The organism is Shimazuella kribbensis DSM 45090, from assembly GCF_000428065.1.
In the GTDB taxonomy this organism is placed as follows: domain Bacteria; phylum Bacillota; class Bacilli; order Thermoactinomycetales; family Thermoactinomycetaceae; genus Shimazuella; species Shimazuella kribbensis.
This window is the reverse complement of record NZ_ATZF01000015.1, coordinates 1-115343: the sequence shown is the minus strand read 5'-3', so window position 1 is coordinate 115343 and position 115343 is coordinate 1. Positions and strand designations below refer to the sequence as shown.

Annotated in this window: 110 protein-coding genes, 1 pseudogene, 1 riboswitch and 1 other annotated feature (1 of these 113 running past the window's edge); of the genes and pseudogenes, 65 read left to right on the top strand and 46 right to left on the bottom strand. The window is 39.4% G+C overall.

Features of this window, described 5'->3' with window-relative positions:
• From A3GQ_RS0118235 to guaB, 6 genes are all read right to left on the bottom strand, one after another.
• Positions 1 to 143, bottom strand: partial view of a hypothetical protein gene (locus A3GQ_RS0118235; RefSeq protein WP_245596811.1) — the 5' portion only. It extends 217 nt beyond the left edge of the window; 143 of the gene's 360 nt are visible here — the first part of the coding sequence; its start codon is at positions 141 to 143; the stop codon falls past the left edge of the window.
• A 216-nt stretch (positions 144 to 359) separates the two neighbouring features.
• Positions 360 to 1634: a serine--tRNA ligase gene (serS, locus tag A3GQ_RS0118230; protein WP_028778288.1), complete on the bottom strand. Its 1275-nt coding sequence runs from the start codon at positions 1632 to 1634 to the stop codon at positions 360 to 362.
• A gap of 36 nt (positions 1635 to 1670) precedes the next feature.
• Positions 1671 to 1870 (bottom strand) — a binding site (T-box leader).
• Positions 1871 to 1900: 30 nt separating this feature from the next.
• A complete protein-coding gene (pdxT, locus tag A3GQ_RS0118225) occupies positions 1901 to 2497 on the bottom strand; it encodes a pyridoxal 5'-phosphate synthase glutaminase subunit PdxT (RefSeq protein ID WP_281170844.1) in 597 nt (198 codons plus the stop codon).
• Positions 2487 to 3371 (bottom strand): pyridoxal 5'-phosphate synthase lyase subunit PdxS, encoded by an 885-nt coding sequence (gene pdxS, locus A3GQ_RS0118220; protein ID WP_028778286.1) that lies wholly within the window; start codon positions 3369 to 3371, stop codon positions 2487 to 2489. The genes pdxT and pdxS overlap by 11 nt, the downstream gene beginning before the upstream one ends.
• Before the next feature lie 477 nt (positions 3372 to 3848).
• Positions 3849 to 5072, bottom strand: coding sequence for a D-alanyl-D-alanine carboxypeptidase family protein (locus tag A3GQ_RS0118215; RefSeq protein WP_028778285.1), 1224 nt, complete (start codon positions 5070 to 5072; stop codon positions 3849 to 3851).
• Positions 5073 to 5340: 268 nt separating this feature from the next.
• Positions 5341 to 6804 carry an IMP dehydrogenase gene (guaB, locus tag A3GQ_RS0118210; RefSeq protein WP_028778284.1) on the bottom strand — a complete coding sequence of 488 codons (1464 nt, stop codon included), beginning with the start codon at positions 6802 to 6804 and terminating at the stop codon, positions 5341 to 5343.
• A 187-nt stretch (positions 6805 to 6991) separates the two neighbouring features.
• Here guaB and A3GQ_RS0118205 point away from each other — a divergent pair, with 187 nt between their 5' ends.
• A complete protein-coding gene (locus A3GQ_RS0118205; protein WP_028778283.1) occupies positions 6992 to 7915 on the top strand; it encodes a YaaC family protein in 924 nt (307 codons plus the stop codon).
• Between the two features lie 451 nt (positions 7916 to 8366).
• Here the strand turns inward: A3GQ_RS0118205 and A3GQ_RS0118200 are convergent, their stop codons facing one another.
• The 8 genes from A3GQ_RS0118200 to dnaA form a co-directional block, all read right to left on the bottom strand.
• Entirely contained in the window at positions 8367 to 8690 is a 324-nt protein-coding gene (locus tag A3GQ_RS0118200) for a hypothetical protein (protein WP_028778282.1), read from the bottom strand.
• 111 nt (positions 8691 to 8801) lie between these two features.
• Positions 8802 to 11234 (bottom strand): DNA gyrase subunit A, encoded by a 2433-nt coding sequence (gyrA, locus tag A3GQ_RS0118195; protein ID WP_028778281.1) that lies wholly within the window; start codon positions 11232 to 11234, stop codon positions 8802 to 8804.
• Between the two features lie 49 nt (positions 11235 to 11283).
• Entirely contained in the window at positions 11284 to 13188 is a 1905-nt protein-coding gene (gene gyrB / locus A3GQ_RS0118190) for a DNA topoisomerase (ATP-hydrolyzing) subunit B (RefSeq protein WP_028778280.1), read from the bottom strand.
• Positions 13185 to 13412 carry an extracellular matrix regulator RemB gene (remB, locus tag A3GQ_RS0118185; protein ID WP_028778279.1) on the bottom strand — a complete coding sequence of 76 codons (228 nt, stop codon included), beginning with the start codon at positions 13410 to 13412 and terminating at the stop codon, positions 13185 to 13187. The genes gyrB and remB overlap by 4 nt, the downstream gene beginning before the upstream one ends.
• Before the next feature lie 15 nt (positions 13413 to 13427).
• Entirely contained in the window at positions 13428 to 14543 is a 1116-nt protein-coding gene (gene recF / locus A3GQ_RS0118180) for a DNA replication/repair protein RecF (RefSeq protein WP_028778278.1), read from the bottom strand.
• A 15-nt stretch (positions 14544 to 14558) separates the two neighbouring features.
• The gene (yaaA, locus tag A3GQ_RS0118175; RefSeq protein WP_028778277.1) at positions 14559 to 14768 is read right to left on the bottom strand and encodes a S4 domain-containing protein YaaA; all 210 of its coding nucleotides are present in this window, start codon (positions 14766 to 14768) and stop codon (positions 14559 to 14561) included.
• 20 nt (positions 14769 to 14788) lie between these two features.
• Positions 14789 to 15922 carry a DNA polymerase III subunit beta gene (gene dnaN / locus A3GQ_RS0118170; protein ID WP_028778276.1) on the bottom strand — a complete coding sequence of 378 codons (1134 nt, stop codon included), beginning with the start codon at positions 15920 to 15922 and terminating at the stop codon, positions 14789 to 14791.
• A gap of 633 nt (positions 15923 to 16555) precedes the next feature.
• A complete protein-coding gene (gene dnaA / locus A3GQ_RS0118160; protein WP_028778274.1) occupies positions 16556 to 17932 on the bottom strand; it encodes a chromosomal replication initiator protein DnaA in 1377 nt (458 codons plus the stop codon).
• A 1053-nt stretch (positions 17933 to 18985) separates the two neighbouring features.
• On the opposite strand from dnaA, the gene rpmH reads away from it, so the two are divergent.
• The 7 genes from rpmH (at position 18986) to rsmG (ending at position 24725) form a co-directional block, all read left to right on the top strand.
• A complete protein-coding gene (rpmH, locus tag A3GQ_RS0118155) occupies positions 18986 to 19120 on the top strand; it encodes a 50S ribosomal protein L34 (RefSeq protein WP_028778273.1) in 135 nt (44 codons plus the stop codon).
• A 139-nt stretch (positions 19121 to 19259) separates the two neighbouring features.
• On the top strand, positions 19260 to 19634 hold the full coding sequence (gene rnpA / locus A3GQ_RS0118150) for a ribonuclease P protein component (protein ID WP_028778272.1): 375 nt from the start codon (positions 19260 to 19262) through the stop codon (positions 19632 to 19634).
• A complete protein-coding gene (yidD, locus tag A3GQ_RS0118145; protein ID WP_028778271.1) occupies positions 19631 to 19840 on the top strand; it encodes a membrane protein insertion efficiency factor YidD in 210 nt (69 codons plus the stop codon). Before rnpA ends, yidD begins: the two co-directional genes overlap by 4 nt.
• A gap of 39 nt (positions 19841 to 19879) precedes the next feature.
• Positions 19880 to 20635, top strand: a complete 756-nt coding sequence (gene yidC / locus A3GQ_RS0118140) for a membrane protein insertase YidC (protein WP_037465458.1) — start codon at positions 19880 to 19882, stop codon at positions 20633 to 20635.
• Positions 20636 to 20716: 81 nt separating this feature from the next.
• Positions 20717 to 22093 (top strand): tRNA uridine-5-carboxymethylaminomethyl(34) synthesis GTPase MnmE, encoded by a 1377-nt coding sequence (gene mnmE / locus A3GQ_RS0118135; protein ID WP_028778269.1) that lies wholly within the window; start codon positions 20717 to 20719, stop codon positions 22091 to 22093.
• Between the two features lie 62 nt (positions 22094 to 22155).
• A complete protein-coding gene (gene mnmG / locus A3GQ_RS0118130) occupies positions 22156 to 24033 on the top strand; it encodes a tRNA uridine-5-carboxymethylaminomethyl(34) synthesis enzyme MnmG (protein WP_028778268.1) in 1878 nt (625 codons plus the stop codon).
• On the top strand, positions 24030 to 24725 hold the full coding sequence (rsmG, locus tag A3GQ_RS0118125) for a 16S rRNA (guanine(527)-N(7))-methyltransferase RsmG (RefSeq protein WP_028778267.1): 696 nt from the start codon (positions 24030 to 24032) through the stop codon (positions 24723 to 24725). Before mnmG ends, rsmG begins: the two co-directional genes overlap by 4 nt.
• A 142-nt stretch (positions 24726 to 24867) precedes the next feature.
• Here rsmG and A3GQ_RS27310 read toward each other — a convergent pair whose 3' ends face one another.
• Positions 24868 to 27057: a hypothetical protein gene (locus A3GQ_RS27310; protein WP_028778266.1), complete on the bottom strand. Its 2190-nt coding sequence runs from the start codon at positions 27055 to 27057 to the stop codon at positions 24868 to 24870.
• 203 nt (positions 27058 to 27260) lie between these two features.
• Complete coding sequence (locus A3GQ_RS0118115; RefSeq protein ID WP_028778265.1) at positions 27261 to 28460, bottom strand: ParM/StbA family protein; 1200 nt, start codon at positions 28458 to 28460, stop codon at positions 27261 to 27263.
• A gap of 381 nt (positions 28461 to 28841) precedes the next feature.
• On the opposite strand from A3GQ_RS0118115, the gene noc reads away from it, so the two are divergent.
• The 3 genes from noc (at position 28842) to A3GQ_RS0118100 (ending at position 31341) form a co-directional block, all read left to right on the top strand.
• A complete protein-coding gene (gene noc, locus A3GQ_RS0118110) occupies positions 28842 to 29666 on the top strand; it encodes a nucleoid occlusion protein (RefSeq protein ID WP_028778264.1) in 825 nt (274 codons plus the stop codon).
• 63 nt (positions 29667 to 29729) lie between these two features.
• Complete coding sequence (locus A3GQ_RS0118105) at positions 29730 to 30491, top strand: ParA family protein (RefSeq protein WP_028778263.1); 762 nt, start codon at positions 29730 to 29732, stop codon at positions 30489 to 30491.
• Entirely contained in the window at positions 30484 to 31341 is an 858-nt protein-coding gene (locus A3GQ_RS0118100) for a ParB/RepB/Spo0J family partition protein (protein ID WP_028778262.1), read from the top strand. Before A3GQ_RS0118105 ends, A3GQ_RS0118100 begins: the two co-directional genes overlap by 8 nt.
• A gap of 65 nt (positions 31342 to 31406) precedes the next feature.
• Here the strand turns inward: A3GQ_RS0118100 and yyaC are convergent, their stop codons facing one another.
• Positions 31407 to 31979 (bottom strand): spore protease YyaC, encoded by a 573-nt coding sequence (yyaC, locus tag A3GQ_RS24900; protein WP_037465484.1) that lies wholly within the window; start codon positions 31977 to 31979, stop codon positions 31407 to 31409.
• 176 nt (positions 31980 to 32155) lie between these two features.
• Between yyaC and A3GQ_RS0118090 the strand changes: the two genes are divergently transcribed.
• The 4 genes from A3GQ_RS0118090 (at position 32156) to A3GQ_RS0118075 (ending at position 34138) form a co-directional block, all read left to right on the top strand.
• On the top strand, positions 32156 to 32374 hold the full coding sequence (locus A3GQ_RS0118090) for a DUF951 domain-containing protein (RefSeq protein ID WP_028778261.1): 219 nt from the start codon (positions 32156 to 32158) through the stop codon (positions 32372 to 32374).
• Positions 32375 to 32390: 16 nt separating this feature from the next.
• Positions 32391 to 33491: a redox-regulated ATPase YchF gene (ychF, locus tag A3GQ_RS0118085; protein WP_028778260.1), complete on the top strand. Its 1101-nt coding sequence runs from the start codon at positions 32391 to 32393 to the stop codon at positions 33489 to 33491.
• A 124-nt stretch (positions 33492 to 33615) separates the two neighbouring features.
• A complete protein-coding gene (locus tag A3GQ_RS0118080; RefSeq protein ID WP_028778259.1) occupies positions 33616 to 33870 on the top strand; it encodes a hypothetical protein in 255 nt (84 codons plus the stop codon).
• Positions 33871 to 33892: 22 nt separating this feature from the next.
• Positions 33893 to 34138, top strand: coding sequence for a hypothetical protein (locus A3GQ_RS0118075; protein WP_028778258.1), 246 nt, complete (start codon positions 33893 to 33895; stop codon positions 34136 to 34138).
• 1321 nt (positions 34139 to 35459) lie between these two features.
• On the opposite strand, the gene A3GQ_RS0118065 is transcribed toward A3GQ_RS0118075, so the two are convergent.
• Positions 35460 to 35933 (bottom strand): AAA family ATPase, encoded by a 474-nt coding sequence (locus A3GQ_RS0118065; protein ID WP_245596812.1) that lies wholly within the window; start codon positions 35931 to 35933, stop codon positions 35460 to 35462.
• 437 nt (positions 35934 to 36370) lie between these two features.
• Between A3GQ_RS0118065 and rpsF the strand changes: the two genes are divergently transcribed.
• From rpsF to A3GQ_RS0118025, 8 genes are all read left to right on the top strand, one after another.
• On the top strand, positions 36371 to 36661 hold the full coding sequence (gene rpsF / locus A3GQ_RS0118060; protein ID WP_028778255.1) for a 30S ribosomal protein S6: 291 nt from the start codon (positions 36371 to 36373) through the stop codon (positions 36659 to 36661).
• Positions 36662 to 36700: 39 nt separating this feature from the next.
• Positions 36701 to 37165 carry a single-stranded DNA-binding protein gene (gene ssb, locus A3GQ_RS0118055; protein WP_028778254.1) on the top strand — a complete coding sequence of 155 codons (465 nt, stop codon included), beginning with the start codon at positions 36701 to 36703 and terminating at the stop codon, positions 37163 to 37165.
• 39 nt (positions 37166 to 37204) lie between these two features.
• Positions 37205 to 37432 carry a 30S ribosomal protein S18 gene (gene rpsR / locus A3GQ_RS0118050; RefSeq protein ID WP_028778253.1) on the top strand — a complete coding sequence of 76 codons (228 nt, stop codon included), beginning with the start codon at positions 37205 to 37207 and terminating at the stop codon, positions 37430 to 37432.
• 283 nt (positions 37433 to 37715) lie between these two features.
• Positions 37716 to 38030 carry a MazG-like family protein gene (locus tag A3GQ_RS0118045; protein WP_028778252.1) on the top strand — a complete coding sequence of 105 codons (315 nt, stop codon included), beginning with the start codon at positions 37716 to 37718 and terminating at the stop codon, positions 38028 to 38030.
• A gap of 355 nt (positions 38031 to 38385) precedes the next feature.
• A complete protein-coding gene (locus A3GQ_RS0118040; protein ID WP_028778251.1) occupies positions 38386 to 40335 on the top strand; it encodes a DHH family phosphoesterase in 1950 nt (649 codons plus the stop codon).
• A 1-nt stretch (position 40336) separates the two neighbouring features.
• Complete coding sequence (gene rplI / locus A3GQ_RS0118035) at positions 40337 to 40792, top strand: 50S ribosomal protein L9 (RefSeq protein ID WP_028778250.1); 456 nt, start codon at positions 40337 to 40339, stop codon at positions 40790 to 40792.
• A 29-nt stretch (positions 40793 to 40821) separates the two neighbouring features.
• Complete coding sequence (gene dnaB, locus A3GQ_RS0118030; RefSeq protein WP_028778249.1) at positions 40822 to 42159, top strand: replicative DNA helicase; 1338 nt, start codon at positions 40822 to 40824, stop codon at positions 42157 to 42159.
• Between the two features lie 115 nt (positions 42160 to 42274).
• Positions 42275 to 43561 carry an adenylosuccinate synthase gene (locus tag A3GQ_RS0118025; RefSeq protein WP_028778248.1) on the top strand — a complete coding sequence of 429 codons (1287 nt, stop codon included), beginning with the start codon at positions 42275 to 42277 and terminating at the stop codon, positions 43559 to 43561.
• 66 nt (positions 43562 to 43627) lie between these two features.
• Here the strand turns inward: A3GQ_RS0118025 and A3GQ_RS0118020 are convergent, their stop codons facing one another.
• Positions 43628 to 44014: a hypothetical protein gene (locus A3GQ_RS0118020; RefSeq protein ID WP_028778247.1), complete on the bottom strand. Its 387-nt coding sequence runs from the start codon at positions 44012 to 44014 to the stop codon at positions 43628 to 43630.
• A gap of 653 nt (positions 44015 to 44667) precedes the next feature.
• Here A3GQ_RS0118020 and A3GQ_RS0118015 point away from each other — a divergent pair.
• From A3GQ_RS0118015 to A3GQ_RS0117975, 9 genes are all read left to right on the top strand, one after another.
• Positions 44668 to 44868, top strand: coding sequence for a cation transporter (locus A3GQ_RS0118015; RefSeq protein ID WP_028778246.1), 201 nt, complete (start codon positions 44668 to 44670; stop codon positions 44866 to 44868).
• Positions 44869 to 44945: 77 nt separating this feature from the next.
• Entirely contained in the window at positions 44946 to 47354 is a 2409-nt protein-coding gene (locus tag A3GQ_RS0118010) for a heavy metal translocating P-type ATPase (protein WP_211227745.1), read from the top strand.
• Between the two features lie 11 nt (positions 47355 to 47365).
• On the top strand, positions 47366 to 47611 hold the full coding sequence (locus A3GQ_RS0118005; protein WP_037465455.1) for a glutaredoxin family protein: 246 nt from the start codon (positions 47366 to 47368) through the stop codon (positions 47609 to 47611).
• 153 nt (positions 47612 to 47764) lie between these two features.
• Entirely contained in the window at positions 47765 to 49177 is a 1413-nt protein-coding gene (locus tag A3GQ_RS0118000; RefSeq protein ID WP_028778243.1) for an MFS transporter, read from the top strand.
• A gap of 222 nt (positions 49178 to 49399) precedes the next feature.
• Positions 49400 to 49603: a copper ion binding protein gene (locus A3GQ_RS0117995; RefSeq protein ID WP_028778242.1), complete on the top strand. Its 204-nt coding sequence runs from the start codon at positions 49400 to 49402 to the stop codon at positions 49601 to 49603.
• Positions 49604 to 49666: 63 nt separating this feature from the next.
• Positions 49667 to 50533 (top strand): hypothetical protein, encoded by an 867-nt coding sequence (locus A3GQ_RS0117990; protein WP_028778241.1) that lies wholly within the window; start codon positions 49667 to 49669, stop codon positions 50531 to 50533.
• Between the two features lie 43 nt (positions 50534 to 50576).
• Positions 50577 to 51203 (top strand): nitrite/sulfite reductase domain-containing protein, encoded by a 627-nt coding sequence (locus A3GQ_RS0117985; RefSeq protein WP_028778240.1) that lies wholly within the window; start codon positions 50577 to 50579, stop codon positions 51201 to 51203.
• Positions 51204 to 51336: 133 nt separating this feature from the next.
• Positions 51337 to 51663, top strand: a complete 327-nt coding sequence (locus A3GQ_RS0117980; protein WP_028778239.1) for a metal-sensitive transcriptional regulator — start codon at positions 51337 to 51339, stop codon at positions 51661 to 51663.
• Positions 51664 to 52141: 478 nt separating this feature from the next.
• A complete protein-coding gene (locus A3GQ_RS0117975; RefSeq protein WP_028778238.1) occupies positions 52142 to 52420 on the top strand; it encodes a hypothetical protein in 279 nt (92 codons plus the stop codon).
• Positions 52421 to 52467: 47 nt separating this feature from the next.
• Here A3GQ_RS0117975 and rlmH read toward each other — a convergent pair whose 3' ends face one another.
• From rlmH to yycF, 14 genes are all read right to left on the bottom strand, one after another.
• Entirely contained in the window at positions 52468 to 52929 is a 462-nt protein-coding gene (rlmH, locus tag A3GQ_RS0117970; RefSeq protein WP_028778237.1) for a 23S rRNA (pseudouridine(1915)-N(3))-methyltransferase RlmH, read from the bottom strand.
• Positions 52919 to 53104 carry a CxxH/CxxC protein gene (locus tag A3GQ_RS24895; protein WP_037465454.1) on the bottom strand — a complete coding sequence of 62 codons (186 nt, stop codon included), beginning with the start codon at positions 53102 to 53104 and terminating at the stop codon, positions 52919 to 52921. Before A3GQ_RS24895 ends, rlmH begins: the two co-directional genes overlap by 11 nt.
• A 154-nt stretch (positions 53105 to 53258) precedes the next feature.
• Positions 53259 to 53615 (bottom strand): DUF1801 domain-containing protein, encoded by a 357-nt coding sequence (locus A3GQ_RS24890; protein WP_051272042.1) that lies wholly within the window; start codon positions 53613 to 53615, stop codon positions 53259 to 53261.
• Complete coding sequence (locus tag A3GQ_RS0117955) at positions 53612 to 54067, bottom strand: YciI family protein (protein WP_028778236.1); 456 nt, start codon at positions 54065 to 54067, stop codon at positions 53612 to 53614. The genes A3GQ_RS24890 and A3GQ_RS0117955 overlap by 4 nt, the downstream gene beginning before the upstream one ends.
• A 105-nt stretch (positions 54068 to 54172) precedes the next feature.
• The gene (locus A3GQ_RS0117950; protein ID WP_028778235.1) at positions 54173 to 55423 is read right to left on the bottom strand and encodes an RNA polymerase sigma factor; all 1251 of its coding nucleotides are present in this window, start codon (positions 55421 to 55423) and stop codon (positions 54173 to 54175) included.
• Positions 55420 to 55854 carry a YciI family protein gene (locus A3GQ_RS0117945; protein ID WP_028778234.1) on the bottom strand — a complete coding sequence of 145 codons (435 nt, stop codon included), beginning with the start codon at positions 55852 to 55854 and terminating at the stop codon, positions 55420 to 55422. Before A3GQ_RS0117945 ends, A3GQ_RS0117950 begins: the two co-directional genes overlap by 4 nt.
• Positions 55855 to 56062: 208 nt before the next feature.
• A complete protein-coding gene (locus A3GQ_RS24885; protein WP_037465452.1) occupies positions 56063 to 56716 on the bottom strand; it encodes a DUF998 domain-containing protein in 654 nt (217 codons plus the stop codon).
• Positions 56717 to 56767: 51 nt separating this feature from the next.
• Positions 56768 to 57571 carry an alpha/beta fold hydrolase gene (locus tag A3GQ_RS0117935; protein ID WP_028778233.1) on the bottom strand — a complete coding sequence of 268 codons (804 nt, stop codon included), beginning with the start codon at positions 57569 to 57571 and terminating at the stop codon, positions 56768 to 56770.
• A 328-nt stretch (positions 57572 to 57899) separates the two neighbouring features.
• The gene (locus A3GQ_RS0117930) at positions 57900 to 59087 is read right to left on the bottom strand and encodes a S1C family serine protease (RefSeq protein WP_028778232.1); all 1188 of its coding nucleotides are present in this window, start codon (positions 59085 to 59087) and stop codon (positions 57900 to 57902) included.
• Between the two features lie 147 nt (positions 59088 to 59234).
• Positions 59235 to 60050 carry an MBL fold metallo-hydrolase gene (locus tag A3GQ_RS0117925; RefSeq protein ID WP_028778231.1) on the bottom strand — a complete coding sequence of 272 codons (816 nt, stop codon included), beginning with the start codon at positions 60048 to 60050 and terminating at the stop codon, positions 59235 to 59237.
• 73 nt (positions 60051 to 60123) lie between these two features.
• The gene (yycI, locus tag A3GQ_RS0117920; protein WP_028778230.1) at positions 60124 to 60867 is read right to left on the bottom strand and encodes a two-component system regulatory protein YycI; all 744 of its coding nucleotides are present in this window, start codon (positions 60865 to 60867) and stop codon (positions 60124 to 60126) included.
• On the bottom strand, positions 60867 to 62252 hold the full coding sequence (gene yycH / locus A3GQ_RS0117915) for a two-component system activity regulator YycH (RefSeq protein WP_028778229.1): 1386 nt from the start codon (positions 62250 to 62252) through the stop codon (positions 60867 to 60869). Before yycH ends, yycI begins: the two co-directional genes overlap by 1 nt.
• Entirely contained in the window at positions 62239 to 64059 is a 1821-nt protein-coding gene (locus A3GQ_RS0117910) for an ATP-binding protein (protein WP_037465450.1), read from the bottom strand. The genes yycH and A3GQ_RS0117910 overlap by 14 nt, the downstream gene beginning before the upstream one ends.
• A 4-nt stretch (positions 64060 to 64063) precedes the next feature.
• Positions 64064 to 64783 carry a response regulator YycF gene (gene yycF, locus A3GQ_RS0117905; protein WP_028778227.1) on the bottom strand — a complete coding sequence of 240 codons (720 nt, stop codon included), beginning with the start codon at positions 64781 to 64783 and terminating at the stop codon, positions 64064 to 64066.
• A gap of 166 nt (positions 64784 to 64949) precedes the next feature.
• On the opposite strand from yycF, the gene A3GQ_RS24880 reads away from it, so the two are divergent.
• The 4 genes from A3GQ_RS24880 to A3GQ_RS0117885 all read left to right on the top strand — a co-directional run bounded on the left by A3GQ_RS24880 (position 64950) and on the right by A3GQ_RS0117885 (position 69109).
• Positions 64950 to 65699 carry a YheC/YheD family protein gene (locus A3GQ_RS24880; RefSeq protein ID WP_051272040.1) on the top strand — a complete coding sequence of 250 codons (750 nt, stop codon included), beginning with the start codon at positions 64950 to 64952 and terminating at the stop codon, positions 65697 to 65699.
• Between the two features lie 257 nt (positions 65700 to 65956).
• Complete coding sequence (locus A3GQ_RS0117895) at positions 65957 to 66532, top strand: hypothetical protein (protein WP_028778226.1); 576 nt, start codon at positions 65957 to 65959, stop codon at positions 66530 to 66532.
• 336 nt (positions 66533 to 66868) lie between these two features.
• Positions 66869 to 68593, top strand: coding sequence for a sensor histidine kinase (locus A3GQ_RS0117890; protein ID WP_028778225.1), 1725 nt, complete (start codon positions 66869 to 66871; stop codon positions 68591 to 68593).
• A 21-nt stretch (positions 68594 to 68614) separates the two neighbouring features.
• Positions 68615 to 69109 (top strand): YwhD family protein, encoded by a 495-nt coding sequence (locus tag A3GQ_RS0117885; RefSeq protein WP_028778224.1) that lies wholly within the window; start codon positions 68615 to 68617, stop codon positions 69107 to 69109.
• A gap of 159 nt (positions 69110 to 69268) precedes the next feature.
• On the opposite strand, the gene A3GQ_RS24875 is transcribed toward A3GQ_RS0117885, so the two are convergent.
• Complete coding sequence (locus A3GQ_RS24875) at positions 69269 to 71293, bottom strand: transglycosylase domain-containing protein (protein ID WP_051272037.1); 2025 nt, start codon at positions 71291 to 71293, stop codon at positions 69269 to 69271.
• Between the two features lie 241 nt (positions 71294 to 71534).
• On the opposite strand from A3GQ_RS24875, the gene speE reads away from it, so the two are divergent.
• From speE to A3GQ_RS24865, 10 genes are all read left to right on the top strand, one after another.
• Positions 71535 to 72371 (top strand): polyamine aminopropyltransferase, encoded by an 837-nt coding sequence (speE, locus tag A3GQ_RS0117875; protein ID WP_028778223.1) that lies wholly within the window; start codon positions 71535 to 71537, stop codon positions 72369 to 72371.
• Positions 72372 to 72377: 6 nt separating this feature from the next.
• A complete protein-coding gene (speB, locus tag A3GQ_RS0117870; protein ID WP_028778222.1) occupies positions 72378 to 73250 on the top strand; it encodes an agmatinase in 873 nt (290 codons plus the stop codon).
• Positions 73251 to 73296: 46 nt separating this feature from the next.
• Entirely contained in the window at positions 73297 to 73692 is a 396-nt protein-coding gene (locus A3GQ_RS0117865; protein ID WP_028778221.1) for a YwiB family protein, read from the top strand.
• A 477-nt stretch (positions 73693 to 74169) separates the two neighbouring features.
• Positions 74170 to 75138, top strand: a complete 969-nt coding sequence (locus tag A3GQ_RS24870) for a conjugal transfer protein (RefSeq protein WP_037465449.1) — start codon at positions 74170 to 74172, stop codon at positions 75136 to 75138.
• A 16-nt stretch (positions 75139 to 75154) separates the two neighbouring features.
• Positions 75155 to 75406 (top strand): hypothetical protein, encoded by a 252-nt coding sequence (locus A3GQ_RS0117855; protein ID WP_028778220.1) that lies wholly within the window; start codon positions 75155 to 75157, stop codon positions 75404 to 75406.
• A complete protein-coding gene (locus tag A3GQ_RS0117850; RefSeq protein ID WP_028778219.1) occupies positions 75407 to 75817 on the top strand; it encodes a TcpE family conjugal transfer membrane protein in 411 nt (136 codons plus the stop codon). It abuts the gene before it with no gap.
• On the top strand, positions 75792 to 78215 hold the full coding sequence (locus A3GQ_RS0117845) for an ATP-binding protein (RefSeq protein ID WP_028778218.1): 2424 nt from the start codon (positions 75792 to 75794) through the stop codon (positions 78213 to 78215). The genes A3GQ_RS0117850 and A3GQ_RS0117845 overlap by 26 nt, the downstream gene beginning before the upstream one ends.
• Positions 78216 to 78229: 14 nt before the next feature.
• A complete protein-coding gene (locus tag A3GQ_RS0117840; protein ID WP_028778217.1) occupies positions 78230 to 81412 on the top strand; it encodes a hypothetical protein in 3183 nt (1060 codons plus the stop codon).
• Positions 81413 to 81424: 12 nt separating this feature from the next.
• Positions 81425 to 81625, top strand: coding sequence for a hypothetical protein (locus A3GQ_RS0117835; protein ID WP_028778216.1), 201 nt, complete (start codon positions 81425 to 81427; stop codon positions 81623 to 81625).
• Positions 81626 to 81674: 49 nt separating this feature from the next.
• The gene (locus A3GQ_RS24865) at positions 81675 to 83435 is read left to right on the top strand and encodes a helicase HerA-like domain-containing protein (RefSeq protein WP_028778215.1); all 1761 of its coding nucleotides are present in this window, start codon (positions 81675 to 81677) and stop codon (positions 83433 to 83435) included.
• Positions 83436 to 83465: 30 nt separating this feature from the next.
• Here A3GQ_RS24865 and A3GQ_RS0117825 read toward each other — a convergent pair whose 3' ends face one another.
• Positions 83466 to 84809 carry a DUF4179 domain-containing protein gene (locus A3GQ_RS0117825; protein WP_028778214.1) on the bottom strand — a complete coding sequence of 448 codons (1344 nt, stop codon included), beginning with the start codon at positions 84807 to 84809 and terminating at the stop codon, positions 83466 to 83468.
• Positions 84806 to 85324, bottom strand: a complete 519-nt coding sequence (locus tag A3GQ_RS0117820) for an RNA polymerase sigma factor (protein ID WP_028778213.1) — start codon at positions 85322 to 85324, stop codon at positions 84806 to 84808. The genes A3GQ_RS0117825 and A3GQ_RS0117820 overlap by 4 nt, the downstream gene beginning before the upstream one ends.
• A 607-nt stretch (positions 85325 to 85931) precedes the next feature.
• Between A3GQ_RS0117820 and A3GQ_RS0117815 the strand changes: the two genes are divergently transcribed.
• The 3 genes from A3GQ_RS0117815 (at position 85932) to A3GQ_RS0117805 (ending at position 90356) form a co-directional block, all read left to right on the top strand.
• The gene (locus A3GQ_RS0117815; RefSeq protein WP_028778212.1) at positions 85932 to 87149 is read left to right on the top strand and encodes an MFS transporter; all 1218 of its coding nucleotides are present in this window, start codon (positions 85932 to 85934) and stop codon (positions 87147 to 87149) included.
• A gap of 11 nt (positions 87150 to 87160) precedes the next feature.
• The gene (locus A3GQ_RS24860; protein WP_051272035.1) at positions 87161 to 88603 is read left to right on the top strand and encodes a M20 family metallopeptidase; all 1443 of its coding nucleotides are present in this window, start codon (positions 87161 to 87163) and stop codon (positions 88601 to 88603) included.
• A 454-nt stretch (positions 88604 to 89057) separates the two neighbouring features.
• The gene (locus A3GQ_RS0117805) at positions 89058 to 90356 is read left to right on the top strand and encodes a hypothetical protein (RefSeq protein WP_051272032.1); all 1299 of its coding nucleotides are present in this window, start codon (positions 89058 to 89060) and stop codon (positions 90354 to 90356) included.
• A gap of 249 nt (positions 90357 to 90605) precedes the next feature.
• On the opposite strand, the gene A3GQ_RS0117800 is transcribed toward A3GQ_RS0117805, so the two are convergent.
• The 3 genes from A3GQ_RS0117800 to A3GQ_RS0117790 form a co-directional block, all read right to left on the bottom strand.
• The gene (locus A3GQ_RS0117800; RefSeq protein WP_028778210.1) at positions 90606 to 91418 is read right to left on the bottom strand and encodes a hypothetical protein; all 813 of its coding nucleotides are present in this window, start codon (positions 91416 to 91418) and stop codon (positions 90606 to 90608) included.
• Positions 91419 to 91555: 137 nt separating this feature from the next.
• On the bottom strand, positions 91556 to 91954 hold the full coding sequence (locus A3GQ_RS0117795; RefSeq protein WP_028778209.1) for a VOC family protein: 399 nt from the start codon (positions 91952 to 91954) through the stop codon (positions 91556 to 91558).
• Between the two features lie 75 nt (positions 91955 to 92029).
• A complete protein-coding gene (locus A3GQ_RS0117790; RefSeq protein WP_028778208.1) occupies positions 92030 to 92788 on the bottom strand; it encodes a sporulation protein in 759 nt (252 codons plus the stop codon).
• Positions 92789 to 93091: 303 nt separating this feature from the next.
• Here A3GQ_RS0117790 and tnpB point away from each other — a divergent pair, with 303 nt between their 5' ends.
• From tnpB to metA, 3 genes are all read left to right on the top strand, one after another.
• On the top strand, positions 93092 to 94225 hold the full coding sequence (gene tnpB / locus A3GQ_RS0117785; RefSeq protein ID WP_028778207.1) for an IS200/IS605 family element RNA-guided endonuclease TnpB: 1134 nt from the start codon (positions 93092 to 93094) through the stop codon (positions 94223 to 94225).
• A 160-nt stretch (positions 94226 to 94385) separates the two neighbouring features.
• A riboswitch (SAM riboswitch) is annotated at positions 94386 to 94498 on the top strand.
• A 73-nt stretch (positions 94499 to 94571) separates the two neighbouring features.
• A complete protein-coding gene (locus tag A3GQ_RS0117775; RefSeq protein WP_028778205.1) occupies positions 94572 to 95849 on the top strand; it encodes a homocysteine synthase in 1278 nt (425 codons plus the stop codon).
• A 24-nt stretch (positions 95850 to 95873) separates the two neighbouring features.
• Positions 95874 to 96803, top strand: a complete 930-nt coding sequence (gene metA, locus A3GQ_RS0117770) for a homoserine O-acetyltransferase MetA (protein ID WP_028778204.1) — start codon at positions 95874 to 95876, stop codon at positions 96801 to 96803.
• Positions 96804 to 96939: 136 nt separating this feature from the next.
• Here metA and A3GQ_RS0117765 read toward each other — a convergent pair whose 3' ends face one another.
• Together A3GQ_RS0117765 and A3GQ_RS24855 are read right to left on the bottom strand one after the other, a co-directional pair.
• Positions 96940 to 97347, bottom strand: a complete 408-nt coding sequence (locus tag A3GQ_RS0117765) for a hypothetical protein (RefSeq protein ID WP_028778203.1) — start codon at positions 97345 to 97347, stop codon at positions 96940 to 96942.
• A 567-nt stretch (positions 97348 to 97914) separates the two neighbouring features.
• Entirely contained in the window at positions 97915 to 98202 is a 288-nt protein-coding gene (locus tag A3GQ_RS24855; protein ID WP_037465444.1) for a hypothetical protein, read from the bottom strand.
• Positions 98203 to 98648: 446 nt separating this feature from the next.
• On the opposite strand from A3GQ_RS24855, the gene A3GQ_RS24850 reads away from it, so the two are divergent.
• Entirely contained in the window at positions 98649 to 99134 is a 486-nt protein-coding gene (locus tag A3GQ_RS24850) for a peptidoglycan recognition protein family protein (protein WP_051272027.1), read from the top strand.
• Positions 99135 to 99235: 101 nt separating this feature from the next.
• On the top strand, positions 99236 to 99757 hold the full coding sequence (locus tag A3GQ_RS0117750) for a DUF4309 domain-containing protein (protein ID WP_028778202.1): 522 nt from the start codon (positions 99236 to 99238) through the stop codon (positions 99755 to 99757).
• Positions 99758 to 99819: 62 nt separating this feature from the next.
• Here A3GQ_RS0117750 and A3GQ_RS0117745 read toward each other — a convergent pair whose 3' ends face one another.
• Positions 99820 to 100320, bottom strand: coding sequence for a hypothetical protein (locus A3GQ_RS0117745; protein WP_028778201.1), 501 nt, complete (start codon positions 100318 to 100320; stop codon positions 99820 to 99822).
• A gap of 135 nt (positions 100321 to 100455) precedes the next feature.
• On the opposite strand from A3GQ_RS0117745, the gene kdd reads away from it, so the two are divergent.
• The 3 genes and pseudogenes from kdd to A3GQ_RS0117730 all read left to right on the top strand — a co-directional run bounded on the left by kdd (position 100456) and on the right by A3GQ_RS0117730 (position 104182).
• The gene (kdd, locus tag A3GQ_RS0117740) at positions 100456 to 101499 is read left to right on the top strand and encodes an L-erythro-3,5-diaminohexanoate dehydrogenase (protein WP_028778200.1); all 1044 of its coding nucleotides are present in this window, start codon (positions 100456 to 100458) and stop codon (positions 101497 to 101499) included.
• Between the two features lie 69 nt (positions 101500 to 101568).
• Positions 101569 to 102549 (top strand): annotated as a pseudogene (kamA, locus tag A3GQ_RS24845) (lysine 2,3-aminomutase); the annotation flags it as partial.
• A 67-nt stretch (positions 102550 to 102616) separates the two neighbouring features.
• Positions 102617 to 104182: a recombinase family protein gene (locus A3GQ_RS0117730; RefSeq protein ID WP_028778199.1), complete on the top strand. Its 1566-nt coding sequence runs from the start codon at positions 102617 to 102619 to the stop codon at positions 104180 to 104182.
• A 101-nt stretch (positions 104183 to 104283) separates the two neighbouring features.
• Here the strand turns inward: A3GQ_RS0117730 and A3GQ_RS0117725 are convergent, their stop codons facing one another.
• Positions 104284 to 104871 (bottom strand): hypothetical protein, encoded by a 588-nt coding sequence (locus A3GQ_RS0117725; RefSeq protein WP_028778198.1) that lies wholly within the window; start codon positions 104869 to 104871, stop codon positions 104284 to 104286.
• A gap of 61 nt (positions 104872 to 104932) precedes the next feature.
• The gene (locus A3GQ_RS27305; protein WP_156877800.1) at positions 104933 to 105109 is read right to left on the bottom strand and encodes a hypothetical protein; all 177 of its coding nucleotides are present in this window, start codon (positions 105107 to 105109) and stop codon (positions 104933 to 104935) included.
• A 281-nt stretch (positions 105110 to 105390) separates the two neighbouring features.
• Between A3GQ_RS27305 and A3GQ_RS0117715 the strand changes: the two genes are divergently transcribed.
• The 8 genes from A3GQ_RS0117715 (at position 105391) to A3GQ_RS0117680 (ending at position 112790) form a co-directional block, all read left to right on the top strand.
• Positions 105391 to 105723 carry a beta/gamma crystallin family protein gene (locus A3GQ_RS0117715; protein ID WP_028778197.1) on the top strand — a complete coding sequence of 111 codons (333 nt, stop codon included), beginning with the start codon at positions 105391 to 105393 and terminating at the stop codon, positions 105721 to 105723.
• Positions 105724 to 106222: 499 nt separating this feature from the next.
• Complete coding sequence (locus tag A3GQ_RS0117710) at positions 106223 to 106408, top strand: hypothetical protein (protein WP_028778196.1); 186 nt, start codon at positions 106223 to 106225, stop codon at positions 106406 to 106408.
• A gap of 94 nt (positions 106409 to 106502) precedes the next feature.
• A complete protein-coding gene (locus A3GQ_RS0117705; RefSeq protein ID WP_028778195.1) occupies positions 106503 to 106853 on the top strand; it encodes a hypothetical protein in 351 nt (116 codons plus the stop codon).
• Complete coding sequence (gene kamB, locus A3GQ_RS0117700; protein WP_028778194.1) at positions 106850 to 107854, top strand: lysine 5,6-aminomutase reactivase subunit KamB; 1005 nt, start codon at positions 106850 to 106852, stop codon at positions 107852 to 107854. The genes A3GQ_RS0117705 and kamB overlap by 4 nt, the downstream gene beginning before the upstream one ends.
• A 2-nt stretch (positions 107855 to 107856) precedes the next feature.
• Entirely contained in the window at positions 107857 to 109434 is a 1578-nt protein-coding gene (kamD, locus tag A3GQ_RS0117695; protein ID WP_028778193.1) for a lysine 5,6-aminomutase subunit alpha, read from the top strand.
• Positions 109431 to 110180, top strand: coding sequence for a lysine 5,6-aminomutase subunit beta (kamE, locus tag A3GQ_RS0117690; RefSeq protein ID WP_028778192.1), 750 nt, complete (start codon positions 109431 to 109433; stop codon positions 110178 to 110180). The genes kamD and kamE overlap by 4 nt, the downstream gene beginning before the upstream one ends.
• Before the next feature lie 42 nt (positions 110181 to 110222).
• Positions 110223 to 112250 (top strand): heterodisulfide reductase-related iron-sulfur binding cluster, encoded by a 2028-nt coding sequence (locus A3GQ_RS0117685; protein WP_028778191.1) that lies wholly within the window; start codon positions 110223 to 110225, stop codon positions 112248 to 112250.
• A 9-nt stretch (positions 112251 to 112259) separates the two neighbouring features.
• Positions 112260 to 112790 carry a YfiT family bacillithiol transferase gene (locus A3GQ_RS0117680; RefSeq protein WP_028778190.1) on the top strand — a complete coding sequence of 177 codons (531 nt, stop codon included), beginning with the start codon at positions 112260 to 112262 and terminating at the stop codon, positions 112788 to 112790.
• A gap of 142 nt (positions 112791 to 112932) precedes the next feature.
• Here the strand turns inward: A3GQ_RS0117680 and A3GQ_RS0117675 are convergent, their stop codons facing one another.
• Complete coding sequence (locus A3GQ_RS0117675; RefSeq protein ID WP_028778189.1) at positions 112933 to 113451, bottom strand: hypothetical protein; 519 nt, start codon at positions 113449 to 113451, stop codon at positions 112933 to 112935.
• Between the two features lie 326 nt (positions 113452 to 113777).
• Positions 113778 to 114722, bottom strand: coding sequence for a DMT family transporter (locus tag A3GQ_RS0117670; protein ID WP_028778188.1), 945 nt, complete (start codon positions 114720 to 114722; stop codon positions 113778 to 113780).
• Between the last annotated feature and the right edge of the window lie 621 nt (positions 114723 to 115343).

The window sequence follows — 115343 nt, the reverse complement described above, 5'->3', positions numbered from 1 at the left end:
ATCCATTGGGTTCCCATGCCATCAAAATATATTTTTACTTCATAACCTTCATCATAGAGCTCTTGCCCGTATGTTAATCCATGAAATGCTCTTCCAACATCTTGTTGTCCTGCTTGAATGACGATTAAAAATTTTTCATTCACTATGAATTCCTCCTCAAGTTGAAAGCATTGCAATTTCATACATATTACCACATTTTTCTACTAAGGTACATTTATTTTTCTACATTTCTACCTTTATTGCAAATCATATTCTTTCATTTATGAACTGTTTGTTCATCAGTTCTGTTATTCATTTTTTAAAAATAAATAAAAGCCTTTGTTCTTTTATTGAACAAAAGCCTAATTTAAAACTTAGGATTATTTGATAATCTCTTTTCCCATGTAAGGTACTAGTACGTTTGGTATTTGTATACTTCCATCTTCTTGTTGTCCATTTTCTAAAATAGCTGCTACGGTTCTCCCGATCGCCAATCCTGAACCATTTAGTGTATGAATAAATTCAGGTTTATCTTTGGCGCTTCTTCGAAAACGAATATTTGCACGTCTAGTTTGAAAGTCTTCAAAGTTACTACAAGAGGAAATTTCGCGGTAAGCATTAGAGCTTGGAAGCCATACTTCTAGATCGTACTTTTTCGCAGCTGTAAACCCAAGGTCACCTGTACACATGGAGAGAACACGATAAGGTAACTCTAAGAGTTGTAAAACTTTCTCTGCGTTCCCAACAAGTTTTTCTAATTCATTGTAAGAATCCTCAGGTTTTACAAATTTCACAAGTTCTACTTTATTGAACTGATGTTGACGAATTAATCCTCTTGTGTCGCGGCCGGCCGACCCAGCTTCCGAACGAAAACAGGCACTGTATGCTGCATAATAAATAGGTAATTCTTGCTCAGATAAGATTTCCCCTTGATGAAAATTGGTTACAGATACTTCTGAAGTTGGAATCAAATAGTATCCATTTGTATTGGAAATGGCAAACGCATCTTCTGCAAATTTAGGAAGTTGGCCAGTGCCAGTCATGCTTTGACTATTTACAATATAAGGAGGAATCATTTCTCGATAACCATGTTCGGAGGTATGCAGATCTAACATAAAATTCATCAAAGCTCTTTCCAGACGGGCACCTAAACCTGTGTAGAAAACAAATCGTGAACCTGTGACTTTGCTTGCTCGTTCAAAATCTAATAACTTTAGATTCTGTGCTAAATCCCAATGAGCTATTGGCTCAAATGAAAACGATGGGATATCTCCCCAGTGTCGTACAGGGATGTTTTCTTCCTCTGTTGTGCCTATTGGTGTGGACTCATGAGGGATATTCGGTAGGGAAAGTAAGATGTGCGAAAGTTGTTCATCTAACTGACGAATCTCTTCATCCAATTCTTTGATTTGTTCCCCTACTTGACGCATATTAAGGATCAATTGCTCTGCGTCTTCTTTTGCTTTCTTTTTACGAGCAACTTCTTGGCTAACTTGGTTTCGTTCACTTTTAAGTTTTTCACTTTTGGTGATTGCTTCTCTCCGTCTACCATCTATTTGTTCAAACGAATCGAGTCCACTGATATCTTCGTTGCGTGAAGCAAGTTTCGCCTTTACTTCCTCAAAATTACTGCGCAACAGTTTGATATCTAGCATAGAAAATCCTCCTCAAATAAAATAGGAACCCCATCCCTAAGGGACGGAAGTTCCGCGTTGCCACCCTTGTTGACTGCCATCCTAAAAAATCAAACAGTCCACTCGATGCGTAGATAACGGAACGCTGCCGTGATTAGCTCAGAGGTGGAATTCTCAAAACAATTCTTAACGATTTTCACCAACCATCGTCTCTCTGCAAAGAATTGTCTAGATACTTTTCTCTTCATTGCAATCCATCTTCTTATTATCGCTCATTATACAAAATCTTATGGTTGTTTTTCAATCTTATCTTGCACCATATGCAAAAAATAAGCATGAAAACGAGTGTCCTCTGTCAACTCTGGATGGAAAGATATTCCTAACAGATTGTTTTGCTTCACAGCTACTACTTGATCACGTACAGTGGAAAGAACTTCTACTTCTTCTCCTACTCTAGTAATCAATGGAGCGCGAATAAATACTGCTTGGAAATCTTCCGCTACACCTTTAATTGGTAAATCTGCCTCAAAACTATCTACTTGGCGACCAAACGCATTCCGCTGAACAGTTACATCCAAAAGGGGTAAATGGGCCTCATCATTTTCTTGAATGTGTTTTGCAATTAGAATGAGCCCAGCGCAAGTACCCATTATCGGTTTTCCTTCTGCATGCAGATCTAAGATAGGCCCTCGAAGGTCATATTGTCTTAGTAATTTTCCAATAGCAGTAGATTCTCCACCAGGTATAATCAAACCACTAATTCCCTCAAGCTGTTCTTTTGTTTTTACTGCGATTGGTTCTACACCTAGCTGCTCCATGATCTGCATATGCTCACGAACGGCTCCTTGAAGTGCCAGAACGCCTACTTTCGTTTTACCAGCCACGCTCTTGCATCCGTTCATGTGCTGCCAACTTAGAAATTTCAATCCCAGTCATAGGGCTTCCTAAATCTTTGGACAGCTCAGCTATTAGTGCATAATCTTCAAAGTGTGTAGTAGCTTGTACAATTGCTTTGGCAAATTTAGCTGGATTGGAGGATTTAAAGATACCAGAACCTACAAATACGCCATCAGAACCCAAGTGCATCATCAATGCTGCATCTGCAGGGGTAGCAACTCCACCGGCTGCAAAGTTTACAACTGGTAATTTACCTGTTTCATGGATTTGTAATAACAATTCAAATGGTGCTCCTAGCTCTTTCGCTTCGGTCATCAATTCATCACGAGACATACCAGTTACTTTACGAATCTGACTTTGCATCATGCGCATGTGACGAACAGCTTCGACAATATTACCTGTTCCAGGCTCTCCTTTGGTACGAAGCATAGATGCTCCTTCTCCTACACGTCGAAGTGCTTCTCCTAAGTTACGAGCACCACAAACAAAAGGAACCGTGAACGTAGATTTGTCAATATGATAGACTTCATCAGCTGGAGTTAAAACTTCACTTTCATCAATATAATCTACACCCATTGATTCTAATAAACGCGCCTCAACAAAATGACCAATTCGTGCTTTAGCCATCACCGGGATGGATACTGTTTTTAAAACTTCCTCTACAATGGTGAGATCTGCCATTCTAGCGACGCCACCCGCAGCACGAATATCTGAAGGGACTCGTTCCAGAGCCATTACAGCAACTGCACCAGCCTCTTCTGCAATTTTTGCTTGTTCAGCATTTACAACGTCCATGATGACGCCGCCTTTTTGCATTTCTGCCATTCCGCGTTTTACACGGTCCGTTCCTGTTTGTGCCATCCTATAATCCTCCTAGATCATGTATAAATACAATTTCATTGTTTAGTCCTTTAGCCAATAACATTGTAATGGAATAGATGTAAATTTACAACTTTGATAACGAAAGTCTACTTTTTTTGTCGCAAGGAAAAAGATCGTACTCAAAATTCCAAAAAAAGGGTTGCAAATGTAGCCATTGTTTCTTATATCAGAACACATGATCGGTGATCGTCCTACTGGTAGTAGGTTTGTTCTATGAAAATGTAATGGTATTGGGTTTCGGCGGCAAAGAACTTCTCCCACCGTGTAAAATCATTAGAGGTCATAAAGAACTAGAACGCTGGTGATAGGCGTTCTGCCCATGTGGGTACATTTCTAACTGCATGGGATGGGGTGATGACACTCCCCTTAACTCAGGCATTGTCTGAAACAGAAAAATGACCTGAGAATTCAATGGCTTTTGTCATATGAAATGTCAAAAGGAAAGGTAATATAACCTTAGTTTATCCAAGAATTTACTCCATCCCACATTTTACGAAAGAATAAACGTATGTCACCAGCTCGCTCTACTGCTTGTTGTGTTACGAGAGGGACAGAGGATACTCCAGGTATTGATTTTCCTTGATACAGGATAGATACCTCTCCAATGACTGTTCCTTTGGCTATAGGTGCTTGTATCCCTTTTTTTAACACCACTTTATACGTATAAGCCTGCTTGTCATGCTTCTTTTGGGCTAGTTGCAAAGAGGAATCTGGAGCAACTGGAACAGTCCGCTCTACTCCATTAGGAAGTGTGAAGCGATTATGACCGGGAATTACTTTCCCTTTCGTAATAGCTGTTGCCAATTCGAAATTGTCATATGTATAGTCTAATAACTTTTTTGTTTCCAAAAAACGTGCTTCCTTAGAGTTTGTACCCATTACAACGGATACTACACGCATCCCATTGCGGTTTGCTGTACTTGTGAAACAATACCCTGCTGCATTGGTGTGCCCTGTTTTTAAACCATCTACCCCTTCGTAGTAAAATTTGAGGGATGGGAGCATTAAATCCCAATTGTTAACTTTTTGTTGATTCGGTTTGTTTGGATGAAAGGTATAGGTTGGGATACTCGTATATTCTAAAGCTTCTGGGTAATTTTTTAGCAAGTAGCGTGCAACGATAGAAGTATCGTATGCAGACATCTCATGCTCTCCAACTTTACTTGTACTGGGGGGATCTGGATACGATTCTGTGTTTAGTCCAGTACTATTTTGAAAATGGGTTTGGGTTAAGCCGATTTCAGAAGCCTTTTGATTCATCTTTTCGACAAATCCTTCTTCCGAACCACCTATATGCTCCGCTAATGCAACAGTAGCATCATTTGCTGATTGAACGAATAGAGCAGTGAACAATTCCTTGACTGTTTGTTTTTCACTAGGCACAAGTCGAATCTCTGCTTCATTTACACCAGCTGCACGATTGCTGACTGTTACTTCATCTCCCCATTTGAGATTGCCTTGCTTTATCTCGTCAAAAATAATAATTGCACTCATCATCTTCGTCATACTAGCAGGTGGTCTGGATTCATTCGCATTTTTAGATGCCAGTATCTCTCCAGAAACGGTGTCTACTACAATATAAGATTTCGCATTTATTTCTGGAAGTTCTTCAGCAAAAGAGGGTTTTGCTACAACGAATAGACTGATAATACAGAATAAAAACACGGTCAATTTACGCATTTTGTTTTACTCCTTCACAGCTCAATCTTACTCATTTTCACATGTAGATTCTGTTATGACAAGCCCTATTATGCTAATAAAAAAGAAAAATAGCGTCCTGTGAAAGGACGCTTGGATTTCATTAGATTGCCGACAGGAGACTCGCCAATTCATTCGTGTAGAGGAATGTCAGCGTTGCCCTGATGTAACATCCATTCAAGGTTAGAGTCGAAAGACGGTTGCATGACTGGATCGTTACAAGCTCACCATTTTAATGGTGAATAGTTGATTAACCACCCAACTGATAATTAGGTGCTTCTTTTGTTATTTGAACATCATGAGGATGACTTTCACGAAGCGAAGCAGCTGTGATACGAACAAACTGAGAATTATCCTTTAAATCAAGCAAATTTTTCGATCCTGTGTAACCCATTCCAGAACGAATGCCACCCACTAATTGGTAAACGATATCTCCAATCGGACCTTTATAAGGAACACGGCCTTCAATACCTTCAGGAACTAATTTTTGCTCGTTTTCTTGGAAATAACGATCCTTGCTACCTGCCTGCATCGCACCAATCGATCCCATACCACGGTAAACTTTAAATCGACGGCCTTGGTAAATTTCAGACTCCCCTGGGGCTTCCTCTGTACCTGCAAAAAGGCCACCAAGCATCACTGCATCTGCCCCAGCTGCTAATGCTTTGACTATATCACCAGAGAATCGTATACCCCCATCTGCAATGATAGGAACACCATATGCACGAGCTACACTTGCGGCATCATAAATTGCTGTAATTTGAGGAACACCAATCCCAGCAACGACACGGGTTGTACAAATGGAGCCAGGCCCAATCCCTACTTTTACAATACTGGCACCAGCCTCGATTAAATCTCTTGTACCCTCTGCAGTAGCAACATTCCCAGCAACAATGGTTAAATCCGGATAGTTCTGGCGCACTTTTGCTACGGTTTCTAATACTCCTTTGGAATGTCCATGTGCTGTATCAATGACAACCATGTCTACTTCAGCTTCTACTAAGGCTGCAATTCGTTGCTCGGTATCTTTGGAAACGCCGACAGCTGCCGCTACGAGTAAACGCCCTTGTGAATCTTTTGCTGAGCTTGGAAACTGGGTAGCTTTCTCAATGTCTTTGATTGTGATGAGCCCTTTTAAAATACCTTGTTCATCTACCAATGGCAATTTTTCAATTTTGTGGAGCTGCAAAATGTGTTCTGCTTCTTTCATTGTGGTGCCCACGGGAGCAGTGACTAAATTTTCTTTGGTCATCACTTCAGAGATAGGGGTACCGTAATTGTGAATAAAACGCATATCACGGTTGGTGATAATACCTACTAATTTCTTTTCCTTGTCCACAATAGGCACACCAGAAATCCGGTATTTCCCCATCAACGCCTCTGCATCGTGAACTTGATTTCCAGGATGGAGATAAAATGGATTGGTGATTACACCACTTTCCGAACGTTTTACACGATCTACTTCTTCGGCTTGTTCTTCTACAGTCATATTTTTATGAATAACACCGATGCCGCCTTGTCTTGCTAAAGCAATAGCCAAGGACGATTCCGTGACGGTATCCATACCAGCACTAATTAGTGGAATATTTAATTTAATTTTTTTTGTCAACTGAGTGGCAACACTAACATCACGAGGTAAAATTTCTGATCTTGCTGGCATTAAAAGCACATCATCAAAAGTGAGGCCTGTTTTGCTAAACTTCTCTTCCCACACGGCGTATCGCCCCTTATCATGTAGTCTCCAGTTTTTTGCAAGTGTATCAAATTAAAAAAAGCGAATCAAGAAAACCGCTATTGTCGAATAAATTACTATTTTTTTGAGGTTATCCACAGTTTATCTGTGTATAACTTGTGAATAATTGTGGATAAGTCACGTATACGTCATTTTTTTCGGAGGAATTATGGATTTTTCTGCATATGAAATATTAAAAAATGAATCCACTGCACGCGATTTCCTAATAAAAAAATATCCAGAATCGGAAGCCAAAACACTTGCTTACCGAAATGTACACGCGTTTACATCATATATGAAGCAAGGGATGGCTTTGTTTCATACTGCTGAAAAAAGCGATTACTGGTCTCAATCTCTTTTACTCTATTACGGTATGATGAGCCTATTAAAAGCATTAGCTCTTTGTTTGGACCCTGGTTACCCTCAAAGTACAGCAGTATTACAACATGGATTAACAAGTCCGAAACGAAAAAAAGAGCCCTATCGCTTCTTCCATGATGAAATACGAGTTCAGAAAGATGGATTTTTCCCTTATTTAAGTCAGCTATTTCATCACCCTGTCGCAGCTGGAGAACGATTTAAATTGGGATCGTTATGTTCCTTTCTTCCTGACTTACAAGAAATATCGGTCCTATTAAAACAAAAAACATATTACTGGGAACTAGCTTTCACAAATGAGAAGATAATTTGTCCAACTGCGCTATTGGATCAATTATGCATCCCAATAGAAGCTTTTGTAAATCGTTTAAATAAAAAAAACCACGTTTGCCTTTTCACTTTGGATTCTCTTACTGAACAATATATTACCCTAAAATGTTCGGGTGATGTATTGCAGCATCCTTGGTTTCGTAAGTGTAAACGAGGGAAACTCTATCTTTGGATCAACACTACCCATACTTTGGTGGAACCACTGCCAGAAATATTGACCTACTATGGCTTATTTTTTTCTCTGAGTATGCTAAGCCGGTATGATCCACCAGTATGGCGGGAATTATACAGCGACACAGAGAAAGAACAACTGATAATCCAACAAGTAATATCTACCGCACAACACACATTTCCATCTCTCGTTTTTCACTTGCTTTGGAAATGAAAGTGTCAACTGCTCTATTTTATTTGGTAATGCAAAATTTGTCTATTCTTGAATGCGGAAATATCTGAAAAATATTTTTCAAGTAAATATGTTTGCTATACCCCTAGTCAGCTACTGCTATTACGGCCATCCGATGTCGCGGCCGGTGGTGCCTCCGTTGTTGAGCAGAATACTGTGGATACCCACATCATAACCTCTCTTGGATAAAGGGGTCGTGCTTATTACCATACTATTATAGCTTAAAAATATTTTCATGCAATAATCAAATAAATAGTCTCCTGTCAAATATGACAGGAGACTATGGTGGTACAACAAAAATCTATACAGTTAATCTTACCGTTGTTAGGGTCTGAGTGTTGATCTATGTGGAAAACCATTCTCTATTCGACCCCATCATAGGTAAACTTTGGTCAAAACGGTTACCTATGATGGAGAGCTGTTATAAAAAGGCTTACAGCTCCATTCTCACCAGTCTGGCAGACATCGTTGCGAGTTTGGCATCATCATATCCGAAAGCAAAACAGAATGGATCCCTATTGAGGAGATTCTCTGCACTTTCAGCGTATGCCCATGCCTCCTGAAGCAATTTGTCCACTTCGGTAGTGAACTCGACTGATTTTTTCGCCACTTCTACCATGATGGTATAGAATGTGGCAAGCTCAGAAAAACCGAGCCACTTGTCCCGTTCGTAGTCCCTTCTTCTATTACGGGTTTTCTTCGCTTTCTCGGCACAGGAATGCGCCTGCTCTTTCAGATCATTCACCTCTAGGTTCACGATCATCCTCACACAAAACTAGGAGTTTAAGTTGCCTTACTGGCTAAACCAATTATAGTACGAATTTACTAAAAATAAAATCCCCTACCCGCTTTGGGGTAGGAGATTGACTTACTCTTCTTCATCTGTAATCTGAACACGAGCTACAGTCGCTACTTCTTCATTTTTCGCCATCTTGATCAAGCGTACGCCTTGTGCGTATCGTCCGAGTGTGGATATACCGGAAATATTCATCCTAATGACGACTCCTGCTTGCGTAACAATCATCAGATCTTCTTCTTCTGATACCATGGCATGACCGACAACCGGGCCATTCTTCTTGGTAATATTAAGCGTTTTAATCCCTTTACCGCCTCGAGACTGAGAACGGTATTCGCCAATTGGCGTTCGTTTTCCATAACCCTTTTTCGTAACGATCATGACGTCTTTGCCTGGCATGACGATATCCATGTCAATCACATAGTCATTATCGGCTAGGGTTATTCCTTTTACGCCTGTTGCTGATCTCCCCATCTCACGAACATCTAACTCTGGGAAACGGATGGACATACCAAGACTTGTCCCCATTATTACTTCTTGCTCTCCATCAGTAAGACGAACACTAACCAATTCGTCTCCTTCACGCAAGTTGATAGCAAAAAGCCCATTTTTACGGATGTTTTCAAAATCAGATAGCTTCGTCTTTTTCACTACACCAGCCGACGTTGCAAAGAAAAGATTAAAGTCGTCCGTAAATTGTTTGACAGGAATCACTGCTTGAATTCGTTCATTTTGCTCGATTTGGATCAGATTAATAATAGGTGTGCCTTTGGCTGTTCGTCCAAGCTCCGGAATCTCATAACCTTTTAAACGATATACTTTCCCTTTGTTCGAGAAGAACAAGATATGATTATGTGAACTGGTGACAAACAAGGTTTGGATGAAATCATCATCTCGTGTGCCCATTCCTGTAACACCTTTTCCACCTCTGCGTTGTGCACGGTAAGTGGAAAGCGGCATACGTTTCACATATCCTTTATGGGTGAGGAGAATAGCCACTTCTTCCTCTGGAATCAAGTCTTCATCTACAATACTATCCACATTTATCATGATGGAAGTTCTTCTCTCATCGCCAAACCGTTCTTTTACTTCTACCAATTCATTGCGTACAACCGCACGAATCTTCGCTTCATCGGCTAGAATAGCCCGTAATTCTGCAATGGTAATCTGCAATTCTTGGTATTCACTTTCAATTTTATCCCGTTCTAATCCAGTCAAACGCTGCAAACGCATATCCAAAATCGCTTGTGCCTGCTTTTCACTCAAACCAAACTGCTCCATCAAGCCAGTTCGTGCTTCCCCAGTCGTAGCAGAAGCCCGGATCAATGCAATAACTTTATCAATTTGGTCAAGCGCAATACGATAACCTTCTAGTATATGAGCGCGTTCTTCTGCTTTGTTGAGATCAAATTGGGTTCTACGACGAATAACTTCGATCTGGTGATCCAAGTAGTGTACAAGAGCTTGATGCAGATTGAGTACACGAGGTTGTCCATTGACAAGTGCCAACGTATTTACGCCAAAGCTTGTCTGCAGCGTTGTATGTTTGTACAAGTTGTTTAAGATAATTCGAGGATTCACATCTCTACGAAGTTCAATGACGACACGCATCCCATTTCGGTCTGATTCATCACGTAAATCCGTAATTCCATCGATTTTCTTATCTCGAACCAAATCTGCAATCTTTTCTACTAATTTGGCCTTATTCACTTGGTAAGGAAGCTCTTCTACTATGATTCGCATCTTGCCATTTTGGGCTTCCTCTATTCGGGTTTTCGCACGGATTTGAACGCTTCCTCTGCCTGTACGAAACGCTTTGCGAATTCCTTCATAACCTAAAATTATGCCACCTGTTGGGAAATCTGGACCTTTCACGATTGGTAACAAGTCCTCAACAGTTGTTTCTGGTTGATCAATGATCAGCAATAATCCATCGATAATTTCACGCAAGTTATGTGGCGGGATATTCGTTGCCATCCCTACAGCTATTCCTGATGCTCCGTTAACTAATAAATTAGGGAAACGAGCAGGTAATACAAGAGGCTCTAACTGTTGTCCATCATAGTTTGGACCAAAATCGATGGTATCTTTTTGGATTTCTCTTAGCAATTCCAGCGTGATGGGAGCCATTTTAGCTTCCGTGTAACGCATTGCTGCTGGAGGATCACCATCCACAGACCCGAAGTTACCATGTCCATCGACTAACATATAGCGGTAAGAAAAATCTTGTGCCATACGAACCATCGCTTCATATACGGCTACATCACCGTGAGGATGGTATTGGGCAGTTACGTTACCAACTACCCTCGATGATTTTTTATACTGCTTATCCGGAGTCATGCCCAGCTCATACATAGTATATAAGATGCGTCGATGTACTGGTTTGAGTCCATCACGAACATCCGGTAAGGCACGGCTAACAATAACACTCATTGCATAGTCAAGAAAAGAAGACTTCATCTCTTGGCTAATATTTATTTCTTCTACACGATCTATATTTGCCATCCGTTTCATCAACTCCAACTAACGGACATGATTGATTTCCGATTACGTTTTACACATCAAGTGTTGCTTGATTTGCATATTCTTGAATAAAGTCACGTCTAGGTTCAACTCGATCTCCCATCAACATTTCAAACACTTGGTCCGCATCCATTACATCTTGAAAAGAAACTTGGCGAAGTGTTCTGCTGTCTGGATCCATCGTAGTTTCCCAAAGTTGGGTAGCATTCATCTCACCCAAACCTTTGTAACGCTGGATTTCAATTTTTCCTTTGCCTTCTAACTCTTTCACTACTTGCCCTTTCATTGCATCGGAATAAGCGTATCGAATAACTTTCCCTTGGGAAATCTTGTACAGCGGTGGCTGTGCAATATATATATATCCCTCTTCGATGAGTTTTCGCATATACCGGAAGAAAAAGGTCAACAGCAGGGTACGGATGTGCGCTCCATCTACATCAGCATCGGTCATGATGATCACTTTGTGGTAGCGTGCTTTCTCGATCTGTAGATCATCTGCTATTCCTGTTCCCAGGGCTGTGATGATGGTACGTATCTCTTCGTTGGACAATGCTTTATCCAACCTTGCTTTTTCCACATTAAGGACCTTTCCGCGTAAAGGAAGAATTGCTTGGAACATTCGATCACGGCCTTGTTTAGCCGTACCACCAGCAGAGTCACCCTCAACAAGGTACAATTCGCTAATCGAAGCATCCTTTGATGTGCAGTCTGCTAATTTCCCGGGCAATGAACTAACTTCTAACGCATTTTTACGTCTCGTTAGCTCACGGGCTTTACGGGCTGCTTCTCTAGCTCGAGCAGCAGTTACGGATTTATTGATAATTTTTTTGCCAACAGCTGGATTTTCATCGAGAAACGCTTGAAAATGATCTACAAACAATTGTTCTGTAGCGGAACGCGCCTCGCTATTTCCCAATTTGGTTTTCGTTTGACCTTCAAACTGCGGATCAGGAATTTTGACACTGATAATAGCAGTTAGTCCTTCACGAACGTCGTCTCCTGTCAAATTGCTTTCGTTATCTTTCAACAAATTGTTTCGACGTCCGTAATCATTGATCACTCGGGTAAGGCCTGCTTTGAAACCAGATTCGTGCGTACCGCCTTCATGAGTATGAATATTGTTGGCATAACTATAAAGGTTAGATGAATAGGAGTCATTGTATTGCATCGCAACCTGTACTTGAATATTCTCTCGTTCACCTTCGATATAAATCGGAGGTTCATGCAATGCTTCCCGATTACGGTTGAGATACTCTACAAATGAGGAGATGCCACCTTCAAACTGGAAAGATTCTTCTTTCGCTTCTTCTCCACGTTTATCAGAAAGTACAATGGTCACTCCACGATTGAGAAAAGCTAGTTCACGCAGTCGATTACGCAAAATATCGTATTCATATTCGGTTGTCTCTGTAAAAATTTCTGGATCTGGTTGGAATGTAATCGTAGTACCTGTTTCTTTTGTTGTACCGATAACTTCTAAATCCATCTGTGGAACGCCTTGAGAATATGTTTGACGATGAATTTTACCATCTCGTTTGACGATGACTTCTAGCTCGCTAGATAATGCATTAACAACAGATACACCTACACCATGCAAACCTCCAGAAAATTGGTAACCTTCACCATCAAATTTTCCCCCAGCATGTAATACAGTCATTACTACTTCCACTGCTGGACGTCCAACCTTTGGTTGAATTCCTACAGGTATTCCACTTCCATTATCCACAACCGTAATGCTATTACCAGGGTTAATTGTTATATCAATCGTATCACAACGCCCAGCTAATGCTTCATCGATACTATTATCTACTACTTCCCATACGAGGTGATGTAAGCCTCTACTCGAAGTAGATCCGATATACATCCCTGGTCTCTTTCTAACAGGTTCTAATCCTTCTAGAACCTGAATCTGCGATTCATCATATCCAGTTGTCATAACATACTCACCACCTTTAATCCTGATTGAGAACGTTTTAATAGGGTGTTGGAAGAGATTGGTGATGTATAAATGTGGTCTGTGGTAATAATAAACGATTTTACTTCTCCGTCAAAAGAAGGAAAATGAATACTGGATGAAGACTTTACTGCACCAACCGCATCAACTATTGCAACTACATCACTCAATCTTATCATCTGGTTTCCACCAAGGTGAATAAACAAAATATCATCACCTCATCATGCGCGAGTAACATGACCATTTTTAACATGGTACACAACTGCTTGTTTTTGAGTTTGTAAATCTATACCTTCTAGTCCAGTGGCAGTAACAAATGTTTGTACACGACCACGGATTGTTTCGAGAAGATGTGTCTTTCGTGAATCGTCTAATTCAGAGAGCACATCATCCAATAATAGCACTGGAAAGTCACCTGTGGTTTCTTTAACCAGTTGCAATTCAGCTAATTTTAGGGAGAGGGCAGCCGTGCGTTGCTGCCCTTGTGAACCAAATGTATGATAATCCAAATTGTTATGTTGGAGAGAAAAATCATCTCGATGAGGTCCTAGCAAGGTGTTTCCTAGTATCATCTCTTTTTTTCTTACTTTTTCAAGTGCCTGTAACATCACCTGCTGCATTTCTTGATCAGACATTTGGGCATGAATAGGCACAGATGGAATATATTCTATCTGAAGATGCTCTTCTCCTTTTGTGATCGAAAGGTGAATTTCTGCTGCAAACTTTTGTAGTCTTTCTAATGATTCAAGGCGCTTTCGCCAGATAGAAACAGATAATCCAATCAATTGCTCATCTAATACTTCCAAAAATGTAAGTGGAAAAGTATTATTTTTTGACAAATTCTTTAAAAGTTGATTCCGTTCTTTCAACAAATTTTTTAGCTCTGTCAAATGATGTACATAAGTAGGACTAATCTGACCAATTTCCACATCCAAAAATTTCCGGCGGACTTGTGGGCCTCCCTTTACTAGCTGTAAATCTTCTGGAGCAAATAACACGACTGGTAAGGTACCGATATATTGGCTGAGTCTCGCTACTTCCAAACCATTTTTCTTGATCTTCCTGCCTCTTGGAAGAAGTTTTAACTCTAATCTACATTTTTGCTTTTTTCCTTGTGTTCTAACCCGGACCATTGCAGTTTGCCCACCAAATTGAATGCATTCTTGTAAAGATCTCGCACGATGAGATTTCCCTAGAGAGACCATATATAAGGATTCCAATAGATTTGTTTTACCTTGTGCATTTTCTCCTACAAACAAGTGAAGATCTTCTGGACAACTCAGATCTAGTTCAGGGATATTGCGAAAATGTTGAAGGTATAGTGATGTAACATGCAAAAGAATATCCCTCCACTAAACCAATTGTATCTTTCCAAACCCCTCAATCTCCACCATGTCTTTTGGGTAAAGCTTGCGACCTCTTCGATCATCAGGTTCACCATTTACTAATACTTGATAAGAATGCAAAAAGATTTTTGCTTCGCCGCCGCTAGCAATCACATCTGCTGCTTTTAATAACTGCCCGAGTGTCATGTATTCACCATGTATAGGGATCTTTTTCATTTGAATTCCTTTCTTTACGTTTAACGGGTTCGAATGGGCACGATCAAGTGAAGTGAATCGTTTCGGTCAGTGGGTTGAATGAGGAATGGTGTCATGGATCCAGTAAACTGGATATGAATATCCTCACTGTCAATGGTGCGGAGTGCCTCTATCATGTAACGAGCATTAAAAGAAATAGTGAGTGAAGGACCTTTAACATCTGCTTTAATCTCTTCTACTACACTTCCTATTTCTTGAGAAGCAGAGGTGATTTGCACTTGGTTATCGCTCACAGTCCATTTTATCACATTATCTCGGCCGTCCCGGCTAATAAGTGACGCGCGCTCAACAGATTGTAACAATTCTTTGGTTTTGGTGGTTACTTCTACATCTCCTGTTTGGGGAATAACTCGATTGGTATCTGGATAACTTCCCTCTAATAATCTTGTATAAAAAGATAAGTATTGATTTCTAGCAAGTAACTGATTTCCTGCAACTACTAGATCTACTAACTCTGTTTCATCTGCAAATGTTTTTGCTAATTCACTCATACTCTTGCCTGGAATAATAACATTTTTCAGATGTAGATCTGGTAAACTTTCTACTTGTGTGCGCTGACGAGATAAACGATGGCTATCTGTAGCAACACAGGTGAGTAAACCATCTTCTAACTGAAACAATACTCCTGTAAAGACACCTCGTGCTTCATTGACAGCTACAGCAAAACTTGTCTTGCGAACGAGAGTACGAAGCAAATCTGCCGACAAAGAGAATACTTGTTCTTCATACAGTTGTGGAAGGGAAGGGTATTCTTCGCTAGGTAATCCATGTAATTGAAACTCCGCTTTTCCCGAACGAATGGTTATTCCATTTCGTTCACCAACAATCCACTCTACCTCATTCCCAGGAAGTTTGCGAACGATTTCTGCAAAAATTTTACCTGGAACTACTACACTCCCTGTATTTTCCACAAACAGTTGTTCTTTGTCTTCTTTTATTTTAGATATTTTTGTCTCAATTGTCATATCCGAATTGCTGCCTGTTAGAATTAATTGATCTTCTTCGGCTGTTACTTTGATCCCCGTTAAAATTGGAATAGTTGTTCTGGTTGATACTGCTTTGGTAACTTGTGATACCGCCTCAACTAATACACTCTGTAAGATTCTTAATTTCATGATATCCTGCTACTGAAAACATAGAAAATATTCCTATATCCAGAGTTTTCCTGTTTCTACGTGTCCTGCCTTGCCACAAATCCGCTACTACAGTTTGCTATAACACTCCACAGGCGTAAATTCCCGTGTAGCCCACGGTACATATACACAACCTCGTTTTATGAAATTGGTGTATTCAACTCGGCTTGGTTTTTGCCGTAGGAACATTAGTTCTATTAGTAGCAGGAATTCACCTCCTTTTTTTGTAATTAATTTCAGGATGTTTTTACATTTTTTCTTCATTCTTCCGCTTTACCGAGAATAGTTTATCTTCCTAAACTTTTTGGAAAGAGGGATTTAACCTAATTTTTTGCCTGTTTTACGAGAAAACAAAAATAAATTCAGTTGATCTTGTATGCCTCTTACACATAGGTTTGATTTATTCGAGTTGAATTAATTTAGGGCCGACAATTTTTCTTTTCTAATCCTATTAATTAATTAATTATTTTTTAATAAAGATTAGTAGTAATAGTAGTAGTACTTGTGGATACTGTGGATAAGTGGGTTGAGATAAGCAACAAAGCCTATACACGTTGTGGATAAGCTGTGTATAGGCATGGGTGAGTTGTCCACAGTATCCACATCGGCCTGTGATTAACTGTTACGACTGAGACGATTTTTTAGTTCCAAGATCACTTGCTCTAGCTCTCGATCATGACTTAACAGTCGACTTATTTTTTCATGGGCATGAATGACTGTAGTATGATCTCGACCACCAAAATCTTCTCCTATTTTTGGTAGGGAGCTGTCTGTTAATTCACGCGAGAGATACATGGCGATTTGTCTAGGGTAAGCGATCGTTTTGGTGCGTTTTTTGCTTTTTAAATCTTCCACTCGAAGTTGATAGTAATTGCCAACAGCTTGCTGTATTTCAGGAATGCCAATTAACTTAGGCTGATTGGGTGATACTAGATTTTTTAAGGCTTCATGAGCCAGATCAATGGTTATTGCTTGATTAAGCATCGTAGAATAAGCAACGACGCGAATGAGTGCACCTTCTAATTCTCGAATATTATTCGCCACTTGATCTGCAATATAGTAAAGAACTTCATTCGTCACTTCTAAGTTATCAGCGATGGCTTTCTTCCGAAGGATTGCAATCCTTGTCTCCAAATCCGGAGGTTGTACATCGGTGATAAGTCCCCATTCAAACCGAGATCTCAGTCGATCTTCTAAGAATGGTATTTCTTTTGGTGGACGATCACTTGAGATAATAATTTGTTTGTGAGCTTCATGAAGCGTGTTGAAGGTGTGGAAAAATTCTTCTTGTGTACCTTCTTTTTTGGCAAGGAACTGAATATCGTCAATCAATAGCACATCCATGGATCGATATCGGTTGCGGAAAGGCTCTACATTTCCACTTACAATGCCATTAATAAATTCATTGGTGAATTTCTCAGAAGAAATATAACAAATTCGGCTTTCGGGATTTTGTTCCTTTACATAATGTCCAATAGCATGCATCAGATGTGTTTTCCCTAACCCTACACCTCCGTATATAAACAGTGGATTGTATGTATTAGCTGGTTGAGCTGCTACTGCTAAAGATGCTGCGTGAGCAAATCGATTACCAGGCCCAATAACAAATGTTTGGAAAGTGTATTTGGGATTTAGTAGAGAAGAAGAAGGAGCCTCTTCTATCAATGATGGCACTTCTGGCAGTGTTACTTCGTTAGAGTTAGAATCCTCAGTCGCCTCCACCTTTTTTCCGACATCTGTTTCATCCAAAGAGTGCAAGATGAAGTCAACTTCCATGGAGATCCCTGAAATCTCTTTGAGAGCAATTAATATCTTATTTTTTGCACGGTGGACAAGCCAATCCCTTGTAAAAAAATCAGGTACAGCGATAAGTAAGAAATTAGGTCGACTCTCTACGACTTTGGTTTGAATCAGTAGTTGTTCCACATCTGCCGATTCGTCGGAGCAAGCAGATTTTAAGGCATGAAGCCATAGTTCATCAGCAGAATACATAAGAAGTATCCTCCTTTCTTTCCATGTCATAGTAAGTTATCCACAATAAGGATAGGTAAATTTTAAGTACTCCACAGAGTTATACACATTATCCACAATCTGTGGATAACTTTATAGTATGTGATAGCAGTTATGAACAACTATACTTATCCACAATCTGTGGACAACTGTGATATATTAAAAACTTATCCACGAAGAAAACAAAATAAGAATATCAAAATAGACTAGATATGACAAGGACTTTTGTATACTTATCCACTTACCCACAGCCTGTGGATAACTACTTATCCACAGGCTGTAATTCTGTGTATAATCAGTGGATAAGTTGTGGAAAAAAACAAAAAAAGTTGTCCACATGCGCTCTGAATTTCACAAATTCGACGAAAAATAGGATACTCCCTCTGATTTCTGTGGATAACTTGTGGATAAGTTGTTTATAACCTGTTGATAAGCTGTTGAAAAGTAGTGGATAACCTATAAAAAACCTTAGATAACAACACGTATAGAATTAAGTGTCAAAAACCTATTTATTTCTATTATAAACAATAAAATTAAGCAAATCATGATTATAAATATATCCAAGACAATGGTTATCTCTTGTGAGCAGTATTTTTTAACAGGATGTTAGTTATTTCTAAAGACTTTTCGTTTTTTTCTGTGGATAACTTGTGGATAAGTTGTTTATAACCTGTTGATAAGCTGTGGAAAATCGGTGGATAACATCATTAAATCCATATAAATCTAAGAAGATAGAAATTTATTATGTGAGAAAGGAAATTATTTTTATGGAAAGGAAACAACATGAATTGGTTTATTGGGAATAATAAACATGGGAATTTCCAGCATACCTTTCCTTTCTTTTGAATTACGTGAGAAAGAACAGTATAGAAAATACATAATTATCTCATGAAATCACTAGATAAGGATATCTATCTCCTATTTTCTTGACACTAGGCCCTTTAGATAGCTATAATATGGAGGATTGTCGACAAATTCGACTACTTATGGAAGAGAAGGGGGGTAACCTTGGATTTTGTATCAAGGTGAATATAAATGAAAAGAACTTATCAACCAAGTAATCGTAGACGGAAGAATGTACATGGTTTCCGTGCGAGAATGGCTACGAAAAACGGACGTAAAGTATTAGCTGCACGTCGTCGTAAAGGAAGAAAAGTGTTATCTGCTTAATCCTAGGACCACTGACTAACTGTGGTCTTTTTTTCAATATACTAATTTATTGGTAGATATGTGAGTTATAATAATGTGTCTAAGTTTTTTTCTACTTGCCTATCAGCAAGTTTTTTACTGGGGAATGGAGGAGCCTATCTTGCAACGAGCATTTCGCTTAAAGAGACGCAACGATTTCCGAAAAGTTTTTCGTTCAGGAACATCGGTTGCGAATCGCCAATTTGTATTATATACCTTCAAGCGTACAGATAAAGGAGTATCACGGGTTGGCATCTCTATTAGTCGCAAGGTAGGTAAGGCCGTAGTGCGAAATAGAATAAAAAGGTTGGTTAAAGAGATCGTAAGACAGTGGATGGATCAGATTCACCCACAAATGGATCTGATTCTCATTGCTCGCAATCCAGTAGTAGGCTTAGACTATAAAGAGATGGAATCTAGTCTTCGTCATGTAATGAAACGAGCCAATGTGTTCACCCATCTACCAACAGGGAAAAAGAGGAGTGAGCGAGGTTGAAAAAACTAGCCATTCTTTTTATTCACTTTTATCGAAAATTTATTTCACCGCTATTGCCTCCCAGTTGTCGTTTTTATCCTACGTGTTCTCAATACGGATTAACGGCATTGGAGCGACATGGTTTTTGGCGCGGTGGTTACTATACAGTTAAGCGAATTTGCAAATGTCATCCTTTTCATCCTGGTGGGATAGATCATGTCCCCTAGATGATTGATTTGGTTTTATTCCTTAAGGAGGAGTTTGTTTTGAGTAAGCGGCGAAAATATTTTATATTTGCTCTCATCGCCCTATTTGCCGTTATTGTGTTAAGTGGTTGTTCACCAACTGATGCACAATATGCAAAATTAGATCCAGCGCATGCAGGTTTCTGGGATAAATATTTTGTTATTCCTTTGGCACATTTAATGGATTGGTTCGCAGCACAGCTCGGTAACTATGGCTTATCTATTTTAGTAGTAACTTTTCTCATAAGGCTGGTTATTTTTCCTTTAACCTATCGTCAGCAGAAAAGCATGCAAGAAATACAAAAGATTCAACCTCAAATGCTGAAAATACGAGATAAATATAAAAAAGATCCACAGAAGATGCAACAAGAGACTATGAAGTTGTATCAAGAACACAATGTAAATCCAATGGCAGGTTGTTTTCCGATCTTGATTCAAATGCCAATCTTAATTGCTTTTTACCAAGCAATCGTTCGAGATGCGAATATCGCAAAATCTTCTTTTCTCTACTTGCAGTTAGGTCATCCTGATCCTTATTATGTTCTACCATTACTAGCTGCGATTACTACATACATTCAATTTGTTGCGTCTGGGACAGGCGATAACCCTCAAATGCGTATAATGATTTGGATTTTCCCTATCATGATTTTTGTCTTAGCATTTAACTTCCCTGCTGCGATGGCATTGTACTGGGTGTATGGTAATATTTTTACGATTTTACAGTACCAATTGATACTGAAACCAATGTTAAAGAAACCAGCTGGTGCAACAAAATAACAGAGATCTATCCGACTCCCTTGCGGGAGTTTTTTTCTATCCATATTGTGTTAAGATTAGGTATGATTTGAGGTGAATGTTATGGAGAACGATACAATTGCAGCTATTGCAACAGCAATGGGTGAGAGCAGTATAGCCATTATTCGGGTTAGTGGTCAAGAAGCATTAACTCTTGTTGATCATATATATCAAGGAAAAAACAAACTGATCGAAGCAACATCCCATACCGTACAATATGGGCATATTGTTCATCCTTCTACAAATGAAAAGGTAGATGAAGTGCTTGTAACGGTGATGATGGCACCAAGGACCTTCACAAGAGAAAATGTAGTGGAAATAAGCTGTCATGGCGGTTTGATCGCAGTGGAGCAAACACTTGAGTTACTACTTTCTACTGGTGTGCGTTTAGCTGAACCAGGTGAATTTACCAAACGTGCTTTTTTAAATGGTCGAATTGATTTATCGCAAGCAGAAGCAGTTATTGATCTTATTCGAGCAAAGACGGATAAAGCTGCTAAGGTGGCAATTCGTCAATCGGAAGGAAAGTTATCCACACATATTCGTAGTTTGCGGAGCGAGATTGTGGAAACATTAGCGCATCTAGCTGTTAATGTTGATTATCCAGAGTATGATGCAGATGTATTGACAGGCCAATTTGTAGTAGAACGTTGTAAATCGATGCAAACAGATCTCGAACGTCTGCTTCAAACTGCCCGACAGGGCAAGATTTTGCGTGAAGGTATCGCGACAGCTATCATTGGTCGCCCCAATGTAGGGAAGTCCTCCCTTATGAATGCATTGACTCAGGAGAACAAAGCCATTGTAACGGATATTCCTGGGACAACAAGAGATGTGATCGAGGAGTATGTGAATGTACGTGGTATTCCTTTGAAGTTGTTAGATACAGCAGGTATTCGAGAAACAGAGGATATCGTGGAACAAATAGGAGTGAAGCGTTCCGAAAAGGCGTTGCAAAGTGCTGATCTAGTGCTATTCATGATCAATCATGCAGAATCGCTGCAAAAAGAGGATCTTTTTTTGCTGGAAAAAATCAAAGCTTATCCAAGCCTTATCATTATTAATAAGACAGATCTTCCGCAACAGATTGATTACGAAGTAGTCCAAGCAAAAAGCGGAAATAAAAAAATGATACCACTATCAGTAAAAACAGAGAATGGATTGGATCAGTTGGAAGAAGCAATTAAAGATATGTTTTTCGCGGGTAACATCGATGTAAATGATCAAACCTATGTGAGCAACGCTCGCCATATACAGCTCTTGGAACAAGCGAAGGCTAGTATTACGGAAGTCATAAGTGGAGTGGAACAAGGTATCCCGCTCGATATGGCAGAAATCGATATGAAAAATGCTTGGCAATCGTTAGGGGAAGTCATTGGTGAAGCAGTAGCCGAAGATTTGATTGATCAGATATTCTCTCAGTTTTGTCTTGGTAAGTAACGTAGATCCGATAAACTTCAATAAAATCTGGGAATAATAGAAGCAGAGAGGTTGTGTGAAAAGTGAGTTATCAAGCAAGTAACTTTGATGTAATCGTCATTGGAGCTGGACATGCTGGTTGCGAAGCGGCTTTAGCAGCTGCTCGTATGGGATGTAAAACTTTACTCCTGACCTTAAGTTTAGACACGATTGCATATATGCCTTGCAATCCATCGATTGGTGGCCCAGCTAAAGGACATGTTGTCCGTGAGCTGGATGCACTAGGTGGAGAGATGGGCAAAAATATTGATAAAACCCATATTCAAATGCGTATGTTAAATACGGGCAAGGGGCCAGCCGTTTACGCATTGCGTGCACAGGCGGATAAAGTCTTATATCAAAGAGAGATGAAGAAAGCAATCGAAGAAGAGCCTAATCTTACATTGCATCAAAATATGGTAGAAAAGTTATTGATGGAAGATGGATCATGTAAAGGAGTTATCACTCGTACAGGTGCAGAATATCATGCGAAAACAGTAGTTTTAACAACAGGGACGTATTTACGAGGGAAAATTATTATTGGTGATCTCCAATATGAGAGTGGACCGAATAATCAACAACCATCTATTAACTTAGCACACCATTTGCAGGAATTGGGTTTTGAGATGGTGAGATTTAAAACAGGTACTCCACCCCGTATTAATAGTCGTACGATAGATACCAGCAAAATGGAGATTCAGCCAGGTGACACAGAACCACGAGCCTTTTCATTTGAAACAAAAGCATATATTATGGATCAGTTACCATGTTGGCTCACTTATACGAATGAAAAAACGCATCAGTATATTCAAGATAATTTGCATCGTGCACCAATGTATTCTGGTCAAATTGAAGGAAGAGGTCCACGATATTGTCCATCAATTGAAGATAAAATTGTCCGGTTTGCTGATAAGAATCGTCACCAAATTTTTATCGAACCCGAGGGTAGAGAAACATTGGAAATGTATGTACAAGGGCTATCAACGAGTTTGCCAGAAGATGTCCAACAAGATATTCTTCGTACCATTGATGGATTGGAAAAAGCAGAAATGGTACGCACTGGTTATGCGATTGAATATGATGCCATTGTTCCAACTCAATTATGGCCAAGCTTAGAAACAAAGCTAGTACCTGGATTATTCACCGCAGGCCAAATTAATGGTACATCAGGATATGAAGAAGCTGCAGCTCAAGGAATTATGGCAGGCATCAATGCAGCAAGGAAAGTTCAAGGGAAAGAGCCTGTTGTTCTTAATCGTTCGGACGCGTATATTGGTGTACTGATTGATGATTTGGTTACGAAAGGAACAAATGAGCCCTATCGATTACTAACATCCAGAGCAGAATACCGCTTGTTACTTCGTCATGATAATGCTGATTTGCGATTAACTGATAAGGGGTATGAGATTGGTCTCATAAAAGAAGATCGATACCAACGATTTGTAGCTAAACGTAATGCGATCAAAACAGAGATAGAAAGACTACGTAAGACAAAATTAACTCCGAATGCTGAAGTGCAGACAAAGTTGGCAGAGTTAGGAACACCAGACATAAACAATGTAACCGAGTTAGCAAACTTAATCAAACGACCAGAGCTAACTTATCAAGAAATCATGAAACTATCTCCAGCCCCAGTTGAATTGAGCGATGAGGTAATGGAGCAAGTGGAAATTCAGCTTAAATATGAAGGATATATTCAAAAATCATTGCTACAAGTGGATAAAATGAAGCGTATGGAAGAAAAACGTATTCCTCACTGGGTAGATTATACAAAAATTTCCGGTCTCTCTTCTGAATCGAGGGAGAAATTGCAACAAGTAATGCCTGTTTCATTAGGCCAAGCATCTCGTATTTCTGGCGTAAATCCGGCCGATATATCTATTCTCATGATCTATATTGAACAGGGTGGAAGAACTGCATGAGAAAATATTTGGATGAAGCGTACGAATTGAGTTCATCACAACTCGAACAGTTTGCAGTTTACTATCGATTGCTTGTGGAAAAAAATAAGGTGATGAACCTAACAGCAATTACGGAAGAACAAGAAGTGTATATTAAACATTTTTACGACTCACTGACTATTACCCGGGTAATAAATATGTCTGATATTACAACCGTTTTGGATGTAGGAACAGGTGCAGGATTTCCGGGTATCCCATTAAAAATTGCATTTCCACATTTGAAGTTGACTTTATTGGATTCTCTTCAAAAGCGTATCCGCTTTTTGCAAGAAGTCGGAGAAGAACTGGGATGGGATGATGTAACATATGTACATGGTCGAGCGGAAGACATTGCCCAACTCTCCGATTACCGAGAGCATTTTGATGTAGTTGCGTCACGAGCAGTAGCCAAAATAAATGTGTTAGCGGAATACTGTTTACCATTTGTGCGTGTTGGTGGGAAGTGTATAGCAATGAAAGGATCTAATGTAACAGAAGAAATGTCTAACTGTAAGCAAGCATTGTTTATTTTGGGTAAATCTACTCACCAAGTACATCCTCTTGTTTTGCCAGAAAAAATGGGAGAGAGAAATATAATCACTATCGACAAAAAAGAATCTATTCCTATGAAGTATCCACGCAAATCAGGGGTAATCAAAAAATCACCATTATAAAAAACCTATATTGAGGTTTTTTATTTTGTATTTGGTTACTCCTTTTCTTTTAACGGAAGGAAAGAGTTACCTCAAATATGAAATCGTAACGGGCAGGAATAAAAAAATAGGAGAAGACTCCCTATACAAGGGAGTCTTCCTTTTATCCTAAGTTATTAATTAAATTGTGAAGACCTCTTAGAGCAATCTTTCGTTTCTCGATCTTATCCATTTCTTGTCGCTTCCGATCATTACTATTTGAAAAGGAAGGAAAGAAATCTTCAAAGCTATTGTATCCGTATGGTTCTTCAAACTCGATATTATCAATTTTGAGATTATCAGAGCTCGTTTCGATATGATCATGTTGTTCTTCTTGGTATTCCTTATCAACATCTTCTAGCGATTCGGATTCAGCAGTTTTTGTAGGTGTTTGTTCCGAGTCATGATGAATGATCGATTCTTGTATTAGGGAAGAAAACGACTTGTCCGTCTTATTTGTATTACTAGGCTGTACGATTGGATTAGGTATCGTTGCCTCTAGTGAAGAAAAAAGACGGCTTTTTTTATTTCTTCTTCGTGAAGAAAAAGGCTCTAGAGGAAAAACCTCTGGTTTTTTTGTTTGTTCTTCAACTTGATTGGTTACAGATTTTTCTCTTTTCACTGGTTCGATAGATGGTGCTACTTTCGACTCTTGATGTAACTGATGAAAAGAAAACTTTTTCCTCAACCGTATATCTCGATCTAAAACCAGAGTAGGTGAATCCGATTTTTCAACCTGTTCTGTTGTTTCGTTTTCCTCTGCTGTAGGCACAGGATCTTCTTGTCTTTCTTGATCCTGTTCTGCTGAGTTAGGGGATTCTATCATTTCTTCCTCAAGTACATGCTCATCTTCTAGATGAGATTGCAAAAGAAGCTCTTCCATTTCGGGTAGCTTGTTATGTTGTACAAAAGAAGATCCCTGAGAATCATCACTCTCTGTTTTTTCTTCTGCAAAGGCTTCTTGATTAGAAAAATCAGGCATTGTGAGAGCTTCTTCTAGCTCTTGCTTTTTTATGTTTTCATCAAGTGAAGACTCGATTGTGTCAGGTAAAGGTGGACCATGAAAGATGAAATTATTTTTATCGTTTAAGAAGTCAGGTATTTGGACAGTATGTTCTTTTGGTTCCTCTTCTAATTCATCTACAACTTCAGCAAGTTGTTCTTCTAAACGTTCCTCTTCCACTTGTTCCGTTTGTTCGATTGTATCATGTAATAGATTTTCTTCTTCGCCTTCAATTCGAATAGGATTGAACAAATGGTAAGAAGACAGGATAGAACCAGAGAGTCCATTTTTGTCATTACGTTGAAGTCCTCTATATTTACTACCACGAATGCCTAGCATACGGTTATCGATCAGAGAACTCTCTTTTGTTAACGGAGTAATCATTGGAAATGTAAAATCCTGCTCATTTTCTTCTGTTTCTTCATTTTCCATTATTGCTTCTTCTAGTTCTTCTGAAGCTCCGTCTTCCATTATTGCTTCTTCTGTTTCTTCTGAAGCTCCGTCTTCCATTATTGCTTCTTCTGTTTCTTCTGCGTCTTCGTTTTCCATTATTGCTTCTTCTGTTTCTTCTGCGTCTTCGTTTTCCATTATTGCTTCTTCTATTTCTTCTGCGTCTTCGTCTTCAAATATTGCTTCTTCTAGTTTCTCTGAAACTCCGTCTTCCATTATTGCTTCTTCTGTTTCTTCTGCGTCTTCGTCTTCTATTATTACTTCTTCTAGTTCCTCTGAAGCTTCGTTTTCTACCATTTCTTCTTCTAGTTCTTCTGGTTCACCATCTATCTCGTGTGAATGCTCATTTTCTGAAGAAGTTTGTATTTGTAGAGGATCCAAATCCGTGAATTCTTGTGCAGAATGACTTTGTTCTACAACCTCATTTACATCGGTAAAGGTAAAAGCCACCTCTTGTGTCTCAATCTCATCCGATAGCACGACTTCAGTATCATTTTCTTCATCATTAGTAGAATGTAAACTTAATTCTACGGATTCTTCTAATTCCTCCACTCTATTCTCTTCAAGCCTTTCATGTACTTCATCTGGTTTGACGAGCTGTACAATTGGTTGCACTAGATATGTAGTGGCGTTTTGAAAAGTTGTTTGCATTTGATGTTGCTGGACCTGCAAATGTGTAATCGTATCATCCGTTGCTGTTGAATGGACTTGTTTCTGAGACATCATTGTAATCATAGTCTGGGGGTCAATAGGTATATAAAGAACTCGTTTTCCTTGCTCTTGCAAAGCTTCTACGGTCTCTTTAGAATTCTCATCAAAACCCAAAACAACTGTATCAAATTCTTGATCTTTCCCATTCATTTTTCGTTCTCCCTCCTTCTTATTTTTTAAATGAATATAGATCGCCCATTTCTTCCATCCTATTATCTCTTTTTTTTCGACATAAGGCTAGTTCCAATTTCGATCCTTCGTGCCTGTTTAGAGAAATATATAGCAAAATCCCCCAATATCTTGGGGGATTCAGAGAATAAGTAGTGCTCATACGTTGTAAACAGGATTATATTCTATTTTTTGATTTTTTGTTGTGGATTGTGTTGTTTTTTATTCATGGATTCACTGAGTGCATCTGGGACAGTAAATTCTTGTTGAATCGTTGCTGCTGCCTCAAGTAAATCTTTAACAGGAACAGCTTTAGATTTGGATTGGGAGAATTTACAAAGGCCAAAGCCATTTGCAAATTGGGCTTCAATTCCATAATCCTCAGCAAAAATAAGTTTATCACCAAAACGTTCACGATAGAACGGTTTGAAAGGAATAGATGCTCCACCAGTTAGAATGATGTAAGTGATATCATCACCAAAATCAAGACGTTGCCAAACTTCTTCTACAAGGTTGGAACCAACTTCTCGTACACACTCTTGAACGATCGCGCTTACATCATGTGTCTTTCCTTTAAAACTAATTTCTCCTGAGTTTACAATACGAGGCAAACTCCAAATAGGATACTCTTTTCCATTGTTTTCGGCGTCAGCAGTACGAGTAAATTCTAGTAGGCGTTTAGATAATAAGTTATATACATTTAACATAGCATGACGGGAGGTAAAACTTTGCCGTTTGATGATCGTTTCTCCATGTAGAGTCTCAATATCGGAAGTACCAAAACCTAAGTCATTGATACTTACTTTTTGGATAAAGAGGTCTTCATTTAATAATTTTCCATCACGATCAAGGGCAATGTGGAACAAAGTAGCCATAGGCTGACTAATGACAAAGAGGTTTTCTTTCTTAATTTCAAATTCAATTTTGCGATAGGGGAGGTTACCTTGCTTTACTTCAAAGGTGTGTTTTCCGATAAGTCGTCTTTTTAATTCATCTTTGTAGTCGATATAGCTATCGGTGGGTAATGCTACAGAAACGACTGGCTCATTATTACCTTGGAGCATCAAACCAGTACTGACGCGAAACATGATAAGATATTCTTGTTCACGGAACCATGTTGGACTAAATAGTCGACGTTTATGGGAATCAAATAATTCGTCGTCTCCTGATTGCTCTACTGCGAGTTTTCCACAAAACCATTCACGATCCCCATCTGCTTCACGATACATGATGTTATGTGGATCATTGTTGTAAGTGATTTCACCCACTCGGTTTGGAACAACCATATTGCGGATAAACATTTTATAGAATTTACCATTAGCACGACTTACTACTTTCGTACCATAGTAACCTTGATCATTGCCTATGTATACAGGTGTACTCATTTCGGTTTCCTCCTAGATTAAATCACGTAGTTTTCTATGTTCCCTCTCAACGATTCTACCAATTACAAGTAATAGGATCAAGGACTTTCTGTTCAGAAGCATCTATTGACGTATCACAATTCTATTATGTATGAATTCAAATACATATTAGATTAATAAATAACTATGATAGAAAATGTTCCACGTGGAACATCCAATTTTTTACTTATTTAGCAGGTGGTAACGAATAGATAGCGAAAATATAAAGAATAAGAGCAAATTTATGCTACTTAAAATAAAAGGACCTCTCATTTATATTTGGATGTCAAAAGAGGAATAGCATAAATTTCAGCATAATGCTGCTTCGTATTTAGAAAATGATGAACAGGCGGTGGAAATGGTATGAAAGAACCGTTTAGTCGGCTATTTGGCTTAGCTGAAAAACAACAAATCGAACAGGTGAAGCAGATTCCTGTTAGTCTCATCAAACCTAGTCCTTATCAGCCACGTGCAATTTTCTTAGATGATCGGCTAGAAGAATTGTGCCAAACAATCCGACTGCACGGAATTATACAGCCTGTTGTAGTTCGTCAGAAAGGCAAACACTACGAGTTGATTGCTGGAGAACGCAGGTTGCGTGCAGTAAAGAAATTGAATTTTCCTACCATACCTGCGATTATACGAGAGCTTAGTGATTCACAAGCTGCTTCGGCTGCATTGATCGAAAACTTACAGCGAGAAGGTTTGACAGCGATAGAAGAGGCGAGAGCGATAGAACAATTATTAGATGTCCATCATTTAACACAAGAAGGTTTGGCTCAGAGACTAGGAAAAAGTCAATCCACTATTGCAAATAAGTTACGCTTATTGCAATTACCTACTTTTGTTCAAGAGGCATTATTAGATCGTTCGATCACAGAGAGGCATGCTCGTGCTCTTCTTTCCTTAAAAGATGAAGAAAAACAACAGAAATGTTTGCTCGAAATTATCGAAAAAGAGCTAAATGTAAAGCAAACAGAAGAGCGAATAAAAAAATGGTTAGAAGTAAAACCCAATCCTCGAAAGTCAGCCAGACCTTTTTCACGGGATTTTCGCCTTGCAGTCAATACAATTCGTCAATCTTTGGATATGATTAAACAGACAGGAATGGATGTAGTTGCACAAGAGGAGGAATCGGAGCAATTTTATGAACTAATGATTCGCATTCCAAAGGCAACAAGGGATTGATAGGTAAAATGATTTTCCTATAGAATAATAGAGAAAAATGTTAAAAAGTGAGTGGGTGACATCTTGGGAAGAGTAATTGCAATTGCAAACCAAAAGGGGGGCGTCGGCAAGACGACGACATCGATCAATTTAGCAGCAAGTGTTGCAGCGATGAAAAAGAAAGTTCTTTTGGTAGATATAGATCCCCAAGGAAATACAACAAGTGGACTAGGCATTAACAAAGCAGATGTAGAAGAATGTGTTTATGATGTATTAATGAATGAGCAAAACCCTGCTGAAGTGATTATTCCTACAAGTATGGATGGTTTATGGCTATTACCAGCAACGATTCAGTTGGCAGGTGCAGAGATTGAATTAAGCCAAGCTATTTCAAGAGAGTTGAGATTAAAATGGGCAATCCAACAAATTAAGGATCAATTTGATTATATTTTTATCGATTGTCCTCCATCCTTAGGGATTATTACGCTCAATGCGTTAACTGCTGTGGAGTCGGTATTGATTCCTATTCAATGTGAGTTTTATGCTCTAGAAGGTTTAGGTCAATTATTAAATACAGTACGGATTGTACAGAAACATTTGAATAAACGATTGGAAGTTGAAGGTGTTTTACTCACTATGTTTGATGGACGAACGAACTTATCCATGCAAGTTATGGAAGAAGTGAAAAAATACTTTCAAAGTAAAGTATATAAAACAGTAATCCCGAGAAATGTACGCTTGAGTGAAGCGCCTAGTCATGGTGTTCCTATTCTTGCATATGATGCAAAATCACGTGGTGCAGAGTGTTATGTAAGTTTGGCCAAGGAGGTAGTCGCGAATGGCTAAAGGCCTAGGTAGGGGTTTGGATGCACTGTTTACAAAGGTGGATGTTGAAAATGAAGATGTGATCAGCGAGGCAAATGTAGAAGAACTTCGTCCTAATCCATATCAGCCACGGAAACATTTTGATGATCAAGCGATTCAAGAATTATCGGATTCGATCAAACAGCATGGTGTTGTACAACCATTGATTGTTCGCAAAAGCATCCGAGGTTATGAAGTTATTGCAGGGGAAAGACGTCTTAGAGCAGCAAAACTTGCTCTTCTAGAACGAGTTCCAATTGTGATACGTGAGTTTACAGATGAACAAATGATGGAAATAGCGTTGGTAGAAAATCTACAACGTGAAGATCTAAATCCAATGGAAATCGCAACCGCATATCATAAATTGATGGACCGATTAACATTGACACAAGAAGAGTTATCAGATCGAGTTGGAAAAAGCAGACCACATGTCACCAATTTTTTGAGGCTATTACAGCTACCAATGGAAATTCAATCGGATGTTTCACGTGGAACATTATCGATGGGGCATGCTCGAGCTTTATTAGGCGTCAAAGATGGACAGATCCAACTTCAATTGGCAACGAAAACAATAAAAGAAAGAGCGAGTGTGCGTCAATTAGAAGAATGGATACAACGTTTAAATCAACAACAACCGCAGAAATCAAAAGAACAACCCAAGCGAATGGAACCAACCATTAAGCGTTATGAAGATATGTTGCAACAAGTTTTTAGTACGCCTGTGAAGATAAAACAGGGCCGGAAAAAAGGGAAAATAGAAATTGAGTACTTTTCCGATCGTGAACTAGAACGACTTATTGAAATGATTCAACAAGATCATATGATTCAATGATTTTTGTTAAAAGGGGGGCATAGTCTCCCTATTTTTATGTTCTTCTAGATATTAGCCCCTGTTAGTTAGACTTCGTTTTGCCAAGTATCTTCGATGGATTGCATTTGGATCGCATTTACAATAGATTCAGAAATAATTTGAGCCATACGCATTACCGTGCTTAACCGTGTGTTTTGTAGTACCATATATTCCATGAATCCAGCAACATTTACAATACCAGTGACATGAATTTGTCCAACTTCAGGTAACTGTTTGTTCACCCCAGCACCGGGTTTAATAGGTCCTAAACCTACTTGTATAGAACCAACGCTTTTTAATTTTCCTAAACAAGCGTCAATGGCAATTACTAAAGCATCAGGATACAAACGTTGAAGTTGGTCTAGCTTCTCTGGTAAATTTAAAGCATGGACAGGCTCTTCAAGTGTGCCAAGTACGGTTAAATGATCAGATTCATGTTGAGAGAGAAAGGTACCAACAAGAGGACCCAAGGAATCACCTGTTGATCGATCTGTTCCAATACAAACACATACTACTTTATGATAGGTAAATTCACTCAAAACAGATGCAACGGAATGAGTGACATCCGTTTTTGCACATGGATCTGTGTGAAGAATGCTGTAGGAAATCGTTTGGTTCATGGTAATCCCTCCATTACTCTCAAGCTCATTAACAGTATACGGAAGAAGATGGTAATATATACGTGTCCTATCATTTGAATTGCTAGATTAGAAGAGTTAAAAATTACTCTCCTTATTGTATGTTGGCTCCTGCCGTTGAAAGATCAATCATTTTCACTATTAGTAGGTGATAAATAGTGCAACGAAAAGAGTTTGGTTTAGGCGATGTTGTTCAAATGAAAAAAGGGCATCCATGTGGGACGAATGCATGGAAAGTGATCCGGATGGGTATGGATATCCGCATGAAATGTACAGGATGCGAACATAGTGTATTGCTCCCGCGGGCCCGTTTTGAGCAAAGGTTAAAAAAAGTATTACAATCAGCAGACCAAAATGATGAAAATAGATTGAATTAGTAAAGGAGAAAAAGTAGTGGCATTAACAACAGGAATCGTAGGATTACCAAACGTAGGAAAATCAACATTATTTAACGCAATTACAAGAGCAGGTGCAGAATCTGCAAACTATCCTTTTTGTACCATTGAACCAAATGTTGGAGTGGTAGATGTACCAGATGAGCGTTTAACCAAGTTGACTGAGTTGATCAATCCCCAAAAAGTCATTCCTACCGCATGTCAATTTGTGGATATTGCTGGTTTGGTTAAAGGTGCGAGCAAAGGCGAAGGATTAGGAAATAAATTTCTGTCCCATATTCGGGAAGTTGACGCTATTTTGCATGTGGTTCGATGTTTTGAAGATGACAACATCACACACGTTTCTGGCAAAGTGGATCCCGAGAGTGATATGTCCACCATCCAATTGGAACTGATCTTGTCGGATATGGAGACAGTAGAAAAGCGCTTGGACCGAGTAGCTCGTCAAGCAAAAACAGGAGAAAAAGCTGCGGTTCAAGAACAAAACTTGCTTTCCAAAGTGTTAACCACTCTACAAGAGGAAAAACCAGCAAGAATGACAGAAGTTTCTGCGGAAGAATTAGTCCAACTCAAAACATACAGTTTACTTACAATGAAAGATGTTCTGTATGTAGCAAATGTGAGTGAAGAAGAAGTAGCAACAGCAGAGGAAAACCCTTATGTACAGCGTGTAAGGGAGATAGCAAAAGCGGAGGGTGCTGGAGTAGTAACCATTAGTGCACAAGTCGAAGCAGAAATTGCGGAGCTCGATGGAGAAGAAAGGGATATGTTTTTAGAAGAGCTCGGTTTACAATCTTCCGGGTTGGATCGTTTGATCAATGAAGCATATCGTTTACTTGGTCTTTATACATTCTTTACTGCTGGAGAAAAAGAAGTCCGTGCCTGGACTATTCGCAAAGGAACCAAGGCACCACAAGCAGGAGCAGTGATTCATACCGATTTTGAACGTGGATTTATTCGTGCGGAGATCGTTGGTTATGAAGATTTGATTGCTTCAAATGGATTTGTGGGGGCAAAAGAAAAAGGTTTGATGCGTTTGGAAGGTAAGGAATATGTGGTGCAAGACGGAGATATTATTACTTTCCGCTTTAATGTATAATCTATCAAGCAGTATATACGAACCAAACAAGTCCAGTATATTGGACTTGTTTCTTTGTTTTTTCAAATTAAACTATAATTAAGGTAAGAGCCCATTGGACTCCCGATATAGAAAAAGAGGGAATATGTCTAAGGTAACCAATCACACCAACGAAGAGCCTGTCATGGCCAAGGACAGGTACGCGATCATTGCTGGTCTGCGGAGCGTGATTGCAAATCTCATCCAGGGCGGTGTACTGACGTCGCTCCCCAACGAGGCGGCGGATTTGCTTAAGAACCTCAACGAAGGAGAACGGCTCACTGGTGATCCGAAGGACATCGGTGAAGTATTAACGAAGGCCGTTGAGAACTTCACACACACCCTTGCAGTTGCTCATTGATAACGATGAGGTGCCTGAGGTCATGACGAAGCAGCACACCATCATCATGGTTCTGCGACGTGTGATCGCAAATCTCATCCAGAGCGGTGGGCTGGCGTCGCTGCCCAATGGGGTAGCGAACCCGCTCAACAACCTCAAAGAAGCGGAACGGCTCCTCAAGGGAGATTGGGAGGTCGTTCGTGAAGCACTCTTGAAGGCAGTCGAGAACTTCTCGACTGTGCTTCAGTCGCTCGTAGTCAGCGATAGGGAGACATCCCCCAACAGCTGATGAACAGGAACTCGGCCATGGAATGCAACATCTCCATGAGCCGGGCGCCGCTGCTTTCCTGAAAAAATCGACTTCATATCTGAGCAAAATTTCTTTCATTATACGGTTTACCTTCTCTAATTAAGCGCTAGTCATGAAATAGACGAAAAAGAATGGGAAACGTTTAAGAGAAGGGAATAGGTGGTTCAAGATGATATAGAATTACTTTACGGTTTAATGTGTAATCGAGTAATAAAAGATAATGGATAAACAAGTCCGATACCGGGCTTGTTTTTTTGTATTTGCAGATATTCAAAAAGTAGCTTGATAGGTTGAATCCTTTTTAGGTCTCTCATTCTGAAAGAGGGTCTCTCCCAAATGTCTGGTCTGACCAAGGAGGAGCTGTTCCTCATGCGGACGATCAAGACGTCGATGTTCAACCTTTCCACGATTGGAGGTACGGTTCCTAGTGCGTCAGTGACTGCGATCTTCAAGCTCACCAAAACCGAAAGCTATCTTCGTGATCCCCATGGAGGTAGCTTCGAAGTTGCTCTTAAGTACTTCGAAACTGTACGTGGGCACCTTCGGAAGTCTTTGGCCGACCACAACAGGGCTCTCGAGTCAATCATTGAAAACGAGTACAAAGGTCTGGAAATCCTAGGTAAGTGTTTCATTTTGGATTGTATCAGGGACTCGTTGAATGAGCTTGTCACGATCATAGATACAGTCCCAGTGAGGCACTGGCCGCAGTCTGTGCCCTTGACGATATCTCATAATCATCAGGTACTGAAGGTACTCACGAGCACCTTCGGAAGGCTCTGACCAACTATACCAAGGACCTCGAGTCGTCCATCAGCGGTGAGGATAAGTCTCCCCCATTATCTGATGAACAGACGCTCTACCATGGAGAGTTGCATTCCATGGTCGGGTGCTTTTGCTATTATCCACCGAAAGATCTCTCTTTTTCGTTTCTTCATTTTTTATTTCGCTTACTTTCCAACCTTAATTTTAGTTTAGTAATATTTTTTCAATAGTTATGTTATAAAAAATAGATCCAAAAGAACGGGAAGTTTGGTAGGCAAGGAAAATGTGGTTCAAGATGGGGGGATTGCCGCTTTTCGTTTTAATATGTGAATGGATATAAAAGTAGGCGTATAGGCTGAGTCTATTGTAAAAGCTAGAAAGAAGATGGAGGGATAAGCGGAGAAAACAAAGCTTGACAACAATAAAAGCGGGGTTTTCAATTCTATTTAAACGAGGACTTTCTTGTTTTTTATGTGTAAAAATGGGTGGCCGTCCGAATCTATATCCAGACGGCCAGATAGGTTTTGTGTCTTCCTCTTTACTTATGACCCGGCATCGTAGAGTTGGTGTCAATGGTCATGCTCAGATGAGCAGATTTGGAGAGAATACTCCACACCTTTTCTTTTTTATGATAAATTTCTTGGACTCTCTCTGGGTCAACAAAGCGATCTCGTTGCTTATTACGAGTAAGACAGGTTTCTAGAGAGGCGCAGACATAGATGAGCAATACCCTGTAACCAGCTTTTTTTGCTTTTTTCATGGCAAATTCTGTCCAATCGAAATCGATGGAAGTATCATCCAAAACAAAGGGTTTCCCATGTTTGATTGCTTTTTTCAATTTGTTTCTTGCCCTTTTTTCAAAGATAGGATAGATCCTCTTTGTGAAGGAGGGTTGACAAAGTAATTTTTTTACTCTGATAAAGGACACCATCATTGTATCTGCATTAATGATTTCTATAGTATTCCACGTTTTTTGGGCATGTGTAGATTTACCTGAACCCGGTGGTCCCATATAGAAAATAGCAATCATCATTCTCTCCCATTTATTTAGGCAAGGACTATAGGATTATAGACAGAAAATAACTTAAATTTCAATAAATAATTTTTTTACAATTTGGAGTGAAATAAGCAATGATGAATCAATAGGTTGTGTACCTAGTCATATAGGAGGAGGACCTTTTCTTTCGATCGAGAAGGGGGTATGTCCAATTGATGTATGGTTGTAAAGTTGAATCAAGTAATCAAATAAAGAATGGGAATAATATTGATATTTTTTAGTGACATGCCTAAACCATAGGTTGCTTTAAATTTATATCTTGAATCCCAAAAACTTGTTCTTATCTTCTTGCTTTTGCTAGAGTCATTTGCTAGAATAGGGTATTGTGTGAGTGTAGCTCACTCCTTGCTCTATGTCATCATAGGGCCGTTAGTCCAAAGGGAGGTGTAAATATGACAAAGTATGAGCTGATGTTTATCGTTCGTCCAGATGTGGATGAAGCTGCTCTTACCTCTGCTCGTGAAAAAGTACAATCGATTGTTACTGATATGGGTGGACAGGTAGAAGAAGTAAAAGATATGGGAAAACGTCGTTTAGCTTATTTGATTGATAACTACCGTGAAGGTTTCTATACCGTTACAACGTTCCAATCAAACTCAGATGCAGTACAAGAAGTTGAACGTGTACTGAACATCAATGACAGTGTTATGAGATATCTGACCATTAATTTGGATCAAAAATAGAGAAAAAACCGATCATCATGCAAAAGGGAGAGGTTGCTAGTGCTTAATAGGGTCGTACTAGTTGGTAGACTGACACGTGATCCTGAACTTCGATATGCTAAAAACGGAGTTGCTGTTGCTAAATTTACGCTTGCAGTAGATCGTAATTATACCAACCAACAGGGAGAACGTGAAACGGATTTTATTTTCATTTCTGTATGGCGAGGTCTCGCCGAAAATTGTGCCAAGTACACACGTAAAGGCTCTTTAGTTGCCCTAGAGGGTCGTTTGCAAGTCAGTAGCTATGAGAATCAAGAAGGACGTACGGTTTGGACTACGGAAGTAGTTGCAGATCACGTTAAATTCTTGGATTCGAGAAATAGTCAAAACAGTGATAATAACTTTGGCGATAACAATATGGGCTATAACAACAACCAAAACCAACAGAAAAAACAGTCCAACCAAGACCCATTTCAAAGCGTAGGTAAACCAATCGATCTGTCTGATGATGATCTTCCTTTTTAATAAAAAGCGGAAATCCAATCAAAAAAGGAGGGACCCAAGATGGCTCGTCGTCGTGGACATAAGCGTCGTAAAGTTTGTTTCTTTACAGTAAACAAAATTTCGTACATCGATTACAAAGATGTGGACTTGCTTCGTAAATTTGTAAGCGAACGTGGTAAGATTTTGCCTCGTCGTGTAACAGGAACCAGCTCCAAATACCAACGCCAGTTGACACATGCAATCAAGCGTGCACGTCAAATGGCATTGCTTGCATACACCAACGACTAGGAAATCGAAAACTGCCGGCCATATGGTCAGCAGTTTTTTCTTTCTCTATGATTTTAATACCTTCCGTATCTAGATAAATAAATGAATCATATATGTAGTAGCTTTAGATGTAAAATCAACCCTATCTTGCTGTAACATACGAACAGAGGTATCTATATTAAATTCAAATGAGTTTTTCAGGAATGAAAGAACAATTTATTTCGTAATTAACCCCATGAATCGCTTAATTAGGAAGGAATTCCCATCTGTTTTGTGGAAATCTCTCAAGACAGGAGGGATGAGAGTGTCTCGACCAGAACGGGGTATGCAATTCGCGAAAAACATTCGTGTGATAGATTGGTTGAAAACAGAAGTGTTGGATCAGATATCTAATTTATTTAAAGGTTTGCACCATGCAAATCAAAATATGATAATAGATAGTTTATCTAGTTTACTTGTTACCATCTATGTACTAGCTCGTAGAATGGGTTTACCATTTCGTGAATTAGACCAGGCAGTAACAACAAAACTACGCGAACACGTATCAGAAGGGCACCAATTAGAACAATGGTATGGAGATCTTTCTACGTTAGATGATTATTTGACAAAAAAACGCTGATTTGACTTTGTAAATAGGTTGGTTATTCAAAATATTACCACCTAGAATTTCGAGCCTTCCATTTCGTATTTTCACTCCATCTCATGATTTAACACTTTGTCTTTATTGTTTTTCGGAACATGAAAGCATATTTTTTTACAAATCATTAGGCAAAGCGTGATAAGTATATAGGAATATTGATATAGTATTGGAGTTTAATCCTATTATTTCCCACCATCAATATGAAACTATGGTTTTTTCTGCTCGGAATGTCATAAAGTTTTTTCGGTGATAGTTGATCAGACGTATATCTGGGGTAGAATATACATATATAGTTCCATGGATATCTCATTTATCCGTTGGTGAGGGAATATAAATGCCGAAATTCGTAATTGCTAGATGGCGTGGACTAATTTTGGTCTGCGTTGTATTGTGGATAGCTTGGACCAGCTATTTGTGGTGGAAAGATAGTTGGTTGATGATGTTTTTAGTCGCCATAAGTTTTGTTATTCTAGTAACAGGCATATTTATTGTGGAATCGATTTTTCAACGACAATTCCGCTGCTATTCCAGAAACTTAGTCGATCAATTGGATCATTCCAGCGAGTTAGCATTGACTGAGTTGCCTATTGGGGTATTTCTTTATGATCAAGAAAATAAGATCGTCTGGCATAATTCATTTATTCAAGATATGTTCGGTGATAAAGATCTCATTGACCAATCTGTTTCAGATATTTTTCCCACCCCAGAAACTCCAGCAGGATCTTTTTCACTCATCATGGGTAATCGTTCCTATCAATTTACCCATTATACCGAACATCGCTTATATATGATACAAGATGTCACTCCGCTTGCGACTATGCATAAGCGTATTGAACTAGAGAGAACGGTCCTAGGCTTCTTACAGTTGGATAATTACGATGAAGCTGGACAAGGGTTATCTGATCAAGAAGAGGCAGAGCTGCAGGCAAATATCTTGAATACGATAACTACGTGGGCAAAACGGTATGATATAGCCCTTAAACGAATCGATACAGATAAGATGTTTGTTGTTACGAATCAACAAACATTGGAAGAATTAATTCAAAATCGATTTGATATTTTAGATTTGGTGAGAGAACAAACGAGGCAACATAAGATACCTATCACGCTAAGCATTGGAATTACCAACGTAGGGATTAATATGGTCGATCGTTCTAATCATGCTCAAGCTGCACTACAAGTAGCTCTGGCACGTGGTGGAGATCAAGCAGCAGTGCAAGGTAAGGAACGAGTGAAGTTTTTTGGAGGTAAAACCAATGCAATGGAGAAAAGGACACGTGTCCGTGCCCGTGTTATTTCTGGTTCGCTTGGCAAACTGATAGATGATAGTAAACAGGTATTGGTAATGGGACACAAAGATCCTGATATGGATGCTTTAGGTGCAGCCATTGGTATGCTTCGTTTTGCGTCTTTGCATGATCGGCCTGCTTTTATGGTAGTAGATCAACCAGATATGACAACACAACGCTTGATGAGAGAATTAGAACAGCATGTTTTGGGGGAAAACTTAGTTACAGCTTCAGAGGCATTAGAAATAATCGAAGAGCCTGGAACGTTGTTGATTTTAGTTGATACCAATAAACCTTCTTTTGTGGTAGAACCAGAAGTAGTAAAACGAGCAGAAAAAATCGTTGTCATAGACCACCATCGACGCGGCGAAGATTATGTAGAGGATGCAGTGATTAGTTACATTGAACCATATGCTTCTTCCACTTGTGAATTGGTAACAGAGCTACTCCAATATCAAGATGATTTGACTTTAGATCCCTTGGAATCAACAGCTTTACTAGCAGGAATAGTGGTAGATACCAAAAATTTCACAGCACGTGCAGGTTCACGGACATTTGAAGCTGCTTCCTTTTTAAGAAGACATGGCGCAGATCTGTTCATGGTGCAATCTTTATTGCGTGAAGATTTAACTTCACTAATGAACCGATCAGAGTTATTACAACATACCAAAACCGTTTTAGGCCGGTATGCACTAGTAGTTGGAGAAGAAGAGAAACACTATGATCAAATTACGATTGCGCAAACTGCGGATGCGCTGGTCAATTTACATGGTGTAGAAGCCTCATTTGTCATCGCGCGTAGAGATGAAAAAATGGTTGCTATTAGTGCGAGATCAGCAGGCAAATTAAATGTACAGGTTATCATGGAAGAGATGGGTGGCGGAGGTCACCTAACAAATGCAGCTTGTCAATTAAAAGGTGTTAGTTTGGAACAGGCAGAGGTAAAACTAATATCACATCTAGAAGATATGCTAAACAACGAGGGGGAGACGTAAGATGAGAGTAATTTTATTACAAGATGTAAAAGGAACTGGGAAAAAAGGGGATGTCAAAGAAGTAGCAGAGGGTTACGGACGTAATTTTCTTCTTCCACGTAATTTAGCAGTAGAAGCTTCTGGTGGAAATTTGAATTCCTTAAAAGAACAGCAACGATTAGATGGGGAACGGAAAAAACAAGAGTTGGCAACTGCAACAGAATTAGGAGAGAAAATCGCTGATCATACTTTACAGATCGAATCAAAAGCTGGTAAGGATGGGCGATTATTTGGAGCAGTAACTTCTAAACAGATTAGCAAAGCTTTTAAAGATACCTTTCAGATAGAAATCGATAAGAAAAAAATCGCCTTAAAAGAGCCAATTAAACATGCTGGTTTTGTAAAAATTCCAGTCAAACTGCATCCAAAAGTAACTACTACCCTGACAGTCCAAATCGTGGTTGTGGAAGGAAAATAATGAGGGGTATCTTAAGGGGTACTGATTAAATGAATGAGTTGATAACAGACCGTTTACCTCCTCAAAATATAGAGGCGGAGCAAGCTGTCCTTGGTGCAATTCTTCTTAATCCTGATATCCTCACCAATGTAAATGAAAGTATTCGGGCAGAAGATTTTTATCGTCAAGGCCATCAAAGACTTTTTCAAGTGATGAACGAGTTAGCAGAGAAACGCGAACCGATCGATCTAGTTACACTAACTGCTTTACTTCAAGATAAAAATTTGTTGGAAGAAGTAGGGGGAGTTAGCTATTTGACGGAAATAGCCGCACTTGTCCCTGCTATTTCCAATGTAGATTACTATGCAAAAATCGTGGAGACCAAATCCATGCAACGTAATCTCATACGGACTGCCTCGGAGATTATAGGGGATGCCTATACTAGCGAAGAAGATATTTCTGGTATTATGGAATCTGCTGAAAAAAGAATTTTAGATATTGCCAAGAGACGTATCAAAGGATCTTTTGCAGCTATTAAAGATGTATTGGTAGAGTCTTATGAACAGATAGAATCCCTTCATTACAACAAAGGTGGATTAAAAGGATTATCCACAGGCTTTATTGATTTGGATAAGATGACTTCGGGATTCCAAAAATCAGATTTGATCATTGTAGCTGCTCGTCCTAGTATGGGAAAAACTGCATTTGCTTTGAATGTTGCTCAAAATGTAGCACTTCGTACAGGAGAGACCGTAGCTATTTTTAGTTTGGAGATGTCATCTGCTCAACTTGTGTTGAGGATGATTGCTTCAGAAGGAAATATTGATGCACAAGCATTTCGTACTGGTAATTTAAATGAGGAAGATTGGGAAAAACTAACGATGTCCATTGGTACTTTGAGTGAAGCGTCTATTTTTATTGATGACACACCAGGTATCACTATTTTTGATATTCGTGCCAAACTTCGTCGATTACAAGCAGAACATGGCCTTGGTTTGGTAATGATTGACTATCTCCAGTTGATATCAGGCAGGGGTGTCGACAGTCGACAACAGGAAATATCGGAAATTTCCCGTTCACTCAAATTAATGGCTAGGGAATTCAATGTTCCGATCATCGCGTTATCTCAGTTGTCTCGTGCAGTGGAGCAAAGACAGGACAAGCGCCCAATGTTATCCGATCTCCGGGAATCTGGTTCCATCGAGCAAGATGCAGATATGGTAGCTTTCTTATATCGTGATGATTATTATAATGAAGAATCAGAGAAAAAGAATATAGCCGAAATTATTATCGGTAAACAGAGAAATGGGCCGGTTGGAAGAGTAGAGTTACTGTTCTTGAAAAACTATAACAAATTTTTATCGCTGGAAATCCGCCCACCTAAATAACGAATATATTGCCATTTTTTTTGGTGAATGTTCGTTTTTTATTTGACATGGCTTGGATCTACCTATAGAATGTACATGGTTTTAAATGAAAATGATAGCACCCTGGAGGGATTATATGTCTACCGTAGTCGTCGTTGGAACCCAGTGGGGAGACGAAGGAAAAGGCAAAATAACCGATTTTTTAGCAGAGAAAGCAGAAACTGTAGCAAGATACCAAGGTGGCAACAATGCAGGACATACAATCGTGTTTGGTGGGACACGATACAAACTGCATCTGATTCCCTCTGGGATATTTTACGGGGATAAGAAATGCGTGTTAGGGAATGGGATGGTTATTCATCCACTCGCATTAGTAGAAGAATTGGACTATCTAGAAAAGCATAATGTAAATCTCGACAATTTACGTATCTCTGATCGTGCACATTTGATCATGCCATATCATATCAAATTGGATTTAGCAGAAGAAGCACAAAAAGGTACAGATAAAATTGGTACGACAGGAAAAGGGATCGGACCAGCTTATATGGATAAAGCTGCACGTGTTGGCATCAGAGTAGCTGATTTGTTAACACCTGATGTTTTTGCCGATAAATTGCGTCGTAACCTAGAACAGAAAAACCGTTTGTTGGAACAACTTTATCATACAGAAGGTCTACAGTTTGAAGAAATCTATGATACCTATATGGCAATTGTAGATCGTATTCGTCCTTATATTACGGATACATCTGTCTTTTTAAATAATGCTATTGATCAAGGAAGAAGAGTTTTGTTTGAAGGTGCTCAAGGGGTTATGCTGGATATCGATCAAGGTACCTATCCGTTTGTAACATCTTCAAATCCAGTAGCTGGTGGGGTATGTATTGGTTCTGGTGTTGGTCCTACCAAAATCCATCAAGTGATTGGTGTAGCGAAATCCTATACCTCACGTGTTGGTGATGGTCCTTTCCCTACTGAGTTAAACGATGAAATAGGGAATCGTATTCGTGAGGTGGGTCGTGAGTATGGTACCACTACTGGTCGACCACGTCGTGTAGGTTGGTTTGATTCCGTTGTCGTACGGCATGCACGCCGTGTTAGTGGGATCACAGGTTTATCCCTTAATTCGTTAGATGTATTAACAGGATTGCCAACCGTTAAGATTTGTACTGCATACCATTACAAAGGGAAGATCATGGAAAATTATCCTGCTGATCTCAGTATCTTGGCGGATTGTGAACCTGTTTTTGAAGAGCTCCCTGGTTGGACAGAAGATATTACTGGTGCATGTTCCTTGAACGAATTGCCTCTTGCAACACAGCACTATATTGAAAGAATTACTCAATTAACAGGTATTCCATTGACTATTTTCTCTGTAGGTCCTGATCGTGACCAAACGATTCAAGTTAGACCTGTATATGTTTAATAATAAAGCTCCTCTGATAAATGAGTCAGAGGAGCTTTATTATTTTTTTCCCATTAACGAATTTCATTAGCTTTCGATGGACACTTGTGCATTACATTTATCATCATTGAATGGATTGGAATCATCACAATACAATTTCACTTTGTATGTGCTGTATACTTTGTTTAAGTGAACGAAATAACTTCCTTTATCATACATGGTATGTTTTTTTACAACTTTCCCATTTTTTGTATCGATCACTTCTATGGTTACATCGATATTATTATGATTGTCTAAGTAAACAGAAACTTTATTTTCTGAGTTGGCTTGAACAGAACCTGTTGTACACTTGTTATTTCCTCCATTAATGCTACAACTAGTAGAAGCTGCAGAAGCAATATTGAATTGAACCACAAAAGCAAAAATGAAAGTTAAACAACCCAATCCAAAACTCATAATCCCTTTTTTCATCATTAACCCATTCACCATCCGATTGCATGTAGTTTATCTTTTTGGACATTTATCCAAGGGTTATTGTACAATATTAATTTTTTTCATACTGTTACATTTTTAGGCATATACATTCTCTTTGTTTAAAATATAAACTCCTTTTCTGTAAGAAAAAGACAGATGATGTAAGTTTCATCTTATCATTAGATATTGCTTGATTGAGCTGGTCATTTCTTTGTTTGATCTAAGGCATTTATTCGTACGAATAGGTCAGGAAAAAGTTTCAACTTAAAGGAAGTGGCATTGTTGACACAGCAATTACAATCAATGGTGTTTCTGTATATTAATCCTAGATATCCCGTTTTCTAGTGCGAAGATGTTAGATTTTTTGAGTAATCTAGTGTGTATATTTCACTTGGGATTATTTTTTATTTTGTATACAAACACCCTTATAAACAAGGGTTTTATCACTTTCGAAAGGGCTTCATTGTACTCGATATATTTTAAACAAAAAAAATTATTAAAAAAACACTTTACATAGGATCGGGGGGTATGCTATATTCTTAATCAAGAAGAGGAAAGCAATCATGAAGGAAGTAACAATTATACAGTTGATCGAAATAAAAGATAGAATGTAAACAAAAAAAGAGAGAAAATATCGTTGGAGGTAGAAGATAATGAGTAAAAAGGAATTGATTGTAAACGGAATGGGCTCTCAGCATTGCGCAATGATCGTAAAAGGAGCCTTGAAACCATTGGCTACAAAGATAGAAATCGACCTATCTGCAAAAAGAGTGACAGTAGAATATAAGGAAGGGCAAGTAAGTTTGGATACGATTCGAGAAGCGATTGAAGAACAAGGTTACGAAGTAGTGTAGAATGATACCCTATAGGGGTAAAAAATTTTAAGTGTATTATACCCCTATAGGGTATAAAGGTGAAAGGAGTACCCATCATGGAAATGCAGCAAAAGATGAAAATTACAGGTATGACTTGTGCGGCTTGTGCCAATAGGATTGAAAAAGGTCTGAAGAAAGTACAAGGGGTATCAGATGCAAATGTAAACTTTGCATTAGAAACCGCAACGGTTTCTTATGATGCAGCTCAAACAGATGTGAATGAATTGGAAGCCAAAATTTCTTCTCTTGGATATGGAACGGTCAAAGAAACAGTAGAGCTCAAACTAACAGGTATGACCTGTGCGGCTTGTGCTAATCGGATAGAAAAAGGGTTGAATAAACTTCCTGGTGTATCCAAAGCTACAGTTAACTTTGCTTTGGAAACGGCCCACGTGGAGTATTCGCCCAGTGAAGTCCAAACAAAAGACATGATTCAAAAAGTCGAAAAGATCGGATACAAAGCACAGCTCAAAGAAGCAGCAGGAAATGACACCGATCACCGGCAAAAAGAAATAAAAAAACAAACCCGCAAATTTATTGTATCCGGTTTGTTATCCTTGCCCTTACTATGGGCGATGGTCAGTCACTTTTCGTTCACTTCGTTTATCTGGTTACCTGACATCTTTATGAACCCATGGTTCCAATTGGTATTAGCTACTCCCGTGCAATTTATCATTGGTGGGCATTTCTATGTAGGAGCATACAAAGCGCTGCGAAACAAAAGTGCAAACATGGACGTGTTGGTCGCACTGGGTACCTCGGCTGCTTATTTCTATAGTTTGTACTTGACCCTTACGAGTATCGGTCAAGGAGGACATCACCAAGTCGAATTGTATTATGAAACAAGTGCTGTCTTGATCACTCTTATCATTTTAGGAAAATTGTTTGAAGCCCGGGCAAAAGGCCGCTCTTCCGAAGCGATCAAGAAACTCATGGGATTGCAAGCGAAAACTGCCTTGATCATACGTGACGGACAAGAAGTCCAAGTTCCGATTGAAGAAGTAGTTACAGGAGATGTGCTGATCGTCAAACCAGGAGAAAAGATTCCTGTAGACGGTGAAGTCGTAGAAGGAACCTCCGCAGTAGATGAATCCATGTTAACCGGAGAAAGCATTCCAATTGAAAAACGGATTGGTGACGCAGTGATCGGTGCGACTATCAATAAAAATGGTCGTCTAATGGTGAAAGCAACCAAGGTAGGGAAAGATACAGCACTTGCACAAATCATTCAAGTAGTAGAAGAAGCACAAGGTTCCAAAGCTCCTATTCAACGGGTAGCAGACCAAATCTCAGGAGTATTTGTACCAATTGTTGTGGGTATAGCCTTGATTACCTTTCTGATCTGGTATTTCGTTGTTGCGCCAGGAGAGTTTGCTAGTGCTCTAGAAAAAGCCATTGCCGTTCTCGTTATTGCGTGCCCTTGTGCTCTTGGATTGGCAACTCCTACCTCGATCATGGCAGGATCTGGCCGAGCAGCAGAGTGGGGCGTCTTGTTCAAAGGCGGGGAACACCTGGAATCAACGCACCAAATCAATACCGTTGTATTGGATAAAACCGGAACCATCACCAACGGAAAACCTGTATTGACCGATGTGCTGGTAGCTGCAGGTATGGATGAAATCAGTTTCTTGACATGGGTGGGGGCAGCAGAAAAAAACTCCGAACACCCCTTGGCAGAAGCGATTGTTGAAGGTGTGAAAGGGAAAGGTATAGCAATGCCAGATACGGAGGAATTCGAAGCCATTCCTGGTTACGGTATTCGTGCGGTGATCGATAAGAAAGAACTGTTAGTAGGAACAAGAAAACTTATGGCAAAACACCACATTGATGTTGCTGCAGTCGAATCAGTGATGGCTGAGCTCGAAGAATCTGGAAAAACCGCAATGTTAGTAGCGATTGATGGTCAGTATGCAGGATTGGTAGCGGTGGCGGATACTGTGAAAGATACATCCCAAGAAGCGATTCGTCGCTTGAAAGAACTTGGTTTAGAAGTAATTATGATTACTGGTGACAATACAAGGACAGCTGGGGCGATTGGACAAGAAGTGGGAGTGGATCGTGTTTTAGCTGAAGTATTACCAGAAGGAAAAGCGGATGAAGTGAAAAAGCTACAAGCAGAAGGTAAGAAAGTAGCAATGGTCGGAGATGGCATCAACGACGCTCCAGCTCTGGCAACAGCAGATATTGGGATGGCGATTGGTACAGGTACCGATGTCGCGATGGAAGCCGCAGATGTCACATTAATGCGAGGCGATTTAACCAGTATTGCGGATGCGATTTTTATGAGTCGTAAAACGATGCACAACATTAAGCAGAACCTATTTTGGGCACTAGCCTACAACGTAATTGGAATCCCTATTGCTGCCCTCGGTTTCTTAGCACCTTGGTTAGCAGGTGCAGCTATGGCTCTAAGTTCTGTGTCTGTTGTACTCAACGCTTTGCGTCTACAACGAGTCAAACGATAAGGGAGAAAAAAATGGAACAACAAAACATCGTGATTTATACCATTCCTACATGTTCCGATTGCCATGATGCAAAACGATTTTTCCAAGAAAGTGGAGTAACTTATTTGGAGAAAGACTGTACGACTGATGCCAATTATCCTCAGGAGGTATTTGACCTCACTGGAAAACAAGTTGTACCAACCATTGTCTTAGAGGATCAAGTCTTTATTGGATTTTCCAATAACTATGAAAAAATTGTTTCTATACTCAAAAATTAAAACGTGAGACGATCCTAGGTTTACAGGGAGGATGTTCCGAAGAGGAGACAACTCCCTACTTTTTCTTTATTCTATATAGGGTAGGGCAGTATACTAAAAAATAATGAGTTCGCTTTAAAAAAGAAACATTAAAAACAGAAAGCAGGTATAAAAATGGCAACACAAAATGTATCTTTTCCAGATCCACGACGTTGGAAAGCATTGTTTTTATTGGCATTGGCACAGTTCATCGTTATTATGGACACATCTATCATTGGAGTAGCCCTGCCAGCTATTAAAGAAGCACTCGGCTATACACAGAGTAGCTTGCAATGGGTATTCAATGCGTATGTAGTTGTCTTTGGAGGTTTACTTTTATTAGGTGGTCGATTGTCTGACTTATTTGGTCAAAGAAGAATGTTTATGTTAGGATTTACGATCTTATCATTAGGATCTTTGTTAGCAGGTTTGGCATGGTCTGAAGCATCAATGAATATCGGCCGTGCTGTTCAGGGATTAGGTTCAGCGTTTATTGCTCCAGCAGCTCTTACGATTTTGATGCACTTGTTTGGGGGTCAACCAAAAGAATTGACAAAAGCCTTAGGTGTTTGGGGCGCTTCCGCAGCAGCAGGTGGTACAGCAGGTGTATTTTTCGGAGGAGTTATCACCGAATGGTTGAGCTGGAACTGGGTATTCCTTATTAATATCCCAATCGGTATTTTTGCTATCATTTTTAGTAAGATGGTCTTCCCTGTAGGAACTCGTCGTAAGGGAAGCGTAGATATCGCAGGAGCTCTTGCAATTACTGCCTCACTTATTATTGCTGTATATGCGATCGTGTCTGCCGAACATGTTGGTTGGGGATCTACCCAAACCATTGGACTTTTGATCGTAGCAGCCATCCTACTTATCGTATTTTTAGTCATGCAATCCAAAAAGAGAGAGCCGCTTGTACCATTACACATATTCAAAGCACCAAACCTATTAGCTGGAAATATAGCGCTAGTATTGCTAGCAGGTTCTTGGATTCCCCTTTGGTTCTATCTCAATCTTTATTTGCAACAAGTACTTAAATTTACTGCATTTGCTGGAGGATTAGCACTTGTTCCGATGACTGTGCTCATCATGATCTTAATGGTTGGCGTTACTGGTCGATTGGTACAACGTTTTGGAATGAAAATAAATATTATCGTGGGTATGCTATTGCTCGCTGTGTCCTTGTTCTTATTTGCTACTACCACACCAACAGATGGGGACTTTGTCACAAATGTATTACCTGCATCTTTACTTGGAGCATTGGGAATGTCGCTCGCTTATATTCCTGCAACCATGGCTTCGATGGCAGGGGCAAAACCAGAGGAAACAGGATTAGCGTCAGGAATCTCTAATACTAGTTATCAAATTGGTTCTGCTCTAGGTCTAGCAGCGATCGTAGCAGTGGCTGCAACTTGGACACAAAGTCAATCAAACCAAGGTGTGGAGCAAGTAATAGCTCTAAATATTGGATTCCATGCAGCATTTATGGGGGCCGCAATCATTGCCCTTATTGGAGCAATCCTATCCTTACTATTTTTGCGAAAATCCTAACTTCATAACAAAACCCATCTAGATTAACTCTAGATGGGTCCCCCATAACCTCAGACAAAAAAGTGCACCAAAATTAAATTTCATTTTTCTACTTGACTAATATAGTATAGGGGGGTATACTAAAAATCAAGATTAGGAATTGCAACCTATGAACTATGTATTCAAAAAAAGAAATGAATTTACTAATCCAATAAAACTAAGGATGAAGGGGAGAGTAGAACGATGCAAAACGTAACATTGAAGGTTGAGGGTATGAGTTGTAATCATTGTGTAGTATCCATTGAAGGGGCTTTACGTGAGATTGGTTCAAAAGGAAAAGTGGATTTAGCTAGTGACACAGTGGCAGTAGAATATAATGATGCAACAGTATCTCTGGATCAAATCAAAGAAACGATTGAAGATCAAGGATATGATGTAATCTCATAAAAAATGGAGCAAGCAAAACAATTTTTAAATAACAACATTGATCAAAAAGAGAGAGGTTATATCATGAAACAAATTATTGGAATCGTCGTTTTAAGTGCAGCTCTATTAACAGCATGTAACAATGCACAACCAGAAAATCCATCGCACAGTAATCACAATCAAAAACAAAGTGAAAATCATAGTAACCATAATCAAAAAGAAGGTCCAGAGCATAGTAATCATGCTGGAAACCATGACGAACAAGGAGCAAAAGTAACCTATACATTTAAAGAAGGTAAGGCTCAAGCTAACCAAAATGCCACTGTCCAAATAAAGTTGCAGGATCAAGCAGGTAAACCAATTGAAAAACTGGATATCTCCCATGAAAAGAAATTACATTTGATTGCAGTTAGTAAGGACCTAAGTTACTTTAGCCATATTCATCCAGAGATGGTAGGTAAGGGACAATTTGAGATTCAGACCAAATTTCCAGCAGGTGGGGAATACAAACTTTTCTCCGATTTTGTACCTACAGGCGGTAGTTCGACTACCAAAAGCGACTGGATTAAAGTAGAGGGAAAACCAGCTCCCACTGTCCCGATTCAACCTGAGAGCAAATTAACGAAAGCAGTAGATGGGAAAGAGATTACACTAGCCATTGATAAGCTACAAGCAGGCAAAGAGACAATGTTGAATTTTAACATCAAAGATGAAAAGAGCAAGAATCCTATTACTGATTTAGAGCAATATTTAGGTGCAGTAGGTCACGTTGTAATCTTAGATAAGGATGCAAAAGAGTATTTACACGTTCATCCTATGGAAGAAAAAGCAAAGGGACCTGATGCGAAATTTATGACTACCTTTCCTAAGAGTGGGATCTACAAAATATGGGGACAATTCAAACACAAAAATGAGGTCATTACTGTACCTTTTGTCGTAAATGTTCCTTAAAGCATTTTGCATCAAGCCACTTTTGATAGAAAGGGTGTAAGAGATGGGGATAAAAAAGTTTGCGGTAACACCCGGTTTTGAGGTTGGGGGATTTCTGTTCAGCCCAGAGCAATTGGCGACACTAGGTTCCATTGTTGGAGAAGATGCCAAAATCGAAATGACAAACTTCGGCCAACTGTATGTCGCAATGGATGAACATCGCATAGACGATGTTAAAGAGCAGTTACGTAAAACAGGATTGAGAATTCAACCTACTGGTTTCTATAGTAAAAATCTCATAGCGTGTAACTTCTGTAGAGGTGCAGAAGAAGCAGGTTTGGAAGTAGCCAAAACATTGGATAAGGCAATCTCAGGGCATGAAACCCCGAGTCCACTAAAGATTGGCTATGCAGGATGTGCTTTGGGAACAAGCGAGCCATTGCTCAAAGATATCGCGGTCATAAAAATGAGAAATTCATTTGACATCTATGTAGGGGGAGAACCCAAAGGGTTGAAAGCAGCTCTCGGACAGCAACTTATGTCTGGATTAAACGAGAATCAATTGATACCGATTGTTATGACCTTGATCAAGTATTACCAAGATAACGGAAAGAAGAAAGAAAAATTTTCGAAATTTGTCAAACGAGTGACAATAGACAAATTAAGAGAAGCAGTAGAACAAATGGATTAAGTAACCATCATTTTCTTTGAATGATATCAACATGTTGTCTATATGCAAAGGATTGCTATGTTATTTTTCCTTATGCTATTATTTATAGGGTAGGGGACTATATTAAATTTAATGCTTAGGAGGAGAAAATCGAATGAATAATCAAGCAGAAGTACTTACTCCAGATTGTTGTGATACACATGAGCGCAAGAGTCACCATTCCGATACAGTAAAGAAAAATCTAGTAAATAGACTGAATAGAATTGAAGGGCAAGTACGTGGCGTAAAAGGAATGATAGAAAGAGATACGTATTGTGATGATGTATTAAATCAAATCTCTTCTATTCAATCTTCTTTAAACAGTGTAGGAAAACTCCTTTTGGAACACCATCTGAAAGGTTGCGTCATTGATCGCTTCCAAGAAGGGGACAAAGAAGTAATCGATGAGCTTTTAGTCACTTTGCATAAATTAATGAAGTAACGAGAGGTTGAGTTTGAGTTACCTCTTAAAAAAATAGTAATCTTTATGCATGTTTACGATATTGGAAAATGGTTAAGTATCTTGTAAAATTGTTTTGAATTGCAGTATAATTAGTCTTAGCTTGCACAGGGATTCATCACACACCACGATAAAGTGTTTAAGTATATCTTAAACATTATATCGTGGTGTGTGGATTCCTTATTGCGGGTTGCCCCTTACCGCATGCTGACTCCGGGAATCTTTTCATCCACGGGATGCGAGGCAACTCGCGGTATGACTTGGTGGCGCAGGTTATACTCCGGGTCACTTACTTTCGTATATGATCCGGCTCCAAAAACGATGTATTTCCAAAATAAAAAGAAACCAGTCTTTGAGGCTGGTTTTTTGTCTCTTTTTAAATTAGTCAGAAATGGTGGGAACTATAAATTTTCTATTTTTTTATAACCCTTGATATCATGGTAGTTAAGGAGGTTTGTCTATGGCTATTCAAAGAAAATTTGAAGAAATTCCTGAAGGAGTAAGATTAGAAATTGCGATAGAAATAATTGCAGAAATATTATCTGATAAAAGACGTCTTATTCATCGGTTAAAAGAAGAGGGAGGAAAAGAAAGTTCCATAGAAAAACATGAAACTGAACTAGAATCATTAATTAAAGAAAGACAAAAAATGTATTTTGGTGACGAAGAAGTCTTAAAAAAGATAATTGTGCAATATGGTCCAGTAGTTCGGAAATTTTTCGATGGTGATAAAGGATAATGTAATTTTAAAACAATTGAAAACAAGATTAGAAGGTTTTGGAGATCTTATTTGTGGTAGTGTTCGCCCCGAATGATCTTATATGCACGATAGATTTGTTCCAATAAAAATACACGCATGAGTTGATGTGGGAAGGTCATTTCTGAGAATGAAAGGCTAAGGTCCGCTTTTTGCATGACTTCAGGTGATAAGCCATCGGAGCCTCCAATGATAAAGGTGAGGTGGCTATTTCCATAGATGGCCAGTTGATTGATTTTATCAGCAAATTTTTCAGAAGAGAAACTTTTGCCTTTAATCGCAAGGATGATGGTGTAACTATCCTTGGCGATTTTCTTTAAAATTTTCTCTCCCTCTTTTTGTTGCCGAGTCGTTGTGTTTCCTTTGTTTTCTTCTTCCACCTCGATAATTGTTATTTTGGCATATGCTTGTAATCTTTTTAGATACTCACCACAAGCGTCTTTTAAAAATTTTTCTTTTATATTACCTACCGCGACGATATTAATCTGCAAGGCTGGCCGCCTCCGATTCTTCTTCTATTGACAGTTTATATGTAGCAGTTTTTTTACACCAAACACAGACTTTAAGTTCTGTTTCTTCTATTATCTCCATTGTTGGTGCTACTTCATATTGATCAATAAAGTCCTCCATCACATAATCGATATGTTCTTCACATGCGTACATCATTTTCGTTTTCCCTCCTACCAAAAAATGCTCTGCAAGAAATGCAAAACATTTTTAGCTTAAAGCTTTTCCATTATTATGTCTATAATTATCCATATAAAACGTGGATTTCATCCTATTTTCATGAACCAATTTTAATCTAGTTCTATAGAATTTATCAAGTTATGGTGATGTTTTGTGCAATTTGTTTTAAGTGTTTTGCCAAGAGATCATAAATGAAATCTGTATCTTGTTTTATTTTAATCGATTTACGTTCAGGTTTTGCACTTTTTTCGAAGAATCCAGGAGGACCTTCTAAATTTTCCGCATGAAAAAGAGTGATGTTAATCCAGTTTTTTGCAGGGAAGAAAACACATACTTGTTTATCTTTTAAGGAGTAAAATGCCTGTTTGTATTTTATTTGCTCCTCTATTTCTCCAATTTCTTGATGGATCAATTGACGTATTTGGTTACAAATCTCCACTTGCCATGTAACACCTATGTTCTGGATATAGGAAGTAATTTCTTGATTCATTGTGATTCCTCCAGATGTTTTCTGTTTTTTAACATGTTCAGTTGTTCCACTAAATCTGTTTCCAATGCTTGTCCTAGAGGTTTTATGATAGACGATGAATGGTCTTTGAGTTTTCGTAGTTCGATTTCAAATTTTCCTCGCCCTTCAGGTACCGGCATCTGAAGTGCCCAATGGAGTGCTTCTTCCTCTGTATAAACTTGAATCAAGGTATATTCGGCCATGTTCATAGCATCTATGGAGAAAGGTCCAGCTTTTATCCCCGGTTTTTCGTCATGGTGTGAGTAGGATATTTTTATACCTGTTCCGCTAGGTTGGAGTTCTTCTGTGACAAGGAGTACACCAGCCTTGTCTAAAGAATCTCTGTACCTATTAATAGCATTGCTGTATTCTTTACAATGTTTTACTCCAGCTTCCGAGTATTCGGTAGCGCTAACCATTATGATATATTGCATTTTGATTCCCCTCCTAATAAGAAAGATACAAACAGCTACTGAAATCTCCCTTTATTATTACGACGAATAGGGAATCAAATAATCGACATCGTGAAAAAAATTAATTTATGAATCCGTTTTACATTCACTTGCTCGAAGCAGGTAAAGCTCACGTTCCCGCTCATTATGGGTCAAGGATGCTGCTCGTTTAAATGCAGCATAGGCTTCCTCGAATCGACCTAATTTAACGAGAAGATCACCACGTACGCTAGGTAGCAGATGATAATTTTTTAAAGAAGGGTTAGCATTTAATTCATCTACGATTTGCAACCCAAAGGCTGGCCCAAATGCCATGGATATGGCAACAGCACGATTTAATTCCACAATCGGAGAAGGCATGACCCTAAATAACGCTTCGTAAAGAGCAGCGATTCGAGGCCAGTTGGTCTCTTGTACGGTTGGAGCTTCTGCATGACAAGCTGCAATTGCGGCCTGTAACGAGTATGGCCCAAGTGTTCGGCCAAGTTTCTGACTACGCCCTAATGCTGCCAATCCACGTTGAATCAGCAATCGATCCCACTGAACTCGATTTTGATTTGCGAGTAGGATAGGCTCTCCTTCCGCGTTAATTCGAGCCTTCAGTCTCGAAGATTGGATCTCCATCAAGGCTACCAATCCGTGAATTTCTGGTTCATCAGAAGCCACTTCGGCTAGTACCCGACCCAATCTCAGTGCTTCTTGACATAACAAAGGGCGAATCAAGTGATCTCCAGAGGTTGCGGAATATCCTTCATTGAACATAAGGTAAATTACTTCGAGCACGGTAGACAGACGAACTTGGAGATTTGCTCCGGTAGGTACTTCAAATGGCACTTTTTTGGTGTTCAGCGTCTTTTTAGCACGTACAATACGTTGGGCGATTGTTGATTCAGAGGTGAGAAAAGAACGGGCGATTTCATCGGTGGTAAGCCCGCATAACAACCGAAGAGTCAAAGCGACTCTTGCGTCCTGAGATAAAACGGGATGACAGGTCATGAATAGGAGACGAAGGAGATCGTCTCCTATCTCCCCATCAAAAATATGATCTTCTGTAAACATATCGATATGTTGAGCGATTTCGATATACTTTTGATCTTGCCGTTTTCTTCTTCGCATATGATCGATTGCCCTTCGCTTTGCTGTTGTCATCAACCAAGCGCCTGGATTATCTGGAATTCCTGTCTTGGGCCAATGATCAAGGGCAATTACCAAAGCATCTTGGGCGAAATCTTCAGCAAGACTCAAATCACGAACCATTCGTGTTAAGGCAGCGACAAGCTTTGCAGATTCGATTCGCCATATTGCATCAATGGTTCGATGGGTTTCAGATAAGGTCACGATTTCGTTTTCTCCTCTACCTTTTCTCGAAGGAGTGTTTCTTTCTCGATCCATTCGAAATCATTTGTTAAATCCTCTATTTCAGAAACTTGTCTGAGTTCAATTTCACCTTGTCCAAAGCCATGAGGATCTGGCATACGTAAGGCCCATTCAATAGCCTCTTCTCTGGATTTTACTTCAATTAAAGTATATCCTGCGATCATTTCTTTGGCTTCGGTAAATGGTCCATCTATAATCTTTGGTTTTCCACCAGGTTCAGGATAGGAAATTCGAATCCCGTTTGAGCTTGGTTGCAATCCATCAGCAGCAAGCAAAACTCCAGCTTTCACCAATTCCTCATTATATTTTTGCATGGCATCGATAAGTTCTTTGCTGGGCATCTTGCCTGCCTCTGAATCGATAGTAGCTTTCACAATCAACATAAATCTCATTTTGTATTCCTCCCAGAATAATGTTAAATTCCAATATAGAATCTAACTATCTCTATTTCATCTAACCTTCACTTGTACAACGAACGAATTCAAATAAAATCGACATTGGAAATTATTTTTAGTTTTTATATATAGAATATTATTATATATAATCATAATAATCTATTTTGAAATATAAATTTACATTTATTAAACGAGACAAATGGATTTATACCCTAGAAAGTTTTCCTTGTATATGACCAGAAAGAGCAGAAACCCATCCAAAGGCAATCATCCCTGCTAATCCCATAATAACCCCAATCCATGTACCCAGACTCATTCCCAAAATAATGAGTAGTGGTGCAAGGATACCTGTTGCAATGCAGTAGATTCTCCATCCTTGTTTCCTTTCCTTCGAAAATCGTCTTGCTAAAACAAAACATGCTGCAATCAGACAGAGGAAAGCGATGAAAAATGCGAACGAATGTATAGCTGCTGGAATACTCATTGATGTTGGCGCACCTTCAGGGGCACCAGAAGGGAAACCAAGCCCAGGATCAGGTTTACATACACCAGCTAATATCATGCCCAAACCATATACTCCAATGAGGATGGGTCCCCAAGTGCCACCTTTATCGCCATTTAAGAAATAACGTATTCCGATAGACGCTGCTATAGCTAGTAACCCAGTGATAATAAAATTTGCACTTTGAATCCATCCCATATCACCTAAAGTTAAGGTGCTGATAGCATGACGTCTAATATCAAATCCTGCACGAGTGAATATTTGAATGATAGATAGGATGAAGAAAAATGGTGCTGATATAACCCCACAAACTAGCAGTAATGGTATCCTATTTTTATTTGTTTTTTCCTTTTTCATTTGTATCGATCCTTTCCTCGTTCCCTAATTTGTGTACTTTTTCGTTGTGGTTCACATAAAAAATGCTGTGAGTTCGGATGCAATTAAGTCAGTATGCAGTTTCTTCGTATGATCAAATCCCTTTTTACTAACAAGTTTTGCATTTGGGAGTACGTCCGTGATTGCTTGTGCACCATGTCTTAGCCTTACAGGGCTTTTTGTGCCTTCAAGTACCAAAGTTGGCATGGTAACGGAACTCCATGTATTTGCAGAAAGTGGTTTTCCGTCCATATAACCATCCATTATAGCCGCATCATAAGGAAGAGTGTGTGCAACAGCCATGAGTTTAGACCACACCTCTGGCATAAAACGCATCATATGCACAACAAAGGAAGGGGCACCCATACCTTTTGTCATAAAGTACTTGATTGTTTCAGCTTTACGATTAGCATCGATAAGTTCTTTCACCTGTATCACAAAGTTTTTTGGGGGTTGGTGTCCTTGATTGTCTACTACAAATGGAGGTTCATGCAGAGCTAATTTTTCAATGTTTACCCCTCTGGCGGCTGCCCGTAAGGCTAGAACTGCCCCAGCAGATAATGCCCAAACATGAGAAGAACCACCTGCTACCTCAATTAGTGCTTCAAGATCTTCTATTTCCCGATCGATATGATAAGCAGGTTTGTCATCACTATCACCTCGACCACGACGATCATAGTTGTACACTGTAAAATGTTTGGATAATGAATTTGCCAACTGCACCATCCCTGGAAATTTTCGATAGCTAAATGCACCACCGATCAATATGAGTGCAGGTCCTTCCCCGATTTTGTCATAGGCTATTTTGGTACCATCTTTTGAAATGAATGAGTTCATCTGTCTATCTCCTTTGGTTTAGTGGTTAGATAAGAAAATAATGTGCTGTAGTTCTTCCCATGTTGTCGCTTAAAATGAGAATCACTTTGATCTTTTTTGTCCTCTTTATTAGAACGACGATCTATTCAAGCCAAAATCGACACATCCGAAATATTTTTTTAAAAAAATATTCTAATTGTCATCTGAAGAACAAGAAAAAAGGAAAAGGTCAAAATGTGATGCAATGATAGAAGTACTTTACAGATAAGTCTATCGAAATGAAATAAAAAAAAAGAACCCAGTTCTTGGATTCTTTCAATCAAAGTTCTTCATTCTATCTAAATTGTTTTTAGGATCGAGGGCTTTCCGCAAGTGTTACGGATACGGTAGTTTGTTTCCCGTTCCGATACATCGTTAATTGGACAGTATCACCTATTTTTTTCTTATAGAGATACTTACGCAGTTCAGAGCTGTTGGAAATAGCTTGATTATCGATCTTTACGATAACGTCACGTGATTTAACTCCAGCGCGTGCAGCAGGTGTATTAACATCAACTGTTTTTATTAGTACGCCAGTCTGTACAGCAGAAGGTAATTTTAACTCTTCCCATGCTGATGGTAGCATCTCTTGTAAATCGTAGAGTTGTACACCTAAATAGGGACGTGGTACATGACCTTTTCGGATTAGTTGTTGGATTACAGGTTGAGCATCATTTGCAGGAATAGCAAATCCTAAACCTTCTACTCCACTTTCGGCTATCTTCAGACTGTTGATTCCGATTACTTGTCCTGCTGCGTTTACCAAAGCACCACCACTGTTACCTGGGTTAATTGCAGCATCCGTTTGAATAACATCCGTTGAGGTTGTTTCCGTTACATCAATCGTACGTTTGGGTGAGCTGATTACACCTACTGTTACAGATTGAGAAAATTGGGGTCCTAATGGATTACCAATTGCGATTGCAGGTTCTCCTGCTTGTAGCGTGTCAGAGTTTCCGAACTGTGCTACTTCTGTTACTCCTGCTGAATTGATCTCTAGTACTGCTAAATCAGTAATTCGATCATAACCCAATACTTTTGCTTGTACTGTTTTGGATTTATCATTACTAAGTGGGACTACTACTTGTACCTTTTTATTTCCTTCAATTACGTGGAAGTTCGTTACAACAAGCGCTTTACTTCCATTTCTTTGGAATATAATCCCGGAACCTGTTCCTTGTTTTACATTTGCGGAACTAAAAGGATCATCTGAGCTGCCGATATTCTCCACTCCGACAACTGCCGAACTCACCTTATTTACTGCTTCCGTTATCTGTGAATTAACTTTTACACTGGTTGTTTTGCTTGTTGTATATGGATTGATTATATCTTGTGGTTGTTGCTCTGTATTATCAAAATAACCTATTCTATTGAGTAACGGTACAAATAGAAGTGTTATCAGACCACCGATAATAGCGGAGACAAGACATAATAAAATAGGTGATCGGCGTTTTGGTTGTTGATTATTATTGTAGAAATTGCCACTATAGTACCCCATAAAGATTCCCCCCTTGACGAGATCATTATGAAAGAAAACTAGCCACTAAGTTCTGATGCTGGGCTTAGTTCATTCGGTAAATTAATGAAAGTTATATTTTCACACCTACCTATAAAGTATTTGAAACTACATAATAGAATATGCAACTTATGCACTCGCTATCGTTGTTTTTATCTTAACTTCTTGTAAAGAAGTGGCGCGATCCGGATATGTCTCGTGTAATTTGATATCTGTGCCAACATGGAGGCCCGCTTCTTTCAGTACATTTTTAACAGTGAGATGAGCCAATTCCAGTAGGTTGTTGTCTTGACTTAAATGAGCAAGAAATACTTGTTCTCCTATTCCCTGTACGATTTCTTGGAGAGCAGCAGCAGAATCTTCATTGGATAGGTGTCCAGTATCACCTAGAATTCTACGCTTGACATTCCAAGGATAACTTCCCATTCGCAACATGTTGACATCGTGATTGCTTTCCCAAATCAAACTATGGACGCCTTCTAACGCACGAATAATTTTCTCGTTCACATAGCCAAGGTCCGTCACAATAGCAAGTGATTCTTCCTTTTCAAAGAAACGAAATCCCATCGGTTCTGCTGCGTCGTGGGAGATAGCGATAGATTCAATACCAATATCCGCAATAGAAAGGGAAGCTCCTGTCTCCATAAAATGAACCAACGACGAGGGAATATCCCCAACACTGGATGGAAGATGTTGATGGGTTGCTTCGTTTAGATAGATAGGAAGTTGATATCTTCTTGCCATTACACCAAGTCCCTTTACATGATCTATATGCTCATGGGATACGAGGATAGCAGTAAGGCTTTCGGCTTTTACCCCGATTTGAGCGAGCCTTTGCCCCAATTGTTTGCCACTCAAACCAGCATCTACCAGGAGACGAGTATTTTCCGTTTCTACATAAAGGGAATTGCCAGAGCTACCACTTGCTAATACACTAAACTTCACCGTAAATACCCCTATCTATAACTTCCATTTTTCTTTAAAAATAAATCTTCAGTGGATTTTTTCATGGAGACCATTACTTTACCACTTCTACATTCTTAACTGAACCAAAGCTAATGGCATGTACATCATAATGCTTATTATCTAGTTGAAAGCGCCAGACAGGAATAAAGAGAGATGTATTATTGTTGTAGGCTTGTGACTGATAGCCTAGTTGAATCCGTTTAATGTGCTGGGTTTTATCACCTGCAGTGTGATTGATCAAATTGTACAATGCTGTATTAAAATCGGTGACAGCTACATTCTGCGTTGTTTCTTGCAAGTTGTAGTGGATCATATACATCGAACGTATCTGGTTATTAATTACTTCTACCTCGACTCTTCCATCATAAAGTGGACGACCATCGATGTGTTGTACAAATACCCATTTTCCAGTAAGTTTGTGGGGCTTCGACTGCAATTGATATTCTGAGAAATAAGGAACCTCTTTTGTGAGTTTTGTAATTAATTGTTGCTTGTTTTGAACAACAATAGATGGATGATTAAAACGTTTTTGGTATCCGTGATCTAGTTCTTGCCATCCTTCTATTTTAGATGGAGTTCCTTGCCAAATCTTCAGTTCATCTACATCTTTTGGTCTAGGAACATCAAGTTCAATTTTATTGTCCGTCAGTAAACTTTTAATTTGAGTGTTACTGATCTTATCGACTGCAAGAGAAGCATTTTTTTGTTCCATTGTTTCTTGAATCTGTATTAACAAAAAGAGATTGACCAAAATAAATGCGGTGATCAGATAAGTTTGTGCTCGTTGCCAATCCATTACTGCACGCCTCCTATCTGAATCCATTCACCGTTTTCCTGTTCTACTTTCCAACAAGGAGTAAGCTGTACTTGGTTTTTTGATATGTTTTTAGCTTGATAAATTGGAATGATTCGTTTAACAGAGGTAATAGGAATCCGTTTCTTAGCTAATTCACTCCATATTGCCTCTTTGGTGGGTAAAGCATAGGGGATCTGTTTTATCGGTTTCTTAGACAAGTAGTTCAGAGATCGAATGTATTTTGACACAGCATAACTTGTTCCTGCTTGAAGTTGGATGGTATCTAGTTGTGGATTTTTTGTGTTATCACCTTCCCAATAAACAGGCAGAGCTTGATTGATTAGACGAAAAGTGTACAGACGTGAATTATCTTGTGGAGACAATTTGTCTAAGACGTAATTCCCTGTCCATCCATGATGTTTACTTATAAATTTGGTATTGATCACATCAATCTCCGTTGCGACATTATTTGCTGCTGATCCATCTGTCCTAGCATTGTCTACATACACCATATACGATTGTTGCTTGTAAAAGGTTAAGATTTGGTTGTTATCCATAAAAACAGATTCATTTTTCGAAAGATCAATAGGTTCAATAGCATCACCTTGAAATAACCATTCTTTGATACTATCAATGCTGATATTTTGTTTTGTATAGGTGTATTGTGTTCCTGGCATAGATTGACTTGGCACATATAAGATACGAGAGAATGGCAAATTTTGATTTGCTTTATCCCATGGTTGTTTTCCATTCGTAGCAACAGCATCGAGTTTTACTAAGTTTGGAGTTTTGTTGATTTGTTCTATGTTTTTAGACCATTCATTCTTAGTGAAATTTGTATTTGCTTGTATGACTTTACCTTCTTGATCCGAGATGAACCAAATATGGCTCTTTTTTGTGGAAGGATTTTCAAAGAACCAAACTCTACTAATGGAATTCAAGTTTTGAAAAAGAGGTTCATTTTTTAAGAGATGAAAAAAGAAAGCATCTAGTTGTTCTACGGGTAGATCTTGCAAAAAGGAAAATTCTAGACCATTGGCCTGTTGAAACAAAAGATTCCAGTTTTCCGTAGTTGGTGTGATCAGTTCAAAGCCTTCCATTTTTATTTGATATAAATCATGAATGGAGTTGGAAAAAAGCTTATTTTGTTGTTGTGTAATCATGAGATGCTTCCCTTTCTCATGCGAAATAAGAAAGGGTGGTGCAGTTAGTTGATATAAAGTTTTCTGCACATAATTGTCTTTTGCTATGTACGGTGCAGGAATGTATGCGATGTTTTGATCATCGTACGAAGGAGTGCTGTACCATAAAACACCCGTTAAGATAACGCTAGAAATGACGAGTATAACTAGACTAATGGTTTTTATTCGGTTAATTAATGCCATTAGCCTCGCTCCTTATCGGTAAAGTAAAGAAGACTGTTGTCCCCTGTTCATATTCACTCTCGATCCATATTTCGCCTTTATGAGCATGAATTATTTCCTGGGCAATAGATAATCCCAAACCGGTTCCGCCAAGTGTCCTTGATCTAGCTTTGTCTACGCGGTAGAAACGTTCGAACAGGCGGTTTAAGTCTTTTTTAGGAATGCCAAGACCAGTATCTGCAATCGAAATTTGTATTTTATCGGACTCCACTTTTACAGCCTTAATGGTAATGGTACCGTTTATGGGTGTATATTTGACCGCATTGGAGATTACATTGTCAAGTACTTGATCCATTTTATCTCGGTCTACCACAACCGTTGGTAGATGCTCATCTACTTCTAAGCGTAAAGTGATGTCTTTTTGTTTGCAAGTCATCGAAAAGCGTTCATAAACAGGTTGAAGTAGATGAGGAATTGAAATAGGTTGCTGTTCAAAATGGGATTTACGTGCATCCAAACGAGATAACTGTAAGAGATCACTGATTAACCGAGCCATTCGTTCGGCCTCTGTATCAGCTACATTTAAAAAATGGGTGGCAATATCAGGTTGGTGGATTGCCCCATCTTTTAACGCTTCTAGATAACTTTTAATGGTAGTCAGTGGTGTTCTCAATTCATGAGATACATTTGCGACAAAGTCTTTACGTTGCCTGTCTAACTTTTCTTCCTCCGTTACATCACTTAGAACAGCAATGAGACCAACTAATTCTTTGTCTCCCCTTTTAATAGGAGTAAAAGTTGCTTTTAGCATCATAAACGCATCTGGATTATTTGGGTGTAACTCGATATAGGCTTCATGGACATGATCAAGCGGAAAGGATATATCTTCTTCCATTGGAAGGACATCTTTTAGACGATCTCCTAATCCAATATCGTGGCCAATCATTTTTTCTACCCATCTATTTTTTACAATGATATTTCCTTTGTGATCTGTAGCAATTACCCCATCGCTCATATTTGCTAGTACCGTTTCAAGTTTTTCACGTTCTTCTTCATTTTGTGACAGGGCTCGTCTCAAATGTGCTGCAAGATAGTTGAATGCTCGAGCCAGTCGGCCTATCTCATCATCACTTTTTACGGCGACTTGCTGATTAAAGTCACCAGCTGCCATTGCTGTTGCTTGTTTTGTAATTTCTTTTAGTGGTGTAGTGATAGTTTGTGAGAGCACAATAATCAAAATAGCAGTAGTAATCAATGTTACAGAAGCAGATTGAAATAAAAGCTTTCCTATACTGCGAATTTTGGCGTAGATCGGATCAAGGGATGCTTCAATATAAATGGTACCTATACGCTGTTGATTTTCGTTTTCTAGATGTTTGATATATGTTTGATAGTCTCTTCCTGTAGCTCGATCTTTACGAATGAACGTGGAGTCCAGCTTACCTGTTGAATTTTGTGCGCGTAGATTCTTTTTCCCTATATTTTTGGAGTTTTCGGTACTAGAACTTAGAACATATCCTTGTTCGTCCAATATTTCCATTTCTACTGTGGTAGTAGTTCCGGTTTTTGTATTAAGAAAAAGCAGTTGTTTGAGTTTTTTATCCAGTTCTGTTTTTGTATCTGCTGGGCTTTTATTTTCTACCAACACCTGTATTAAAGGGTCATATAATAAATTTGCTTGTGATCGCAAACTTTCGATAAAGTCATCCGAGTAAAACTTTTGTAGGGAACTAATAAAGGTAACTCCGATTAATTGAACAGAGATGAGAATTAACAACGAGAAAATGACTACTAACTTCCATTGTAGATTTTTAAATGCTTGAAACATGGTTTCAATACTCCAACTGTGGGTTTCGCATGGTGTATCCAATTCCACGTCTGGTTATGATGTAACTTGGTGCTCCAGGATCATCTTCGATTTTTTCTCGTAGTCTGCGAATCGTTACATCTACTGTACGAACGTCCCCAAAGTAGTCATATCCCCAAACAGATTGCAAAAGGTGTTCTCGAGTCAATACTTGATTCAGGTGTTTCGATAAGTAGAGTAACAACTCAAACTCTCGATGTGTTAAGTCGATCGTCTTTTCTCTCTTTTTAACGACAAAACTAGTTCCATCAATCGACATATCCCCAATGGCTAATATATTTTTATCTGGTGCCTTTATGGTTGTTTTTTCATCTGATTGCTTACTACGGCGTAAATTTGCTTTTACGCGTGCAAGTAGTTCACGATTACTAAATGGTTTTGTGACATAATCATCTGCACCCATCTCTAGCCCAATCACTTTGTCAACTTCAGAATCTTTTGCGGTTAGCATAATGATTGGCAGATCAGATACTTGTCGTACTCTACGACATACCTCTATGCCGTCAGAGCCAGGTAACATCAAATCAAGTAACATTAAATCGGGAGGAGTTGCAAGTGCTTTTTCAATAGCCTCATCCCCATCATGTACACACTCTACTTGGTATCCTTCTTTTTCAAGGTTAAATTTTATGATATCCGCTATCGGTTTTTCATCTTCCACTACTAAAATCTTTGCATTCAACATACCCAACTCCCGTTTCACAGATAAAGCTATTTTCGCATAATTAGATGTAAGAAAACAACTTATGTCAAAAGAGTATGTTTTGAATTTTTGATGGACAAGAAATGGGGAAAATGGGCTAACTACCTAGCTATTTGCCGAATAGGATGTTTTTAGGGGAGGCAAGAACATGGTCATGAAAAAGAGAGTGTTCCAACAAATTGCAAGTAAAAGGCTAAAAACCATCATTTTAGAGCAAGATAGCAGGCTGAAATCTTATATACCAAAAACGGTTTGGTACCGAGATGACCAACTTCTTTCCATGCTTGATAAATATGGAACAGTTTTTGTGAAACCGGATAAAGGCGGTGGTGGAGTAGGTATTATTCGGGTAAAAAAAGGTAAGAGAGGGCTTGTAGAATGTAAAAGTCTAAAACACCATAAAATAGTACCTATGGACCAAGTACATTCCCTTATTGATACTTACTTAAAGCCTGGGCATCGGTATTTAATCCAACAAGGAATACCTTTAGCTGAAATAAATGGTAGACCTTTTGATATTCGGTTGATGTTGCAGCGAATTGATAAAGATTGGGAATTGACTGGAATGGCTGCTAAGTTAGCTGCTCCAGGTAAAATCGTGACGAACTTCTGTAAAGGTGGCAAACCATATACTGCAAAAGATGCTGTAATTCAAGTTTGCACAAGTAGCGCATCTCAAAAAATGATAGAGCTAAAGAAAATGGCTTATTGTGTTGCTAATGCCTTATCCGAACGCTTTAAAGGGCTTAGAGAACTGGGGATTGATGCAGGTATGGACGACTTTGGCAACATATGGATTTTTGAGGTGAATACAAGACCTACCTATGGAATGTTCCGTAAATTAAAAAATTTGCAAATGTATAACAAAATAAGAAAAAATCACAAATTGATTATATAATTGGTTGAAATTTACCATTTTTGGTTATTTTGAAGGATGATCTTTGCTGTTGTAACAGAAAATTAACATGCGAAAAGCATGTTTTTTTCGTTTCCGAGCATATACGAGCTTATTCGACAAAGTATTCTGTTGACGCAGACTATTGGATACTGCTACCATAATTATTAATTCAAAGTAATTTAACAAATTTAATTGTTTAGCATTTAAGTTTGTTAAATTAGATTAAGAACAAAATTTTGGATAAAGGTGTGTTTACCATGTCATCAATTACTGTTGGGGTATATCTAGGAAAAAAGGATCGTCTCGTTCGTTATTGGTATGAAATTCTTCCAAAAGGTCAGTTTCCAATGTTGGTAAAATATTGTATTCAATCTTATCTTCGTAACAATTATTTTCCATTACAATCCATTTGCGATCCGCGTATGTTAAAAGAACAAATCCAAACGAAAAGTGATTACGTTCCAACTCAACGCAATGTGACCTTCACTCCAGACGATGGCCCTGTATACCAATGGATCAAGAACTTAGAAAGCGGTTACCGTAGCGAGGAAATTAAAAATATTCTAAAAGAAACAGTTGTCCATACTTTACTTCAAGATCAACAACTCTTTGTTCCTCGACATGTTGGACAAGCAGCATATGTAAATGAACCTCAAGCAATGTATGCTTATGGTGATGATGCTCAAAAATTGACTTTACTCAAAAGAGAACAAGTTTCAGTTGAAGAAGCATATCCAATGTGGGATAAAGTGGCCAATCAACAACCAGAAGCGGAAAAAAAAGAGGTTCGTGACGAAAAAGGTTTTACACATTTAGTTAACTACATGGGTTGAGGGTAGAGATATCCCTCACGTGCTTTTCCCATTATGAGGAAAAGTATTTTTTTTGCCCACTATTCATGAAATAGACAAACCCAAATATTTATCAATTCTATTATGTATGAAAACATATATATTAAGCATTGAATTAGAAAAGAAATCTTTAATTTCAAAAATTTGTAACATATTTAATGTTATCGAAATTTGATATGTTTTGTCGAAAAAACCAGTAATAGGAGGATTTTTCACAGAAAAAGTGGAAACAAGTTGAAATACCTCGTGTAATGAAAAAGTAAAGATTGTAATTAATTCATTGGTGCATATGGTTTATCGAGAATAGGAGGATCGAACTTGCAAGAAGATTGTCAGCGTTTTTATACTCGTTTCCTATATCACATCTTTGATCCATGGTTTGTTAGTCATCCTCTTTTATATAGTATTATTTTATCTGCGTCTATTATCTTGTTAGCTGGCTTGCTTTTGATCAGTAATCGTATTATTGCAAGATTACCTAGATATCTTTATATGTTCTGTGTTCTTTTTATGGTCGCAGTGATTGATACATTATCAATGAAACTATCTATTTTTCCAATCTATTTAATTGTATTTGGAATTGTTCTGGTGCGGTCAGATCGAGAGCGTATTAGCGTTATGACTCTGCTTTTTGCAGGTGCATACCTCGGGCTGAAGGCATCTACTTCGTGGTATTCTAGCCAAAATTATGATATGGCCGCGAAGTTTATTACATTTGTGCTGGTAAGTTGGATTGGTGGCAAAGTAAGACATGCTTTTCATGAACTTCGTTTGATTCGTGGGAAAAATCTTCATTTAGTCAATAAGTTAAAAGAAGCCCAACATCGACTTTGGGATTATAACGATGAAATCGAAGAAACATATCGAAGAGACTATTTAACGGGTCTATACAATCTAGGTGGTTTTCAAGAACAAGTTCACAGAGGTTTAGAGAAGTGTTGCAACCATGAATCTTATCACGTAATCAGTATTGATCTTGCTGACTTCAAACGTATTAATATGAAAGAAGGCATCGAATTTGGAGATCAGCTACTCATTCGCTTAGGTTCCTATTTAAAGAAGTACTTGCCTCCATACGTACATTTAGCTAGGTATGATGGTGATCAATTTGCTATTGGTCTTCTAGCAGACAATAAAGATTTGCGGAACGTTCTTCAATCTATTGACATAGTAATGGAAGAACTACGTAATCAACTTCCTTATCTAAGGTACTGCATCGGAACTGCTACGTACCCAGAAGATGCAAAAAATGCAGATGAATTAATTCGAAGAGCAGAAGAGAGATTGTCGATTGAACAAAGACGTGTTCGGCATAACGAAGAAGAAAAGCGTCGTCATTTGGAAAAACTTTCGGCTGTAGGACAGTTGGCAGCTGGCCTTGCACATGAGATACGGAATCCATTGACTTCGATTCGAGGTTTTGTTCAAATTTCTGCTAAAGAATCGAGTGAAGTGAAGAAATGGGAGTCTATTATCCTTCCGGAAATTGACCGAATTAATGATTTATTGAGACAATTCTTGAACCTGAGTGAGATTCGTCCTACTAAATATTCTACTTTTAATTTAGATCAGTTGATGAATGATGTTTTTAGCTTGATGGAGCCAAAAGCAATTTTGATGGGACATGAACTTACTTGTGTACCACCAAAATCTCCTGTCCAAATGGAAGCAGATGGAGAACAGTTAAAACAAGTACTCATTAACTTGATACAGAATGGGTTGGATGCATTAGTCGTAAAAGGCAGGGTAGAGTTGAGTTGGAAGGAAATGCGTGATCGGGTATGTATTCATATTCACGATAGCGGAGAAGGGATCAAACCTGAAAACATGAACCGTATCTTCGATCCGTTTTTTACAACAAAAGATGAGGGAACAGGGATGGGATTATCTATTTGTCATCGTATTATCACGGATCATGGTGGTCAGATCCATATGACAAGCCTCCCAGGTAGAGGAACTACTTTCCACATTCATATCCCCAGAGTTATGGAAGATTCCTCTTGTATGGAACCCAACTTAGAGGCTAATCTAGAGATTAGTTAGTTAAACAGGAGGTCTCTTAAGATGGATGAAAAAAAACAAAAGCCACAATTTCAAATTGTTACAGGGAAATCTACCACGCATGGTGCCTATCATACAGGTGTATTGAATCTAAGCAATTTGTCTGCCTTATGGGTAAACAAGGAGCAGGCGAAAATTGATCTTGGCTTAATCCATGCAAAAAGTGCACTAGAAAGAGGAATAAAATTTACTACCAATCGTGAAGAAGTAGAAGGAGAGTTGTACTGGGTGGTGTGGGTAGCAGTCGATCGAAATGAAAATGGTCCATACTATGCTGGAGTAGCAGCTTGTCCAATGGCGGTAAACAAAGAAACGCGCAAAGGTTGGAAAAATCTTGCCTTTCATGTGAATCGTATGGATGATGCTTTAAAACGAAAGATTCGCTTGGATGATATGGAGAAGGAAGAAAAAGAACAGTTGAAAAACTTTTTGATCGAATATGATCACACGATGTGGAAAAATAGCGGTGATGAGCTGCGGAAAATGTTAGAAGCATGAGAATAAGTGACGAAATTATGAACAAGTATTAGAAAGTATTGTAAGTTATTTTCATTGTGATAGGATTACAATGTTTGGAACCTTACTAGGACACAAAAAAGGCGGACTTCCATCCCAATGGGTGGAGCCGCCTTTTTTGATTGTCATGTAGAGTGGTTATTACTCGAAGCCCAACCATTCTGCAAATTGTTTGATAAGCGAGTCAGATGAGGATTTCTCTGGATTGTGAGTAGGGCATGCTATAGTAGGTTCGGTTCCTTCCACAAAATACTCCATCTTTTGATGCGGACAATTTTCGTTGGCAAGATAACCAGAATCCTCGTCAACATAAACAGCTTTCACACCATCTGGGATAGTGAACAACCCTAAAGGTTTATAAGTTGCTACTTGTCGCATGTATCTACCCCAAATAAATTGAGACAGCCTTGCTTCGTCATGTGGGAGCGATTTGCCTCGGTCATATCCAACCCAAACGGTAGTCAACAGGTTTGGATTATATCCAATCAGCCATCCATCTGTATTGGTAGTACCTGTTTTTCCTGCACCAGCCCCAGAAAACATCTGTTTTACTCGGTGACCTGTTCCTCCTGTTTGAAAAACAGAACTCAATAAATTAGTTAAGAGAAAAGCATTTTCTGGTGTAGTTACAGAGGTAGTTTTTGGTTCGTTGGAGATGATGATAGCGCCATCAGATGTCGTTATTTTACGTATACCAAAGAGCTCCTGTCGATTTCCATTTGCGGCAAATGCTGTGTATGCACCAGTCATCTCAAAGGGAGTGACCGGGTAACTCCCAAGTGCAAGGGATGGTGTTTCAGATAAATCGCTGGTTATACCAAGGCGTTTTGCCATTTCTACTTCTTTGTCCATTCCTACTTGGAATTCTGTAGACACTGCGTAAATGTTATCTGATTTTGCAATAGCTTCACGTAAAGTAATCGGGCGATTGGCATAGCTTTGTTGGTAATTGCTAGGTTTGTAGACACTATTTCCAAATGTAAAAGAGGTGGGTTGACTCATAATTTTCGTTATGGGTGTAAAGCCATGTTCCAACGCACTCAAATATAAAATAGGTTTAAATGATGACCCTGGTTGCCGATGTGAAAAGACACGATTGTATGGCGAAGATTGGTAGTCCCTTCCACCTACCATTGCTTTGATATGTCCATTTCTAGGATCTACAGATAATAATGAACCCTGTAACTCAGCGTGATCCTCCAGAGTTTGAGTTACTGCTTTTTCCGCATCTTTTTGCATGTTTTGATTTAGGGTGGTATATATTTTCAGACCACCACTGCGTACCCAGCTTTCATCAAGACCATATTGGTTGACCGCGGTGCGAATGATATAATCTCGAAAGTAATTTGCTTTTTGTTTCTCCAATTTGGTAGGACTATGAATGGCTAATTTTACTTTTGAGGCATCTTTAGCAGCTTGTTTTGTGATCATATGGTTTTGAGACATGAGATTAAGAATGATTTGCTGTCTTTGCTTAGCCCGTTGAAAATGTTCGTATGGTGAATAGTATGCTGGTCCTCTTGGTATTCCTACTAAAAAGGCACATTGGGAAAGATTTAATTTTTCTACAGGTTGATGGAAGTAGATTTGTGAAGCTCGATTTACGCCATATGCTCCGTTGCCATAATAAATCTTATTGAGGTACATCTCTAAAATTTCTTGTTTACTATAATGAAGCTCGAGTTGAATCGTGAGTAATGCTTCTTTTATTTTTCTGCTCCATGTGCGATCATGAGTGAGGTAGAGATTTCTTGCTAGTTGCTGAGTGATTGTACTTGCACCTTGCGTTACGCGACCAGCTTTAAAATTTACCAAGGCAGCTCGAAGGATGCCTTTGATAGAGAATCCAAAATGATGGTAGAAGTTTTGATCTTCTACGGCAAGTGTTGCTTGTACAAGCGGTTTGGGGATTTTATTCAATTGAACAGGTTCACGAAGCTCACCATTATCGATGCGATCCATTGGTTTATCTTGATCATCGTAGATCATACTAGATGCCCCAATATCAGGTGGCGGCAGTGGTTTGGATTTTAAGTAAAGAACGAGCAAGAGTAAACAAAGACAGCATCCAACCCCAATCAGAAGAAGCAAACGGAAGAAAGATTTCATTTGTTTGAGACGTTTGAACCATGTGAAGTCATCAATAGAGTAAGAGTCACTCTGCATGCTGTATTCCTCTTTTCCGCAACCATTGTCGTAAAACATCAAGCCTAGTTTGTGGGAAAAAGAGGAAGATCATTCATCTTTTGATGAATTAGAAAGTATAAATTTTATCTCAGCCTGCATATTTGAATCCAAATCCCCTATCAAATCCTGTTCGAATGAGGGATGGAGGAGATTTTCTGGAAAAATTGGTTAGGATAAGAGAAAAACCTTATAAACAGAAGGGATACATTACATAATGGATATGGAACTTTGGTACACAGAAAAACAAACAAAGCATCACGGAATTACAACAAAAATTAAAAGAACACTTCATTCAGAAGTAACCCCATTTCAAACATTAGATGTCGTAGAAACACATCAATTTGGTAATTTGCTTGTATTAGATGGAATGGTAATGACCACAGATAAAGACGAATTTGTTTATCATGAGATGATATCTCATGTCGCTTTACACACTCATCCGAATCCAAAACAGGTACTAATAGTTGGTGGTGGAGATGGCGGGGTGGTGCGTGAAGTGCTGAAACATCCTTCTGTAGAACGTGTTGTACTAGCGGAAATCGATGGAAGAGTAATTGAAGCTTCGAAAGAGTATTTTCCTGCTATAGCCTCTGGATTATCAGATTCACGTGTAGATATTCAAGTGGTAGATGGTATTCGTCATATCGAAGAAAATCCAGACACATATGATGTTGTTTTGATCGATTCCACGGAGCCTGTTGGGCCGGCCATTGGACTTTTTCAAAAACCATTTTATCAAAAGGTGTCAGAAGCGTTAAAATCAGACGGTATTATGGTAGCGCAAACCGAATCACCATGGTTTAACCGAGACCTTATACGTCAAGTCTTCGCAGATATATCTAGTACTTTTCCTATCACTCGTCTTTATACTGCCAGTATTCCTACCTACCCAAGTGGCTTGTGGAGTTTTACGATCGGCTCCAAACAATATGATCCATTGGAAGTAAAGGAAACTCAATTTGTAAAACTAGAAACCAAATACTATCAACCAAGTATGCATAAATCTCTCTTTCAATTACCAGTGTTTGTTCAGGAATTGACAGAGGGTAAGGAGTAATGACGTATGAGGTTTGATGAGACATACGCAGGGAATGTATTTATTGGTTCAACCAATGATATAGAAAAATCTGCTGCTGTGTTATATGGTATGCCGATGGATTGGACAGTTAGCTTTCGAGCTGGTTCTCGATTTGGTCCAAGCCGTATTCGAGAATCTTCTTTGGTGCATGAAGAATACAGTCATTATCTTGGGCGTGAATTAACAGAGATCCATTATTATGATGCGGGAGATATTCCACTTGCCTTTGGAAATCCAGAAAAAAGCTTGCGCCAAATTGGTGATTTTGTAAGTCAAGTTTTAGCTTTGGGGAAAGTTCCTATCGGTATGGGCGGGGAACATTTAGTAACATGGCCTGTAGTGGAACAAATCGCCAAAAAGTATCCCGATTTGGCAGTCCTGCATTTTGATGGACATGCAGATCTGCGTACGGATTATGAGGGAGAGATTTATTCTCACGCTACTCCTTTATACAAAATATCGGAGTTAATTGGCGGAGAAAATGTTTATCAATTTGGTATTCGCTCGATGACGAAAGAAGAAGTTGCATATACCAAGTCAGCTGGGATTCATTTTTATCCTTTTGATGTATGGGAACCCCTGCAACAAGTGTTGCCAACTCTTGCAGGACGGCCTGTGTATGTAACAATAGATATCGATGTGCTCGACCCAGCTCATGCTCCAGGTACTGGGACACCTGAACCTGGCGGCATTACGACCCGAGAACTGCTTCAAGCGATTCATGGTATCTCCCGCTCCGGGGTCAAAGTAGTAGGAGCGGATTTAGTCGAAGTAGCCCCTGCCTATGATCCAACCGAAAAAACCCCCATTACAGCTGCAAAAATCATTCGCGAGATGCTTTTAGGTTTTATAAAATAGGGCTGTCACCAGCCCTATTCTTTTAATAGATAGAAAGGGTGAAATGATGAAAAAAAAATTATTCATCAGGTCAACGATACATAATGCAGGAGTAGATCATCCAGATATAATCGAACAGCAAGTAGATGCTGAATTTGTCGAAATGGAAGATGAAATGCAAATCTTTTATCAAGAAGGATCAAACAAGGATGTCTCAGATGTAAGAATACTTGCATTTGATGATCATATGATTGTTTTGCGAATGGGTGCTATCCGTTATGAACAAACCTATGTAATGAATGAAATAACAAAATGTCTTATGGAGGTACCAGGGGGTCAACTGGAGTTACTTGTGCAGACGCATCAATACAAAAGAGGCTTAGACTATATTTTTTGCCAATTTTCGTTGAAGCAGACGAATCAAACGACTTTAGGAGAATACCAATTAGAGTTAAAATGGTAAATGTAAGTGCTTCCAATGATTTAACAAATTAGACAAAATTAACATAGATTTTCCCCTTTGAACAATTTTAATTAAAAAATATAAAATTAGTCTTTTTCTTTTAGATAGACAAAGTCTTATAAATTGCCTTATACTACAAACAATGATATTACTCTAAGGAAAAAGAGTATTTACCATATTTAGACATCCATTTGTCTGGGGAATGAGTTAGGACTACCAAGTGTTAACTGATTTTGGTTCTCTCTTTTAACTAGGTGGGAGTGAGGCACTATTTCAAATGAATTACTTAAAAATTTAATATCTTTAATTAAAGGATTAATTCATTCTTCCGTCTAGACCCTATTTTTCCACAATTATCAATCGATATAACTTGCTTCTTTTTTTGAATCATGTAGTCAACTTGAAATGAATGTTATAAAATATCGGTAGAACTAATGATTCATCATCAGACATCGGTTTAAATGGGAGGGGATTACCTTGAACCCAACTTTAAATGAACGAATGAAAGCAATTGGAAGAATTTTTATTTACTTTGTATTGGTGATCTTCTTGATTGGAAATGTGGTGATCGTTTTTAATGTACTGACTAATTTAAATAAACCAGTTGTACAACAGCAGACATCCACAACCAATGAAGTGCCAGATACAGCCAAGAGTGTAGTGAAATTATTTTTACAAAATTGGTACAATCTCAATCCTGACCTGCGTGATGAGGATCGGATTGAAAACCTGCAACCTTTTGTAACGCCTGTATTGTATGATTATATTAATAGAAATGCTGATTTGAGGATTGTGGACGATACATCCGTTACCGATCCGCCTGCTGGTTCCCAACAAACTACTCCTCCAAATACGTCTACTACCCCTCCAAATACGTCTACCACACCACCTAAGGGAGGCGAACAGACATTTAAAGGGGTAAGTACGACAGAAGTAGATATTTGGCAATCCAAATGGATCGATCAAAAAGCAAATAAAGTACAAATTATTGCTCGGATGCAAACATCCGATGATAAGACACTTTTCCTCTCTCTACCAGTCGAAAAATCAGGAAATACATGGCAAGTTTCATCTCTGCCATCGTTGATAGCTGAACCCAAAGGTGTTGCCAAACAGGAAGAAGAACCTGACCCGATCGATATTAATGCCAAACAAGCTGCCATTAAAACGATGCTTGATAGTTTCTTTACAGATTGGTTAGAAGGTAACTCTGAAGGAACAAGACGTTATATGTTTGATGGGAAACAAATAGCAAGTACGGATTGGGAAGAAAAATTAAATGCCAAGTTTGTAGGAGTTCAGTCTATTACAGCATTGTCGGATAATCCTTTAAAAGTAAAAGTGGTTATTTCGATGAAAGATTCGAATAACATGGAATTTCAGCTAGATTATCATATGACTTTAGAAGAGAAAAACGGTCAATGGTACATTCGTTCCATCGACTAATAAAGGAGGATATACAATGGAAAATATGTTTGCAAATGCGGCAAACTGGATATTGGATCAAGCTGGTTTGGTTATTTTGGCAGCTCTTGTTATTCTTGGTCTGCGCGCATGGATGAATGGGCAGATCATGCCATTATTTGGCGGGATTGTAGTAGCTGGTATTCTTTATCTCTTTACACTAGAAAGTGGTCAAGGTTTGTTAAACAATTTAGCATCTGCAATCCAAAAAATCTTCGAAGGAACAACTGGAGCAGGTGGAGGGACATAAATGAGACCGGAGCGAATCATCACATTTGATGCGGTATGGGGTTTAAAGAAAGTTTTTTACCATATCGAACGTTTTCGACTCCCTATACCAGTCAGTTTATCGGAACTTCTGATTGTTGTATTATTTGAAATGTTCTTTTTATTCATGTCTCAATTTGCGGTGATAGCCGCAATTCCATTTGTTTTCCGCTATGCGCTTATACCTTTTGGTGCTGCTTGGTTACTCTCTCGTGTAGATTTGGAAGGAAGACCCCCTTATCAATATTTCTGGAGCTCATTGACTTTTGCATTATCACACAAATTGTGGTCAAGAGGGGTCCCCATTCCACCTATAACAGAAGAAGCAACTTACCACCTAACCAAGATGGTTGGAGGGATCAAACACTATGCTACCGATACCGACACAGATTGAAAAGAATGTTGCATTTATTGAAGGACGACCCTGGGCTTTTTACCGGGTCATCCCTTTTTCATATTCGCCGCTTTCTATTGATGGGAAAAAGAATGAATGGATGCAGGCTACTCAGTTTTTCCGGCAAATCCAAGAACCAGGTTTACATGCTCAGATGTGGATGATACGACGTCGTTTCAACTGGGTTGATTATCTTGATCGATTGGTAAATACAGTAGACGCAGGTCGCCGGGATAAAGCTTATGAGTCGATGAATACATGGCTTAACCTGATCGAGCGCGGGACTCTGCCTGATTATGATTTCATTGTTGCTTTTGAACTGCCTCTCCCCATGCCTCATAACTACAAATGGATTACACAAACCTTTGGGATTCCGATGCGTACCTTAGAAGGTTTCCTTGGTCTCCGCAAAAAAGTTTTTAAAGAAGAAAAAGAGCATGCATTTGATAAATCATTTGATTATGCATGGTCCAAACGCGCATTTGAAGACCGAGCTGGGTCCCTCAGTCGACTCGATCCTCTACTAGAGCATGAGATCGCTGATTTTTATCGTCACCATTTTTATCGTGGAATGCCGCTGAAACCTCTGCCCCAGACATTGCGAAATGTTTGGCCGAAGGGATCACATGATTATACTTGGCTTGCAGAAGGAAGACGTGCCTACAGTTATCGATATGTGCTTTGTGATCAAGAACACGAAAGTCGATTTGTTAGTTTTATTACACTGGGTGCGTTTCCAGATGAGATATACTCCCCTGGTTCAGAGTTATTCCATCAGCTATCCAGTGAATTTGATTTTCCTGTCGAAGGCATGTTCCGTTGGAAGATGATTGCCAACAAACAAGCGACAAGCCAGGTTTCTCGAAAACGAAAAGATATCAAAGATGCTACTTCCCACATCGGACAAGTAGATCAAGTTCCACTCGATCTTCAACAACAAGAATCGATGGCAGAAGGTTTAGAGTTTGAATTGAAGAAAAATCGTCCACCTATCCTTGATAGTCGAGTGATGTTTGTAGTAGATGGCGATGATCAAGATGAAGTCAACAGCCGCTCGGAACAAGTGATTAATTTCTTTGACCGTAAAGGGTTTGTTGCAGCTAGACCTACTGGAGAACAACGCAACCTTTTTGAAGCATGGCTTCCGAATGATCGTTATCCTGCTCGAGGATATGTCAAAAAAATGTTGCCAGAAGTGGCAGCTTCCATTGTTATGCCCGGTGCATCAGAGATATTGGGTGATCCAAATGGTGTACCAGTTGGATTGACCCGCCGTGGCTCTGTTGTGAAAATAAATCCAGAGCGTGGGCCGCAGATTAACCAAAATGCTTCGATGGTTATTACCGGTACTCTTGGTTCTGGTAAGTCTCATACCTTGAACAACCTCATTCACAAAACGGCACTTTTCTGGGGTGCTCGTGTCTTTGTCGTTGATCCAAAGGGAGAGCGAAGTCACTGGGTCGGCCGTTTACCAGGTTTAGAGGATCGTGTCCACGTGTTGAAGTTAGATGGACGTCAAAATCCAGGAGCACTGGATCCGTTTCAACTATTAGGGCATGACGCAGAGTTTGCTAGTGAAATCGCCGTTTCTGTTATTTCACAGTTTGAAGGGAATCTCTCTCGTGGAGACAAGAATATGCTCTTATCTGCCGCGGAACGTGCATTGAAACATGATCAACCTAGTATGGCTAAAATGGTGGAAGAATTACACAAAGATGAGGATGGACGAGATCTCGCTGAGTATTTGATGCGTATCGCCCGCCTGCCACTTGGTAAGTTGGTTTTTGGTGAAGGAGACGGGGTCCGGGTACCAGATAGCGGAATTATTCTTTTGCAGTTAGAAGGTCTAGAACTGCCGCCTGAGAAACAAAGGCCAAATGGATTACGCCAAGAAGCTTCCGTTGCAGTTATGTCTATGACAGCGATTTTGGCAGAACAGTTTGTACTGCGGGGAACAGGTGGAGGTTTCCGTGTTGCGGCCCTCGATGAGGCCTGGATTTGGTTACGTACGGATCAAGGAAAATCACTTGCCAATCGTTTGGAGCGTGCTGGACGATCAGCAAACGCTGGTATTTGGTTTGCTACCCAGAATCCTTCTGATATCGACAACGAAATCTTAAACAACGTGAGTGTTTATGTTTGTTTAGGTACAAGTGATGAAAACGAAACCACTTTGGCAATTGAGGCACTTAACTTAGATGTGAATGATGAAGGTTTGCGAAACGTCCTTCAGCAAAGACGGAGTAAAGCGTTATCTGGATATGGATACATGAAAGATCTAGAAGGTAGAAGCGGCTTTATTCAGTTCATCACTCCTGAAAAAGATCTAGTTGAACTCTTTAATACCAAACCTGAAGCAAGTGAAGCGTCGAAAGTGGTGTCTGAAGGGGGCATCTAGAGAGGAGTGAGTTTATGGGACAATGGAAACGAATAGTCTTCGCATTGCTTAGTGTGTTTGTGTTTATGTTGGCTGTTTCTTCTTCAACTGATGCGGCAGAGATCAAAGATGAACCTACATTAAAAAAATCGAATACGTATACCGTACCTGTCACTGGGGATCTTGTACCGAAAGATGAAAGAGACCCTAAAAGTACCTCTCTTTTTGGGAGGTATGGATTGGCTACTTTTCAATTGGACTATCTCACCACATTTGAACCAGCAGAAGCTATCAAAGAAAATTGTGGGTTTAGTTGGAAAATGTTGCTTCCAGGTTCGGGGCTGAAATGTGCAGCTTCTGTTGCCGATAAAAAGTTTGACGATAGTGTTGGGAAATATTTGGATGTCAATTTTTATATCAATGTTTACAACACGATGCTGTGGCAAAACTATATCACTGCTGCTTTTGCATTAGTGAAATTTGTCTCTTGGGCATTTACGTTAGAAATTATCACCATCATGCTCAATGCATATAAACAGGCAATGCTTAGTTTGCAAAAGTTATTGTGGGAACCCATGATGTATATGATGTGGGCCGTTGCCGTGGCATGGATGATATACTACTGGATCAGTGGAAAGAAAACCAAACTATGGTCTACCTTTATCAACTCCCTTATTATTATTGCACTATCGGCTACTGTATTTACCCAGTTACCTACTTTTTTGCAGACTGTTAGTAACGCGAGTACAGATGTTTCGATCACTATTTTATCTGGATTGGTAGGACAAGATCCTTCCAAAGAGTTGAATGAAGCAACTCCATCGACACACCGGGATGTTGCTCTAAGACAGATGAATGACAGCATGAATGGTATTTTATTAGATTTACCGTATATCCTGATCAATTTTGGTAATCCGAACATTGCCAATAAGATTGGTATAGATGGCCTTTTGAAGAAAGGGTATGATTTCGGATCAGTTGACCGATCTAATTATTTGAAGGAAAGATATGATGCATTTAAAAAAGAAAACAATAAGGATGCCATGAAACAAATGCAGTGGATGACGGCAGAGAAAGCACCACAACGACTTGCAAATACAGTCGTTATCATGTTATTTGCCTTTGCAACTGGTGTTTGTTTCTGTATTATTGCTGCACTCACGATCATCTGGCAGTTCATTGCATTAGGTCGAGGATTGCTGGCCGCTCTTTATTTATTGATCAGTTTATGGCCAGAATATGGAATGAAAGAAGCCTTCTTATGGCTATGGTCGATGATCCAAGCGCTCTTTATGAAAGTGTTCTACAGTATTATCTTAGCGATTTATATCATAATGGTAGTAGCTTTAGCAGCAGAAGTAGAGGAAATGGGCTTCTTACTCCTATGGTTGCTCGCGATCGGTATGTTTATTGGATTGATGATTGCCTTAAAAGAATTCCGCCAAAAATTGGAGAGCATCCCATTTGGAAATGGTGTATTTGGTAAAGGTGCTACCAATGAAGCTGAAAATGTACTGAAAAAAGGTGCAGAGCTTGGCCTCGCAGCAGCAGGAATTGGTGCAGCAGTAGCCGCTACCGCAGCAGGTCAACCACATTTGGCAAGAATGGCTATGAACGTAGCAAACAAAGGTATCGGCGGGGCAATCAAAGGAGAGGCAACGAAACAGTTCGGTGGGGGAGACGGAAGTCTAGCTCAGAAAGTACAAAAAAACAGAGCAGAGCGAAAAGAGCGGAACACGGCAGAGGCAGAATATCAGGAACGAACAAGTGGATTAAATCCAGAAGATAGGGCTTTGGCCAATCATATCCGCGATGTGTCTGGTATTGATGTTACGACTGATGAAGGCAGAGCTTTGTTAAATAAAGCTGCACCTACATTTGCTGATAACAATGCAGCAGCACTTAATCGTATTGGTCAACACAACTTGGCACAGCGAATGGCAAAAGAAATGCCAAGGCATATGCCACCTCCTGGCTCTTTGCAACATGAAATGCTCGCTCGTAAGTTTGGTGAGGAAAACGTAGAAATGTGGCGAGAAGCAAATGCAAATGAGTGGGAATCGGTTGAGACGAAATTATCAGCCTATAATAATCTAAGTGCCAAAGAAAAAGTGACAACTGCAAAACCAACAATGACAAATGCTGGTGTCCAAAAGCAATTTGAGAAACTACAATTGGGCAACCGTCTCAATGATGACGTTTATCAAATTCAAAAAAATGCAGTTGGTAATCAAGTATTAGCAGACTTTAACGATTTCAGACAACAGTTACAAAACAAAAATGCAATAGGTGATCATGTATTAGCAAACTTTAGTAGTTTCAGAGAACAAATACAAAATAAAAATGCAATAGGCCAGCAGGTTTATGAAAGTTTTAAACAACATGTAGCGAATACTGGTACGGTTGTGTTGGATTTGAACCAAATGAATATACCTTCAATGGGCGCAATGGGTTCTGTTGGGGATAAATCCCTAAATGTTAAAGTTACTGGTAACCTCAAACAACATCTACCAAACAATGCTGAGGAAGCTCAAAAAGTGTTTGATACAGTTCAAAAACAAATTTATGAACAGTTACGTACAGAAGGTATCCATCCAGATAAGATTGAAAAACCAGTCACAGTAAATGTCGACATGCCTGTCGCTGGTGGGACTTTTGGAACACAGAAAGTTGAAGTGGTAGTAGATAAAGTGAATACAGGTGGTGGATCAGGAGGTTCCAACGCGGAATTGGACGCAAGTGTTCTTCGGGATCAAATTAGCCATATTTTGTCATCTGCTTCTACATCTCAAAATATTACTCCACCAGGAAAGATCGAACTAGCGAGTAATTTCATCATTAAGTATGCTGGAATAGGTGATAATACAAATGTTGTGGAATTATCTGGTAATATTGTAAGTGAATTACAGAAGAATCATAACTTTGTAAAGAGTAATCCAGATGCTTCTGTAGACGGCTTTGCACCTTCTCAAGTGTTTACCGATTTTCTGGGGATAGAATTAAATTCACTTGAAGAACAAATTAGGCATATGCAGAAAGATTTAAAATTAAAGGCAAATACATTGGGTAACGCGACTCAAAGTTTCCTAGCAGATATGACAGATGCTATGGGAGCAATCAATGAAATCAAAACAAATGCAGAGAAATCTGGTAATACCAGTAAAACACGTAAAACCCCACCCACCCCACCTAGTGGCGGAGGCTCTACTGAGACATAAGGAGGATTTTAAATGACGGATTCTCAAGAACCAAAAAAAAATCTCTCCTTAAAAGAAAAATTAGTAGAAGGATGGGGAGAGTTCAAGCATCAGGCCACGCTTTGGGTGGAAGATATTACAGGCAATAAGAAAAAACTCATCCCTATCTTGATCGTAACGATTATTGGGGTCTTTGGTTTTATCCGTGGTTTGATCAATATGCTATTTTATTAGCCTCTGTCTTTGACAGGGGCTTTCCCTTCCTAGAGAGGAGTGATCAGAAATGTTTGGTAATGACGACGATTTTATGCAGTTTCAACAGTACCAAAAGAAACAACAGGGCGGAGTCATTGCGATGGAGATGTTAGGTGCTCTGTTCTTGCTTGTATTTCTCTTTGTACCTCTTGTTATCTCAATTGTGCTGACGATTATCGCACACCGACAAGGATGGAAGCCGGCATGGTTTATCTGGAGTGGATTAGTTCTTAATACAGTTGGGGCTCTCCTTGGTTTTTTCAATCTTTATTTTGCAGGTTTGATGGCTCTGTTCAAAGCATGGTTTGCAGGAGTACAAGTAGGAAAAGCGGGTGAGAAGTTCTGGGCTGCCCTGCCAGATAGTTTATGGACGATGACACCTGCTTCGATTACCGCATGTATCCTACTCTCTGGTCTCTTTATGTGGTTTATCAAGTATCGTCCAGAATTACTCCCCATCCCAGTCAAACCACCAAAAGAGGAAAAACCGGTTGTGCATAAGTTGAGCAAACTAACCAGTCTTCCTACGATTGATGATGGTGTAGTGTTAGGCTTAGATGATAATGGGAAACCGGTACCTTTATATGATAAAGAAGTAAATATGCACGTTTTTGTAAGTGGGGCAACCGGGGCTGGTAAAACCAATACCTTGACGGTGATTCTGGAAAGTGCGATCCGCCGTGGAAAACCAGTAATTATTGTAGATGGTAAGGGAGATATCAGTTTCTTAGAAGAAATGAAAGAGATGTCAGAGGCGTACGGCAGAGAGTTCCAAGGATTCTCCTATAGTGGAGATACACATTACAATCCATTCCGCCATGGTAGACCGACGGAGCTCAAAGATAAAATGATGGCGATGGAAGAATGGTCCGAGCCATACTACAAACGTGCTGCGGAGCGTTATCTTCAGTTGGTTTTCCGTGTGTTGCAGCTCGCTGAGGTTCCGGTTGATCTGCATGTGGTACAAAGCATGCTCGTACAGAAAAACTTGATGAATACCGTAAAGAAGCTGAAAAATCTGGAAAAAGAAGAAGCAGATAATATAAAAGAATATATCAACGGTCTAGATAAAGGTCACAAAGACGCGATTGACGGGTTGAAAGACCGGTTGGCCTTGCTCACAGAAAGTGATGTGGGAGAGTTGTTCAAAGACAGAGAAGGAGCAAAAACGATTGACTTGCTTGAAGCTGTAAAAGCAAAGCGTGTCGCGATGCTGTCACTCTCGGGTCTTAGTTACTCCTCCTTTACTCCGGCTCTTGGTGCGATGATCGTAGAGGATTTGAAAAGTGTGGCTTCAGCCCTTGTAGAAAGTGGCCGAGAAGACTATATTTATGTGATCCTCGATGAGTTTAACCTATTTGCTGGAGAGCAAGTAGTAAACATGATCAACAAAAGTCGTGCCGCTGGATTCTGTTGTTTTATCGCTACACAGGAATTAGCTGACTTGTCTGCTGCTGGTGGAGAAGAGTTGGTTGGACAGGTTATTGGTAACACCAACGTGAAGATTGTTCACCGACAAGATGTTCCAGACTCGGCAGAGTATTTATCCAATGTAGTTGGAACACATAAAGTGTTAGTAAAAACGACGATGACAGAAGAAAAACTAATGGGTAATATGTCTAAATTAATGGGTACTGTTCGGGAAGATGAAGAATTAGTCATTCACCCCAACGTCTTGAAAAACCTTCGACAAGGGGAAGCAATGCTCATTAAGAAGATCCCGGATAATACTGTGGTAAAGACACAAGTCCGGCCTGCTCCTCAGCCACCTTCTCAACAAGTGGTGTAAAAAAGAGACTCCAATGCAGGAGTCTCCTTTTTATTTATTGGTAAGAGGAATTTTCACTTCTTTGATCTGCTTCATCGTATCTGGCACCACAGTTTCTATTACAAATGGTTGATTTGTTGAAAGAGAAGGTATCAACGCGATTTGGTTATAATGACCCATTTTAGATGGTTGGTTGAGCGTTTGAACTTGATAATACGATTTTCCATTTGCTCGAACAGAATGAATTCCGCCTATGTTTGGCATGAGTGCCTGTAATTGATAGTGTATCAGTGTCGCTCCGTGAATTTGCTCCACTTTTTGGATGATCAGCTTTGCTCCATTTTGATATTGGATCGTAGTTAGTTTTGTTGGGCTGATACGGGTAGATATTCTCTTTAATTTGCTTTGTCCAATCTTTTGATAAAATTTTGCAGTAACATAGTCACTATCTTTGTAAGGAGCATCAAAGTGATCCTCATACGACTTTTCTTTTATATCTGTGTATAGAGAGCGTAATAAATTTCCTTCATCATCAAATAACAGATAGGAGTTGTATTGATCCGTTATAGCACCGTTCACAGGTTTATCTGTATCTCTGTCAATGCGAATGGTTGCAGCTCCTACAACAGCTTTTGTGATACGGTATGGATTGCCATTTACAGTAAAAGGAATATCTTGTTTTACTGTTTTATCGTATTTTTGGTCTTTTTTTATGGTGATACGGAAACTACCAACGATATCTCCAAGAATACCTTTTCGTATATTTTTTTGCTGCATTTTCGAAAGGCGATTATTTTTGAAGGTAGTTCTATCAGAAACAGTGATTTCTAATGGGAAAGAATCAGGTAATGGTTTATTTAATTGAAATATAGTAGAGAACTGTACTATTTTTTTCTGTTGGTCGAAAGAGATAGATTTTCCTTCAGATTCAGAAGATATCAGTTCCCCTTTATGAAACAATGCGAAATTATAATCGTATGGATGGGGTTTCTTGGATTCTATTGCGTAAGTGAGATGGATTTTATCTGCTTCATATAAAACCTTATAAATGCTTATCTTGGTTCCGTTTTTTTCTATAGTTTGGTTGACATTAAACACAAGACCTTTTTCGTCTGCTGCTTGAAAACCAAGGTTTCCCACAAATTCATACAAACGATTTAGTAAGGGTACTTGCTTTAGTGTTTTTGCCATTGTCTGCGAGACAAATCCGGAACTAATAGTAACCAATGTAAACAAGATAGCAGCCGCTGTTGCATAAAAGAACCGTTGTCGTTTGGAAGAACGTTTTTTTGTGGATAAATTACGAAATGTATTATTCATTCGTTGACGAACGACTTCTGGTATTTCTATTTCTTTTTGTAGGACCTTCTTCAAATCTTCATCCACGTTTTTCATCTAGAACTCTCCTTTGTATCGATCTGAAACCATTTCATTAAAATAGAACGCGCACGAGATAAACGGGATTTGACGGTTCCCTCTGGGCATTCTAGCAGATCAGCTATGCTTTTAACGGATAAATCTTCGATATAATAAAGTACTGTTACCAGTCGAAGCGGCTCCTCAAGTCGGTGGATAGCTTCTTGGATTTCCACTTGGGTGAAGTCAGTTAATATGGAGTGATTTTCAGCCTGGATAAGTGGCATCACTTTTTTACGTTGGTTTATCATTTTATTGCATTGATTGATAAGAATTCGTATGAGCCAAGTCTGGAAAAACTGTGGCTCTCTTAACTTATCAATAGAAGAATAAGCCTTGATAATCGTCTCTTGGATCGCATCTGCACAATCTGCATCATTTTGTAAAATAGAAGAAGAAATTCGGTATAAGCTTTGCTCCATAGAAGTGATGAGAGCAACAAAGGATTCATGATCCCCTTTTTTAGCCTTTTGTATGGCTGATTCTCTATCCAACTTGTCAACCTCCTAGAAAAAATTGCATTCCATTTTCTATGTCTTTTTTGAAGGGGAATTTCCATCTATTTATTAGATCTTATTTGTGATAGATTTGGTTCTTATTTATTTATGAAATACAGAAGTTTTTTAAGAATCTTATGGTTCAGAGGAAAGAAAAACAACACCTTTCAAAAAATAAAAAGTGCTGTGGATTCATTAACAAGATGAATGATGCAGTATTTATTGTACTATTCTTTAATCAAGGGCAATGCTATAACCAAAAATTCTAGAAAACAGGCAAGCATAGGATCATTAGTGGAATATCCAATATTTGTATTAGGATGCAATGCGATGTAGGTTTGTAAGAAGTTCGTTTTCCATAAGAAGGATCTTCCATGTACAGATGTTTCCTTATAGTCCATCTCGATTTGAATAACAAGCGTCCCGTTACGAGTGCTGTAACGGGACGCTTGTTTTGATGAATTATTTTATTGACTATATAAATGAAATAGGTATAATTACGGATAAAGACCTTTATATGTCCTTTAATAGATTGGTAGGTTAAAACTGTAGGCTGTTACAAAAACTTTACAACTTAAGACGCACTGAACATGGGGGAATTCATTTGAGACAAGCCAGTAGAACCAATCGTAAAAAGTATATGTTGTTCAGTTTGCTTTTTTTAGCATGGGTTGTGGATACAATCAGCTTAAATGCAATGAATGTGGCTATCATTCCCATCTCTAAAGAATTAGGCTTAGATAAGTCGCAGACAGGTTTTGTTCTCAGTAGCTGGTTTATCAGCGGAATGCTAATGACCTTTCTTGCTGGCTGGCTATCTGATAAATTCGGGTCCAAAAAAGTACTGGTAACCGTATTTACCATCATTTCGCTTTGTACGGTTTTCACTGGTTTAGCTGGAAGTTATCTTGCTTTGATTGTGATTCGCTTGGTATTAGGAATTGGAGAAGGTGGATTTTCAACCTCTAGCTCTGTGGCACTTGCTGATATATTTCAGAAGGAAGAAAGAGCACGAGCAAAATCTATCTTGCTAGCTGCTCAATTAGTTGGAGGAGTTTTAGCATCTGTTATCGCAGCATGGTTGTTGACTGTCATAGGTTGGAGATGGATGTTTGCGATTTTTGGTGTAAGCGGATTCATGATTGCGATTTCCATCTATAAGTTTTTCAAACTTTCTCATCATGGTGCAGAAGAAAATGAGGAAGAAAAGAAGCGTTCTTGGTCCGAAATCTTAAGAAATGCTTATCTTTGGAAACTTGTCATCATGTACTTTGGAATTAGTGTAGTCAACTGGGGGATATCTGCATGGATGCCGACTTATCTAGCAGAAGTAAGGCATTTGGATTTACTCTCTTTGGGATCATTGTCGATGATTCCGGCTATTTTAGGATTGCTCGCTTCCCTAGGATGTGGATGGTTGTTAGATAGATATATCGTTGGCCGTGAGAAATTACTGATTATGATTGGTTCCGTCATTGGAGGCATATCGTTATACCTTATGTTTCATGCCTCTACGGTACTGATGGTTATTTTGTATCAAAGTTTTACCTCTATCGGGATCGCTGCTGTTGCGATTACTGTTTTATCTCTTCCGCTCAAGTATACTTCCAAAAATCAAATGGGCTCTTTGATGGGGATTATGTATTTTGGAGGAAGTTTAGCTGGAGCAATCGCACCTACTACGATGGGTTATTTGATCAAAACATTTCATAATTCGTATGACGCTGCTTTTTGGTTTTTGATCGCAGCATTGTTGCTTTGCTTTCTTACTTCGATCTTGTTTCATTCCCCTAAACAAAATTCGATAGCCCAACATGAATAGGAGTGGTAAGGATGGATTTTAGAGAAAAGTTATCGCAAATAATAGATGAAAAGAGAGAGATGTTGATCGACGTTAGTGATCAAATATGGGATTATGCAGAAACTGGATTTGAGGAAGTCCAATCCGTTGAACTTCTCTGCAACATTTTACAACAGGAGGGTTTCACTGTAGAAAAAGGTGTAGGAGGGATAGAAACTGCTTTCATTGGCACGTTTGGCGAGAGCAAACCGAACATTGCTATATTAGGTGAGTTTGATGCCCTTTCTGGTTTAAGCCAACAAGGCGGGTTAGCACAAGCGGAACCTGTCCAGTTAGACGGAAATGGTCATGGCTGTGGACATAACCTTCTTGGTACAGGAGCTCTAGCGGCGGCAATAGCTTTACGATATTACATGGAAGAACACCACATTCCAGGAACGATTCGTTATTACGGATGTCCTGGAGAAGAAATTGGTGCAGGAAAAACATTTATGGTTCGAGCAGGACTTTTTGATGATGTTGATTTTGCATTAACCTGGCATCCAGGTACACAAAATGGTGTCATGTCGATGTCATCATTAGCCTGCTATGAAGTTTCCTATCGATTTATGGGAAAGAGCTCTCATGCTGGTGTAACCCCGCATCTGGGCCGTAGTGCCTTAGATGCAGTAGAACTCATGAATGTAGGAGTCAATTACTTACGAGAACACATTATTCCAGAGGCACGGGTGCATTATGCTACAACAAATACAGGAGGGATTTCCCCAAATGTAGTTCAAGCAGAAGCAGAAGTACTCTACTTGATTCGAGCACCTAAAGTAGCTCAAACAGAGGGGATTTATCAGCGAATTTGTAACATAGCACGGGGAGCAGCGTTAATGACTGGTACAGAAGTAGAAATTATCTTCCAATCTGCTCTGTCCGATTTAATTCCAAACAAAACATTGGAAACGATTATGCACCATAATATGACGGAGCTTGGTGTTCCTGTTCATAATCAAGAAGAGATAGTATTTGCTAGAGATATCCGCTATACCCTTTCAGAAGAAGATAAAGAAGCAGATATTCGTGATATTCCGGAATTAAAGGGTAAAGAAATTTCAGACATGTTACTACCATACAAGGAATCTTCAGTCGTTATGCCAGGTTCCACAGATGTAGGAGATGTCAGTTGGGTTGTGCCAACCGCCCAATGTTGGATTGCTTGTGACGCATTGGGTACTCCGTTTCATACTTGGCAGATGGTAGCCCAAGGAAAAACTTCTATCGCACATAAAGGGATGCTACATGCAGGTAAGGTAATCGCATCCACAGCAATAGATATCATGCAAGATTTACAAATAATAGAGAAAGCAAGATTAGAATTGATCGAAAGATTAGGAGGAGAAACCTACCAGTCGCCAATTCCAAAAGAAGTAACACACTATATATTGAGACTCCACACGACTAAAGTCGTGGGATTCTTAGGTAGTTAGCGCACTCACTTCATTTCTGCTTTGTGCAACTCCCAAGTTCAGGGCTGTCTCATCAGCCCGTCCCATGCAGTTAGAAGGGTACCCACATGGGCGGAAACGCCTGTTACCAGCGTTCTAGTCCTCTTCCTGCCTCTAATGGTTTTACTCGGTAGGAGACAGATCCATTTGCTACCGAAACCCTATACCATTACATTTTCAAAGAACAAACCTACTAGCCGTAGGACGATCACCGATCGTGTGTTCTATTTTACGAAATATTCGTTGCTCTTGCAACCCCTTTTTTTGGGGTTTGGAGCAACACCGTCTTTCATCCCACGATTCAAACCGTGGGCTTTCAGTCGGCAAAAGTCTGTAAGAAACTAATGAGGTGGCTGATCCAATGCCGCCTTTTTCATGGAAAGAGAAGTAGTGATATGATAAAAGAAGGAGAGTTGAAGAAAAGGAGTCATCAATTGTGTTGAAAATTCGACTTGGAATAGTAGGAGCAATGGATGCAATCGAAATTATTCAAGATATGTTAAAGAAATATAGCAGTGAGTTGGATACCGTTTTTTTTTCGTGTTTGACGGAAAAAGACCTTATCGATAAAGTACTTCCAGTCAAGGAAGATATAGATATGTGGCTCTGTACCGGTCCTATTACCTATAACATGGTACAAAAATGGGGTGAAATTACATCTCCTACTTTTTTTGTGCCTTATTATGGTTCTTGTTTATACAAAACGGTCTTAAAAGCGGTCTATGAGCAAAAGGTTTCTATTGAACAAATCAGCTTTGATGCTGGTACACGTTCCGATTATGCAAGAGCATTAGAAGAGGCTGAAATAAAGGATAAAGTGTGTTTTGTGGAAAGTGAAATGGTAGATATTGATTCACTCATACAATATCATCTTGATCTTTGGAAAAGGGGTCAAATAAAAGTAGTGATCACTGGTCACCCGATCCAAGATGAGCTGCAAAAACATGGATTGCCTACTTATCGAGTTTTTCCTTCGACTAGAGCTGTGGATTCCATTGTCCATCACATTTTTCAAACACATGAGCTGATGGTATTTAAAGGTTCACAAATTGCAGTACAAATGATAGAAATCCATTCATTTGCAAGTATGACCAAGAATACGTATTCCTCAAATGAACTACATAAAATAGAAATGATGTATTCGGCCAGATTGCTTTCTTATTCGAAGAAGATACATGGCTCTCTTCAAAATATCGGATTTGGACGATATGCAATTTTTACAACAAGAGGACCTCTTCAAGAGTTAACAAGTGATTTCCGATCGATTCCCAAATTAGATGATATCGATTTTTTAGAGAAAAACGCCATTACTTGTGGCATCGGAGTTGGAAAAACAGTATATGAAGCAGAAATTCATGCAGGAACAGCATTTCTGCATGCAAAAGAGTATGGAGAAGGAACTTGGATGGTATGTCTGGACAATAAAACAATCGCTGGCCCATTGGACAATACAGAGTATCATCTCCACTATTCGTATCAATCGGACCGATTAGAAGAAGTGAGTCATGTTACTTCATTAAGTGTGATGACGTTGCAAAAACTCAAATCTATTTTACGTAAGCGAGCCAACGATCAAATTACTTCCCATGAGCTAGCGCAATATATGCAAATAACACAAAGAAGTGCAAGGCGAATATTGATGGAACTGGAGAAGTACAATTTTGCAGAAGTCATTGCAGAAGAAAAGCCATACACAAGAGGAAGACCTAGGAAAATTTATAAAGTATTTGTGTAGGATTTATGATGATAAGCAAATGTATCGATTATTCCATTCATCAGGATGAAAAGAAATCTATCACTTAAGTGATGGATTTCACCCAACTTAAGATAGGAGCGGTATCGCAATAGTAAAAATACAAGTGCGGCTAGCCCGCAGCCAGTATCCAAAACAATGGTATATGAAAAGGGACTCTGCTAAAAACAGAGTCTTTTTTGGTGTAACAATGATATGTTTTTTATATTATTTGTTGATAGTTAATGAATATCATAATCTATCAACGGAACTAGTAACGTTCATGTATTTTTTCCTACTCTTGATACCTATGATAAAAAAGATGACCCCGATAATAGCTGGAAGGATCGGGTACGTAATTGGGAAGAAAAAAACAGGATAAGCATATAGTTTGGAGCTGTATTGTCCGATTGGAATACCACCATTTTGAGCTAAAAAGGTTTGTAGATAGGTTCGACTTCCTTTTAAAGAAAAGCTGTTTTTTTCATAGGTGCCGTCGTTATGGATAGTCCAATATTGAAAACGAGTCATTTCTTCTATCTCTTTGGGATAATATCTGTGATAATAGTCCTCTCCAGCTTTCATTTGATATCCCGTTATATTTGCAAAAATAATGATATCTTCTTTTTTTGTATATCGATCCCTTAAAACATAGACAAACACATCATCTGCTGAAGTTGGATCAAAAGTAGCAGGTTCCTCAGAAGTTTCTGCGTTTTGACTCTTCAATACTCGATTCCAAATGATCCCTAAAAATTTCCCATTCAAATAAATATCTACATCCCCAGCAAAAATAGTAGGCGATAGCTTTTTCTTTGGGACGATCATGATATCAATTTCATTTTCCCCATATACAAATGGGGTAGTTTCATAAGGATGATAAGGGTCCTCAGCCCCTTGATCAGCAAGTATTTGAGCATAATTGTTTTTGATTTCGTATCGGTGATGAACATAAGTAGAATAGAGGAATTCGGTTGTCATTTGGAAAATAGGTGGGAGAGTTAGGATGAACAGCATGATTCCAATGGAGATTGTAATCCAATAGGTGTGAAATTTGGTTTTCATATGTTTCTCCCGAATAATTTTCTTGCTTTCTTCTTAGTATAATGCATTTGAAAAGGTATCGATAACTATAAGGATGTACTGCCTATATACCTAAGTTACCAAATGTATTTCCATTCAAAAAACGGACTCCTATTGTACTAGTCCGTTTTTTTATCGCGTTGGGAGCATACGGTAATATAGTATCCATCCGGATCTCGCAAAGTAAACTCGTGATGTTGTGCATAGGGGTTGTAATGAGGAGGGGCCGCGATCACAGAGTCTAATGTTTGTGCTCGATCCCATGCTTTTTGAAATTGATCTATCCGAAAATATAAAAGTAATCCATTTCCTACTTGTCCTTCTAAAGGACTTAAAAGGGAAGGATGTTCATGATCTCCCCAGCGATGAAGACAGAGTAGAATGCGTCCATCTGTGTCCATCAGTTGATCAAATACATCATTTTGCGTATGAGTATGTTTGCAATCCAATAAAGTTGTATACCATTTCAGGCTGGTCTTTACATTCTCAACAGCAATGATCGGTTCCGTGTGTGTCAAAAAAATTCTCCTTTCTATCCTTATCCATATTGTAATCATAAAAAAAGCAATCTCATGAAGAGATCGCCAAGGTGATTATTTTTTCAACATATGTTTGATAATTAGTTCCAATCGCATTTTGGCTTTTTCCTCTGTACTCAAATCATTAGCCGTTATTTCAAAACGACGAATTTTCTCGTCCATATGGAACATATCAATGAGTGCAGAGTAGTCTTTGGTACGATGTTCTCCAACTTCCAATACACCATCGATGGTATCTTGTTCTAAATTTTGGTGAAAATAGACGGCTACTTGATTGGTAACACCATAGAAATAGGTCGTAGGATGATATTGAATGAGTTGAGACCAACCTTGTTCATCAGTCACAAGACCTTCCCAATCTTGTTTGAAACCAAGTTGTTTAAAACCGTTCAAAAATTGGGATACACGCTCATTTGGCAATACTTGAATATAGTCGCGGTCATGAGAATCGATCGCATTTTTGATCTCTAAGTTTGTTACAAAATAGTATTTGGTATTGATAGATGAAGATGGAATGTTAGCAGGACAAGTAAAGCTAAACGGAAAAGTGATTTTTTCATTTGGTTGAATCATAAACTCATCTTTTGTGACATCAATAACAGCAACACGTTCTGTCAGATCACTGCCACTTCTGGCATGAACAGATTTGAGCATGAAATAAACAGAGAGCCCTTCTACCTTCTGTTCTGCACTTCCTCCTGTGACAAAGATCTGTCCTGTCACACATTCACCAGTTTTCACTAATTCATTATCCAAACGTAAATCAATCTTTGCTGCTCCCATCCCCATGGATGCAAGTACGGTTTCAAACAACGTTTCTTCCTCCCAAAAACATCTCTTTTTTCTATCCTATCATACCACGGTCGATGCACTTCGAGTAGGGGATAACGACAGACAATGCTGTATTCTAGCTAAAAATAAAGAAGTTTTAACGTTCAATCTCATTCTTATAGATTCGTGAGCGAGAAAACCCACGGTTTCAATCATGGGATGAAAGCGAGGGTCAGACGAGAAATGGCAGAGATCATCTCGTCTGACTATTTTTTTGAAATCCTTGACATAAACAAACGTAAGTTCTATAATATCCGAAAAATCCCATTTAGGGAGGTGAAATCGATGCACAAAGCCTTCCAATTTCGGCTTCGTCCCACAACAAAACAACGTATTCTCATGCATAAATCGATCGGATGCAGTCGTTTTGTTTTCAATCATTTCCTAAGAAAATGGAACGAAAGCTATCAAGAAACAGGCAAAGGACTAAGCTATCCCAAATGTTCACAACTACTAACCGCAAAAAAACGCGAGCTCACTTGGTTAAAAGAAGTCGACTCCACTTCTTTGCAAAATACCTTAAAACATCTAGCCGATGGGTTTTCTCGTTTTTTCCAAAAGCAAAACGATGCCCCTCGTTTGAAGAGCAGGCGAAATCGCGTTCAAACCTATACGAGTCAGTGTAACTATCCCAAACAAGGGAGACCGACGATCGAAATCGTGAAAAACAAAATCAAGCTGCCGAAATTAGGCTGGGTAAAGTTTGTCAAAACCCGTGAAATCAGTGGCCGCATCTTGTCTGCTACGATTCGTCGTACCCCATCGGGAAAGTACCAAGTTTCAGTTCTCTGCGAAGGCAGCTATCTCCGATCTGTTCCTGCACAAAAGGAAGCTGTTGGCATGGATCTGGGATTAAAGGATTTTGCGATTTTTGATGATGGAACGAAAATCAATCCAAGTCGTTTCTTTCGTCGCTATGAAGAAAAATTGGCGAAAGCACAACGAATCCTATCCCAACGCATGAAAGGCGGTTCCAATTGGCATAAAGCTCGGATAAAAGTAGCTCGGATTCACGAAAAGATTGGGAATAAACGTCATGATTTCCTCCATAAACTCTCTACCCAACTGGTACACGAAAACCAAGTGATCAGTACCGAGAGTCTGCAAACCGGAAACATGATAAAAAATCGCAACTTAGCCAAATCGATTACGGATGCTTCGTGGTCGGAGTTTGTTACGATGTTAACATACAAAGCTGCATGGTATGGAAGAACAATCGTAAAGGTAGGGAAAACATTTCCCTCTAGCCAACGTTGTTCCAGCCCAGACTGTCGATACAAAAACAAAGAAGTAAAAGATCTAAACTTGCGCGAATGGACATGTCCTTCGTGTCACGAACATCATGATCGAGACATCAACGCAGCTAAAAATATAGTGCAAGAAGGTTTACGATTAATTGCCGCAGGGCTTGCGGTCTAAGCTTGGTAAACTTCCTTGGGGTACTAAGGATTACCCAAGAATCCCACGGCTTTAGCCGTGTGGAGTGTCAACCCGGTGTTCTTCTGTTGAGTCTTGACATTTCCATTAAAATTCCATATAATCAAAGTAATTCGATTGTATAACTGTATATTTTTTACATCTCTTATCCAGAGAGGCGGAGGGACTGGCCCGATGATGCCCGGCAACCCTAGTGTATTGCACACTAGAAGGTGCCAATTCCTGTAGAGACTTTTTGTTTCTAACAGATAAGACGAGGACAAGTAAACCCAAACCTCTTCTGGATAAGGAAGAGGTTTTTTTGTTTGCTAAAAAAGGAGGAGATAAGATGAGTACATTTCGAGCCGAGACGATTTCCGTGCATGGAGGGCAAGTTGCTGATCCAACTACGAATGCGAGAGCTGTACCTATTTATCAGACGACTTCATATGTTTTTGATGATACTCAACATGCGGCAGATTTGTTTGCGTTAAAAGAATTTGGCAATATTTATACGCGTATTATGAACCCTACAACAGATATTTTGGAGAAAAGGGTTGCAGAGTTGGAAGGCGGCGTAGGGGCTTTAGCGACCAGTTCTGGTCAAGCAGCGATTACTTATTCCATCTTGAATATTGCTAGAGCTGGAGATGAGATCGTTGCATCTAGCAGTCTATATGGCGGAACCTATAACTTATTTCGGCATACACTTCCCAAACTTGGGATTCACGTGCATTTTGTAGATCAGACTAATCCTGAAAATTTCCGCAGTGCGATTACGGATAAAACAAAGGCCGTCTTTGCGGAGATCATTGGCAATCCGCAATTGGATGTGTTAGACGTGGAGGAAGTTGCTAACATCGCTCATGAAGCCGGTGTCCCGCTCATTATCGATAATACTTTTGCTACTCCTTACTTAAGTAGACCATTTGAGTTTGGTGCAGATATCATCGTACATTCTGCTACCAAGTTTATTGGTGGGCATGGAACAAGTATCGGAGGAATTATTGTTGATTCTGGCAAGTTTGACTGGACAAATGGCAAGTTCCCCGATTTGACAGATCCAGACCCAAGTTATCATGGTGTTTCGTATACTCAAGCACTTGGATCACTTGCTTATATCATCAAAGCTCGCGTTCAGTTACTTCGTGATACAGGTGCTGCTATTTCTCCATTTAATGCGTTTTTGTTATTACAAGGTTTGGAAACTCTGCATCTTCGCATGGAACGACATAGCGAGAATGCTCTGCGTGTGGCTAAGTTTTTACAAGAACATGAACGTGTGGCATGGGTGAATCACCCTGGTCTTGAAAACCATCCCTCATATGAAAAAGCGCAAAAATATTTAACAAAAGGTCAAGGTGCTATCTTTACATTTGGTATTGAAGGTGGGATAGAGGCAGGGAAGAAATTCATCGAAAATGTAACTTTGTTTTCTCACTTAGCAAATGTAGGAGATGCCAAGTCGCTCGTGATTCACCCGGCTAGCACCACTCATCAACAGCTAACAGAAGATGAACAAAAAGCCGCTGGTGTATCCCCTGAGTTGATTCGTTTATCTGTCGGTATTGAGTCGATTCACGATATTTTGGAAGATTTGGAACAATCACTAGCTAAGAGCCAGTAAATTCAGTATTAGGAGGGAACAAAAGTGCCAATCAAGATTCCAGATAACCTTCCAGCTACTGGAATCCTTCAGCATGAAAATATTTTTGTCATGCCGGAAAATCAGGCTTTTCATCAGGATATACGTCCTTTGCGAATCGTAATCCTCAACTTAATGCCAACAAAAATTACGACAGAAACGCAGTTGCTTCGGTTACTTGGAAATTCTCCTTTGCAATTGGAAGTAAGTTTGCTGCATTTGCAAAGCCATACACCCAAAAATACGCCTTCGAGCCATTTGGAGATGTTTTACCAAACATTTGATGAGATAAAACATCAACGCTTTGATGGGTTAATCATAACTGGAGCTCCGATCGAGCATTTGGAGTATGAGCAGGTGGATTATTGGGAAGAGCTCACACAGATCATGCAGTGGAAAACTACCCATGTAACTTCTACGATGCACATTTGTTGGGGGGCGCAAGCTGGATTGTATTTTCATTATGGTATACAAAAATATCCTTTACCAGAAAAGATATCGGGTATTTATGATCATCAAGTCACCAAACATAATACAGAGTTATTGCGTGGATTTGATGATCTGTTTGCTATCCCACATTCTCGCTACACCGATATCCGTCGGGAAGATATCGAAAAGATTACCGATTTAGAAATCCTGTCTGAGTCCGATGAAGCGGGTGTGGCAATTATCGCAAACCCAGATAGCAAGCAAGTGTTTATTACAGGGCATTTGGAGTATGATTTACTCACCTTAAAAGACGAATATATTCGCGATACCAAAAAAGGTATTTCGATTGCGTTGCCAAAAAATTATTTCCCAGAAAATAATCCTGATCGTCAACCATTTCATACATGGAAAGCACATGCCAATCTCCTGTTTTCCAATTGGTTGAACTACTATGTATATCAACAAACACCATATGAATTAGATAAAAACGAAACGCCGATCCGTTGATTACGGCGTTTCGTTTTGTTTTTAGGAGATCTTTGTTTATTACATTAACAAAGATAGGAAGAATGACCGATCGACTGGACTATCCAAGGATAGCTCCAGTCGATCATTGTCCGCTAGAAGCGAACCAAGGTACTCGTCAGGAGATCACCTCAGTTGAAGTCATAGACTGATCCCAGTCAGCAAAGAGGATCGGAATCCTCTCCTTCAGCTTATCCAGTGCACCTTCCTTTGGAAATTTGATTTTTCCAAGAGCATCCTGAATGAGACAGCGGAGAATACTCAGACACAGAAGACAGAGTTTTGCACGAATTTCATCGTTCACCCCAGACCATGAATCTGTATCCCAGAAATTGAGGTGCCTGCTACAACCTCCATACTCATCAGCGACCTCACACCAGATTTCTCGCAAGAGAGAATGGAAGATCTGCTCCGTATAGAGATTAATAGTGGGAACATCAGCTCCGACATGGGAAATGAAGTTCCGAATCAGGGATTCCTGCGTTTTCTGTGACTCATGGCTGTAGGGTGCAAACTCATAAGACATGTGTACTCCCGTTGGATAAGTAGTTACTCCTGCTTATAACCTTGCCTCTATTATATGGTTAGCAAATAGGAAAAACATTTTTTTTCATGTACCTATGTGTTCCTATTACCTATATCGGATCACTTCTTCATTGAGTAGAATCATATCTTGTAATTTAGCTATTTTTAATGAAACCGATTCTCTACTTGCTCTGATTTTTTCTAGTGACGGATAAGTTTGTTGAAAGTGGTGCTCCAATATTAATAACTAATGGAGAATAACTGATAATAAAATTATCGCTTAAAGGGAAACACCCGAAATAATAAATACAAACGCCGATAATACTGAAGTATAAGTGTTATATATAGTATTTTTTTGGGGATCAAAACGCAGTTTACTTTTGAAAAAATGACTTGAACTCCATATAGAAGTCCAAGTCATTCTCTACCCTATTAACTTTATAAATTTACCTGTTTTCAAATCTTTGTAATATTATTTTTAATTTTTGTATACTGAAAGACGATCATTTTCTATGCATCATGAGACTGCTCTACTTAAGTATCCTTATTTTGGCCTATTGATAATCTATTATGATTTGTTCTTTATCACTATTAGCTTAATGATCCAAACCACTAACGCGATTCCATTAAAAATCCATGTATTCATAAAAGCAAAACCAAGTCCAATATTTGCATCGGGATAGTTATTTGTTATTTGATCGATCGTAGCATATAAGAGAGGAATCCCCCCCAGTAATAAAAGTACTACATGAATGATATTCGATATTATCGTTTTGGAACTAGATAAATATAAAAGATAAATAGAGACAATGAGAAGCAATTCTGTTGATATGACGTTTAATAGGAGACTACTCATTGATATACCACCCTTATATTTTGTTGTTACGTTTGTCTTCATGATGTCCGCTGCCGATTTCATCCAATCGATAGTAGACAGGCACAGGAATGTCTTTCAGGAGCAGCACGAGAAGTGTCGCATCATCTGAAAGGTCAATTCGCTTGATCTTTCGATGTCAAACAACATGGAGTTCTCTGTTGTTGTACATTGATATCTTAATTATAGAAGGTGTAAATGCCATTAGCAACGGATTCGCGAATCGATGAGAGGAGACTTTCCATTTTGCAAGTTATACAACGTAACACAAAAGACTTAATTTTAACCATTTTGAAACTATTTATTCATTGCTTATCCTTTAATATGAATATAAGAGTTTTTCATAAACAACTATTTCTGGTTGTTTATGGCAATGAATCCGACAGATAAAAAACTCTTAGTGATGTATGGGATTTGGAGAGATAAGCATGGAGATTAAAGAGTTGTATATCCCAGAGAGCAACACAAAAACTCGACCAAGGATAGAAATGAAACCTGCATACATCACGATTCATGAAACCGACAATACAGAAAAGGGAGCAACTGCCAAAGCACATGCTAATTTTCAGTACAAGGGTAACGACCGACAAGCGAGTTGGCATTATACCGTCGATCAGGAAGATATATATCAGAGTCTTCCGGATAATGAAGTTGCTTGGCATGCGGGTGATGATCGTGGTCCGGGAAACATGCAGAGTATCGCTATTGAGATCTGTGTGAATGAGGATGGTGATTTTGAGAAGGCAAAAGCAAACGCTGCTTGGCTGGTCACGTACCTTCTATTCAAACACCAGATTCCGATCGAAAACGTAGTTCAACATAACAAATGGAGTGGAAAAAACTGTCCTTCTCATATGCGAGAAAATGGGTGGGATGCGTTTATCCAGTTAGTGAAAGGATGCAGTACCAACTAAGTTTCTCTCCATTGTGCAGTTGCAAGCTTTTGCTCTGACACTAAAGAATCAATGTTCATTCAAAAGGGAAAATAGAAAAGTTAGATAGGGGATATTTATAGATGAAAACCATGACAAAAACCATTTTGGCTACCACACTTGTAGTTAGTGCTGCTTTTACCGGATTCGCAGCTGTGACCCATGCTGCACCAAAAACCGAGGTTGTGCAAATTCAGAAAAACCACAAACTAACGCTTGAGCAGACAATGGTAAAAGGAAAACAAGGAAAGGCCATTAACAGCGAAAACTTTGGACTTGGTTCTAGAGGCAAAGATATTAAAAAGAAATGGGGAAAACCAACAAGTGAAGATGAATCATACTTAGAATATACAAATAAAAGAATCTTGTTCATACTAGAAAAGGGAAAAGTAAATAACGTCTTTACCCAAGATAAAAGATATGATGGTATTACCTATGCTGAAGTAACAAAAACCCTAGGGAAACCTGCGAAAACAGCAGAAGGAGAAGATGGTGTTTATGCTAGTTATAAGGCTGGAAAAAACACCGTTACCTTTGCTTTCTATTATGATAAAACAGGTACAAAAGCAGATACGATCAAAGATGTTGCTGTTTATAAAAACTAGAAACTTTTATAGCTGGTCAGTAAAAGGAGCCCCTCCATATGGAGGGGTTCTCTTTTTTATTATCATATGGATAGCTTTCGTTCTAACTTCGTTATCGCTTTTACAATGGTTTTCCGATTTTTGGCTGATTTGATCCAGTTTGGCAACATGCTTTCCACACTTAAGTAATAAGAGTAGTTGTCCCTGATCTCTGCCTCTACATAACTTTTCACATAAAGAAGATGTTCTTTGTTATAAGCCCACAGTGTTTTTCCACAACAAGGGTTTTGTAAGGCGAGCGGGTAGCCATAGTACCAATCAAACGGACCTCCAATACAGATCATACCTTCCCGAAAAGTACGTTGATAGACGATAATGTTTTGCTTGGCTTGGTTTTTCTTAGGGATGAGGTCGCGAGTCAGCCCGCAATGTGTACAAACAAATCGTTTGTTGCTATTTTGAATAAAAGGAAAGGCTTCCTTGGATAGGACTGTGGCTTGTTTTTGGCAGTTAGGACAAATGACGAGAAACTCATACCCAAAGCTCTCCAATGTACGGTGTTGGTTTGCAAATTGTTTTTTCATCTTAAGATGATCATACAACAAAATAAATTATTTTGGATTGGATGAATATCCGGTAGAATATACTTAGAATATATTTTTTGAATGTTTAAAATACATCTCGTCTATTCCCTTTTGTCTCATATATTTGGAGGTGAAGTGATTTTGGTACCCCACTACTACTATGGGTTGCATCGTTCCCTTAAACCCACTCATGTTTTCCCCCAACCAGCATGGACCTTGAACCCTAGCCTGCCCATACATCCTTCCGAGCTTTTAATAGATGTAGAAGCACTTCATATTGATTCCGCATCGTTTGCTCAGTTAAAACAAGAAACCAATAACTCGCTCGATTTATTAACAGAGAAGATTGGACAGATTGTGCAAGAAAGAGGAAAAATGCATAATCCGATTACTGGTTCTGGTGGGATGTTGATTGGAATGATAAAACAAGTAGGAGATCAGTTTATTGACCAATCCATCCGAGCAGGCCAGAAGATTGCTTCCTTAGTATCCTTAACACTCACCCCCCTGTCCCTTTCCAACATCCACCATATAGATCTAACAACAGGACAGATCAATGTGGATGGTTATGCGATTTTGTTTTCCAGCAGCCCTTTTGCCGTGTTGCCGGATGATATGGATCAACATGTTGCTTTAGCTGTGCTTGATGTATGTGGTGCTCCTGCACAAGCTGCTCGATTAGTAGAAGCAAATCAAGTGGTAGTAGTACTTGGTGCTGGTGGGAAGTCTGGCTTATTGACACTCGCAGAAGTGTCCCGCAAAGTGGGTGACAATGGATTGGTCATCGCAGTCGAACAAAACATGGATTTGTGTGATCAGATCGAAAATTTGGGTTTGGCGCATCATGTCTGTTGTGCGGATGCAACTGATCCAGTAGCGGTACTAGAGAAGGTTTCCTCACTTACAGATGGAAAATTAGCGGATATCACTTTTAATTGTGTCAATGTACCTGGAACAGAGCTTTCTTCCATTGTAGCGACAAAAGAAGAAGGGATTGTTTATCTTTTTAGTATGGCTGTCCAGTTCACTGCTGCTGCCCTTGGTGCAGAGGGTATCGGAAAAGATGTGCAATTAATGATCGGAAATGGTTATGCGCCAGGTCATGCGAATCATACAATAGAACTATTAAGAAACACACCACAACTGTTGGAGTTTTTCACTAAAAAATATGGTTCCTGATTTTTAGAGATCATGTTTGGTATGCAAAATGCTTCTTAACCATCTGGTAATAGAAGAGGAGTGGGCGTTATGCGGGATTGGCGTCAAGTTTCTCTATGGAAAGATGTGACAGAAGAACAATGGAATGATTGGTTATGGCAGTTGACTCACACAATTCGAACAGTGGATGAATTAAAGGAGGTTATTAACCTAGAAGAAACGGAAATGACAGGAGTAGGTATTTCCAAGCAAACCATTCCACTCAATATTACCCCTTACTATGCATTACTGATGGACCAAAATGATGCAAAAGACCCTATCCGCATGCAATCTGTACCAATATCCTCAGAACTAAACCGTACCCCTTATGATCTAGCTGATCCATTACTAGAAGATACAGATTCCCCAGTTAAAGGATTGACTCATCGTTATCCAGATCGTGTACTCTTTCTCGTGACCAATCAATGTTCGATGTACTGTCGGTACTGTACTCGTCGGAGATTTTCAGGGCAAGTTGGTCAAGGAGTGCCCAAAAAACAAATGGATGCTTGTATTGATTATATTCGCAACACACCAGAAGTACGAGATGTACTCCTTTCTGGCGGGGATGGATTGTTGATCAATGATCGTATCTTGGAGTATTTGCTTAGTGAGTTAAGGGCTATCCCACATGTAGAGATTATTCGAATTGGTACACGTGCTCCTGTTGTATTTCCACAGCGCATCACAGACAATCTTTGCGCTATCTTAAAAAAATATCATCCAGTATGGCTCAATACCCACTTCAACCATCCCAAAGAGTTAACGGATGAAGCCAAGCGTGCTTGTGAAATGTTGGCTGATGCAGGAGTGCCACTCGGGAATCAATCTGTCATCCTCGCAGGTGTGAATGATTGCCCGCATATTATGAAGTCGCTCGTTCAAGAGTTAGTAAAGACAAGGGTTCGTCCTTATTATATTTATCAATGTGATTTATCGGAAGGGATTGGACACTTCCGAGCTCCTGTCAGTAAAGGTATTGAGATTATTGAGTATCTTCGAGGTCATACATCTGGTTATGCTATACCTACTATATTTTTTATAATTGGCGTGACAAACTATTTGTATATTTTCAATATTCTAATAGGAGAATATACCGATGGTAAGTGACAAAGACATGAAACACGTTGCTATATACCTGCGTATCAGTCAAGAGAAGAAATCAGAGAATGTAGAAACGCTGGCGAATCACAGACAACTGTTATTAGAGTTCTGCAAAAATAAAGGATACACCTATACTCTTTCTGAAGAAGTTTTATCAGGAGGTAATTCAGAATTAGAAGCACGTCCACAATTGCAGAAGCTTCTAGAGAGTATCGAAAAATGGGATGCTATTCTCTGTGTGGAATTATCACGTATATCACGTAATGGGTTTATATCAGAAATGGTATTGCAGCATTGTGTAGATTACGATAAACCAATTCTAACACCTTTCCACGTTTACGATTTAGCCAACAATGAAAATGACAGACTGACTTATCGCTTTACTAGCATGATGTCATCACAAGAACATGCACTGATCGGAAAACGAAGCAAGTTGAATAAAATACAAATGGCTAAGGCTGGTTTACATATATCGGGAAATGTTCCTTTTGGGTATGTGAGGAATCCATCCACTAAAAAGTTGGAAATACAGGAAGAAGAAGCGGAAGTAGTTCGCTACATTTTTAAGTTGCATTCACAAGGGTTTGGAAGCTTCAAGATTAGGGATATTCTAAATGAAGAAGGATATAAGCCAGCTAGAAGTAATCATTGGAACTTACCGAGTATCAAACGGATTATAAGAAATCCAGTTTATAAAGGATGGACAATCTTTCATGATAGGAAACGTGTGAAAAAGGGTGGAAAGTGGACGTATGAAATCCTAGAGACAATTACAATGAAAGAGACACATCCAGCAATCATACCAGAAAAGGAATGGGATTCAGCCAATCAGGAAAGAGAAAATCGTGCTAATAAATCACAGATCACCAGAGAAAAGCCAGCAACTAAGAGTGGTATCACGTCTCTAAAGGATTTAGTTTATTGTGGTGTATGTGGTCGTAAGATGACGATAAGAAAAGACAATAAATCAAATACTGGATACACGATTAAGAAGTGCGAATATCTACTAGATGATGGTAGTAAATGTAATAATGCTGGTATTAGGCTACTCTTTGTTGAAGAAGATGTGATAGCCAAATTGTTTACACATAAGGAAGAATTAGGAGCCTATTTAAGGGAGTTAAAGGATGATGAAGGTGAGATGTATCAAGAAGAATTAAGAAGTCGTCTAAAGGCAGTAGAGAAACGTATTAGAGAAACCAAATTACAAGATGAGAAGCTACTAGAATTAGCTTTAACTGGTGTATTCAGTGTGGAACAGATAAAGGAAAAGAAACAAGAATACGCTAACACCTTAAAGTCATTAGAGGACGAAAGAGAGATTTTATTGCAAGAGATATGGAAACCGAAAATCTTTGAAGTGGAAGCTAAGGTGAAAGGTACGATTAGTGTCATAGACGCTCTTCCTAGCTTGAATAGAGAATCAGCGAATCAAGCCTTAAAGACTTTTGTTAGACGAATCATCTATAAAAGAGTCATTCCAAAAGATATTCTAAAGCTATCTACAAGGAATCCAGTTAGGAAGCTATATCCTTTTGAGATTGAAATAGAGTATCTTTAACCAACTGTAGTGGATAGAGGGCTTTATTAGTGCCCTCTTTTCTCACAAGAGATTCTAGTTCAATTTGACTTCTTCCTCTTGATTGGAACAACCATCGTGTTTCACCCAGTAGTGAGTGCAGGCGTGTATAGCTGTTGATTTTCAAGTTCGATCGTCATTTTCAAAAGCTTTTGAAAGAATTGCAAAGATTTCACGTTTTCATAATCCAGCTTACATAACTGTTCTATGCTCCCACGATGATAACGAATTTGTAGGGTATCTATTTCTGGATAGGGGTACTTGTCCCACAACCAAAGGACATCATCTAATAGCGAATCAACAGAGCTTGCGCAATGTATTCCACAATAGTATAGTCCTACATTTTGTGAAGCTAAGATAGGTTTATCTGATGTTGCAAAATGGAGTCTTACAAAATAATCAACTGCTTTTGGAGGAAACCCTAGTATTAATCCTAACGCTCGAATATGTTCAGGGTTCTGTGGATTTGGTTTTTTGTCCATCTGATCTAAAAAATGTTCCTTTTTTGATTTATCTTGAAAAAATATGTATTCATTACAATTAGGTCGTTTTTGAAGAGTGAAGAATGGATATTTATCTTTCAGATAGTGAATCATTTTGTACCTATCATTCGTCATAACAGCTGGTTTCATGCCCATAATAAATGCTTGTTCCGATTGGAAGCAATCCAAAAGAAATCATCTCCTTATAAATAAGGATAGAAGACGGAACGCCTTCTACCCTGTAAGACTTCTACCTTACTTCTTCTCCGCAACCCCAATTCGTACACTGATAACGATTGCCGTTCCACTCGAAGTTGGAGAGTTTTCCACACGCTGCACAATGACCTGTATATGATTCTTTCTCTTCTTTTTCGTCTTTGTCCTTGTTGTCACTTCCCCAAAACATAGACACACCTAGATCAATCATACTTCTCACCTCTTAGAATGAAGTAGGTGGACGATAAGTGTTGAAAGGATGTTTCGAGTATAGTTCCAAATTTACTTCCTATATTATGATAGTTTGATTTCCAAAAACCACCTCTATTTGAAAGCGTATCACAGTGCGAAAATGAAAACTACACAAATATTTCCACTATTTTTTGGATTAAAAATTTGAATATTATTTGTATTTCTATAATAAAACCTTATTTTTACTCCATTTATGGTATTCTTAGGTGAAAAAGGAATATTCAATAAAGGAGTTCTATTATGAGAAAAGGTTTTATTCTGTTGATGGCATTTTCCCTTGTCTATATATTAATTGCACCAAGTGCTACTTTTGCTGGTGGTAGTGCCAACTGTGTAACTTTGTATTCAAAGCCAGACGGGAAAGGATCACATAAACGGGTATGTGGAAATCGAGACGATCTGAGCAAAATAGGCTGGGATAATAAGACCAGATCAATTAAAGTGGAAGATGTAACAATTTATCTTTATTTTGACAAAAAATATAAGAATTATTATGTAGGAGGACAACCTCACTATTCTTTCAATGTAGAACCTGGTATTTCTTCCTTTAAATTTAATACAATGGAAGCGTAATTTATTTTTAATGAATCATGAACTTGGCCCTCATTCAATTTTATTCAGGATATGCAGGTAGATAAATCGTTTGAAGTTTATTCGCGAAACTAGCTGTAACAGAGACTTAAGAAATATAATCAAGCTTTTCCTGTGCAAAGAAACGAACCGATTTAAAATAGAGATCGGTTGGTTTTCTATTATATGGTTTGGTTACTCGATAGTTTTTCTATTAGTATAAATTTTTCATTTTCATTAAATGAATCATATTCCGACAATATGGTGCGATTACCTAACAAAATGAAGAAGTGCTTTTTATCAAAAAAGCAATCTGTTTAACGCGTCGTTATTTGCTGTGTCCCCAAAATCACAGAATGCTATGCTACCCTATAGAGAGTTCCCCTTCTGGCCCATTTCTTTTTGTCGTAATTCCCTTAATCTCACATAAACATATTAGTGTCTGAAATATCTTCCTGACACGTTACGAAGTGCAAAGATGTAAAGAGAGGGGATAAATAATATGTTTATGAATACGAATAATACCTTGAATCCTAATACCTTAAATAACACTTTGACAAAGGAGGATAACGAAAAGCGACTACAAAGACCTCCAAGTACAGTAATAGAATTAAATCATCCTGATATGAAATTGATGGCGAAAGCTTTTATAAATTTATACAACAAACAACAGTCTGGAGTGGCTTAAAAGGGAACCCTTTTGCTACTTTTTTTTTTGTTATAATTTATATATAAATTATAACAATTACGAAAATTTATTTTTTATAGGTATACTGCATAGAATGTTGAGTGAATCAATAAAATCCTTTGTTATAAATGGATATTATATACTTCATATAAAAATCTCAGTACCTACTTTTGTAGTAGACGCACCAAGCGGAGGCGGAAAAATACCAGTAGGGCCTAATTATTTGATTTCCCAAAGTTCGCAAAAGACTATCTTACGAAATTTCGAAGGCGTGATCACCAGTTATCCAGAACCAGATAACTACCAGGAGCATGATGTGACGACTTGTTCTTTTTGTCAAGCAGCTAAACCTTCAGAAGGGGTTGCAGGTCTGATGGGGAATGCTCGACCAAATCTCGAACCCAAAAAATTGATCCGAGAGCAGAGACGTATCACACAACCATGATCCCCATTACCTTGGATCACCTTGGTTCCTTGGCGGTCGTAGGAATCGCCAAAAATGTCGGGAAGACAACGTTGATCAATCAAATTAGTCGATCTGTAGGGAAAACCAGACAGTTGGGATTCGTCAGTGTTGGGATTGATGGCGAATCCAGAGATGCATGGAGCGGGAGACCAAAACCTGCTGTACTTGTACCAGAAGGGAGCTGGATAGCAACCACTCGGAGTTTGATTCAATGGGAAGAAGGATGTTGGGATGATGTGAAAGGGCTTGGATCTTACTCCCTCATGGGCGAATTAGTCTTGGCACATACTACTCGATCGATACCAGTGAAGCTTGCTGGGATGAGTCATTTAGGTGATTTAGAACGAGTATTACGTCTATTTCGTGAAAAACAACTGCTTACTTTGGTAGATGGAGCATATGATCGAAAGACATTTGCAAGACCTGCGCTGACCGATGGGATGATATTGGTGGTTGGCGGGGCAGCAGGACGAACAGAAAGTGAAATTATTCGTAAGGCTAACCATTGGTTATATCAAGTAAAACTGCCTGTTTGTGTGGAACGGGAGAAAATCGGGATGTTTCAACGTGCTACACAAGAAAGACAGATGTGGGGGATACGCAAGGGGAAGAAAAACCGCTTCCCCTTTTCCTCTCTGTTTTCTTCTGGCAGTGGAATACGAGATTGGGATGTACTTGGGATACCAGGTGCATTAACCAATAAAATGCTTCATTTTTTTATCGATCATGCTTGTTATCCAACACTTATTCTCTCAGATTGTACCCATCTTTTCGCTGCTGACTATATCCTAAGAACATTTCTCCGCCAAGGAGGGCAAGTAGAAGTGATCCACCCCATACGCATGATGGGGGTAGCGATTAATCCTACTAATCCAGAAGGGAAAAAATTTGATGCGGATCGATTGAAAGGGGCAATTGGAGAAGCCGCAGGTGAGGCTCCCGTTTGGGTATTTGAAAAAAATCCAGATGATGGGGTGTAGCAATGTCTGGGAAATTAAATTTGGACCCATATTTGGTAAAGGAAGCACGGACTACGGCACAAGAAATTGCCAAACAGGTAGATCAATATATTTCTACTCGGACGACGGTTGCCATCGAACGAACGGTTTTACGATTGTTTGGGATTGATGGTATTCACCATTCTGTTCCATTACCCAATCTTGTCGTGGATGGGCTTATGGAAGCTGGAGTACTAGATCGTGGAGCGGCATTTTGGCTTTGTAATGCAGTAGTTCAGACCGGAAAATCACCACAAGTGATTGCGGAATTGGTTGTAAATGAGGAGCTAAGTCTCACCGAATTAGCCGTTACTTCTGAAGAGGTGATATATAAGGCAGGAGAACGACTACAGGATGAAATGCTGGATAAGATCAAAGCCAACCGCAATCAAAGGGAAGCAATGATCGGAGAGTTAGGAGAAGGAAGAAGACCTTATCTCTATTTGATTGTAGCTACAGGAGATATTTATGAGGATGTAACGCAAGCAAAATCCGCTGCACGTCAAGGTGCGGATATCATCGCTGTTATTCGCAGTACAGGTCAAAGCTTGCTCGATTATGTCCCCTATGGTGCGACACAGGAAGGATATGGAGGAACCTTTGCAACACAAGAAAATTTTCGAATCATGCGCAAAGCATTGGATGAAGTCGGCAGAGAAGTAGGTCGTTATATTCGGTTGTGCAACTATTGTTCAGGCTTATGTATGCCCGAAATAGCTGCGATGGGTGCGATGGAACGATTGGATGTGATGTTAAATGACGCTTTATACGGGATTTTGTTCCGTGATATCAATATGCAGCGTACCTTGATTGACCAAGCTTTTTCTCGGATGATCAACAGTTATGCCGGCATTATCATCAATACAGGAGAAGACAATTATTTGACTACCGCAGATGCAGTGGACGCTGCTCATACGGTATTAGCTTCCCAGTTTATTAACGAACAATTTGCTCTTCTTGCAGGTCTCCCAGAGACTCAAATGGGACTTGGTCATGCTTTTGAAATCAATCCCGAACTGGAAGACGGGTTATTATTGGAGATTGCACAAGCGCAGATGGCCAGAGAGATTTTTCCAGATGCCCCTCTCAAATACATGCCTCCCACGAAACACATGACAGGCAATATTTTTCGAGGTCATGTTCAAGATGCGATGTTTAATTTGGTTAGTATTCTCACTGGGCAAGGAATCCAATTATTAGGTATGATGACAGAAGCGATGCATACTCCTCATATTCATGATCGGCAGTTATCTATTGAAAATGCACAGTATATTTTTCAAAATGCTAGACATTTAGGAGAAGAAATCTTGTTTCAACCAGATGGAAGGATTCAACGTCGTGCAAATCTCGTCCTTCGAAAAGCAGTATTGCTGTTGAAAGAAGTAAAGCAAAAATCGTTATTTTCTGCACTAGAAGAAGGAGTATTTGCAGATGTCAAACGTTCCATAACAGGAGGGAAAGGTTTGACAGGGGTCATTATCCGCTCTGCCGATTATTGGAATCCTTTTGAAAGTGGACTTCGGGAGCGTTTCGCTTTGCCACTAAGGGGGAAGAATCGATGAGCCGCGATTGTTCTAAGATCCGTCCTTATGGAGATACGTTGGATGATGGAGCAGTGCAACTTAGTTTCTCGCTCCCTCTTCCATATGGTGAAGAAGCAAGAGAAGCAGCAAAACAATTAGTGGGAAAAATGGGACTCGTCGAACCTCTTGTTTATCATATGAAAGACCTAGGAGAAGGGTATACCTATTTTATTTTATATGCTAGTTGTACGCATACTGTGGACTTCACAAAGATTCATGTGCCCAAAGTAGAATCCTCTAAGTTGAGTTTTGAAGAAATTAATGACTTTATTCGTACTCATTTTAAACGCAAACTTGTTGTTCTGGGTGCATGTACAGGAACAGATGCACATACCGTTGGTATTGATGCGATTATGAACATGAAAGGGTATCATGGAGAGTATGGTTTAGAGCGTTACCCAGAGATCGATGCTTATAATCTCGGTAGTCAGATCGAAAATGAAGATCTGATCGAAAAAGCAATGGAGTACGATGCTGATGTATTATTAGTATCACAAGTGGTAACCCAAAAAGAAGTTCATGTTACCAACCTTACAGAACTAGTAGAATTGCTGGAAGCAGAAGGTTTGCGGGATCGATTTCTTTTGATTTGCGGCGGGCCTCGTATTCATCATGAACTTGCTTTAGAACTTGGTTATGATGCTGGGTTTGGTTCCGGAACACTCGCTCCAGAAGTTGCCTCGTATTTTACGCAAGAGCTTGCTAGGCGGCAAGGGTTGGTTTGACCAACCCTTGCCGTAAATATCCGACGAAAAGGAGCAACCCCAATGCAAAGCTTATACTGGATTAACCTCGGTTTGTTTGTGTTGTTGACAGCGGCTTCTCTTTTCTTATTTGGAAGAATTGTACATGCTCGTTATCGATATGTACTATTGGGTAAAAAAGTCGAATGGGAATGGAATTTTGCTGATAGTTGGGGTTATATTTTTGGCCAAAAGAAGTTGCTGAAGGATAAGAAGAGTGGCTGGATGCATGTCATCATGTTTTATGGATTTATTCTCATCCAATTTGGGGCAATCGATTTGTTCATCAAAGGTCTCTTCCCAGGACATCACTTGCCGATTCCTTTTTATCCAGCTTTTCAATGGTTGGAGGAAGTAACCGTCTTATTGGTGTTTCTCGCTACAGGATATGCTTATTATCGTCGTTATGTGGAGAAATTATCAAGGCTCAAAAGAGGGTTTCGTTCCGGATTGGTCATTATCTTTTTAACCTCTCTCCTCTTCTCTATTATTTGGTCTGCTGCTTTTGAAAAAGTATGGCTGGAAGAAAGTTTGACATGGACTACTCCACTGTCTTCTGCAATCGCTTTCTTTTTTGTCAGTTGGATGTCTCCAGCCGTTGGCGCCGTTTTCTTTTATATTGGTTGGTGGATGCATGCTCTTATTCTGTTTAGTTTTTTACTTTATGTTCCACAGTCCAAGCACTTCCATCTGTTGGTAGCTCCACTTAATATTTTCTTACGCCGCAAACGTGCCCAGTTGTCCTTGATCGATTTTGAGGATGAGTCAGCAGAAACATTTGGTGCTGGAAAAATCGAAGATTTTGCCCAAAAACAATTGATCGATTTGTACGCTTGTGTGGAGTGCGGCCGCTGTACATCAGTTTGTCCTGCATCAGGTACTGGCAAGATGCTGTCCCCGATGGATTTGATCGTCAAAATGCGTAACCATTTAACTGCCAAAGGAGCAGCAATTACTTCTAGCACACCATGGATGCCTTCCTTTGCTTTTGCGACAGAGGCAGCAGCAACGAACCAAAGCACAGAGCAATCTTTGATTGGAGATGTGATCACTCCACAAGAGCTCTGGGCATGTACTACCTGCCGAAATTGCGAAGATGCCTGTCCCGTTATGAATGAACATGTCGATAAGATTATTGATATGCGCAGATATTTGGTACTCACAGAAGGAAGTATTCGACCAGAAGCATCAAGAACGTTGAATAATATCGAACGGCAGGGCAATCCATGGGGATTGAGCAAAAAGGAACGAGCCAATTGGATTGAAGAAAGCAAAGTACCCGTACCTACGGTGAAAGAAAATCCTACCTTTGATTATCTCTTCTTTGTTGGCTCGATGGGTTCGTACGATTTGAGAACCAAACGCGTAACTGAGGCTTTTGTAAAATTGTTAACCCATGCAGGTATTTCCTTCGCAATCCTTGGTAATCAGGAAAAAAATTCTGGAGACACTCCCCGCCGTCTGGGCAATGAGTTTCTATTTCAACAACAAGCAGAAGCGAATATCGCCAAGTTTAACAAGCATGGTGTGAAAAAAATCATCACAATGGACCCGCATGCATTTAATTTGTTTAAACATGAATATCGGGATCTCGGGTGGGATGGGGAAGTCATTCACCACACGCAACTATTGGCACAGTTAGTGAAAGACAAGAAAATTGTGCCTAGTAAGACGATCAACGAGCGAATTACGTATCATGATTCATGCTATTTAGGCAGGTATAATGACGAGTATGAAGCACCGAGGTATATTTTGCGTCAGATCCCCGGAGTAGAACTGGTCGAGATGACTCGAAACCGAGAAAATGCGATGTGCTGTGGTGCTGGTGGGGGGATGATGTGGCTAGAAGAAACAGAAGGAAAGCGGGTAAATCTAGCACGTACCGAGCAAGCACTCGAAGTTTCGCCTACAGTCATCAGCAGTGCCTGCCCCTACTGCCTCACGATGTTATCAGATGGTACCAAAGCAAAAGAAGTAGAAGACCAAGTGCAAACCTATGATATCGCAGAGTTATTAGCCCAATCGGTAGAGTTGGAAGAGCACATAAGTTGAGGTGAAAAAATGATAGATTTACGATATCCGATTGGTAAATTCCAAAAACCAGCAGTTTTTACAGATGAACTTCGTGAGCAATTTATACAGACACTCGAACAACTACCATTGTCCCTCCGCTCAGCAGTAGAGGGGTTAACAGATGAAATGCTTGATACCCCTTATCGAGAAGGAGGCTGGACAGTTCGGCAAGTGGTTCATCATCTAGCAGATAGTCATCTCAATAGCTATACGAGATTTCGTCTTGCTTTAACAGAGCTATCTCCGACCATTCGACCTTATGATGAGCAAAAATGGGCAGATCTTACAGATGCAAAACATGCTCCTATTGGTAGTTCCCTAGCTATACTAGATGGATTGCACCAACGTTGGACGACCCTATTACGCTCTTTTTCTGAGGAAGATTGGAACAAAACATTTATCCATCCAGATCTAGGAGCGATGTCTTTGGATATGGCAACAGCTTTATATGCATGGCATAGCGAACACCACGTAGCTCATATTACATTGTTGACGGAAAGAGAAGGGTGGAACAAATAGATAAACCGAGTAAAACGAAAACAACTCCTTCTTGATGAGGGAGTTGTTTTATCTATGGGTTGATTCATTGTAAACATCACTGCCGGCCTACGCGATGTTGCTGCGTAGGTCGGCGTGATCCACATCTCCTAGGTGTGGAGGGTCAGGGGTTGATGGTCTTCTGCACGTTGACCGGCTGCTGCTGCTGCTGCTGCGCCGGGGCCGTTGCCGCCGTGGGAGCGGTGGCCGGGGCCGGCGGAGCGGTCGGCGGCATGTACGGGCGGAAGCCGTTCTGGTCCTGCACCCACAGCTGGGCGCCGGCCGGAACGGGCTGACCCGGCACGTACAGCTTGGACTGTCCGTTGAGGCTCACCCACATCTGCGGGGCCTGCTGCGCGCCGGTCTGAGCCTTCGGCGTCTTCCAGACGACGAGGACGAGCAGACCGATCGGGAACGGGGCGGAGAAGTAGCCGAGGACGAGCAGGATGATCGAGATCACGAGACGCCAGATGGTCTTGTGCTTCGCCGCCTCGAAGGCACGGTACTTCTTCGCCGTGTAGACGCTCAGGGCGATGGCGAGACCGATCTGGATGAGATTCCAGATTCCGAGCCCCGACATGATGATGACGCCGGTGATGACGCCTGCCGCGTAAGCGGTCCAAGGTCCGAACTTCTTCTGCATGACTCCTCCTAGGAGCTAGTTGGTGGATCACAATTGCTAATTTTATTATAATACGGTTTGCACCATCTTGCCAACTGATTTGAGTGATAATGCGAAATGTTTAACAAATGGACTTTTCATAAGACAGCAAAAACAGCCCTGAAGTCACAAGGGCTGTTCCAATCGATGGGTATTTCCTGTATTGCTTGGTCGGATGTTTGTAGTGGACATATACAGGCGACTGGTCAATGGTATCTTTATTATTTGGTGAATTTTCCTTTTATACATATAATCAAGAGCTTTATAGATGTCTGTGTCTAATTGGATTTTCTGAATCCTATGAATCATTAATTTGCTATATCTGGTACTACTTCCTTTTTCGTCTCTTTCTTGCGCATATTGACGACTACAATGCCGAGACAAACAAGGATCAGCCCGACAAAAGTGAAGAGACTTAACTTCTCAGACAGCAAAATGGCGGAATAAAACACACCAAATACCGGGATGAGAAAGAGGAAGACGGAAACTTTGCTAACAGCATGATAACGAAGCAAAGTGTTCCAAAAAAAAGTACCGATCAAGGCTACCAATGCGAGATAGACAAAGGTGATGCCAGAGACAAGATCAAATTGAAATGGAAGGATACCAGCACGCCAAATACCTGCTGCGATCAGACAAAGCGACCCGATAAACAATTGGTAGAACGTTATTACACCTGTATCAAATCGAGTGGATTCATGGCGGGCCATCAAGTTCCCTGCGGCGGCGGCTAAGTTGGAAAGGATCAAGAGTATTTCGCCTAGTCCAAATCCGATACCTGTAGCAATCGAATGATAGCTCACAGCGAAAATCCCTAGAAATCCAAGTGCCACCCCCGTTATTTTTCGGGTAGTTAGACGATCATGGTCATCGATGAAGTGGGCGATCAAAATCTGAAAAAGGGATGCAGTACCTGTGAGGATCACGGTTACCATACTAGAAGCGAGACTTACACCAATATAGAAAAAGATATATTGTAAGAAGTTTTGAACAAAGCCCACTTTGCTTAAGGAACGAAAAGCAGCTCGATGAAATATTCGTTTTTTCGACGTGAATCGAAGAATGGCATAAAGGATAAGTGCAGACAGCAAAAACCGATAACCAGCAAAGACAAGCAAGGTGCTATAGTTATGTGTATCAATCGATAACCATTGGTAGCTGAGTTTGATGAGAGGAGCAGGGCTTCCCCATAATAGGGTGATCATAAGAACGGTTGCGATGAATCCTACTGGATGTGTAACAAACTTTTTCAATTTCTGTCTTTCCTTCCGTAGAGGTTGCTCCTTCTATTGTAATCGATAGTGAATCGCTGTGGTGTAGTTGGATTTTTCAAACAAATAAGTTTATATTTTAAAAGTAAGCTTTGATGTAGTTGGAAGGGATGTAGCAATATTTATCATTTCTGGCGAGAAGACTCCTTCCTCAAGGAGCGGATCGAGTAGGGAGGGGATGAATCGCCTTCTTGCTTGTTTTCTAAAAGTGTTGAAACGTACGTTCCCTTTTGGTAAAATATTCATGGAAAAGAGGTGAATTCCATGCCGACGATTACAATTAAAATACCTTTGTTTGAGCCTGCAAAAATAAAAATGGTAATGTACGAAACGATGCAACAATGTTTTTCAGAAGCTTGCAACCAAGCCATTCAACTGAAAAAAGAAAATGAAAAGCTAACGAAATCGGATATCGATAAACGATTGGCTCATTTTGAGTTGCCTTCGACNCTTATTCAAGAAGCGAGGAAANTAGCCATTAGTCGTTTTCAGGATTGGAAAAAGAATCAGAAAATCAAAGGTTTCCCGAGTTTCCGAAACAGAATTGCAATTCTGTTTAACAACCAAAATTGGAGATTCCGTTTGGATAACGGATTCTTAAAA

Coding starts and splice junctions, on each gene's coding strand:
- serS (WP_028778288.1), bottom strand. CDS start 1,634: ATGCTAGATATCAAACTGTTGCGCAGTAATTTTGAGGAAGTAAAGGCG.
- pdxS (WP_028778286.1), bottom strand. CDS start 3,371: ATGGCACAAACAGGAACGGACCGTGTAAAACGCGGAATGGCAGAAATG.
- A3GQ_RS0118215 (WP_028778285.1), bottom strand. CDS start 5,072: ATGCGTAAATTGACCGTGTTTTTATTCTGTATTATCAGTCTATTCGTT.
- A3GQ_RS0118205 (WP_028778283.1), top strand. CDS start 6,992: ATGGATTTTTCTGCATATGAAATATTAAAAAATGAATCCACTGCACGC.
- gyrA (WP_028778281.1), bottom strand. CDS start 11,234: ATGGCAAATATAGATCGTGTAGAAGAAATAAATATTAGCCAAGAGATG.
- gyrB (WP_028778280.1), bottom strand. CDS start 13,188: ATGACAACTGGATATGATGAATCGCAGATTCAGGTTCTAGAAGGATTA.
- yaaA (WP_028778277.1), bottom strand. CDS start 14,768: ATGAAAAAGATCCCTATACATGGTGAATACATGACACTCGGGCAGTTA.
- dnaN (WP_028778276.1), bottom strand. CDS start 15,922: ATGAAATTAAGAATCTTACAGAGTGTATTAGTTGAGGCGGTATCACAA.
- dnaA (WP_028778274.1), bottom strand. CDS start 17,932: ATGTATTCTGCTGATGAACTATGGCTTCATGCCTTAAAATCTGCTTGC.
- rpmH (WP_028778273.1), top strand. CDS start 18,986: ATGAAAAGAACTTATCAACCAAGTAATCGTAGACGGAAGAATGTACAT.
- mnmE (WP_028778269.1), top strand. CDS start 20,717: ATGGAGAACGATACAATTGCAGCTATTGCAACAGCAATGGGTGAGAGC.
- rsmG (WP_028778267.1), top strand. CDS start 24,030: ATGAGAAAATATTTGGATGAAGCGTACGAATTGAGTTCATCACAACTC.
- A3GQ_RS27310 (WP_028778266.1), bottom strand. CDS start 27,057: ATGAATGGGAAAGATCAAGAATTTGATACAGTTGTTTTGGGTTTTGAT.
- A3GQ_RS0118115 (WP_028778265.1), bottom strand. CDS start 28,460: ATGAGTACACCTGTATACATAGGCAATGATCAAGGTTACTATGGTACG.
- noc (WP_028778264.1), top strand. CDS start 28,842: ATGAAAGAACCGTTTAGTCGGCTATTTGGCTTAGCTGAAAAACAACAA.
- A3GQ_RS0118100 (WP_028778262.1), top strand. CDS start 30,484: ATGGCTAAAGGCCTAGGTAGGGGTTTGGATGCACTGTTTACAAAGGTG.
- yyaC (WP_037465484.1), bottom strand. CDS start 31,979: ATGAACCAAACGATTTCCTACAGCATTCTTCACACAGATCCATGTGCA.
- A3GQ_RS0118080 (WP_028778259.1), top strand. CDS start 33,616: ATGTCTAAGGTAACCAATCACACCAACGAAGAGCCTGTCATGGCCAAG.
- A3GQ_RS0118075 (WP_028778258.1), top strand. CDS start 33,893: ATGACGAAGCAGCACACCATCATCATGGTTCTGCGACGTGTGATCGCA.
- A3GQ_RS0118065 (WP_245596812.1), bottom strand. CDS start 35,933: ATGGGACCACCGGGTTCAGGTAAATCTACACATGCCCAAAAAACGTGG.
- rpsF (WP_028778255.1), top strand. CDS start 36,371: ATGACAAAGTATGAGCTGATGTTTATCGTTCGTCCAGATGTGGATGAA.
- rpsR (WP_028778253.1), top strand. CDS start 37,205: ATGGCTCGTCGTCGTGGACATAAGCGTCGTAAAGTTTGTTTCTTTACA.
- A3GQ_RS0118040 (WP_028778251.1), top strand. CDS start 38,386: ATGCCGAAATTCGTAATTGCTAGATGGCGTGGACTAATTTTGGTCTGC.
- rplI (WP_028778250.1), top strand. CDS start 40,337: ATGAGAGTAATTTTATTACAAGATGTAAAAGGAACTGGGAAAAAAGGG.
- dnaB (WP_028778249.1), top strand. CDS start 40,822: ATGAATGAGTTGATAACAGACCGTTTACCTCCTCAAAATATAGAGGCG.
- A3GQ_RS0118025 (WP_028778248.1), top strand. CDS start 42,275: ATGTCTACCGTAGTCGTCGTTGGAACCCAGTGGGGAGACGAAGGAAAA.
- A3GQ_RS0118020 (WP_028778247.1), bottom strand. CDS start 44,014: ATGATGAAAAAAGGGATTATGAGTTTTGGATTGGGTTGTTTAACTTTC.
- A3GQ_RS0118015 (WP_028778246.1), top strand. CDS start 44,668: ATGAGTAAAAAGGAATTGATTGTAAACGGAATGGGCTCTCAGCATTGC.
- A3GQ_RS0118010 (WP_211227745.1), top strand. CDS start 44,946: ATGGAAATGCAGCAAAAGATGAAAATTACAGGTATGACTTGTGCGGCT.
- A3GQ_RS0118005 (WP_037465455.1), top strand. CDS start 47,366: ATGGAACAACAAAACATCGTGATTTATACCATTCCTACATGTTCCGAT.
- A3GQ_RS0118000 (WP_028778243.1), top strand. CDS start 47,765: ATGGCAACACAAAATGTATCTTTTCCAGATCCACGACGTTGGAAAGCA.
- A3GQ_RS0117995 (WP_028778242.1), top strand. CDS start 49,400: ATGCAAAACGTAACATTGAAGGTTGAGGGTATGAGTTGTAATCATTGT.
- A3GQ_RS0117990 (WP_028778241.1), top strand. CDS start 49,667: ATGAAACAAATTATTGGAATCGTCGTTTTAAGTGCAGCTCTATTAACA.
- A3GQ_RS0117985 (WP_028778240.1), top strand. CDS start 50,577: ATGGGGATAAAAAAGTTTGCGGTAACACCCGGTTTTGAGGTTGGGGGA.
- A3GQ_RS0117980 (WP_028778239.1), top strand. CDS start 51,337: ATGAATAATCAAGCAGAAGTACTTACTCCAGATTGTTGTGATACACAT.
- A3GQ_RS0117975 (WP_028778238.1), top strand. CDS start 52,142: ATGGCTATTCAAAGAAAATTTGAAGAAATTCCTGAAGGAGTAAGATTA.
- A3GQ_RS24895 (WP_037465454.1), bottom strand. CDS start 53,104: ATGATGTACGCATGTGAAGAACATATCGATTATGTGATGGAGGACTTT.
- A3GQ_RS24890 (WP_051272042.1), bottom strand. CDS start 53,615: ATGAATCAAGAAATTACTTCCTATATCCAGAACATAGGTGTTACATGG.
- A3GQ_RS0117955 (WP_028778236.1), bottom strand. CDS start 54,067: ATGCAATATATCATAATGGTTAGCGCTACCGAATACTCGGAAGCTGGA.
- A3GQ_RS0117945 (WP_028778234.1), bottom strand. CDS start 55,854: ATGAGATTTATGTTGATTGTGAAAGCTACTATCGATTCAGAGGCAGGC.
- A3GQ_RS24885 (WP_037465452.1), bottom strand. CDS start 56,716: ATGAAAAAGGAAAAAACAAATAAAAATAGGATACCATTACTGCTAGTT.
- A3GQ_RS0117935 (WP_028778233.1), bottom strand. CDS start 57,571: ATGAACTCATTCATTTCAAAAGATGGTACCAAAATAGCCTATGACAAA.
- A3GQ_RS0117930 (WP_028778232.1), bottom strand. CDS start 59,087: ATGGGGTACTATAGTGGCAATTTCTACAATAATAATCAACAACCAAAA.
- yycI (WP_028778230.1), bottom strand. CDS start 60,867: ATGGATTGGCAACGAGCACAAACTTATCTGATCACCGCATTTATTTTG.
- yycH (WP_028778229.1), bottom strand. CDS start 62,252: ATGGCATTAATTAACCGAATAAAAACCATTAGTCTAGTTATACTCGTC.
- A3GQ_RS0117910 (WP_037465450.1), bottom strand. CDS start 64,059: ATGTTTCAAGCATTTAAAAATCTACAATGGAAGTTAGTAGTCATTTTC.
- yycF (WP_028778227.1), bottom strand. CDS start 64,783: ATGTTGAATGCAAAGATTTTAGTAGTGGAAGATGAAAAACCGATAGCG.
- A3GQ_RS24880 (WP_051272040.1), top strand. CDS start 64,950: ATGGTCATGAAAAAGAGAGTGTTCCAACAAATTGCAAGTAAAAGGCTA.
- A3GQ_RS0117895 (WP_028778226.1), top strand. CDS start 65,957: ATGTCATCAATTACTGTTGGGGTATATCTAGGAAAAAAGGATCGTCTC.
- A3GQ_RS0117885 (WP_028778224.1), top strand. CDS start 68,615: ATGGATGAAAAAAAACAAAAGCCACAATTTCAAATTGTTACAGGGAAA.
- A3GQ_RS24875 (WP_051272037.1), bottom strand. CDS start 71,293: ATGCAGAGTGACTCTTACTCTATTGATGACTTCACATGGTTCAAACGT.
- speE (WP_028778223.1), top strand. CDS start 71,535: ATGGAACTTTGGTACACAGAAAAACAAACAAAGCATCACGGAATTACA.
- speB (WP_028778222.1), top strand. CDS start 72,378: ATGAGGTTTGATGAGACATACGCAGGGAATGTATTTATTGGTTCAACC.
- A3GQ_RS0117865 (WP_028778221.1), top strand. CDS start 73,297: ATGAAAAAAAAATTATTCATCAGGTCAACGATACATAATGCAGGAGTA.
- A3GQ_RS0117855 (WP_028778220.1), top strand. CDS start 75,155: ATGGAAAATATGTTTGCAAATGCGGCAAACTGGATATTGGATCAAGCT.
- A3GQ_RS0117850 (WP_028778219.1), top strand. CDS start 75,407: ATGAGACCGGAGCGAATCATCACATTTGATGCGGTATGGGGTTTAAAG.
- A3GQ_RS0117845 (WP_028778218.1), top strand. CDS start 75,792: ATGCTACCGATACCGACACAGATTGAAAAGAATGTTGCATTTATTGAA.
- A3GQ_RS0117840 (WP_028778217.1), top strand. CDS start 78,230: ATGGGACAATGGAAACGAATAGTCTTCGCATTGCTTAGTGTGTTTGTG.
- A3GQ_RS0117835 (WP_028778216.1), top strand. CDS start 81,425: ATGACGGATTCTCAAGAACCAAAAAAAAATCTCTCCTTAAAAGAAAAA.
- A3GQ_RS24865 (WP_028778215.1), top strand. CDS start 81,675: ATGTTTGGTAATGACGACGATTTTATGCAGTTTCAACAGTACCAAAAG.
- A3GQ_RS0117825 (WP_028778214.1), bottom strand. CDS start 84,809: ATGAAAAACGTGGATGAAGATTTGAAGAAGGTCCTACAAAAAGAAATA.
- A3GQ_RS24860 (WP_051272035.1), top strand. CDS start 87,161: ATGGATTTTAGAGAAAAGTTATCGCAAATAATAGATGAAAAGAGAGAG.
- A3GQ_RS0117800 (WP_028778210.1), bottom strand. CDS start 91,418: ATGAAAACCAAATTTCACACCTATTGGATTACAATCTCCATTGGAATC.
- tnpB (WP_028778207.1), top strand. CDS start 93,092: ATGCACAAAGCCTTCCAATTTCGGCTTCGTCCCACAACAAAACAACGT.
- A3GQ_RS0117775 (WP_028778205.1), top strand. CDS start 94,572: ATGAGTACATTTCGAGCCGAGACGATTTCCGTGCATGGAGGGCAAGTT.
- A3GQ_RS0117765 (WP_028778203.1), bottom strand. CDS start 97,347: ATGTCTTATGAGTTTGCACCCTACAGCCATGAGTCACAGAAAACGCAG.
- A3GQ_RS24855 (WP_037465444.1), bottom strand. CDS start 98,202: ATGAGTAGTCTCCTATTAAACGTCATATCAACAGAATTGCTTCTCATT.
- A3GQ_RS24850 (WP_051272027.1), top strand. CDS start 98,649: ATGGAGATTAAAGAGTTGTATATCCCAGAGAGCAACACAAAAACTCGA.
- A3GQ_RS0117750 (WP_028778202.1), top strand. CDS start 99,236: ATGAAAACCATGACAAAAACCATTTTGGCTACCACACTTGTAGTTAGT.
- A3GQ_RS0117745 (WP_028778201.1), bottom strand. CDS start 100,320: ATGAAAAAACAATTTGCAAACCAACACCGTACATTGGAGAGCTTTGGG.
- A3GQ_RS0117730 (WP_028778199.1), top strand. CDS start 102,617: ATGGTAAGTGACAAAGACATGAAACACGTTGCTATATACCTGCGTATC.
- A3GQ_RS27305 (WP_156877800.1), bottom strand. CDS start 105,109: ATGATTGATCTAGGTGTGTCTATGTTTTGGGGAAGTGACAACAAGGAC.
- A3GQ_RS0117715 (WP_028778197.1), top strand. CDS start 105,391: ATGAGAAAAGGTTTTATTCTGTTGATGGCATTTTCCCTTGTCTATATA.
- A3GQ_RS0117710 (WP_028778196.1), top strand. CDS start 106,223: ATGTTTATGAATACGAATAATACCTTGAATCCTAATACCTTAAATAAC.
- A3GQ_RS0117705 (WP_028778195.1), top strand. CDS start 106,503: ATGTTGAGTGAATCAATAAAATCCTTTGTTATAAATGGATATTATATA.
- kamB (WP_028778194.1), top strand. CDS start 106,850: ATGATCCCCATTACCTTGGATCACCTTGGTTCCTTGGCGGTCGTAGGA.
- kamD (WP_028778193.1), top strand. CDS start 107,857: ATGTCTGGGAAATTAAATTTGGACCCATATTTGGTAAAGGAAGCACGG.
- kamE (WP_028778192.1), top strand. CDS start 109,431: ATGAGCCGCGATTGTTCTAAGATCCGTCCTTATGGAGATACGTTGGAT.
- A3GQ_RS0117685 (WP_028778191.1), top strand. CDS start 110,223: ATGCAAAGCTTATACTGGATTAACCTCGGTTTGTTTGTGTTGTTGACA.
- A3GQ_RS0117680 (WP_028778190.1), top strand. CDS start 112,260: ATGATAGATTTACGATATCCGATTGGTAAATTCCAAAAACCAGCAGTT.
- A3GQ_RS0117675 (WP_028778189.1), bottom strand. CDS start 113,451: ATGCAGAAGAAGTTCGGACCTTGGACCGCTTACGCGGCAGGCGTCATC.